At 67.4% G+C, this 85421-nt stretch carries 72 protein-coding genes and 2 pseudogenes; 24 read left to right on the forward strand and 50 right to left on the reverse strand.

Translation table 11 applies throughout. The annotated features are described in order from the left end of the window. The 6 genes from OX89_RS17305 to OX89_RS18765 form a co-directional block, all read left to right on the forward strand. Window positions 1–1026, forward strand: a 1026-nt coding sequence (locus tag OX89_RS17305) for a high-affinity branched-chain amino acid ABC transporter substrate-binding protein (RefSeq protein ID WP_047351597.1), incomplete at its 5' end; no start/stop codon positions are given. 101 nt (window positions 1027–1127) lie between these two features. Continuing rightward, window positions 1128–2054, forward strand: coding sequence for a high-affinity branched-chain amino acid ABC transporter permease LivH (livH, locus tag OX89_RS17310; RefSeq protein ID WP_011806375.1), 927 nt, complete (start codon window positions 1128–1130; stop codon window positions 2052–2054). Further along, on the forward strand, window positions 2054–3295 hold the full coding sequence (locus tag OX89_RS17315) for a high-affinity branched-chain amino acid ABC transporter permease LivM (protein ID WP_047351552.1): 1242 nt from the start codon (window positions 2054–2056) through the stop codon (window positions 3293–3295). Before livH ends, OX89_RS17315 begins: the two co-directional genes overlap by 1 nt. Further along, complete coding sequence (gene livG, locus OX89_RS17320) at window positions 3292–4059, forward strand: high-affinity branched-chain amino acid ABC transporter ATP-binding protein LivG (RefSeq protein ID WP_015913961.1); 768 nt, start codon at window positions 3292–3294, stop codon at window positions 4057–4059. Before OX89_RS17315 ends, livG begins: the two co-directional genes overlap by 4 nt. Continuing rightward, on the forward strand, window positions 4059–4772 hold the full coding sequence (locus OX89_RS17325; protein ID WP_011806378.1) for an ABC transporter ATP-binding protein: 714 nt from the start codon (window positions 4059–4061) through the stop codon (window positions 4770–4772). The genes livG and OX89_RS17325 overlap by 1 nt, the downstream gene beginning before the upstream one ends. Window positions 4773–5100: 328 nt before the next feature. Next, entirely contained in the window at window positions 5101–5376 is a 276-nt protein-coding gene (locus OX89_RS18765; RefSeq protein WP_047351553.1) for a hypothetical protein, read from the forward strand. 353 nt (window positions 5377–5729) lie between these two features. Here OX89_RS18765 and OX89_RS17335 read toward each other — a convergent pair whose 3' ends face one another. The 24 genes from OX89_RS17335 to OX89_RS17455 all read right to left on the reverse strand — a co-directional run bounded on the left by OX89_RS17335 (window position 5730) and on the right by OX89_RS17455 (window position 29223). Next, window positions 5730–6170: a carboxymuconolactone decarboxylase family protein gene (locus tag OX89_RS17335; protein WP_234305594.1), complete on the reverse strand. Its 441-nt coding sequence runs from the start codon at window positions 6168–6170 to the stop codon at window positions 5730–5732. A 241-nt stretch (window positions 6171–6411) separates the two neighbouring features. After that, window positions 6412–7464: a 6-phosphofructokinase gene (locus OX89_RS17340; protein WP_047351555.1), complete on the reverse strand. Its 1053-nt coding sequence runs from the start codon at window positions 7462–7464 to the stop codon at window positions 6412–6414. A 14-nt stretch (window positions 7465–7478) separates the two neighbouring features. Further along, the gene (gene nagZ / locus OX89_RS17345; RefSeq protein WP_047351598.1) at window positions 7479–8579 is read right to left on the reverse strand and encodes a beta-N-acetylhexosaminidase; all 1101 of its coding nucleotides are present in this window, start codon (window positions 8577–8579) and stop codon (window positions 7479–7481) included. A 67-nt stretch (window positions 8580–8646) separates the two neighbouring features. Continuing rightward, entirely contained in the window at window positions 8647–9039 is a 393-nt protein-coding gene (gene acpS, locus OX89_RS17350) for a holo-ACP synthase (RefSeq protein ID WP_011806383.1), read from the reverse strand. Between the two features lie 51 nt (window positions 9040–9090). Further along, window positions 9091–9870: a pyridoxine 5'-phosphate synthase gene (locus OX89_RS17355; RefSeq protein ID WP_047351556.1), complete on the reverse strand. Its 780-nt coding sequence runs from the start codon at window positions 9868–9870 to the stop codon at window positions 9091–9093. Window positions 9871–10009: 139 nt separating this feature from the next. Then, window positions 10010–11698, reverse strand: coding sequence for a DUF4153 domain-containing protein (locus OX89_RS17360; RefSeq protein WP_234305595.1), 1689 nt, complete (start codon window positions 11696–11698; stop codon window positions 10010–10012). 151 nt (window positions 11699–11849) lie between these two features. Further along, the gene (gene recO, locus OX89_RS17365) at window positions 11850–12638 is read right to left on the reverse strand and encodes a DNA repair protein RecO (RefSeq protein WP_047351558.1); all 789 of its coding nucleotides are present in this window, start codon (window positions 12636–12638) and stop codon (window positions 11850–11852) included. A 253-nt stretch (window positions 12639–12891) separates the two neighbouring features. Beyond that, window positions 12892–13905 (reverse strand): GTPase Era, encoded by a 1014-nt coding sequence (gene era, locus OX89_RS17370; RefSeq protein WP_011806387.1) that lies wholly within the window; start codon window positions 13903–13905, stop codon window positions 12892–12894. After that, entirely contained in the window at window positions 13902–14588 is a 687-nt protein-coding gene (gene rnc / locus OX89_RS17375; protein WP_011806388.1) for a ribonuclease III, read from the reverse strand. The genes era and rnc overlap by 4 nt, the downstream gene beginning before the upstream one ends. 5 nt (window positions 14589–14593) lie before the next feature. Then, window positions 14594–14971 (reverse strand): DUF4845 domain-containing protein, encoded by a 378-nt coding sequence (locus tag OX89_RS17380; protein WP_011806389.1) that lies wholly within the window; start codon window positions 14969–14971, stop codon window positions 14594–14596. 27 nt (window positions 14972–14998) lie between these two features. Beyond that, on the reverse strand, window positions 14999–15976 hold the full coding sequence (gene lepB / locus OX89_RS17385) for a signal peptidase I (protein WP_041836392.1): 978 nt from the start codon (window positions 15974–15976) through the stop codon (window positions 14999–15001). Between the two features lie 5 nt (window positions 15977–15981). After that, complete coding sequence (gene lepA / locus OX89_RS17390; protein WP_015913971.1) at window positions 15982–17790, reverse strand: translation elongation factor 4; 1809 nt, start codon at window positions 17788–17790, stop codon at window positions 15982–15984. Window positions 17791–18230: 440 nt separating this feature from the next. Continuing rightward, entirely contained in the window at window positions 18231–19661 is a 1431-nt protein-coding gene (locus OX89_RS17395) for a DegQ family serine endoprotease (RefSeq protein WP_369799308.1), read from the reverse strand. 139 nt (window positions 19662–19800) lie between these two features. Next, complete coding sequence (locus OX89_RS17400) at window positions 19801–20826, reverse strand: MucB/RseB C-terminal domain-containing protein (RefSeq protein WP_047351560.1); 1026 nt, start codon at window positions 20824–20826, stop codon at window positions 19801–19803. Window positions 20827–20891: 65 nt separating this feature from the next. Further along, window positions 20892–21515, reverse strand: coding sequence for a sigma-E factor negative regulatory protein (locus OX89_RS17405; RefSeq protein WP_047351561.1), 624 nt, complete (start codon window positions 21513–21515; stop codon window positions 20892–20894). 40 nt (window positions 21516–21555) lie between these two features. Beyond that, window positions 21556–22191 carry an RNA polymerase sigma factor RpoE gene (gene rpoE, locus OX89_RS17410; RefSeq protein WP_047351562.1) on the reverse strand — a complete coding sequence of 212 codons (636 nt, stop codon included), beginning with the start codon at window positions 22189–22191 and terminating at the stop codon, window positions 21556–21558. Window positions 22192–22812: 621 nt separating this feature from the next. Next, window positions 22813–24057 (reverse strand): beta-ketoacyl-ACP synthase II, encoded by a 1245-nt coding sequence (gene fabF / locus OX89_RS17420; protein ID WP_015913977.1) that lies wholly within the window; start codon window positions 24055–24057, stop codon window positions 22813–22815. Between the two features lie 58 nt (window positions 24058–24115). Beyond that, entirely contained in the window at window positions 24116–24355 is a 240-nt protein-coding gene (gene acpP, locus OX89_RS17425; RefSeq protein ID WP_003058049.1) for an acyl carrier protein, read from the reverse strand. Window positions 24356–24458: 103 nt separating this feature from the next. Next, window positions 24459–25199, reverse strand: coding sequence for a 3-oxoacyl-ACP reductase FabG (gene fabG, locus OX89_RS17430; protein WP_047351564.1), 741 nt, complete (start codon window positions 25197–25199; stop codon window positions 24459–24461). After that, window positions 25196–26149: an ACP S-malonyltransferase gene (gene fabD, locus OX89_RS17435; protein ID WP_047351565.1), complete on the reverse strand. Its 954-nt coding sequence runs from the start codon at window positions 26147–26149 to the stop codon at window positions 25196–25198. The genes fabG and fabD overlap by 4 nt, the downstream gene beginning before the upstream one ends. Window positions 26150–26206: 57 nt before the next feature. Beyond that, a complete protein-coding gene (locus OX89_RS17440) occupies window positions 26207–27184 on the reverse strand; it encodes a beta-ketoacyl-ACP synthase III (RefSeq protein ID WP_011806400.1) in 978 nt (325 codons plus the stop codon). Window positions 27185–27202: 18 nt separating this feature from the next. Next, entirely contained in the window at window positions 27203–28234 is a 1032-nt protein-coding gene (gene plsX, locus OX89_RS17445; RefSeq protein ID WP_047351566.1) for a phosphate acyltransferase PlsX, read from the reverse strand. Between the two features lie 122 nt (window positions 28235–28356). Next, window positions 28357–28539, reverse strand: a complete 183-nt coding sequence (gene rpmF / locus OX89_RS17450; RefSeq protein WP_011806402.1) for a 50S ribosomal protein L32 — start codon at window positions 28537–28539, stop codon at window positions 28357–28359. A gap of 132 nt (window positions 28540–28671) precedes the next feature. Continuing rightward, window positions 28672–29223, reverse strand: a complete 552-nt coding sequence (locus OX89_RS17455) for a DUF177 domain-containing protein (RefSeq protein ID WP_015913981.1) — start codon at window positions 29221–29223, stop codon at window positions 28672–28674. Window positions 29224–29249: 26 nt separating this feature from the next. On the opposite strand from OX89_RS17455, the gene OX89_RS17460 reads away from it, so the two are divergent. After that, a complete protein-coding gene (locus tag OX89_RS17460; protein ID WP_047351567.1) occupies window positions 29250–29849 on the forward strand; it encodes a Maf family nucleotide pyrophosphatase in 600 nt (199 codons plus the stop codon). Beyond that, a complete protein-coding gene (locus OX89_RS17465; protein ID WP_047351568.1) occupies window positions 29846–30652 on the forward strand; it encodes an SAM-dependent methyltransferase in 807 nt (268 codons plus the stop codon). The genes OX89_RS17460 and OX89_RS17465 overlap by 4 nt, the downstream gene beginning before the upstream one ends. Before the next feature lie 84 nt (window positions 30653–30736). Here OX89_RS17465 and OX89_RS17470 read toward each other — a convergent pair whose 3' ends face one another. From OX89_RS17470 to OX89_RS17485, 4 genes are read right to left on the reverse strand one after another with little or no spacing between them, the layout of a single operon-like run. Beyond that, complete coding sequence (locus tag OX89_RS17470; protein ID WP_047351569.1) at window positions 30737–31780, reverse strand: S49 family peptidase; 1044 nt, start codon at window positions 31778–31780, stop codon at window positions 30737–30739. Window positions 31781–31784: 4 nt separating this feature from the next. Beyond that, a complete protein-coding gene (locus OX89_RS17475; protein WP_047351570.1) occupies window positions 31785–32162 on the reverse strand; it encodes a Rieske 2Fe-2S domain-containing protein in 378 nt (125 codons plus the stop codon). Further along, complete coding sequence (locus OX89_RS17480) at window positions 32162–32830, reverse strand: HAD family hydrolase (protein ID WP_011806408.1); 669 nt, start codon at window positions 32828–32830, stop codon at window positions 32162–32164. The genes OX89_RS17475 and OX89_RS17480 overlap by 1 nt, the downstream gene beginning before the upstream one ends. After that, window positions 32823–33842 (reverse strand): RluA family pseudouridine synthase, encoded by a 1020-nt coding sequence (locus OX89_RS17485; RefSeq protein ID WP_047351571.1) that lies wholly within the window; start codon window positions 33840–33842, stop codon window positions 32823–32825. Before OX89_RS17485 ends, OX89_RS17480 begins: the two co-directional genes overlap by 8 nt. 543 nt (window positions 33843–34385) lie before the next feature. On the opposite strand from OX89_RS17485, the gene OX89_RS17490 reads away from it, so the two are divergent. The 5 genes from OX89_RS17490 to queF all read left to right on the forward strand — a co-directional run bounded on the left by OX89_RS17490 (window position 34386) and on the right by queF (window position 40608). Then, window positions 34386–37463: an Rne/Rng family ribonuclease gene (locus OX89_RS17490; protein ID WP_047351572.1), complete on the forward strand. Its 3078-nt coding sequence runs from the start codon at window positions 34386–34388 to the stop codon at window positions 37461–37463. Window positions 37464–37610: 147 nt separating this feature from the next. Further along, window positions 37611–38393, forward strand: a complete 783-nt coding sequence (gene yaaA, locus OX89_RS17495) for a peroxide stress protein YaaA (RefSeq protein ID WP_173370366.1) — start codon at window positions 37611–37613, stop codon at window positions 38391–38393. Window positions 38394–38424: 31 nt separating this feature from the next. Continuing rightward, window positions 38425–38811: a hypothetical protein gene (locus OX89_RS17500; protein WP_047351573.1), complete on the forward strand. Its 387-nt coding sequence runs from the start codon at window positions 38425–38427 to the stop codon at window positions 38809–38811. 23 nt (window positions 38812–38834) lie between these two features. Beyond that, window positions 38835–39704 (forward strand): 2OG-Fe(II) oxygenase, encoded by an 870-nt coding sequence (locus OX89_RS17505; RefSeq protein WP_047351574.1) that lies wholly within the window; start codon window positions 38835–38837, stop codon window positions 39702–39704. Between the two features lie 58 nt (window positions 39705–39762). Beyond that, on the forward strand, window positions 39763–40608 hold the full coding sequence (queF, locus tag OX89_RS17510; protein WP_011806413.1) for an NADPH-dependent 7-cyano-7-deazaguanine reductase QueF: 846 nt from the start codon (window positions 39763–39765) through the stop codon (window positions 40606–40608). A gap of 115 nt (window positions 40609–40723) precedes the next feature. Here the strand turns inward: queF and OX89_RS17515 are convergent, their stop codons facing one another. The 7 genes from OX89_RS17515 to OX89_RS17545 form a co-directional block, all read right to left on the reverse strand. After that, window positions 40724–42283 carry a PAS domain-containing methyl-accepting chemotaxis protein gene (locus tag OX89_RS17515; RefSeq protein ID WP_047351575.1) on the reverse strand — a complete coding sequence of 520 codons (1560 nt, stop codon included), beginning with the start codon at window positions 42281–42283 and terminating at the stop codon, window positions 40724–40726. A 137-nt stretch (window positions 42284–42420) separates the two neighbouring features. Then, on the reverse strand, window positions 42421–43578 hold the full coding sequence (locus OX89_RS17520) for a DNA polymerase IV (protein ID WP_157497544.1): 1158 nt from the start codon (window positions 43576–43578) through the stop codon (window positions 42421–42423). Between the two features lie 216 nt (window positions 43579–43794). After that, window positions 43795–44730 carry a DMT family transporter gene (locus OX89_RS17525; RefSeq protein ID WP_011806416.1) on the reverse strand — a complete coding sequence of 312 codons (936 nt, stop codon included), beginning with the start codon at window positions 44728–44730 and terminating at the stop codon, window positions 43795–43797. Between the two features lie 157 nt (window positions 44731–44887). After that, a complete protein-coding gene (locus tag OX89_RS17530; protein WP_047351577.1) occupies window positions 44888–46060 on the reverse strand; it encodes an alpha-hydroxy acid oxidase in 1173 nt (390 codons plus the stop codon). Window positions 46061–46282: 222 nt separating this feature from the next. Beyond that, the gene (gene pbpC, locus OX89_RS17535) at window positions 46283–48589 is read right to left on the reverse strand and encodes a penicillin-binding protein 1C (RefSeq protein WP_047351578.1); all 2307 of its coding nucleotides are present in this window, start codon (window positions 48587–48589) and stop codon (window positions 46283–46285) included. After that, window positions 48561–49433: a methylglyoxal synthase gene (locus OX89_RS17540; protein WP_015913994.1), complete on the reverse strand. Its 873-nt coding sequence runs from the start codon at window positions 49431–49433 to the stop codon at window positions 48561–48563. The genes pbpC and OX89_RS17540 overlap by 29 nt, the downstream gene beginning before the upstream one ends. A gap of 78 nt (window positions 49434–49511) precedes the next feature. Beyond that, window positions 49512–49889, reverse strand: a complete 378-nt coding sequence (locus OX89_RS17545; protein WP_011806420.1) for a YkvA family protein — start codon at window positions 49887–49889, stop codon at window positions 49512–49514. A 144-nt stretch (window positions 49890–50033) separates the two neighbouring features. On the opposite strand from OX89_RS17545, the gene OX89_RS17550 reads away from it, so the two are divergent. Continuing rightward, window positions 50034–50249, forward strand: a complete 216-nt coding sequence (locus OX89_RS17550; protein WP_011806421.1) for a DUF3079 domain-containing protein — start codon at window positions 50034–50036, stop codon at window positions 50247–50249. A 12-nt stretch (window positions 50250–50261) separates the two neighbouring features. Here the strand turns inward: OX89_RS17550 and OX89_RS17555 are convergent, their stop codons facing one another. The 5 genes from OX89_RS17555 to OX89_RS17575 all read right to left on the reverse strand — a co-directional run bounded on the left by OX89_RS17555 (window position 50262) and on the right by OX89_RS17575 (window position 55535). Continuing rightward, the gene (locus tag OX89_RS17555; protein WP_047351579.1) at window positions 50262–51137 is read right to left on the reverse strand and encodes an endonuclease/exonuclease/phosphatase family protein; all 876 of its coding nucleotides are present in this window, start codon (window positions 51135–51137) and stop codon (window positions 50262–50264) included. Window positions 51138–51207: 70 nt separating this feature from the next. Beyond that, the gene (locus OX89_RS17560) at window positions 51208–52029 is read right to left on the reverse strand and encodes a carbohydrate ABC transporter permease (RefSeq protein ID WP_047351580.1); all 822 of its coding nucleotides are present in this window, start codon (window positions 52027–52029) and stop codon (window positions 51208–51210) included. A gap of 160 nt (window positions 52030–52189) precedes the next feature. Next, entirely contained in the window at window positions 52190–53092 is a 903-nt protein-coding gene (locus OX89_RS17565) for a carbohydrate ABC transporter permease (protein WP_047351581.1), read from the reverse strand. A gap of 13 nt (window positions 53093–53105) precedes the next feature. Beyond that, window positions 53106–54401, reverse strand: coding sequence for an ABC transporter substrate-binding protein (locus tag OX89_RS17570; protein WP_047351582.1), 1296 nt, complete (start codon window positions 54399–54401; stop codon window positions 53106–53108). A gap of 93 nt (window positions 54402–54494) precedes the next feature. Beyond that, on the reverse strand, window positions 54495–55535 hold the full coding sequence (locus OX89_RS17575; protein ID WP_047351599.1) for an ABC transporter ATP-binding protein: 1041 nt from the start codon (window positions 55533–55535) through the stop codon (window positions 54495–54497). 190 nt (window positions 55536–55725) lie between these two features. On the opposite strand from OX89_RS17575, the gene OX89_RS17580 reads away from it, so the two are divergent. Then, complete coding sequence (locus OX89_RS17580) at window positions 55726–56688, forward strand: IS5 family transposase (protein WP_047351583.1); 963 nt, start codon at window positions 55726–55728, stop codon at window positions 56686–56688. A 199-nt stretch (window positions 56689–56887) separates the two neighbouring features. Here the strand turns inward: OX89_RS17580 and OX89_RS17585 are convergent, their stop codons facing one another. After that, a complete protein-coding gene (locus OX89_RS17585; RefSeq protein WP_199856273.1) occupies window positions 56888–62908 on the reverse strand; it encodes an MG2 domain-containing protein in 6021 nt (2006 codons plus the stop codon). Window positions 62909–63225: 317 nt separating this feature from the next. Between OX89_RS17585 and OX89_RS18770 the strand changes: the two are divergent. Both OX89_RS18770 and OX89_RS17595 read left to right on the forward strand, forming a co-directional pair. Next, window positions 63226–63454, forward strand: a pseudogene (locus OX89_RS18770) (catalase); the annotation flags it as partial. A gap of 270 nt (window positions 63455–63724) precedes the next feature. Further along, a pseudogene (locus OX89_RS17595) lies at window positions 63725–65512 on the forward strand (catalase); the annotation flags it as partial. A 78-nt stretch (window positions 65513–65590) separates the two neighbouring features. Here the strand turns inward: OX89_RS17595 and OX89_RS17600 are convergent. Both OX89_RS17600 and argH read right to left on the reverse strand, forming a co-directional pair. Beyond that, the gene (locus OX89_RS17600; RefSeq protein ID WP_047351585.1) at window positions 65591–66565 is read right to left on the reverse strand and encodes a Bug family tripartite tricarboxylate transporter substrate binding protein; all 975 of its coding nucleotides are present in this window, start codon (window positions 66563–66565) and stop codon (window positions 65591–65593) included. Window positions 66566–66698: 133 nt separating this feature from the next. Continuing rightward, window positions 66699–68159: an argininosuccinate lyase gene (gene argH, locus OX89_RS17605; RefSeq protein WP_047351586.1), complete on the reverse strand. Its 1461-nt coding sequence runs from the start codon at window positions 68157–68159 to the stop codon at window positions 66699–66701. 49 nt (window positions 68160–68208) lie between these two features. Here argH and OX89_RS17610 point away from each other — a divergent pair, with 49 nt between their 5' ends. Both OX89_RS17610 and OX89_RS17615 read left to right on the forward strand, forming a co-directional pair. After that, window positions 68209–69276, forward strand: a complete 1068-nt coding sequence (locus OX89_RS17610) for a sensor histidine kinase (RefSeq protein WP_047351587.1) — start codon at window positions 68209–68211, stop codon at window positions 69274–69276. 46 nt (window positions 69277–69322) lie between these two features. Beyond that, a complete protein-coding gene (locus OX89_RS17615) occupies window positions 69323–70075 on the forward strand; it encodes a LytTR family DNA-binding domain-containing protein (RefSeq protein ID WP_047351588.1) in 753 nt (250 codons plus the stop codon). Between the two features lie 154 nt (window positions 70076–70229). Here the strand turns inward: OX89_RS17615 and OX89_RS17620 are convergent, their stop codons facing one another. From OX89_RS17620 to polA, 3 genes are all read right to left on the reverse strand, one after another. Beyond that, the gene (locus tag OX89_RS17620; RefSeq protein WP_011806434.1) at window positions 70230–71060 is read right to left on the reverse strand and encodes a ZIP family metal transporter; all 831 of its coding nucleotides are present in this window, start codon (window positions 71058–71060) and stop codon (window positions 70230–70232) included. Between the two features lie 118 nt (window positions 71061–71178). Next, on the reverse strand, window positions 71179–72072 hold the full coding sequence (locus OX89_RS17625) for a dienelactone hydrolase family protein (protein ID WP_011806435.1): 894 nt from the start codon (window positions 72070–72072) through the stop codon (window positions 71179–71181). Window positions 72073–72221: 149 nt separating this feature from the next. Then, on the reverse strand, window positions 72222–74990 hold the full coding sequence (gene polA / locus OX89_RS17630; RefSeq protein ID WP_047351589.1) for a DNA polymerase I: 2769 nt from the start codon (window positions 74988–74990) through the stop codon (window positions 72222–72224). A gap of 142 nt (window positions 74991–75132) precedes the next feature. Here polA and OX89_RS17635 point away from each other — a divergent pair, with 142 nt between their 5' ends. The 4 genes from OX89_RS17635 (at window position 75133) to OX89_RS17650 (ending at window position 77973) form a co-directional block, all read left to right on the forward strand. Next, window positions 75133–75549 (forward strand): hypothetical protein, encoded by a 417-nt coding sequence (locus tag OX89_RS17635; protein WP_047351590.1) that lies wholly within the window; start codon window positions 75133–75135, stop codon window positions 75547–75549. 36 nt (window positions 75550–75585) lie between these two features. Continuing rightward, complete coding sequence (locus tag OX89_RS17640) at window positions 75586–75954, forward strand: hypothetical protein (RefSeq protein ID WP_011806438.1); 369 nt, start codon at window positions 75586–75588, stop codon at window positions 75952–75954. Window positions 75955–76044: 90 nt separating this feature from the next. Continuing rightward, window positions 76045–76995, forward strand: coding sequence for a homoserine kinase (locus tag OX89_RS17645; RefSeq protein WP_047351591.1), 951 nt, complete (start codon window positions 76045–76047; stop codon window positions 76993–76995). Between the two features lie 150 nt (window positions 76996–77145). Then, complete coding sequence (locus OX89_RS17650; RefSeq protein WP_047351592.1) at window positions 77146–77973, forward strand: BPSS1780 family membrane protein; 828 nt, start codon at window positions 77146–77148, stop codon at window positions 77971–77973. Window positions 77974–78237: 264 nt separating this feature from the next. On the opposite strand, the gene OX89_RS17655 is transcribed toward OX89_RS17650, so the two are convergent. The 4 genes from OX89_RS17655 to OX89_RS17670 form a co-directional block, all read right to left on the reverse strand. Further along, a complete protein-coding gene (locus OX89_RS17655; protein WP_047351593.1) occupies window positions 78238–80388 on the reverse strand; it encodes a PhoX family phosphatase in 2151 nt (716 codons plus the stop codon). A 180-nt stretch (window positions 80389–80568) separates the two neighbouring features. Further along, entirely contained in the window at window positions 80569–81141 is a 573-nt protein-coding gene (locus tag OX89_RS17660; RefSeq protein WP_234305597.1) for an OmpA family protein, read from the reverse strand. Window positions 81142–81269: 128 nt separating this feature from the next. Further along, complete coding sequence (locus OX89_RS17665; RefSeq protein ID WP_234305598.1) at window positions 81270–81872, reverse strand: hypothetical protein; 603 nt, start codon at window positions 81870–81872, stop codon at window positions 81270–81272. Between the two features lie 287 nt (window positions 81873–82159). After that, window positions 82160–84610 carry a UvrD-helicase domain-containing protein gene (locus OX89_RS17670; protein WP_047351596.1) on the reverse strand — a complete coding sequence of 817 codons (2451 nt, stop codon included), beginning with the start codon at window positions 84608–84610 and terminating at the stop codon, window positions 82160–82162. A 64-nt stretch (window positions 84611–84674) separates the two neighbouring features. On the opposite strand from OX89_RS17670, the gene OX89_RS17675 reads away from it, so the two are divergent. Then, on the forward strand, window positions 84675–85382 hold the full coding sequence (locus OX89_RS17675) for a hypothetical protein (protein ID WP_047351602.1): 708 nt from the start codon (window positions 84675–84677) through the stop codon (window positions 85380–85382). Window positions 85383–85421: the final 39 nt, after the last annotated feature.

An 85421-nucleotide genomic window follows, 5' to 3' on the forward strand; every position in this document is an offset into this window, starting at 1 on the left:
CCGCGATGGGAATGGAATCACTGTCCGCCATCAGTGGAATGCGCAGTCAAGGAAGGCGTGACCACGGCCGTCGAGATGGCCAACGCCGCTGGCGGCGTGGGCGGCAAGAAGATCGAGTTGGTCTCCATCGACGATGCCTGCGAACCCAAGCAAGGCCCCGTGGCCGCCAACCGTGTGGTGAATGCCAAGATCGGCTATGTGATCGGCCCGGTGTGCTCGGGTGCCTCCATCGCTGCCGCTCCCATCTACAACAACGAGGGCGTGGTCGTCATCACCCCGTCGGCCACCTCCCCGGCGCTCACCGACGGCAAGAACTACCACTTCATCTTCCGCACCATCGGCCGTGACGACCAACAGGGCCCTGCCGCTGCCAAGTTCATCGCCGAAAAGGCCAAGCCCAAGAAGGTCGCCGTGCTGCACGACAAGCAGTCCTATGGCCAGGGCATCGCCTCCTCCGTGCGTGACGACCTGAAGAAGGCCGGCATCACCGTGGCGCTGTTCGAAGGCATCAACGCCGGCGACAGCGACTACTCCGCCGTCATCACCAAGCTCAAGAGCGCTGGCGTGGACTTCGTGTACTACGGCGGCTACCACCCCGAGATGGGCCTGCTGCTGCGCCAGGCCGGCGAGCAAGGCCTGAAGGTGCGCATGATGGGCCCCGAGGGCGTGGGCAACCCCGAGGTGAACGCCATTGCCGGTAACGCCGTGGAAGGCATGCTGGTGACGCTGCCGGCCGACTTCGCTGCCAACCCCAAGAACGCTGCCGTCGTGGCCGCCTTCAAGGACAAGAAGCGCAATGCGTCCGGCGCCTTCCAGCTGACCTCGTTCGCCGCCACCCAGGCACTGCTGGATAGCATCAAGGCCGTGGGCGACAACCCTGCCAAGGTGGCCGACCACCTGCACAAGAGCACCATCGAAACGGTGCTGGGCCCCGTGTCCTGGAACAAGCAGGGCGACCTGAACAGCTTCGACTTCCAGGTCTTCCAGTGGCACAAGGACGGCAGCAAGAGCCTGGCAGCCAAGTAAACCCACCTCCCCGTCCCAAGGGTGCGTTGCGCAAGCCACGCACCCTTGGTCCATTGCATTCGGCCCCTGGAGGGGCCTTTTCCTGTTGAGGGGTGGCATGCATGTCTGATCTCATACCCCAGCTGGTACAACAGCTGTTCAATGGTCTTTCGCTGGGCGCCATCTACGCGCTGATCGCGATCGGCTACACGATGGTCTACGGCATCATCGGAATGATCAACTTCGCCCATGGCGACATCTACATGATCGGCGCCTACATCGGCCTGGTCACGCTGTCGGCCGTCGGCGTGCAGAGTGGCCTGCCGGTATGGGCGATCATCGCCCTGATGCTGGTGGTAGCGGTGGCCATCACGGGCGTCTACGGCTTCGTGGTGGAGCAGGTGGCCTACAAGCCGCTGCGCAGCAGCCCGCGCCTGGTGGCGCTGATCTCGGCCATCGGCATGTCCATCTTCCTGCAGAACTGGGTGGCGCTGGGCCAGGGCGCGCGCGACATGGCCGTGCCCTCGCTGATCCCCGGCGCGCTGCGCTTTGGCAGCGAAGGCGGCTTCGAGGTCTACGTGCCCTACTCTCGCATCCTCATCATCGCCGTGGCGGTGGTGCTGATGATTGCGCTCACGCTGTACATCCAGCACTCGCGCATGGGCCGCGCCTCGCGCGCCTGCTCGCAGGACATGCACATGGCCAACCTGCTGGGCATCGACACCAACCGCGTGATCTCGTTCACCTTCATCCTGGGCGCCATGCTGGCGGCCGTGGGCGGCGTGCTGATCGCGCTCGCCGTGGGCAAGCTCAACCCCTTCATCGGGTTCATCGCCGGCATCAAGGCGTTCACGGCGGCCGTCCTCGGGGGCATCGGCTCCATTCCCGGCGCCATGCTGGGCGGGGTGATCCTGGGCGTGGCCGAGACCTTCGCCGCCGCCTACATCTCGTCGGAGTACAAGGACATCGTGGCCTTCGGCCTGCTGGTGCTCATCCTGCTGGTGCGCCCCACGGGCCTGCTGGGCAAGCCTGAAGTGGAGAAAGTCTGATGCACGCCACCGGTTTTTCTTCCCATCTCAAGAACGCGCTGATCGCCACCTTTCTGGCGGCCATCGTGGTACTGCCCATCTTCACGCTGCACCTGGAGCGCGCGGGCACGCGCACCATCATCGTGCCCGAGTGGCGCACGCTGCTGTGGGGGTGCCTCGCCGTGTTCGTGGTGCAACTGCTGCGCCCGCTGCTGGGTGCGCGGCTGCCCAAGCTGTCGCTGCCCAGCCTGCCTCAGGCGACGCCGGGCCAGCGCAAGGTGCTGATCTTCGTGGCGCTGATGATCGCGGCATCGTGGCCGTTCTTCGCCGGCCGCAACGCCGTGGACATCGCCACGCTGGCCATGATCTACGTGATGCTGGGCCTCGGCCTGAACATCGTGGTGGGCTTCGCCGGCCTGTTGGACCTGGGCTTCGTGGGCTTCTATGCCGTGGGTGCCTACACCTATGCGCTGCTGTTCCACTGGGCCGGCTGGAGCTTCTGGGAAGCCCTTCCCCTGGCCGGCGCGGCGGCGGCGCTGTTCGGCTTCGTGCTGGGCTTTCCAGTGCTGCGCCTGCGGGGTGACTATCTGGCCATCGTGACGCTGGGCTTTGGCGAAATCATCCGGCTGCTGCTGGTCAACCTGACCGACTGGACGGGCGGACCGGACGGCATCTCCAGCATCCCCAAGCCGTCCGTGCTGGGCCTGGAGATGACGCGCTCGCCCACCGTGGAGGGCGGCACCACCTTCCACCAGTTCTTCGGGATGGAGTTCAACTCCCTGCACATGGTGATCGCCCTGTACCTGATGGCGCTGCTGCTCGCGGTGGTCACGCTGTTCATCAGCAACCGCCTGATCCGCATGCCCATCGGCCGCGCCTGGGAGGCACTGCGCGAGGACGAGATCGCCTGCCGGTCGCTGGGCCTGAACCCCATGAAGATCAAGCTCTCGGCCTTCACGCTGGGCGCCATGTTCGCGGGCTTCGGCGGCGCGTTCTTCGCGGCGCGCCAGGGCATCGTGAACCCCGAGTCGTTCACCTTCATCGAGTCTGCGCTGATCCTGGCCATCGTGGTGCTGGGCGGCATGGGCTCGCAGCTGGGCGTGATCGTGGCGGCCATCATCCTCACCGTGTTGCCCGAACTGGCACGCGAATTCTCCGAGTACCGCATGCTGATCTTCGGCCTGGTCATGATCCTGATGATGGTGTGGCGCCCGCAGGGCCTGCTGCCCATGAAACGCCACCATGTGGAGGTGCCCGCATGAGCGCCCCCCTGCTTGAGGTCAAGGACCTGTGCATGCGCTTCGGCGGCCTGCTGGCGGTGGACCATGTGGCCTTCGACGTGAAACCGCAGGAGGTGTTTGCCATCATCGGCCCCAACGGTGCGGGCAAGACCACGGTGTTCAATTGCATCAGCGGCTTCTACCAGCCCAGCAGCGGCCAGATCGCGCTGCAGGGCCAGGCCATTGCGGGCTACACCAGCCACCAGGTCGCGCGTCAGGGCGTGGTGCGCACGTTCCAGAACGTGCGCCTGTTCAAGGGCATGACGGTGCTGGAGAACCTGCTGGTGGCCCAGCACCACCAGTCGCAGGCACCGCTGCTGGCCGGCCTGTTCAATACCGCACGCTACCGCCGGAGCGAGGCCGAGAAGATCGATCAAGCCATGCACTGGCTGGACGTCATGGGCCTGCGCGAGTTTGTGAACCGCGAGGCCGGCAACCTGGCCTACGGGCACCAGCGCCGCCTGGAGATCGCGCGCTGCATGATCACCAAGCCACGCCTGCTCATGCTGGACGAGCCCGCCGCGGGCCTGAATCCGCAGGAGAAGAAGGACCTGCAGGCGCTGATCGATCAACTGCGCCGCCAGTACGGCGTGACGGTGCTGCTCATCGAGCACGACATGGGGCTGGTGATGGGCGTTTCCGAGCGCATCCTGGTCATGGAATACGGCAAGCCCATCGCCATGGGCACGCCCGACGCCATCCGCAACGACGAACGGGTCATCAAGGCCTATCTGGGGGAAGCGTGATGGCCCAGCCCATGCTGCAAGTAGAAAACCTGTCCACGCACTACGGCGCGATCTGCGCCGTGAATGGCGTGAGCCTGCACGTGAACCAGGGCGAAATCGTCTCGCTGATCGGCTCCAATGGCGCGGGCAAGACCTCGCTGCTCATGACCCTGTGCGGCACGCCGCGCGCCAGCGGCGGCACCGTGCGCTTCGAGGGCGAGGACATCACCCAGCAACCCACGCACCTCATCATGCGCAAGGGCATCGCCGTCTCGCCCGAGGGACGCCGCATCTTCTCGAACCTGACCGTGGTCGAGAACCTGAAGATGGGTGGCTTCTTCCAGGACGGCGCTGCCATTGAGGAGGGCATGGAACACGTGTTCAAGCTGTTTCCGCGCCTGAAGGACCGCGCAGCGCAGCGTGCCGGCACCATGTCGGGTGGCGAGCAGCAGATGCTGGCCATCGGCCGCGCGCTGATGAGCAAGCCCCGCCTGCTGCTGCTGGACGAGCCCACGCTGGGCCTGGCGCCGCTGATCATTGCGCAGATCTTCGAGATCATCCAGGCCATCCGTGCCGAGGGCGTGACCGTGTTTCTGGTGGAGCAGAACGCCAACCGCGCCCTGCAGATCGCCGACCGCGGCTACGTGCTGGAAAACGGCCGCGTGGTGCTGGAGGACACCGGCGCCGCTCTGCTCACCAATGCGGACGTGCGCAAGGCCTATCTGGGCGCTTGACGCAACGCTGGTGCGACACGAAAGCGGCCTACAGGCCGCTTTTCTTTTGATAGCTGCTCGCGGTTACTCCATAAGGCTTGGAATCATATTTCCTTCAGATTCCACCTGAACGCCAAGCGCGCCCTGCTTTGCAACGCGTGCGGTGCTGAGGCCCCCGCGTTTCCCGTGGCAAGTGCCGGGACTGCCCCACGTCGCAGCCCAAAGAATGGCCGCCGCAGTAGCGTGCCTCCTACCACTCAGTAGGAAACCGCTGACCTGTTTCCCTGTACGCGACCATTTCAATGGATCTGCAGGCAATCCCGCCTGTCCACCTCTTTGGAGAACGACCATGGCACAGCAAGGCAACCAAACCCAGAATCAGCAACAACAACAGCAGCAAAACCAGCAAAACCAGCAAAACCAGCAAAACCAGCAAAACCAGCAGAACCAGCAGAACCAGCAGAACCAGCAGAACCAACAGAACCAACAGCAGGGCCAACAAGGCCAGCAGGATCCGAGCCGGCAGCAGAACCTGAACCCGCAGGATCAGCGTGATCAGCAGAAATTGCAGAGCCAGCAGAGCCCCAACCAAATGGGCGGCAAGCAGAACCAGCAGGATCGCTGAACGTGGTAACCCCAACGGTGCCTGGGCGCGCAAGCGCTTTCGGCACCTGCGGGTAGGCACCGCCGCTGCCGCCGTCTACCAATCTCCCGAACGGGTTTCCCGGCCCCAACAGCGCGGCCGATTACCGCCCACCGCTGGCTTGGCACCCAGCGCACAGCTCCGCGGCACCCTCGTCATTCGCACCAAAGGCGCGGTGAGTGCGTTCAGGCCCACCTGATGCGTGTGAACATCCTTCCCCATCCAGCCATGCCGGCGCCCGCAGGGCGTGTCGTCCGCACGCGCGCTTGTCCAGGGCCCGCACCGTGCGGCGGACTTCACGTAAGGGCATGGGCCGCTGCGGCGGCCCGTCGCCGTCAGGCCCTGACGGGGTAGCGGCTGGAGATGGCGATCCGGTTCCAGGCGTTGATGACCACCGCCAGCCATTCAACGGCGGCTATCTCCTCCTTGGTCAAGACGCCTGCCGCCTGCGCGTAAACGGCATCGGGCACCTGCCCCTCCGCGACCAAGGTGACGGCTTCCACCCGTTCCAGAGCGGCGCGCTCCTTCGGGCTGAAGTAATCGGTCTCACGCCACGCGGGCAGCACCGCAATGCGGTCGCCGCTCTCCTGGCTGGCCAGCGCGTCCCGTGCGTGCAGCCTGACACAGAAGGCGCACTGGTTGAGCTGGGATGCCCGCAGGGGCAGGAGGTGCGTGAACCCCGTCGCGATGCCGGCCTGTGCCGCAGCCTCGGACGCCAACCGGTCCAACTCCACCACCGCCTGGTACAGCGCGGGGGCGCTCTTTCCAAGATTCACCCGTTCACGCATACCGCTCCCGATGCCTGTCCGGCATAAAAACCCAGCGCCAGCGATGGGCTACCGCTGGCTGGCCCGGCGTGCCGGCCAGCCCTGATCGTCGCAGATGCGCGGCAGAACACCCGGCCGGCACGGCCATAAGACCGCATTGGCATGCAGGACAAAATGCGAATCGAATTTGCCTCTAAGCCTTGCGCATCAAGCGCGAGCAGCTCCTAAACATGAAGCGCAACCAGCATGCCTACTCCCCCAGGCACACGTCGATCGCCCGCGCGATGGCGATCAGTTCATGGTCCAGCGGCACCTTGCGCTGGGTGTTGGCCACCTGGGCGATGGGGACACTGGCGATGTGCCCGCCCTGTAGCGTGACCATGTGGCCGAACTGGCCATCGATCACCAGTTGCGCCGCCCGGTGACCGAAGCGCGTGGCCAGCACACGATCGAACGCGGTCGGGTCGCCCCCGCGCTGCACATGGCCCAGCACGGTGGTGCGCACCTCGCTTTGCAGGTGCGGCTGCAGCCGCTGCCGCAGCACATGGCCCACGCCACCCAGGCGCACGGGGTCGGGGCTGTGGGCCACCTGCTCGCGCACCGTGAGGCCGGCGCCGCGCTCCTTGGCGCCTTCGCCGATGCAGATGACGGTGTAACGCTGGCGCTGCTCGCGCCGACGGCAGCGCTCAATGATGGGCTGCAGGTCGTAGTCGATCTCGGGCAGCAGGATCACGTCGGCTGCGGCGGCAATGCCGCTCTCCAGGGCCAGCCAGCCTGCATGGCGGCCCATGGTCTCGACGATCATGACGCGGTGGTGGCTGTAAGCCGTGCTCTCGATGCGGCGCATCGCGTCGGTGGCCGTGGCCACGGCGGTGTCAAAGCCGAAGCTGCGCTCGCACAGCGCGATGTCGTTGTCGATGGTCTTGGGCACGCCCACGCATTGCAGCCCGATCCGCGCCAGGCCATGGGCCAGGCTCATGGTGCCGTCGCCGCCAATGGCCACCACCACGTCCAGGCCCAGCGCGCGCACGTTGCGCTCCACCTGGGCCAGCGTCGCTTCGTCCTTCAGCGGGTTGGCGCTGTTGCTCGTGCCCAGGATGGTGCCGCCCATGTGCACGATGCCCGAGACCTGGTCCCAGGTGAGCAGCCGCGCGCGCGACGCTTCGCCCATCAGGCCCTCGAAGCCGTCTTCGATGCCCAGTACCTCGCAGTGTCCGTGGTGGATCAGCGACTTGGTGACCGCGCGGATCACCGCGTTCAGCCCCGGGCAGTCGCCCCCGCCGGTGAGTACGCCGACACGCATCGCCGCCACCCGTTTCAAGGCAGCAGGTCCAGCGCGTGCATGTACGCTGGCTGCACCATGAGGTCGTCCCACGGCTGGGGCAGTGTCTCGGGCAGCAGGGCCAGGCGGCGCGCCTCGCTCGCACCGCTGGCCTGCCAGCGGCCCGCGGCCTGCGCGGAAGCCAGGCCATCGATGAGTTCGTCCACCGCCGCGCCGCCGCCCAGGCTCTGGTTGCACAGCAGCACCAGGTCGCAGCCGGCATTGAGCGCGGCCACACCGGCGTCGGTGTAGCTGACCACCTCGCCGTCCAGGCCGTTCAAACGACGGGCGCCCTCCATGCTCAGGTCGTCGCTGAAAACGGCGCCGTCAAAGCGCAGCCGTCCGCGCAGGATGTCCTGCAGCCACTTGGTGGAGAAGCCCGCCGGGCGGTTGTCCACCTTGGGGTAGATCACATGCGCGGGCATGACGCTGGTGAGCACCGTGGACAGCCACGGGTACGGGGCCGCGTCATCGGCCAGGATCGCCGTGAGACTGCGGCGGTCCACCGGAATCTCGGTGTGCGAGTCGGCCGCTACGAAGCCGTGGCCCGGGAAGTGCTTGCCGCAATTGGCCATGCCGGCCTGCAGCAGGCCCTGCATGAGCGCGCGCGCCAGCATGGCGACCACGCGCGGGTCGCGGGCAAAGGCCCGGTCGCCGATCACGCCGCTGGCGCCGTAGTCCAGGTCGAGCACCGGCGTGAAGGAGAAGTCCACACCGCAGGCGCGCAGCTCGCTGCCCAGCACGTAGCCCGCCGCCGTGGCGGCGTCCATGGCGCGCAGGGCGCCGCTGCCTTCGCGGTGCTTGCTGCCCTTGCCGTCGTCCATCCACAGCTCGCCGAAGGCACGCATGGGCGGGATGTGCGTGAAGCCATCGGTCTTGAAGCGCTGCACGCGACCGCCCTCATGGTCCACGCAGATCAGCAGGTCGCCCCGCACGGCCTTGATGGCGGCGGTGAGTTCCAGCAACTGCGCGCGGTGCTGCCAGTTGCGCGCGAACAGGATCACGCCGCCCACGAGCGGGTGGGCCAAGCGCTGGCGATCGGTGGCGGTGAGCTGCGTTCCGGCCACGTCGATGATGAGGGGTGCGTGTTCTGTCATGGGTTGCATGCTTTCATTTTGATAGCTATCAGCGCTTGCCACACAAGCCCTGCGGGCTGATTTGGCTTCAATCTTTCTCGACCACGCAGAAGCTGGCGGCGTAGTCGCTCTCGTCGGTCACGCTCAGGTGGCAGCGCAGGCCGCGCGCGGCAAACCAGTCCTGCAGCGCGCCGTGCAGCACGATTGTGGGCTGGCCGCTGGGCAGGTTGGCCACCTCGCAGTGCCGCCAGGTCATGGGCATGTGCAGCCCCAAGCCGATGGCCTTGCTGAACGCCTCCTTGGCAGAAAAGCGCGTGGCCAGGTAGCGCACGCCGCGCTCGGGCCAGCGTGCCGAGCGTGCGCGCCAGGTCGCCAGCTCGCCATCGGCCAGCACCTTTTCGGCGAAGCGATCGCCATGGCGCGCCAGGCTGGCGCGGATGCGGCGCACGTCGCAGATGTCGGTACCGATGCCGTAGATCATGGGGTTATGAGTCAAATAGGTCTCTAGCGCTTATCCAACAAGCGCCAGCAGCTATGGTTTCAGGAGTCCCCGCTCCGTCATGCCCTGGGCGATGCAGCGCTGGTAGGCGCGCACCGTGTCGCCGTAGCCCAACTCCAGCGCATCGGCGATCAGCGCATGGCCGATGGACACCTCCAGCACGCCGGGCACGTGGGCCAGGAAGTCCGCCAGGTTGTCGCGGCTGAGGTCGTGGCCCGCGTTCACCCCCAGGCCGACATCCAGCGCGGCCTGGGCGGCAGCACGGTAGCGCTCCAGTTGCACGGCCTGCTGCGGCGTGCCCCAGGCGGCGGCGTAAGGCTCGGTGTACAGCTCCACGCGGTCGGCCCCCACGGCGCGCGCGGCGGCCATCTGCTCGGGCACGGGGTCCATGAACAGGCTCACGCGCACGCCCAACTGCCGGCATTCGGCAATCAGGGGCGCCAGGCGCTCGGCATCTTGCGGAAAGCTCCAGCCGTGGTCGCTGGTGAACTGGTCCTGGCTGTCGGGCACGAAGGTGGCCTGGTGCGGGCGCACCTGGCGGATGAACTCCATCAGGTTGTGCGTGGGGTTGCCCTCGATGTTGTACTCGGCCTGCGGCCATTGCTTGAGCAGCTCGGCCAGTTGGTACACATCGTGCGCACGGATGTGCCGCTCGTCGGGGCGCGGATGGACGGTGATGCCCTGCGCCCCAGCTTCCAAGCACAGCTGCGCGGCGCGCAGCACGCTGGGAATGCCCAGATGGCGCGTGTTGCGCACCAGCGCCACTTTGTTGACGTTCACGGAGAGGGCGGTGCGCGCGTGGGAGGTGGTCATGGGATGCGAAGCGGTGGCGTGAAGCTAGGCAATATAGCAATCTGCGACGGGGGCGGGGACGACGCTGCGCAAGGCCGCGGCGCGCGGCGGCGCGGGTTGCGACCGCGCCGGGGCGCCTGCGCAACGCCGCCGGGCCACCTCAGTCCGTCTCGCGCACCGAGTAGCGCTCGCCGCCGATCACCAAGTCGCGCCAACGGGGTGGCTGGGTCTGGACGCCCTGCTCCACCCACTGCCCGGCCCGCGCGCCCTGCACATGCCGGAGGTTGCCCTGCAGACGCCCCACCGTCCGCCACCGCGCACCGTCCCGCGCGAACACCTGGCTCGCATAGCCGCTGAGCAGCACCTGCTCCGCCTGCCCGTCACCGTCCAGGTCGATGCGCAGCACGGGACAGGGCGCGGCCTCGGTGCAGGTCAGCGACAGCTGGCTCCCCCGCAGCTGGGTGAGCAGGAATTCAAGCCATGCGGCATCGGGCGCCGCGTCGGCGGGAAACGGCTGCAACCGGGCGCGCAGGGTCTCGGCGGTCCAAACAGGCGTTCCACGGCCCCGCGCGTACCGGTGCGTGTCCTGCTGGGCCGCCTGGGCCTGCTCCCGGATCTGCGCGGCCTGGGGGTGGCTCTGCTCCTGCGCCAACTGCTCCAACGCCGCGCGACCGGCCCGGCCCGCGTCCCAGCGCAGGTAGCGAAAGTCGAAGGCTTGCACGTCCACGCGCTGCGCTTGCAGGCGCGCCAGTTGGCTGGCGACAGCGATGCGCGCCGGGTCCAGCACGGGCGTGCAGGTCAACAAAGCCAGCGCAACGGCCAGCCAGGCCGCCGCCACGTTCACCCGGCGCGCCAGCGCCATCCAGGGCGCACCGCCCCGCAGTGCGGCCACCGCATACCCGACGGCGTAGACCGCCATCAGGGCCACGGCCAGCGCGGCCCAGACGCGGTCCGCGCTCCAGCCGTACTGCGCCACCCGCAGTCCCAGCGCATAGGCGCACAGCGCGGCATACACGGGCATTGCCAGCAGGCCGGCCGCGCAAAAGCGCTGCAGCCCGGGGCCGAAGCGCTGGCTTTCCGCCCGGCCGTCGCTCCAGGCCACGTTGAACAGAAACACCAGCCACGCCATGAGCCCGAGCATGAGCGCCGTGGCGTGCCCGGTCTTCCACAGCGGTGCCAGGCCGCGCACCGGCAGCGCCACGAGGAACAGCAAAGCGATCATGCAGGCCAGCGGCAACAGCCAGCCCAGCACCTGGAGCATCGAACGCCAGAAACCCGTCAACGCTTCTTCCCGCGCCGCGTACAGCGACAACCCCATGCTGAACGCCATCGGGGTAGCCATGTAGACGAACGGGCGGCTGGTGAATGTGTCCAGAAATAGCGACACGCCCAGCACCTTGAACAGCCCGGCCAGCAGGAACAGCAGGGCCCAGAACAGCCCGGCGAACAGGCCCGCCAACAGCAACTGGAAGGCATGGCGCCAGGCCGTGGCGAAGAGCCGGGCGTAGTCGCGCGCCCAGGTGCCGCTGGCCAGGCGTTGCTCGGCAAAAGGCAGCAGCACGAACCAGCTGCAGGACAGCAGCACCCCCAGGGCCATGGCGGCGCGGCCGCGGTTCTCACCCAGCGAGGCATGGCCCGCATAAGCCGCGGCCGCGGCGAACACCATGGCCAGGGCCGCTGCGTACACCCACAGCAGGCGGCGTGCACGGTACGCGGCCAGCAGTTGCAGGGTCGGCGGCACCGCCAGCACCACGGCGTAGAGCGGCCAGAGCACAGCGGCGTCGCCCTTCGGCAGCAGCCCGTGCAACGCCCACAATGCGGCGCCCTGCGCGATCGCCCAGCCGATCATCCACCCTCTTGCCCTGCCATGCTCCATGCCCTGTTCCCTCCCGTTGTCTGTGTTTCAGAAGCTGCCCTCAAACCCATCGCGGAAGCGATTCTCGCGGACTGGCCCGTCTGCACGGCACATCGGGCGCCGAGGAAAGCCTGACGACAGGCTCTCAGAGTTTCTGCAGATCCATCATCAGCTGGCGCGTGCGCAGCAAGGGGCTGCCGCAGTGGTATTGCAGCAGCGCACGCAACTGCGTCTTGAGATCGGCCGCCACCGGCGCCTCGGCTGTCGCGATGGCCCGCAGCGTGGCGGTGTAGCGCGCGGGCTCGTCCAGCGCGCCCTGCAGGGCCAGCCACTGGCCTCCCGAAAGCGCCGCCCGGTCGGCCGGCACGGCCGGGCGCAGGCCGGCTTCCGGCACGAGCGCGTAGCGCGCCGCCGCGTGCAGCGGAGCAAGCGTGGAGGTCTCCGCATCCAGGCCCGGCAGCAGGCCGATCTCGCGCAGCAGCAGCAGCTCGAAGCTGCGCAGCACGGGCTCCAGCGCATCGCCATGTTCCCCCTCGTGGTCCACGGTTGCCAGCACGCGCACCACGCCGGCATAGGTATCGAACAGCAGCGCGTGGGTATCCTCACGCGCCAGCAGCCGCAGGAGCAGTTCGTTGAGGTACAGGCCCGATAGCAACGCATCGCCCGTCGGCATGACATGGCCACCCGCCCACTCCGCGCCCTTGAGCGCATGGATCTCGCCATGCCCCTCGCCGCCCAGCGTGTAGGTCACCCGCAGCGGCTGCAGCGGCAGCAGCACGGACCGAAAGTTGGAGGTGGGCTTCTTCGCCCCTTTGGCGACCAGCGCCACGCGACCGTAATGGCGCGTGAACGTCTCCAGGATCAGGCTGGATTCACTCCAGTCGTAGCTGTGGAGTACGTAGGCGGGCTCGTCGGCGATGCGGCGGGCGGCCATGAATTGCTATCTTTTAAATAGCGTCCAACGCTTGACAGATGAGCGCTGGAGGCTGATTTGCTTGAAAATCCGTGTGCAAGCATCCCCCGCGCCGCGTGACGTCGCCACTGCACCACCCGTCAGAGAGCAGCGAAACGGGCCACGCCAGAAGCCTGCGCGGAGCGAGCCTTGCCCAGCCACCGCGTCACCCCTGTGCCCGCGAAACGCAGCGCTGCGCGCAGGGGAAGACGGCACAGCCGTTCACGGGACGGTCCTATTCATAACCGAAGGAGCGCACGCGCGCTTCATCATCGGCCCAGCCGGAACGCACCTTGACCCAGACCTCCAGAAACACCTTGGCATCCATGAGCTTTTCAAGCTCCTGCCGTGCCTCGGTGCTGATGCGCTTCAGGCGTTCGCCCTTTTCGCCGATCACCATGGCCTTGTGGCCATCGCGCTCCACCACGATGGTGGCCGCGATGCGGATGAAGCGCTTGTGCTGCTTGCTCTTTTCCTCATCGAACTTGTCGATGACCACCGTGGAGGTGTAGGGCAATTCGTCGCCCGTGAAGCGGAACAGCTTCTCGCGCACGGTTTCAGAGGCAAGGAATTTCTCGCTGCGGTCGGTCAACTCGTCCTCGGCATACCACCAGGGCTGCTCGGGCAGGTACTTTTCGCAGATGCCGTACAGGCGCTCGATATCGCCCTTGTTCTTGGCCGACATGGGCACGAACTCCGCGAACGGGTGCCGGCCCTGCATGTCCCGCAGCCACGGTGCGATCTCGGCGCGGCGATGCACGGTATCGAGCTTGTTGGCGATGAGCAGCGTGGGGATGCCCGGCTTGAACAGCGACAGCACCTTGGCGTCGGCCAGCGTGAAGCTGCCGGCCTCGACCACGAAGAGAATCAGGTCCACGTCGCCAATCGCGCCCATCACGGTCTTGTTGAGCGACTTGTTGAGCGCGGTGGAATGCCGGGTCTGAAAGCCCGGCGTGTCCACGAACACGAACTGCGTGGCGCCGCGCGTGCGGATGCCCGTGATACGGTGGCGCGTGGTCTGCGCCTTGCGACTGGTGATGGAAATCTTCTGCCCCACCAGCGCATTCATCAGCGTGGACTTGCCCACATTGGGTTTGCCCACGATGGCGATCAGCCCGCAGCGCTGGCCGCTGGCCTCGGCCGGGGCATCGCCGCCGGGGCGCGCGGCCGCCAGCATGGCTTCCAGGTCATTTTGGCCGCTAGCGCCCGAATCGTCTGCGCTACCAGCTACGGTTTCAGTAGCATTCATACGTTTTTCGCTTTCAACTGGGCCAGCATGGCACCGGCGGCGGCCTGCTCAGCGGCGCGGCGCGATGCGCCGCTGCCGCGCTCCACGCGCTGCAACTCGACCACCTCGCACTCCACATGGAACACCTGGTTGTGCGCGGCGCCCGTGGTGGAGACGACCCGGTACTGAGGCAGATTCATTTTGCGGCCCTGCAGCCACTCCTGCAACGCGGTCTTGGCATCCTTCGCCGCCTCCTGCAAGCGCGGACTCAACTCCACGCCCTCGAACAGGCGGTGCACCAGCTGCTCGGCGCACTCATAGCCCGCATCCAGGTACACCGCACCGATGATCGCTTCCAATGCATCGGCCAGGATGGACGGGCGCAGCTTGCCGCCGGACTTGGCCTCGCCCTCCCCCAGGCGCAGCACCGGCGGCAACTGCAGCCGCACGGCGATCTGGTGCAGCGAGTCCTGCTTGACGAGCAGTGCACGCACGCGCGACAACTCCCCTTCGGGCAGGTCGCGCATGCGGCGAAACAGCAGGCTGGAGACCGCGAGGCTCAGCACCGAGTCGCCCAGGAATTCCAGCCGTTCGTTGTGGTCCGCGCTGAAGCTACGGTGGGTGAGCGCGCGCTGCAGCAGCGACGCATCGGAGAACTGATGCTGCAGGCGTTGCTGCAGTGTGGAGAGACTGGCCGGTTGCACTAAGACTAGTAATTCGGGGGTTGGATCGATTCCTGGAAGCGGTAGACCAGGAAGGCCGGTCCCGCCAGGGCAATTTCACGCGAATAGCTGAATGACACCACGATCTTGTCATTGTGCTTGGTGATTTCCAGGTCCTTGCCGGCAATGGAATGGATGTCGTCAATGGCTGCTGCCCGGTCGAACGCTGCGCGGATCTCGGGCACCGTCGAGCCGTCGCGCGCCGCCTTCGCTGCGGCCTTCTTGATCGCGAAGTATTCCAGGAAGATGGGTACGGACTGCCCGCCGATCGCGAATGCGGCCACAGCGATCAGGCCCACGAAAATCACGCCGATGAACGACAGCCCCCGCTGACGCGAACGAGTGGTGGTGCGTTGTGCTCCCATGTCTGCTTCCCTCTCTGCCAATACTGGTTAGTTGAACGGTCCGATGCGCTTGAGATTACCGAAGTTCATCCACACGAAGAAGGCCTTGCCCACGATGTTCCCGTCCGGCACGAAACCCCAGTAGCGCGAATCGAGCGAATTATCGCGGTTGTCACCCATCATGAAGTAGTGCCCTTCAGGCACCTTGCAGGTCACGCCCTCGACGCTGTAGCGGCACTGATCGCGGAATTGGTAATTGCTCGCACCCTGCACGAACGCCGGAACTTCGGGGTTGTTGAGAAGACGGTGCGGGTGTGCCCCCAGGTGCTCCTCGAACTGCTTGAAATAGCGCATCGCATCCGGGTCGAAGAAGTCCGGTAGTGCCGTGGTGGGCACCGGCGTGCCATTCACCGTCAGGCGCTTGTTCAGGTAGGCCACCTCATCCCCTGGGATACCCACCACGCGCTTGATGTAGTCCATGTTGGGTTGCGGCGGGTAGCGGAACACCACCACGTCACCACGCTGCAGCGGATTGCCTTCAGTGATCTTGGTGTTGATCACGGGCAGGCGCAGGCCATAGGTGAACTTGTTCACCAGGATCAGGTCGCCCACGAGCAGCGTCGGGATCATCGAACCCGAGGGAATCTTGAAGGGCTCGAACAGGAACGAGCGCAGCAGAAAGACGATGGCGATCACGGGGAAGAGCCCCGCTGTCCAGTCCAGCCACCAGGGTTGCATGAGGATGCGCCCCTTGGCTTCCTGAAGGTCGTCCTGGTCCACCTTCTGGATGCCCATGCGATCCAACTCGGCGCGGCGCTGGGCCGCTGCAGCCTCCAGTGCCTGCGCGGCCTGGCGGCGCCGGGGCAGGAAGATGAAGCGCTCGGCCAGCCAGTACGCCCCAGTCACCACCGTGGCCAGGAACAGCAGCAGCGCGAAGTTGCCCTCAAGCGCGCCGAAATACCACGCGCCCACATAGCCCACGAATGCCGCGAGCACCGCGGCCGTGATGTATTGCATGACTTGCACAGCGATCAATCCTCAACCTGCAGGATCGCCAGGAAGGCCTCTTGCGGCACCTCCACCGACCCAATCTGCTTCATGCGTTTCTTGCCTGCCTTCTGCTTTTCCAGCAGCTTGCGCTTGCGGGTGATGTCGCCGCCGTAGCACTTGGCCAGCACGTTCTTGCGCAATGCCTTGATGGTCTCGCGCGCGATGATGTTGGCGCCGATGGCCGCCTGGATGGCCACGTCGAACATCTGGCGCGAGATGATCTCGCGCATCTTCGCCGCCACCGCGCGGCCGCGGTATTGCGACTGGCTGCGGTGGACGATGATGGACAGCGCGTCCACCTTTTCGCCGTTGAGCAGGATGTCCACCTTGACCACGTCGGAAGGGCGGTACTCCTTGAACTCATAGTCCATCGAGGCATAGCCGCGCGAGACGCTCTTGAGCTTGTCGAAGAAGTCCAGCACGATCTCGCCCAGCGGCAGTTCGTAGGTCAGCATGACCTGGCGGCCGTGGTACTGCATGTTCATCTGCACGCCGCGCTTCTGGTTGGCCAGCGTCATGACCGGGCCCACGTAGTCCTGCGGCATATACAGGTGCACGGTCACGATGGGCTCGCGGATCTCCTGAATCTTGCCCTGGTCGGGCATCTTGGACGGGTTCTCGACCATGATGACCTCGCCATCGCCCTTGACCACCTCGTACACCACGCTGGGCGCGGTGGTGATCAGGTCCTGGTCAAATTCGCGCTCCAGGCGTTCCTGCACGATCTCCATGTGCAGCAGCCCCAGGAAGCCGCACCGGAAGCCGAAGCCCAGCGCCTGCGAAACCTCGGGCTCGAAGTGCAGCGAGGCATCGTTGAGCTGCAGCTTTTCCAGGGCGTCGCGCAGCGCGTCGTATTGGTTGGCTTCTGTCGGGTACAGGCCGGCAAACACCTGGGGCTGGATTTCCTTGAAGCCCGGCAGCGCCTCCGTGGCGGGGCCCAGGTTGTTGGGCAGCTTCTTTTCCAGCGTGATGGTGTCGCCCACCTTCGCTGCCTTCAGTTCCTTGATGCCGGCGATGATGTAGCCCACCTCGCCCGCCTCCAACGCATCGCGCGACTGCTGCGCGGGCGTGAACACACCGAGGTTGTTCGCCTCGTAGGCAGCGCCGCTGGCCATCATCTTGAAGCGTTCGCCCTTCTGCAGCCGGCCATCGACCACACGGACCAGCATGACGACGCCCACGTAGGAGTCAAACCAACTATCGATGATCATCGCGCGCAGCGGCGCGTCGGGCTTGCCGCGCGGTGCCGGCACCTTGGCGACGATCTGCTCGAGCACGTCGTCGATGCCCATGCCTGTCTTGGCCGAAATGGCAATGGCTTCGCTTGCGTCGATGCCAATCACATCCTCGATCTCGGCCTTGGCGGTGTCTGGATCGGCCTGGGGCAGATCCATCTTGTTGAGCACGGGCAGCACTTCCACACCCAGATCCAGCGCGGTGTAGCAGTTGGCCACGGTCTGCGCCTCGACGCCCTGCGATGCATCGACCACCAGCAATGCACCCTCACACGCCGAAAGCGAGCGCGACACCTCATAAGAGAAGTCCACGTGGCCCGGCGTATCGATCAGGTTCAGGTTGTAGACCTTGCCATCACGCGCCTTGTATTGCAGTGCCGCGGTCTGCGCCTTGATGGTGATCCCGCGCTCCTTCTCGATGTCCATCGAGTCGAGCACCTGTGCTTCCATCTCCCGGTCGGCCAGTCCCCCGCAGCGTTGGATGATGCGGTCAGCAAGCGTGGACTTGCCGTGGTCGATGTGCGCAATGATCGAAAAATTTCTGATGTGGTTCATCAACGGGATACGACAAGTATTTGAACCGCAAGGCTCATGACAAGAAAAAAGGGCGCGTCAAACAAGCGACGCGCCCTGAACCAACAATCTTTGGCAACTGCGATAGTTGGAGCTTCATTGTAGGCAAAAAGGCCCCGACAAGGGGTGCGTCCTACAAGCGCCCGGGGTCGTTGCCGGGCTGCAACGAGGCACTTATCCACATCTTATTCAACCAACACATCTCAAATTGCTGAATAACAAGTGAACAAGCCATGGAAAACCTGTGCATGACTTAGCGCGTTTTCCGCATGGCGACGTTCAAGGTGGAGTTATATTGATTGGCGCCTTTGAAACACACTTATTCTATCAATAAGTACATAGCGCCCCGTTGATACCAACCCTGCGAAAGAGCGTTCCCCGCTACGGAATCGCAGGGCTCCAGCGAGCCCTGGCGACGCTGCCTAACGGCTGGGGCGGATCAGTGCATATTGCGCCCATTCGCCGCGACGGAAAAGCACGTTGATGGGTTTTCCCATGTCAGCCTTCGCTAGTACCGCTTCGAAATCCTTGAGGTTACGGACTTCGGTGTTAGCCAGCGCGATGATCACATCGTCTGCCCGCAGACCGGCACGCGCCGCCGCGTCGTTGGCAGAGACCACGCGCACCCCTCCCTTCACCTTCAGTTCCTTCGCCTGCGCAGCGGTCAGGTCGGCAACGACCAAGCCGATCTGCTGAGCCGCTGTCGAGGACTTGCCCTTGCCTTCTGCTTCGGCTGCCTTGGCTGCCACCTTTTCATCAGGCTCCACCTCGGCGATGGTGATCGACAGGTCGCGCAATGCGCCACGGCGGAACACCGTGATATGGGTCTTGGTGCCTGGCTTGGTGTTGCCCACCAAGCGGGGAAGGTCAGACGCCTTCTCGACGGCCTTGCCGTCATAGCGCGTGATCACGTCGCCCGCCTCGATGCCAGCCTTCTCCGCGGGGGATCCAGTCTCCACGCCGCGCACCAGCGCGCCGTCGGTTTTGCCAAGCCCGATGGACTCCGCCACATCCTTGGGAACCGAGCCAATCTGAACACCAATGCGGCCACGGCTCACGCGACCGCTCACACGCAGTTGCTCGCTCACGCGCATGGCCTCGTCAATGGGAATGGCGAACGAGATACCCATGAATCCACCAGAACGGGAGTAAATCTGGCTGTTGATGCCCACCACCTCACCCCGCATGTTGATCAGAGGGCCGCCGGAGTTACCGGGATTGATGGCCACGTCCGTCTGGATGAAGGGCAGATAGTCGCCCGTATCGCGCTGCTTGGCACTTACGATGCCGGCGGTCACGGTGTTTTCCAGGCCAAAGGGAGAGCCGATTGCCATGACCCATTCACCCGCCTTAAGACGGCCCACGTCACCCACCTTTACCGCGGGCAGTCCCGTGGCGTCGATCTTGACGACGGCAACGTCGGTGCGCTTGTCCGAGCCGATGATCTTGGCCTTGAACTCCCGCTTGTCGGTCAGCGTCACAATCACTTCGTCCGCCCCCTCCACCACGTGGGCGTTGGTCATGACATAGCCGTCAGGACTCAGAATGAACCCCGACCCCACGCCACGCGGCTGCTCTTCGGGCTGCGGACGCTGCGGCCCCTGCTGGCGTGGAATGTTGGGCACCGGGACACCAAAACGCCGGAAGAACTCCAGCATGTCTTCATCCATGCCTCCGATGGAGGGCCTCGCCGTCACCTTCTCGGTTGTGCGAATGTTCACCACGGACGGTCCCACCTGCTCGACCAGTTCGGTGAAGTCAGGCAAGCCACGCACCACGGCAGCAGGCTGGGCCTGCACCGAAGCGGGCGCCACCACCAAGCCTGCGCCGCCCATTGCCAAGGCGATAGCCATAGCGCAGGGCCACCATGCGCGCTTTGCACGGAGTTTCGTCATCATCAGCCTTTCTTTTCCAGACAATCCGCAACAGCGGGAATAGCAGTTTGTGAGAAAGCGGCGCGCATTGGTTCCCGTACACCGGGAACGGCACGCATCATTCGTCCTTGCGTTGGACGGACTCGATGAACCGCTGGAGCGTTCGGGCAGGAACTTCCCCCACAGCGGTCACCCAGGCGGTTTTGTGCACCTGCCGGCCCACCACTTGTGTGGCGCCCATACTGGCACTGCGCACAGATGCAGCATGGCGTGCCGCATCGAACGGCTCCACAAAGACGGAAAGCGTGGCCAAGCCGTCTGAGTAAATGCACTGCAATAGCGGGCCGGACGCCATGGCCATCACGTCTTTGCGATAGCAACCCTGGGAGACGAATCCGGTCACCGCCTTGCCCATGGTCCAGCCTTGCGCTTCGGCCGTCGTCCGCTGAAGAGGGACCTTTACGAGACGATACCCCTGCAAGTCCTCCATCATCTGTTCGATGCGCGACAGATCCGCCGGGACATCCAGATTCAGTTCCGAAAACGCCGCCTGCTCCAGGAGCCGCCCCTCGCCGTCCAAGGTCTGCATCTTGACAACCAGTCCAGACACGCGATCCACCCAGATCTGGTAGCCGAATCGCCAGGCGTCACGGGGCTGGAATAAAAGCCGATCGGCATCCCTCCCGGCCACGCGCTCCTGCCCAAGCGCCCGCAGTGCGTAATGCTGCGAAGGATGGACACCCTTGGCGTCGGCAACACGCGGAAAAGCACCGGGCACGTCGCGCAGTTCGCTGCGTACCACCCGGGCCTGCGGAAGGAAGGTGCGGACCTCCTCTTCGCGCCGGAAGACCACCCGTGGTGTTCCGCTCAGCGCCTCGATCCGCTCAATTTGCCGCGCACCCTCGCAGGCATGCCAGATCCGGGAACTGACCATGGCCCCACTGGAAGAAAGGACCACGAACGTGCCACGGTAGCTGCGAAACAGCGAAGCATGGTGCATGCGCGCAACCCACTCCGCCACGTCGCGTGGTTCGCCAGGGGTCGTTGGTGCGGGGCCTGACATGCAGTTCGCCGCAGCCACGCCACAGAGCATCAAACCGCCACACACCAACCACCATGACCGCAACCTGCGGCAGCACTGCATTACTCGCCACCGAATCACGCGCCTGGACTCCCTAGCCTAGACATTCCAACGATGAGCCCGACCCTTTAGCGCGCAGGCGCTTCAAACGTGGCGTTCCGCAGGAAGCCTGCCGGCATCTGCAGTGCAGTCGTGCTGCCAAACTGCTTGTGCGCCGCGAGCAACTCATCCAGACGCGGATCACGCAACATGACCTGTTGCCCATCAGGGCCGGCGGCTGTAGCCAGCAGAGCGGGCGCCATGGCCGTCATGGCTGGCTGGGCCGCCGCCAACTGCGCGCCTGCCGCGCGGCCGTCACCTTCGGCGCCCAGATAAGCACTCCATCCAACAGCCGCGATTGCGGCAAACGACGCGAACCCTGCCGCCACCTTCCAGCGGAACACTGCGGCGTTGGCTGCGTTGTCTTTCGTCCGTCCCGCCTTCATAGAGGCCACGTGACCTACTTCCACGGCCGCCAAACGGGGCGCCGGTTCGCGCGCCAGTTGCGTGCGCAGGCGGTCTACGAGTTCAAGGTCTCCCATACCCGCTGCTTCAGAACTGCGCAGGGTGTCACCTATCAAATGGTAGAGCTGCCACGTCGCCCGCCCCTCGGCGTTCGCGGCATAGGTGAGCGCGTGCGCAAATTCTTCGCCCTGCAACTCCCCATCGGCCAAAGCCGACAGCTGTTCTCGCATCATCATGTCGTCGTTCATGGTGTTTACTCGCCAAACCGCGCCATTGCCATTCACACGCCTACCACCGCTTGCCGGAGCGCTTCTCCAGCAAAGGCTTGACCCGCGCGGAAATTGCCTCGCGCGCACGGAAGATCCGCGAGCGCACCGTACCGATGGGGCATTCCATGGCTACGGCAATTTCCTCGTAACTCAACCCCTCGATCTCCCGCAGAGTCACGGCCTGCCGCAAATCCTCGGGCAGTGCCTCCATGGCCGCATTAACAGCGGCAGCGATTTCCTGGGCCGCCAACACGGTTTCGGGGGTTTCGTCGCTGATTAGTTCACGATCCAGGAAGGAAGTTTCATCTTCGGAGTCGCTGCTGCCGCGAAGAGCGCTCTCCGTGACAACCGGATTGCGTTTCATGTCTACCAGCGCCTTCTTGGCGGTGTTCACGGCGATGCGGTAGAGCCAGGTATAGAACTGTGCCTCTCCACGGAACTGGTACAAGGCTCGGTAGGCACGCAGAAAGGTTTCCTGCGTGATGTCGGCCACCAGATCGGTATCGCGCACCATACGCGCCACGAGGCGCTCAATGCGCCGCTGGTATTTGATGACCAGAAGTTCATAAGCCCGCTGGTCCCCCGCGACGGTGCGCTCGACCAATCGCAGATCACTGTCGGCGGGCTCTTGGGGCGCGGGCGGTGGGGTCGTCATGTCTTGTGGGATGCTCCGCCACCCTGCGGGGGTGGCATTCCGTCGGTTGTCTGCTTCGCGGGCGCGCCAGCCAGGGAGCCGCCACGGGCGCGCGAATATACCGCACGCCGCAGAGCCGGCCATTGGAGAGGGTCGCTCCTGCATTCCATCCACAGCCATTGCCGTGTGTGGGATGCCCCTTGCACGGAAAGCATCAGGATGGTCTGAAAGTCAAGATGCACCCTGAGAGACGGATCCACGGGCATACGTATGCCCGTTCGCCCAGTCTCCAACCACCACAGGCTGCCATCCCACACCAAAAAGCCTTCCGGCAGGCGGTGCCAGAAGCGCCAGGCCGCCGCCGCACCCAACACCCAGGCCACAGCACCAACCCAGGCGCGCATGGCCAGGTCGGGCTGACGTCCATGGGATAGCAACCAGACCGACAGACAGGCCATGCCGGCCAGCGCCAACACGACAAGGGTGCGGGCCACCACGAGCGAGCGGCCATAGAGGTAGCGAACGGCAGGAGCGTGCAAGGACTCACGCATGGCGGACGTTAGCCAGACACTGGTGAGGACGAGCCCGCCCGATGATCCAGAGACTCGCGGACGCGCCGACCGCCGCGCCAGGTCCGATCAATCAGACGCGCCGAAACACCAGCGTTCCGTTGGTGCCACCAAAGCCAAAATTGTTCTTGACTGCGATGTCGATCTTCATGTCCCGCGCCGTGTTGGCACAGTAGTCCAGATCGCACTCCGGATCCTGCTCGAAGATATTCGTGGTAGGAGGCACCTTCTGCTGGTGCAAAGCGAGTACGGTGAACACACTCTCAATGCCTCCCGCTCCACCAAGCAAATGCCCGGTCATCGATTTGGTCGAACTCACCACCATCTTCTTGGCATGGTCACCCAGTGCCGCCTTGATGGCATTGGTTTCGTTGAGATCCCCCAGCGGCGTGGACGTACCGTGCGCATTGAGGTAATCCACCTCGTCGGCATTCACGCCGGCATTGCGCAGTGCGGCAACCATGGCACGCCGCGGGCCATCCATATTGGGTGCCGTCATGTGCCCGGCGTCAGCGCTCATGCCATAGCCCAACACCTCGGCGTAGATGCGCGCGCCACGCGCCTTAGCGTGTTCATACTCTTCCAGCACCAGAACCCCCGCGCCCTCGCCGAGAACGAAGCCATCGCGGTCCTTATCCCAGGGGCGTGACGCCGTCTGCGGATCATCGTTGCGCGTAGACAGGGCACGCATGGCTGCGAAGCCGCCCACACCCAGGGGCGAGACGGTGGATTCCGTACCGCCAGCGACGATCACATCGGCGTCCCCGTATTCGATCTTGCGGGCCGCTTCGCCGATGCAGTGCAGGCCCGTGGTGCAGGCTGTGACCACCGACAGGTTCGGTCCCTTGAAGCCAAAGCGCATCGACACCTGGCCAGCCACCATGTTGATGATGGATGCAGGGACGAAAAACGGCGTGATGCGGCGCGGCCCCCGGTTGGTCAACTCCGCATGCGTGTTCTCGATCAGCGGCAGTCCGCCGATGCCGGAACCAATGATGCAGCCGATGCGGGTGGCCAATTCATCGTCCAGCGCCTCGCCCGTGGGCAGACCAGCGTCGCGCACTGCCTCTTCGGCCGCCGCGATACCGTAATGGATGAACGTATCCATCGTGCGCGCATCTTTGGCACTGATGAAGGAGTCCAGGTCAAAACCCTTGACCTCGCCAGCTATCTTGCAGGCAAAGTTCGTCGTATCGAACTTGGTGATGAGGTCTATGCCGGATTTCCCGGCGAGGATGTTGGCCCAGGCATCGGCCACCGTATTGCCAACGGGGGTGATGCAACCCAGGCCGGTCACGACAACGCGACGACGGCTCATGCGCTAAACCTTTTGCTGATGGGATGCCACGCCCCAGGGAGTGCGGGGCGGCAGCGACTTAGGCCTTCTGGTGGGTATTGGCGTAGTCGATGGCGTTTTGCACCGTCGTGATCTTCTCTGCGTCTTCGTCAGGGATCTCGATGCCGAACTCGTCTTCCAGCGCCATCACCAGTTCCACCGTGTCCAGCGAGTCGGCACCCAGATCTGCCACGAAGGCTTTTTCGTTGGTGACTTGGGATTCTTCCACGCCGAGTTGTTCGGCAATGATTTTTTTGACACGTGCTTCGATATCGCTCATGGTTTCCCTCAGGGGGTTGTGAATGAATCCGCGATTCTAGCCGCTCCGGGTAAAGCCCCGTAGCAGCCCGCCGTACGGACAAAACGGCGTCAACTGACTTTAATTACATGTACATGCCGCCATTGACATGCAACTCTTGTCCCGTCACATAACCTGCACCAGCCGATGCAAGGTAAGCCACGGCATGGGCGATGTCACTGGGCTGCCCCAATTCGCCCATGGCGATCTGGGATTTCAGCGCTTTTTTCTGCTCTTCCGGCAGATCGGCAGTCATGTCGGTGGCAATGAAACCCGGAGCCACGCAGTTCACCGTGATACCGCGGCTGCCCAGTTCACGCGCCAACGCGCGGCTCATGCCTGCCACACCAGCCTTCGCGGCCGCGTAGTTGGCCTGTCCGGGGTTGCCCGATGCGCCCACCACGCTGGTGATACTGATGATGCGCCCAAAGCGCTGTTTCATCATGGGCCGAATAGCCGCACGGCTGACGCGGAAAACGGCCTTGAGATTGGTGTCAAGCACGGCATCCCAGTCGTCGTCCTTCATGCGCATGGCCAGCGTGTCACGCGTGATGCCAGCGTTGTTCACCAGCACATGCAGGCCCCCATGCTCCTTGACGATGGCATCCACCAGCGCGTCCACGGCTGCGCCGTCGGTCACGTTCAGTTTGACGCCCTTGCCGCCGTAGGCCGCCAGGGCCTGGCCGATGCGCTGCGCGCCTTCATCCGTGGTGGCCGTACCAATCACGCGCAAGCCCCGCTGGGCGAGCTCGGCGGCAATGGCGGCTCCGATGCCGCGGGTGGCGCCGGTAACCAGCGCAATCTGGGGAGAGGCGGATTCACTCATGCCAGCAGTTCCTTGGTTTCGGCCAGGGTGGCCGGGTCAAACAGTGAGGCGCCAACCAGTTCGGGGTCGATGCGCTTGGTCATCCCGGCCAGCACCTTGCCGGGCCCGCATTCGATCACATGCGTCACGCCACGCGCCTTCAGCGCCTGCACACACTCCACCCAGCGCACCGGGCCAAAGGCCTGCCGATAGAGTGCATCGCGGATGGCATCTGCGTCTTGCTGCACCGCGACGTCCACATTGTTGACCACGGGAATGCGCGGAGCGCCCAGTTCCAGTGCAGCGAGCGCGGCACGCAGTTTTTCTGCGGCGGGCTTCATCAGGCTGGAGTGGAAGGGCGCCGACACCGGCAGTGGCAGTGCACGCTTTGCGCCCGCTGCCTTGAGCACTTCGCAGGCTTTCTCCACGCCCGCCTTGGTACCCGCAATCACGGTCTGAGCGGGATCGTTGAAATTCACGGCTTCCACCACATCGGTGGATCCAGCACCAAAGCTGGCCATAGCCTCGGCGCAACCGGCGATCACCTTGGCTGACTCCAGTCCGAGGATGGCCGCCATGGCGCCAACCCCCACGGGCACGGCCTCCTGCATGGCAGCGGCACGCAGGCGCACCAGCGGGGCTGCCTGGGCCAGACTCAAAACACCCGAGGCCACCAACGCGGAGTATTCGCCCAGGGAGTGCCCGGCCACGGCAGCCGGCAGTGCCCCCCCCTCAGCGCACCATACGCGCCAAGCCGCAATCCCGGCCACCAGCATCACCGGCTGGGTGTTGGTGGTAAGGGCCAGCGCCTCCTTGGGCCCCGCATGAATCAACGCACCGACGTCTTCGCCGAGCGCCTCTGAAGCCTCGCGCAGCGTCTCGGCCACCACGGGATGGTCACCCCAAGCGTCCAGCATGCCCACCGACTGCGAGCCTTGGCCGGGGAACACAAATGCAAAAGTTTTCGACATGGTCAAACAGTTCAAGACAAAAAGCGGCTCCAGCGCTTGCACAGCAAGCGCCAATAGCTACATTTTCAGGAGCACCGCACCCCAGGTGAAGCCGCCGCCCACCCCTTCCAGCAGCACCGTCTGGCCCGGCTGGACTTGGCCATTGCGCACGCCATGGTCCAGTGCCAAGGGAATGGAGGCGGCCGACGTATTGCCGTGCTGATCCACCGTGACCACCACCTTGTCCATGGACAGCTTCAGCTTACGCGCCGTGCTCTGCATGATGCGAATGTTGGCCTGGTGGGGAATCAGCCAGTCGATATCGGCGTCGGTCATGCCCGCCTTGTCCAGCGTGGCCCGCGCCGCTTTCTCCAGCACGCCGACGGCCAGCTTGAAGACGGCCTGGCCATCCATCTTGAGCAAAGGGTCGCCCAGAATCTGGCCGCCGTAGACGTTGCCCGGCACGCAGAGGATGCCGACATGGCTGCCATCGGCATGCAGGTCGCTCGCAAGGATGCCGGGCGCTTCCGAGGCCTCCAGCACCACTGCGCCGGCGCCGTCGCCGAATAGCACACAGGTGGTGCGGTCGTTGAAATCCAGAATGCGGCTGAAGACCTCGGACCCCACGACCAGCGCACGGCGCGCTCCCCCGGAGCGGATCATGGCGTCGGCCACCGTGAGTGCATAGACGAAGCCGCTGCACACGGCCTGCACGTCGAAGGCGGGGCAGCCATTGGCACCCAGCTTGTTTTGCAGAATGCAGGCGGTGGAGGGAAACACCATGTCCGGTGTGGAGGTGGCGACGATGATCAGGTCAAGATCTTGCGCCTGGCAACCGGCGGCCTCCAGCGCGCGGCGCGATGCCTCCAACGCCAGGTCGCTGCTGGTGACGTCCCGGTCGGCGAAATGGCGTGCGCGGATGCCCGTGCGCTCCACGATCCATTCATCGGAGGTCTCGATGCCCTGCTGCGCCAGCTGGGCCACCAGGTCATCATTGGTTACCCGGTGCGGCGGCAAATAGCTGCCGGTGCCGGTAATGCGTGAATAGCGTGTCATTGGGGGAGGCACGGCCGGTCAGGAAGCGGGCTGGGCGTCTGCGGCTGCCAGCAAAGGCGCCGCATGCGCAACCCGCGCGCGGACGCGGTCGAGCAGGTTGTTGCGGGCCGCATCATACGCCCGGATCAAAGCCTGCTCGAAAGCCAGCGCGTCGGCCGAACCATGGCTCTTGAACACGAGCCCCCGCAGTCCGAGCAGGGCGGCTCCGTTGTAACGCCGGTGATCCATGCGCCTCATGATGGCAGATAACACTGGATAAGCGACGATGGCAGCCATTTTCGTGAAAATGTTGCGCGAAAACTCCTGTTTGAGCGCTCCCGCAATCATCGATGCCACGCCCTCACTGGCCTTGAGTGCCACATTGCCAACGAAACCGTCACACACCACGATGTCCACAGTGCCCTTGAAGATGTCGTTGCCTTCCACATTACCGTGAAAGTTCAGGTCCCCGGATTTGGCCGCAGAACGCAGCAGTTCACCGGCTTTCTTGATGACATCGTTGCCCTTGATGACCTCTTCGCCAATATTCAGCAATCCTACGAGCGGTTCATCGCGGTCCTGCAGCACCGACACCAACGCAGATCCCATGACAGCGAATTGCAGCAAATGCTCGGCCGTGCAATCGACATTCGCGCCCAGGTCCAGCACGGTAGTGGCACCGCCTTGTGCATTGGGCATCTGGGTGGCGATGGCGGGGCGGTCGATGCCGTCCAGCGTCTTGAGCAAATAGCGCGCGATGGCCATCAGCGCGCCAGTGTTACCGGCGGAGATGGCCGCATGCGCCACGCCATCCTTGACTTGCTGGATAGCCACGCGCATGGAGGAGTCCTTCTTGCGACGCAGCGCGACCTCCACCGCATCGTCCATCGTGACCACCTCCGACGCCACGACATGCGTCACGCGCTCGTGTACCAGACCCTGCAGGCTATCCTGCCCACCCACCAGTATCAGGCGTGCGTCAGGGTGATGCTCCAGGAACTGTCGGCACGCGGGAAGCGTGACGCCGGGGCCATGATCGCCCCCCATGCAGTCAACAGCCAGTGTGATCATCGGCAAATCGTCAAGCCGTCAGGCGGCCGTTAAATAAAAGGGCCATTTTGGCGCATGCCAAAACGACAAAGGCCCGCGCTACTTTTTTCGTAGCAGCGGGCCCGGAGGGTGCGCAGCCTGGATCAGGCTTCGGATTTGTTCTTCAGTACCTGACGGCCGCGGTAGAAGCCGTTGGGGCTGATGTGGTGGCGCATATGGGTTTCGCCGGTCGTGGGCTCCACGGCGATGCCAGGCACCGTCAGGGCATTGTGCGAACGGTGCATGCCGCGCTTGGAGGGAGACTTCTTGTTTTGCTGAACAGCCATGATCGGCTCCTAGGGTCTTGAAAGGGTTGGTGAAAAACGCGATCAGCCCATTGAAGACACGAGGGGATTCGCGCGAAGCCCTCGATTATATCTCAAATGGTTTTTGATCGAAACCGCCGAACGGGCCGTTTCTCAGGCGTCCGGATTGTCCTTGCGAAGCCCAGCCAGGGCTGCGAACGGATTGGGCTTGTCGGCACTGGCCTGCTCGAAGTCCTCGTCGCTGGAGGCCAGCGTGACATCTGTCGGGCATTCCTCATGGCGCGGCACCACCGGCAGGGCCATGAGCAGTTCGTCTTCGATCAGCTCGCGCAGATCGAACTCGCGGCTCAATGCCAGCAGATCCTCATCGCTGTCGCCATCCAGTGCCTCGGCGGTGGCTTCATCGGCCACAAAGCGGAATTCGCGCTCCACCTCCAGGGGCACGTCCACGGAATGCAGGCAGCGCTGGCAGGTCATCGGCAAGGTGGCGCTGGCTTTCAGACGCAGCCAGACCTGGCCGCCTACGCCGTGCGTGGTGCGCACTTCGCCGTCCGCCGCCCAATCCACGCGCAGATCCGGGTGCAGCCCCTGCGCCTCCTCGGCCAGACGCTTGTATTTGAGCAGCGTGTCATGACCGGACAGGTGAGCGCCGGCCTGTGCAAAAGCCTTGACGTCCAGCCGGTCGGGGGAGTGTTCCTTGGTCATGCTGGGCAGTGTAAGAGAATCCAGGCATGCCGGATTTCTCCCCCCTGCCCCGCTCCCTGATATTGGCATCGACCTCGCGCTACCGGCGCGAACTCCTGGCCCGACTGGGCCTGCCCTTCGACGTGGCTGCCCCCGCGGTGGACGAGACACCGCGGCCGGACGAAGCCCCGCGCGCGCTGGCACTGCGCCTGGCGCTGGCCAAGGCGCGCGCCGTGGCCAGCCTGCATCCGCAGGCCATCGTGATCGGCTCCGACCAAGTGGCAGACCTGGACGGCGAGCCGCTGGGCAAGCCCGGCGACCACGAACGCGCCACCGTCCAGTTGCGCCGCATGCGCGGCAAGACCGTGGTGTTCCACACCGCCGTGGCGGTGGTCTGCCAGGACTGCGGCTTCGAGCAGGTGGACCTGGCGCCGGTGCGGGTGCGCTTTCGTGACCTTTCGGACGAGGAGATCGAGCGCTATCTGCGCGCCGAGCAGCCGTACGATTGCGCCGGAAGCGCCAAGAGCGAGGGCCTGGGCATCGCGTTACTCGACGCGATCGACAGCGACGACCCCACCGCCCTGATCGGGCTGCCCTTGATACGCACCTGCCGCATGCTGCGCGCCGCAGGGCTGGTGCTGCCATGAGCGAAAGCACTGCAACGGTTGGCCCGACCCCGGCTCGGGGCACCCTGTATCTGGTGCCCGCGCCGCTGGACTTCGGCTGCGAGAGCCAGGCACCCCTGACCGAAGCCCTACCGGAGGGCACGTTGCGCCAGGCCGCACGCCTCACCCATTGGATTTGCGAGAACGCCAAGAGCTGCCGCGCCTACCTCAAGCGCGTGGACGCGCTGCACCCGCTGGGGGCGCCGCTGCAGGCGCAGCAGATCACCGAACTGCCGCGCGAAGTGCACAAGAAGGGCGACCACGGCGCTCGGGGCCATGCATCGTTCGACGCACGTCCGCTGCTGGCGCCGGCATTGACAGGGCACGACATGGGCCTGGTCAGCGAGGCGGGCATGCCCGCCGTCGCCGACCCCGGCAGCTCCGTGGTGCGCGCGGCGCATGACCTGGGGCTGCGCGTGGTACCGCTGGTGGGACCGGTGTCGCTATTGCTGGCACTGGCAGCCAGCGGACTCAACGGCCAGAACTTCGCCTTCGTGGGCTATCTGCCGCAGGACGCAGGCGAGCGCACCAAACGCCTGCGCGAGCTGGAAACTCTGGCCCACAAGCAGGGCCAGACACAGCTTTTCATCGAGACGCCTTACCGCAACGCCGCACTGTGGCAGGCGCTGCTGCAGGGGCTGCAGCCGCAGACCCGGCTGGCGCGCGCAAGCGGCCTGACGCTGGCCGATGCGCAAGTTGCCAGCCACACGGTGCGCGAATGGCGCCAACACACCGCCGGCACGCCGGACAACCGCGTACCCACGGTCTTCGCCATCGGTGCGTAGGCCGCACGTACGGCCCCGGTTGATTCAAAAATAATAGCTTGCAGCGCTTGATAGATAAGCGCTGGAGCCTGATTTAACCCAATATCAGCGCAGCTGCGGCAGCTGCAGCGCAGCCAGGCCCTTCACGGCGCCCATGCCTACCGCGGCGCCAAACTTCTTGGCCAGGCGCTCGGCCACGTTGTCACGGCGGGTGTAGTCGATCACGTCTTCGGCCTTGACCACCTCGCGCGCCACGTAGTCCAGGTTGCCCAGTTGGTCGGCCAGTCCCATCTCCACCGCCTGCTGGCCCGTCCAGAACAGGCCGCTGAAGGTTTCGGGCGTGACCTTGAGCCGGTCGCCCCGCCCCTGCTTCACCACGCCGATGAACTGCTGGTGGATCTGGTCGAGCATGGCCTGGGCGTATGCGCGCTGGGTTTCGGTCTGGGGGCTGAACGGATCGAGAAACCCCTTGTTCTCACCGGCGGTGAGCAGGCGGCGCTCCACCCCCAGCTTTTCCATGGTGCCGGTGAAGCCGAAGCCGTCCATCAGCACGCCGATGCTGCCCACGATGCTGGCCTTGTCCACGAAGATGCCGTCCGCCGCCGCCGCGATGTAGTAGGCCGCCGAGGCACAGGTTTCCTCGACCACGGCATAGACGGGCTTGTTGTACTTGGCCTTCAGGCGCACGATCTCGTCGTTGATGATCCCCGCCTGCACCGGACTGCCGCCCGGCGAGTTGATGAGCAGCACCACGGCCTGCGAACCCGCATCCTCGAATGCGCTGCGCATGGCGGCTACGACAAATTCGGCGCTGGCCTCGGCGCCCGCGGCGATCTCGCCCTTCACGTCCACCACGGCCGTATGCGGCGTGCTCTTGCTGGTGGCGGTCATTTCGCGCGAAAGCGCGGCCCAGATCACCGCGCCCGCCAACAGGACCCACGCCAGGCGCCAGAAGTTGCGCCAGCGGCGCGCCGCGCGCTGCTCGGCCAGGGTGCCGAGCACCAGCTTCTCCAGCGTCTCGCGCTCCCAGCCGGGGGCGGCTGCGGCCTTGCTCGCTTCATTTTTTGTGGCTTGTTGCGCCCACAGGTCGGGCGCTGCGGGCGGATTTCCCTCAAATCCCGTGGGTTCGGTGCGGTTGGGATCGGTCATGGAGTCAAAACTCTACGGTGTGCAGATGGAGGGCAGTATGCCAGCGCACCCGGCCCCCTTCCTCGGACAAGGAGATCTTCACCAGCCCGCCGCGGCACGGACCGCCAGCGCAGGCTCCCGTGTCGGGCTGGTAGGCCGCGCCATGCGTGGCACACAGCAGCCAGCGGCCGGTGTCGTCGAAAAACTGACCTTCCTGGTAGTCCATCTCCATCGGTACATGGGTACAGCGGTTCAGGTAGGCGTGCACGCGGCCCTGATAGCGGATGGCGAAAGCGCGGCAGATCTGGCCGCAGTAGCGCACGTCGAACGCCACGGCGCGGCCGCCATCCACCAGTGCCTCGCTGGGGCAGAGGTCGATGCGTTGCTCCACCGGAGTCGCCATTACGCGTGCTCCTGCAGCCAACGGTGCAGATCGGCCACGGACGAAGCCACGCACAGCGGCCCCAGTTCGGCAAAGCCCGCCGTGTCGTGCGCGCCATAGCCCACGCCCACGCTGGCACAGCCCGCGGCGCGGGCCATTGCGAGGTCGTGCGTGGTGTCGCCGATCATCAGCAGGCGCTCGGGCTCCACGCCGAACTCGGCCATCAGCTCCTGCAGCATCAGCGGGTGCGGTTTGCCGGCGGTTTCGTCCGCGGTGCGCGAACCGTCGAACATGCCACGCAGCTGCACCTGGTGCAGCACCTGGTCCAGGCCGCGTCGGCTCTTGCCCGTGGCTACGGCCAGCAGGTGGCCGCGCGTGCGCAGGCCCTCCAGCATGGGCAGCACGCCGTCGAACAGGCTCAGGTCGTCCTGGTGCTGCAGGTAGTGGTAGCGGTAGCGGTTGCCCAACTCCGTATAGCGCTCGCGCGGCACGTCGGGGGCCGCATGGGCCAGGGCCTGCGGAAGCGCCATGCCGATCACCCAGGCGGCGGCTTCATCCGTAGGCACGGTGCCGCCCACATCGCGCACCGCATCCTGAATGCTGCGCACGATGATGGCGGTGGAGTCAAACAGCGTGCCATCCCAGTCGAAGGCAATGAGATCGAATCGGCGCGGGCGGAAATCATGCATGTGCGGGGTCGTCGGAAAGAAAAGCGGTCAGTTCGGGCGGCAATTCGGCGCGCAATTCCAGGCGCTCGCCGCTGGCCGGGTGGTCAAACTGTAGCCGCCATGCGTGAAGGAACATGCGCTTCAAGCCTTGCTTCTGCAGGCGCCGGTTCAGGTCGAAGTCGCCGTACTTGTCGTCGCCCGCGATCGGGTGGCCCTGGGAGGACAGGTGCACGCGGATCTGGTGCGTGCGCCCGGTCTTGATGGTCACCTCCAGCAGGCTCATCGCCGGCAGGCCTTGCAAGGGGCGCGGCGCGAGCTGGCTGCGCACCTTGACCAGGGTGACGGAGCGCATGCCGTCCGGGTCGTCGGGCGTGGTCACGCGCACGCGGCGCTCGCCATCCTCCTGCAGGTATTTGTGCAGCGGCGTGTCGATGACCTTCTTGTTGCCGGGCCAGTGGCCGCTGACCAGCGCCAGATAGGTCTTGCCCGTCTCGCGCCCCCGGAACTGGTCCTGCAGATGTGTGAGCGCCGAGCGCTTCTTGGCCACCAGCAAAATGCCCGAGGTCTCCCGGTCCAGCCGGTGCACCAGTTCCAGGAAGCGCGCCTGCGGGCGCGCCTGGCGCAACTGCTCGATCACGCCAAAGCTCACGCCGCTGCCGCCGTGCACGGCCGTGCCGGCGGGCTTGTCGATGGCGATCAGGTGCTCGTCTTCCAGCAGGATGGGGAATTCGCGCGCGGGTGCGGGGCGCTCCGCCTTGTCCAGCACCTTGTCGGACACGCGCACGGGGGGCAGACGCACCAGGTCGCCCGGTGCCACGCGCGCGTCGGCGCTGGTGCGCCCCTTGTTCAGGCGAACCTCGCCGCTGCGGATGATGCGGTAGACGTGGGTCTTGGGCACGCCCTTCAGGTGGCGGATGAGGAAATTGTCGAGCCGCTGGCCCGCGGATTCGGCGTCGACCTCGACGATGCGGGCCGCCGGGGCTTCTGGCGGGGTGCGGCCAGCGGCCGGTTTGCCCCCTATAATGTGTTTCACCTGCGCGACGAATGTGTAAGTGGTTGATTTGTCTGGAGTTTAATGGACCCAGCCCGGCTCGGCGCGCAGCATGGTTGATGCCAACGGGCGTCATGCGCGCAGATTGCAGGCCGTTTGCCTGCGAGGTCCGCATGCCGGCCGTGCAGGCTGACAAATCGAAACACTGAATCTACGGAATCCCAAGCTGGCCGCGCACCCCACCCGGGCACTGCGGCCAGCGGATCAAAGCGAAAATCATGTGGGTGTTGCTGGCATGGATGGTGTCATTGTGGCGAGGGCGTCAGCCTTTGCCACGTGCACGCAAATCGCCACCAACACCCGCCGGTCAAGCGCCAATAGCTACATTTTTAGTAGCACGCCTGCGCGCTGACCGGCTCGCCCCCATCCACGCGCCACCACCCCGCCTGCTNTTTCGATGCGTCAGTCCAGGCATTTCCGGCTCGTGTAGAGCCTGTTTGGTTTGGAACCGGCGGTACGCGCCGCTGCAGCCCTGAGAGAGCGCTGCGCGCGGGCCGCCACGACACAACGAAAAGGAATTGCATCATGAAGCGGATGCTCATCAATGCCACGCAGCCCGAGGAGCGGCGCCTGGCCATCGTGGACGGCCAGAAGCTGCTGGACTACGAGATCGAGATCGAAGGGCGCGAGCAGCGCAAGGGCAACATCTACAAAGCCGTCGTCACGCGCGTGGAACCGTCGCTGGAGGCCTGCTTCGTTGACTATGGCGAAGACCGCCACGGCTTCCTGCCGTTCAAGGAAATCTCCAAACAGTATTTCGCCGAGGGCGTATCACCCAGCCAGGCCAGGATCCAGGACGTGATCAAGGAAGGCCAGGAGCTGATCGTCCAGGTCGAGAAGGAAGAGCGCGGCAACAAGGGCGCGGCCCTGACCACCTTCATCAGCCTGGCCGGCCGCTATGTGGTGCTGATGCCCAACAACCCGCGCGGCGGGGGCGTGTCGCGCCGCATCGAGGGCGAGGACCGCGCCGAGCTCAAGGAGGCGATGGACCAGCTGGAGTACCCCAAGGGCATGAGCATCATCGCGCGCACCGCCGGCATCGGCCGTTCCGCGCCCGAGTTGCAATGGGATCTGAACTACCTGCTCAAGCTGTGGACCGCCATCGATGGCGCCGCCAAGGCCGGCAAGGGCGCCTTCCTGATCTATCAGGAATCCAGCCTGGTGATCCGCGCCATCCGCGACTACTTCAACAGCGACATCGGTGACATCCTCATCGACACTGACGACATCTACGAGCAGGCGCACCAGTTCATGGCGCACGTCATGCCCGAGCATGCCGGCAAGGTCAAGCGCTACCGCGACGACGCACCGCTGTTCTCGCGCTTCCAGATCGAGCACCAGATCGAATCCGCCTACGCGCGCACCGTGACCCTGCCCTCGGGCGGCGCCATCGTGATCGACCACACCGAGGCGCTGGTCAGCGTGGATGTGAACTCGGCACGCGCCATCAAAGGCGGCGACATCGAGGAAACCGCCACGCGCACCAACCTGGAGGCCGCCGACGAGGTGGCACGCCAGATGCGCCTGCGCGACCTGGGCGGCCTGATCGTGATCGACTTCATCGACATGGAGGAGAGCAAGAACCGCCGCGAAGTGGAAAACCGCCTGCGCGACGCGCTGCGCCAGGACCGCGCGCGCGTGCAGTTCGGCACCATCAGCAAGTTCGGCCTCATGGAGATGAGCCGCCAGCGCCTGAAGCCCTCGCTGTCCGAAGGCGCGCATATCCGTTGCCCGCTGTGCGACGGCACCGGCCACGTGCGCGACACGGAAGGCTTCTCGCTGCAGATGCTGCGCATGATCCAGGAAGAGTCCATGAAGGACAGCACCGCCGCCGTGCACTGCCAGGTGCCGGTGGAGGTGGCCAGTTTCCTGCTCAACGAAAAGCGCACCGAGATCGCCAAGATCGAACTCAAGCAGCGCGTCTCCGTGGTGGTGATCCCCAACAAGTCGCTGGAAACGCCGCACTACAAGCTGGAGCGCCTCAAGCACGACGACCCGCGCCTGGAAAACCTGGACGCCAGCTACAAGCTGGCCGACGTGGAGGAAGACCAGACCAAGGTCACGCGCCGCTCGCAGGAGCCGACCAACAAGCAGACGCCCGTGATCAAGGGCGTGTTGCCCGACGCACCGGCCCCTGTGGCCGAGCCGCGCCCCGAAGGCGCCGCCCGCGGCGCCACGCGCCCGCAGGGCCAGGGCCAGCAGCGCCCGGCAACGGCCCCCACGCCCGCGCCCCAGCGCCCGGCCGCCGCACCGGCGCCCGAGCAGGGCTTCTTCGCATGGATCAAGAGCCTGTTCGGCTTTGGCGCCGCACCCGCGCCCGCACCTGTGGCCGCCCCCGCGCAGACGCCCGCGGAACCCGGCGCACGCGGCGAAGGGCGTCGCGGTGAGCGCGGCGGTCGCCGTGGCGAACGCACTGGTGAACGCAGCGGCGAGCGTGGCGGTGAGCGCAATGGCAACCGCGAAGGCGGCGAAGGCCGCGGCCGCCGTGGCGAAGGCCGTGGCGGCGAGCGCAGCGCCGAGGGCCGCGAGAACCGCGAACCGCGTGAGCCACGCAATGGCCGCGACGGCGAACGCCGTGGCGAGCACGCGGAAGGCGAGAGCCGCCGCGAGCCGCGCGAAGGCCGTGGCGGCCGCGAGCGCGGTGAGCGCAACGCACAGCCGCCCGTGCAGTCTGCGGCCGACCTGGCCAACTCACCGGTCACGACCGATGCCGACGTGGCAGTGACCGAGGAGCGCACGGCACGCACCGGCGAGCGCGGTGAACGCCGCGAACGGGGTGAACGAGGCGAGCGCCGTGAGCGCGGTGGCGAGCGCCGCGAACGCGGCCCGCGCACCATCGACGCCAACGCCCCCGCCGCTGGCGCCGACTTTGCCGACACTGCGCCCCTGGCCGCATTGCCGGACATGGACCTGTCCGGCGCTGAAGTCGGTACGTCCGGCGCCGAGGCCCCCGCCGGCGAGGAGCGCCGCGAGCGCCGTTCGCGCGACCGCTATGGACGCGACCGCCGCGAACGTGGCGAGCGCGGCCCGCGCAATGCCGAGGCCAGCGCCACCGGGCCCGATGCCGAAGCGCCTGCCGCGCCGCTGATGGACCTGGACCTCCCCGCTCCCGCTGCGGCGGCCGAGGAAGACTCCGCCCCCGCACGCCGCAGCTATTTCGCCTCCGCTCCGGCATCTGCCCCGGCGGCAGCGCCGCAAGCCGCGCCCGAAGCCACGGCCGCAGTGACGCCACCCCCGGCCGCCGTGCCAGTCCCCGCACCGGCGCCCGCGCCCGTTGCAGCGGCACCTGTGCCCGCACCGGCTCCGGCTGCCGCCGCGGTAGCGCCGGCAACCGGTGGCATGCCGCGCGTGCAGGCATTCACGCTGCCCGTGGACACGCTGCAGCAGGTGGCGCAGGCTTCGGGCCTGCAATGGGTGAATTCCGACGCCCAGAAGATCGCCGCCGCGCAGGCCGCGATTGCGGCCGAGCCCAAGCCCGTCCACGTGCCGCGCGAGCGTGCGCCCGTGGTGGTGCTGGATGAAGGTCCGCTGGTGCTGGTGGAAACCCGCCGCGACCTGGGTGCGATGCAGCTGCCGTTCGACCAGGACAACGCGGCCGCCTAAGCCCGCGCCATGGCAGAACACCGGGGGCGTCATGCCCCCGGTGGCGTTTTACGCTATCGATAAATGAGCTGCTGGCGCTTGATGGATAAGCCTTAGAGGCATATTCAGCTGATAGCCACGGCAGCTCGCACATTGGGAGTAATGACCGTGCTGTTCCTGCTGTCGCCCGCCAAGTCGCTGGACTACGACACCCCCCTGCCCGCCGGCCTGCCGCACACGCTGCCCGCGTTCGTGCCCGACGCACAGCGCCTGATCGCGGTGCTGCGCGAGAAGTCGCCGCAGGAAGTGGCCGCGCTGATGTCGATCAGCGACCCGCTGGCCGCCCTCAACGTGGCGCGCTATGCGGCCTGGCAGCCGCGCTTCACGGCCGCCAACGCGCGCCAGGCGGTGATGGCCTTCAACGGCGACGTGTACGAAGGGCTGCAGGCACAGTCGCTCTCCCTCGAAGACCTGCAGTGGGCGCAGCAGCATGTCGCCATCCTGAGCGGCCTGTACGGTGTGCTGCGGCCGCTGGACCGCATGCAGCCCTACCGCCTGGAGATGGGCACGCGCCTGGCGACCGATGCCGGCGCCAACCTCTACCAGTTCTGGGGCGCGCGCATCGCCGAACACCTGAACCAGCGCCTGGCCGCGGACGCCACGCCGGTGGTGGTCAACCTGGCTTCGCAGGAGTACTTCAAGTCCGTGGACCGCAAGGTGCTCAAGGCGCGCGTGATCGAATGCGTGTTCGAGGACCACAAGGCCGGCCAGTACAAGATCATCAGCTTCTACGCCAAGCGCGCGCGCGGCCTGATGGCGCGCTGGGCCATTCAGCAGCGCGCGGCCACCCCGCGGCGGCTGGAGGAATTCGACCTGGAAGGCTATGCTTTCCACCCGGCCTCGTCCCAGCCCGACCGGCTCGTGTTCCGCCGCCACGCCGCCGGCAGCTAGACGGGTTCCCCTCCTTTCCTGGACGCCCCCCATGAACCACGCCGTCAAAACCGCGCACTACCCCGCCACCCAGGCCGTCGACCAGCCCTTCGAGGCCACCGTGCGCGAAGGCTGGGGCGTGTGGATCACGTTCATGCGCGAAGAATTCCTGAAAGCCACCTTCACCCGGCGCGCCGATGCGGAGGCGTTTGCCGCCCAGCACACGCATGGCGGCCAGCGGGGCCAGGTGCGGCGCATGTGGCTGCTGGTGAACGAGACGGCCGGCGAGGCTTATGCGCTCGCGTCCGACGGCGTGCAGCCGCTGCAGGGTGTAGACCTGGACTTTCGCCACCACCAGCGCCTGCAGATGCTGCGCAGCGACGTGCTGTCGCGCTTGAGCGATGCCGAACTGCAGGTGCTGGGCCTCAAGCGCACCTGAAACCCCTGCCCCAACGAAAGCCCATGCCCGATCACAGCTTCGCCTCCTCCCAGTCCGTTACGCCCGAGCTGCGCCAGTGGATCCTCGACCAGTCCGGCGCCGGCATCGCCACGCCCGCACTGATCGAGGCCATGCGCAACGCGGGCTGGGCCGATAGCGTTGCCGTGCGCGCGGTGGAGGAGGTACTGCGTGCGCATCTGGACGGCGCGGTGCAGCCGCAAGGCCTGCCGCCCGCCGTGCCGGTGCCCGAGCCCGACATCGCCGACGCGCCGCTCTTCGTCGACGTGGGCGACCGCCAGGTCGAGGTGCTGATGTCGATGGCCCACCCGCGCGTGGTGCTGTTCGGCAACCTGCTGTCGCCCGAGGAATGCCAGGCCATCATCGATGCTGCACAGCCACGCATGGCACGCTCGCTCACCGTGCAGACCACCACCGGCGGCGAAGAGGTGAACGCGGACCGCACCAGCGACGGCATGTTCTTTCAGCGCGGCGAGACGCCCGTGGTGCAGCGGCTGGAAGAGCGCATCGCCCGCCTGGTGCGCTGGCCCATCCAGAACGGCGAAGGCCTGCAGGTGCTGCACTACCGCCCCGGCGCGGAATACAAGCCGCACTACGACTACTTCGACCCCGACCAGCCCGGCACCTCCACCATCGTGCGCCGCGGCGGCCAGCGCGTGGCAACGCTGGTGATCTACCTGAACAACCCGCTCAAGGGCGGCGGCACCACCTTCCCCGACGTGCCCCTGGAGGTGGCGCCGCGCCAGGGCAATGCGGTGTTCTTCAGCTACGAACGGCCCCACCCCAGCACGCGCACGCTGCACGGCGGCGCCTCGGTGATCGAGGGCGAGAAGTGGATCGCCACCAAATGGCTGCGCGAACGGGAATTCAAATGAAATGGGCCGCTAGCGCTTATTCGACAAGCGCTAGCAGCTATCCAATCCATAGCACACCATGAACACCCCGGAACACTCCCAGCTCGGCAAGGCCTCGGCCTATGCCGACCAGTACGACGCGTCGCTGCTGTTTCCCATCCCGCGCGCGGACAAGCGCGCCGAGATCGGTATCGACGGCAACGCCCCCTTCTTCGGCGCGGACCTGTGGACGGCGTTCGAGCTGTCGTGGCTCAACCTGCGCGGCAAGCCGCAGGTGGCCATCGCCCACATCACCGTTCCCTGCGAGACGCCCCACATCGTCGAGAGCAAGTCGTTCAAGCTGTACCTGAACAGCTTCAACAACACCCGCTTTGCCAGCGAGGCCGAAGTGCGTGCGCGCATCCGCGCCGACGTGAGCGAGGCCGTGTGGCGCGGCGCCGAGCATCCCGGCACCGTGGGCGTGACGCTGCTGCTGCCCGAGGCCTTCGACCGCGAGCCCATCCACGAGCTGGACGGCCTGCTGCTGGACCGCCTGGACGTGGAATGCACGCGCTACCAGCCCGCACCCGAGCTGCTGGCCGCCCACCATGACGAGGCCCCGGTGACCGAGACGCTGGTGAGCCACCTGCTCAAGAGCAACTGCCTGGTGACCGGCCAGCCCGACTGGGGCAGCGTGCAGATCACCTACAGCGGCGCGCAGATCGACCAGGCCGGCCTGTTGCAGTACCTGGTGAGCTTTCGCAACCACAACGAATTCCACGAGCAGTGCGTGGAGCGCATCTTCATGGACATCTGGACGCGCTGCCGCCCCATCAAGCTGGCCGTGTACGCGCGCTACACACGCCGCGGCGGCCTGGACATCAACCCCCTGCGCACCAGCCACCCGCAGCAGCTGCAGCGCAACGTGCGCACCGCGCGGCAATAAAGCGGCAATCGCATGGCAGCCGCGCGCCCGTAGCAGCACAGGGCCCGGCACCGCCCCATGCAGCCGGTGGCCGCGCGTGCCTTTTCACCGAAAGCGCCACGCGCTGGACGGCCCGTCAGCCCAGGCGGAACACATCCACGCTGCGGCCCAACGAAGTCACGCCTGCGCGCAGCGCCTGGGCCGCGGCGGCCGACTCCTCCACCAACGCGGCGTTCTGCTGCGTCACGCTGTCGAGCTGGACGATGGCCTCGTTCACCTGGCCGATGCCTTCGGACTGCTCGCGCGTGGCGGTCGTGATCTCCTGCACCTGGGTGCTCACGCGCCGCACCGCGTCCACCATCTCCTCGATGGTGCGGCCCGCCTGCGCCATGCGCCGGTTGCCATCGGCGATGCCATCCACCGTCTGGCCGATCAGGCCGCTGATCTCCTTGGCGGCGGTGGCACTGCGCTGCGCCAGCGCGCGCACCTCGCCCGCCACCACGGCAAAGCCGCGGCCCTGCTCGCCCGCGCGCGCGGCTTCCACCGCGGCGTTGAGCGCCAGCAGGTTGGTCTGGAAGGCAATGCTCTCGATCACGCCGATGATCTCGCCCATGCGCGCCGACGAGCGGCGGATGTGCTCCATGGACTGCGCCACCTCGGCGATGGCGGCGCCGCCGCGGCTGGCCACGGCCATATTGCGCTCGCTCTCGCTCGCCATCTGCGCCGCCGCATCCGCCGTGTGGGCCACGGTGCTGGCCAGTTCCTCCATGGCGGCTGCAGTCTGCTGCAGGCTGCCGGCCTGCGCTTCGGTGCGCGCCGACAGTTCGCGTCCGCCCTGCGCCACCTGCGTGGCGGCGGAAGAAAAGCCCTGCACTTCGGTGCGCACATCGCCCACCACGGCGCGCAGGTTGATCTGGATCTGCACCAGACGGCGCATGAGCGCTCCCAGCGACGCCGAATAGTCGGTGCGCGCCGTGGTGGCCAGGTTGCAGCCCGCGATGTCGCCGGCAAACCGCTCGGCCTCCTCCAGCGCGGTCGAGAAGTGGCGGTGAAAGTAGTTCAGCATGACGCCCGCGCCCAGCCCCAGCGCGGCAGCCCGCCACGCCACGGCCGCCCAGCCCGCAAGGCCCAGCACGTCGGGCAACAGTACGGCGAAGGACAGCACCGCCAACGTAAGGGCCATGTGTGCCGTAAGGCCCAGGCGTACCAGGCGCTCCACCCAGCCGCGTGGGCCGGCGTGCAGCAACTCGCCCTCGCGCAGCACCAGCGAGACGCGGCCGGACTGTGCCTCGGCGCGCATGCGCGCATACAGAGCGTCGGCCGCGGCCACCTCGTCGGCCGATGGCTTCACCCGCACCGACATGTAGCCCACGGGCTTGCCGCGTTCCAGCACCGGCACCACGTTGGCGCGCACCCAGTAGTGGTCGCCGTTCTTGCGGCGGTTCTTGACCAGCCCCGTCCAGGGCTTGCCGCGGCCGATGGTGGACCACAGGTCCTTGAAGGCCGCCGGGGGCATGTCGGGATGGCGGACGAGGTTGTGCGGCTGGCCCATGAGTTCTTCATGGGAATAGCCGCTCACCCGTGCGAACGCGGGATTGCAGTGGGTGATTTCACCCCGGGTATTGGTGAGAGACACCAGCAACTCACCGGCGGGATAGTCATACCCGCGGCCCGTGACCGGGACGTTCACACGCATGCAGAACCTCTGAAAGGACGAACGGCCTCTATGCGGGGCCGTCAGGACTGTGAGTAAACGAGTGTAACTTTTATGAATTACCCCCTAGATTTACGTCAAGCAAATTCGCACCAACATGGTGCGACATCCCGCCCCGATCAGAACAACGGCGCGCTTTCGCCCCAACCCGCCGCCTGCTGGGCAACGGCTGCCTGGGGCAGCAGGTTGCCCACGCGCACGCCCAGCAGGCGCAGGCGCTTGGTCAAGGGCACGCGTTTGAGGCACAGGCCCGCCACGCGGCGGATGGTGGCCGCGTCCTGGGTGAAGTCCGCCACCGTCTGGTCGCGGGTGGCGATCTTGAAGTCGTCGTAGCGCAGCTTGATGCCGATGGTGCGGCCCGCGTAGCCCTTGCGCTGCAGGTCCCCCGCCACCTGCTCGCACAGTGCGGTGAAGATGCGGCCCAGTTCTGCCCGGTCGTGCACCGCGTGCAGGTCGCGCTCAAAGGTGGTTTCGCGGCTCATGGAGACGGGCTCGCTCTCGGTCACCACCGCGCGCTCGTCGCGCCCCCAGGCGGCGTCGTGCAGCCAGGCACCGTAGGAACGCCCGAACTGCTGCATCAGCCACGGCAGCGGCCGCTGGGCCAGTTCGCCAATGGTGCGGATGCCGTGGGCGAGCAGCCTGGCCTCGGCCTTGGGGCCCACGCCGTTGATCTTGCGGCAGTCCAGCGGCCAGATCAGGGGCTGCAGGTCGCCTGGCTGCACGATGGAGATGCCATTGGGCTTGTTGAACTCGCTCGCCATCTTGGCGATGAGCTTGTTGGGCGCCACGCCGATCGAGCAGGTCAGCCCCGTGGCGTCGAAGATGCTCTTCTGGATCAGCCGCGCCAGCACCCGCCCGCCGTCGCGCTGGCCGCCCGCTACTCGCGTAAAGTCGATGTACACCTCGTCCACGCCGCGGTCTTCCATGACCGGCGCGATGGAGAGGATTACCTCTTTGAAAAGCCTGGAGTAGCGACGGTAGGCAGCAAAGTCCACCGGCAGCAGCACGGCCTGCGGACACAGGCGCGCGGCCTTCATCAGCCCCATGGCCGAGCCCACGCCGAACTGGCGCGCCGCATAGGTGGCGGTGGTGATCACACCGCGGCCCGCGTATTCCTTCAGCAGCGGAAACGCCGCCACCGGGATATCCCCCGGCCGCCCGGCGTAGGCAGCGGCCAGCGCTTCGTCCTGCGGACGGCGGCCGCCGCCGATCACCACGGGCAGCCCCTTGAGCTGCGGGTAACGCAGCAGTTCGACGGAGGCGTAGAACGCATCCATGTCGAGGTGGGCGATGCGGCGATCAGAGGCAGTAGCGGTCACGGCCGCAATTGTCGCGCGCTGCGCGAGTCGTGCCGCCTAGGAAACTGGCGCGCCCCCCGGCGTGGGCCACCGCGCAAGGGCCGCCCCGCCGCGCTGGTGGCGTCCCCCTGCCCGCATTGCGCGGCAATGCGAGAGCGGGGGGAAGGCGCGAAGCGACTCAGGGGGTGTTTCTCTTCACACGCCCTGCAGGCAGATCAGCACCAACCCCACCAGCATCAACGCCATGCCGATCTTCTCGGGCCGCGTGAAGGACTCGCTGAACAGGCGGCGCGACACCAGGTAGCTGAACACCACCTCTACCATGCCCAGCGTGCGCACGGCGCCCGTGGTCTGCATGGCGTAGGCGGTGAACCACGCCAGCGACGCGGCCGCACCCATGCTGCCCGCCACCAGCGACATGCGCCACGCCGGCCACAGCGGCGCCAGGCCCCGCTCGGTCTTGAGCGCCACCCAGGCGCCCAGGCCCAGCGTCTGCAGCGTCTGCGCGATCAGCACGCCCCAGGCGCCCGACAGCCACGGCGTCTCGGCCCCCAGCGCCAGCGCCCCGCCGCGAAAACCCACCGAGGCGATCGCAAAGCTGGCGCCGCAGGCCAGGCCATAGAGGGCCGGGCGGCTCAGCCAGGCTGCAGGCGACAGCAGCTGTCCGCGCGGGGGCAGCGACAGCAGCAGCACGCCCAGCGTGGCCACCACCATCGCCAGCAGCGCGAGCGGCGTGGGCAGTTCGTGCAGGAACACGCTGGCGAACAGCGCCACCTGCAGCACCTCGGTCTTGGACAGGGTCACGGCCACGGCGAAGTTGCGCTCGGCCATGGCCAGCAGCAGGAAGGCCGTGCCCGCGATCTGGAAGAACGCGCCCAGCGCGATCCAGCCCAGGTAGGCGGCGCTGAAATGCGGCACGGCCGGCGGCTGCGCGGGCCAGGCGTACAGCAACGCCAGCCACACGCCGGCAAACGGCAGGCCGTAGAGAAAGCGCACCAGCGTGGCGGGCAGCGTGCCCAGCTCGGCGGTCAGGGAGCGCTGCGCGGTGTTGCGCACGGTCTGCGCCAGCGCGGCAAACAGCACCACGGGCACCCAGAGCCAGGGTGCAACGGCGGTCAGGGAGGAGGTCATGCGCCGCCGAGCATAGCCAGCGCCATCGCCGCGCAGCCCCTGCGATTGGCGAGGGGCGCCTCAGCCCATGGCGATGGCCATCCTGAATACCCGAAGCCAAATCGGCCGCCAGCGCTTATCTACCAAGCGCCAGCAGCTATTAAAACAATAGTGCGCGTCAGCTCTGCGGCGCGGTGGGATAGGTGCCGGGCACGAGGATGGAGCGGTCCACGTTCTGGATGTTGGTGTGGCCGCAGAAGGCCATGGTCACGTCCAGCTCCTTGTGGAGGATCTGCAGCGCCTTGGTCACGCCCGCCTCGCCGAATGCGCCCAGGCCATACACCATGGCGCGGCCGATCATGGTGCCGCGCGCGCCCAGCGCCCAGGCCTTGAGCACGTCCTGGCCGCTGCGGATGCCGCCGTCCATCCACACCTCGGTCTGCGAGCCCACGGCATCCACGATGGCTGGCAGCGCATGGATGGCGGACGGCGCGCCGTCCAGCTGGCGCCCGCCGTGGTTGCTGACCACGATGGCGTCGGCGCCGTGCTGCACGGCCAGGCGCGCGTCCTCCTCGACCATGATGCCCTTGAGGATCAGCTTGCCGCCCCACTGCTCCTTCACCCAGGCCACGTCGGCCCAGGACAGGCGCGGGTCGAACTGCTCGTTGGTCCAGGCGGCGAGCGAACTCATGTCCGACACGCCCTTCACATGCCCCACCAGATTGCGGAAGGTGCGCCGGCGCGTGCCGGCCAGCCCCAAGCACCACTGGGGCTTGGTCATGAGGTTGAGGATGTTGGCCAGCGTGGGCTTCGGCGGCGCGGTCAGGCCGTTCTTGATGTCCTTGTGGCGCTGGCCGATCACCTGCAGGTCCAGTGTGAGCACCAGGGCGCTGCACTTGGCGTCCTTGGCGCGCTGGATCATGCGGGCCATGGCATCGCGGTCGCGCATCATGTACAGCTGGAACCAGAACGGCGCGCTGGTGTTCTCGGCAATGTCCTCGATGGAGCAGATGCTCATCGTGGACAGCGTGAACGGAATGCCGAACTTCTCGGCCGCGCGCGCGGCGTGGATCTCGCCGTCGGCATGCTGCATGCCCGTGAGGCCCACGGGCGCGATGCACACGGGCATCTTGGCCTGCTGCCCCACCAGCGTGGTGGCCGTGGTACGCCCTTCCATGTTCACCGCCACGCGCTGGCGCAGCTTGATGGGGTGGAAATCGTCTTCGTTGGCGCGGTAGGTGCCCTCGGTCCAGGCGCCCGAGTCGGCGTAGTCATAGAACATGCGCGGCACGCGGCGTTCAGCGACCACGCGCAGGTCTTCGATGCAGGTGATTTTGGACAGGTCGGCCACGGCAAATCCCTCGGGCTGTGCGAGCGTGCCGCGCCTGGAGCGCCAGCGAATGGCCGGCGCCTTCCCAGTCCGGCAGGCTCTTGGTGAGTGCGTTGACGGAAAAGCGTGGATCGTAGTCCCAGCCCGGCGCCGCGTGCTTGAAGGATTTGAGCGCACTGTGAAAATTTTGCAGCGCGGGCGCGGGCGCGGGCACCAGGCACCGGGCTCGCACGTGCCGCTGCGTCAGCGCCGCGCGCGCACGCCCGCGCCGCGCACCTCGATCTGCACCTGGTCCAGTACCTTGCCCTGGGCGTCCACCAGCTCCACGCGGTGGCGGCCCGGCCAAGGCAGCCATGCCCACTGCGCGCCGCTGCCGGCCATCCGCCCGTCGATGCGCCAGCGCACCGCCGCGCGGCCCACACCGCCCGCCGTGAATTGCAGGCGCTGGTGCGCGGGCGGAATGTCCGGGTCCAGCGCCACCACGGTGCCCGACGCCGGCGCCAGGATGCGCGCCGCTACCGCCTCAGGACTTGCATCATTTGTGCCTGTAACGCCCGTCTCGCTTGCGCCACCAGCTTCACTTTCGATAGCAAATAACGCTTGCTGCGTGCCGCCCATGAACCACTCCTGCCGCGCGCCCTCCAGCGGCTGGCCGCCGTCGCCCGGCCCGAAGCGCACCGCCTGCCGCACCAGGCCCTGTGGCGGGCGCGGCGCGCGGCTGGGCGTGCTGCGGTGCAGCCAGCCCATGACCTCGGCCCAGATGGGTGCTGCGCCGCTGGTGCCGCTCACGTCATGCATGGCGGCGCCGCTGGCGTTGCCCACCCACACGCCCACGGTGTAGCGCTGCGACCAGCCCACGGCCCAGTTGTCGCGCATGTCCTTGCTGGTGCCGGTTTTCACCGCCGTCCAGAAGCGCGTGGCCAGCACGCTGTCGGTGCCGAAAGTGCGCACGCGCGCGTTGGCATCCGACAGGATGTCCCCCACGATGAAGGCCGCGCCGGCATCCAGCGCCGGCGTGAACGCCGGGCGCTGCGCAGGCGCATAGGCCACGGGGCTCCGGCGCCCGCCGTTGGCCAGCGCACGGTAGGCATTGGTCAGGTGCAGCAGCGGCACCTCGCTGCTGCCCAGCGCCAGGCTGTAACCGTAGTAGCCGCCCGACTCCGGAAGCGGCAGGCCCAGGCGCCGCAGTTGCTCGAAGAAGGCGTCGGGCGTCACCATCACCAGCGTACGCACCGCCGGCACGTTCAGCGAGGCGGCCAGCGCGGTGCGCGCGGACACCCAGCCCTTGAACTGGCGGTCGTAGTTCTGCGGGATGTACAGCCCGCCCGCGGTGGCGATGTGCGCGGGCGAATCGTGCACCAGCGAGGCGGCCGTGAGCCGCCGCTCGGCAATCGCCTGCGCGTACAGGAAGGGCTTGAGCGTGGAGCCAGGCTGGCGCAGGGCCAGCACGCCATCCACCTCGGCCGCCTGGCTCAAGGGGCCGGACGAGCCCACCCAGGCCAGCACCTCGCCCGTGGCGTTGTCCAGCACCACCAGCGCGGCGTCTTCCACGTTGCGCCCGCGCAGCTCGCGCAGGTGGCGCGTGAGCGTGTCCACCGCCATGCGCTGCAGCGGCGCGCTGAGCGTGGAGCGCACGCGCTGCGCGGCAGTGCCATCCCGCGATGCACCATCTTGCGACACGCGCTCCTGCGTGCGCCCAGCCTGGCGCAGCAGCTGGCGTGCGAAGTGCGGCGCAATCCCCTCGCTGGCGTCGAAGGCACGGCGCTGCAGCGCGGCGGTGGTGAACAGATCCAGCGCGTCGCAATCGGTACCCCGCGCGCCGCTGTGGCCCGCCCGTTGCATGTCGCGCAGCACGCCGCAGGCGCGCCGGGCCACCAATGCGGGCCGCGCATTGGGCGCGCGCACCAGGGCCGCGGCCACGGCGGCCTCGCGCTCGTCCAGGCCGTGCGCGGCTTTGCCGAACAGCGTGCGCGCCAGCGCGTCGATGCCCACGATCTCCCCGCGAAACGGCACCAGGTTCAGGTACGCCTCCAGGATCTGGTCCTTGCGCCAGCGTCGGTCCAGCACCTGCGCGGCCACGGCCTGCCCCAGCTTCTGCGGCACGCTGCGCCCACCGGGGCCCTGGCGCAAGAAATCGGCATCCGGGCCGTCGAGCAGCCCCGCCAACTGCATGGTCAACGTGCTGGCGCCGCGCGTGCGCTGGTTCCACAGGTTGCCCCAGGCGGCGGCCGACACCGCGGCCCAGTCCACGCCGCTGTGCTCGTAAAAGCGCCGGTCCTCGCTCAGCACCAGCGCCTGGCGCAGCGCGGGCGACACATCGGCCAGGCCCACCCACTGGCCGCGGCGCACGGTGGCGTCGGTACGCAGGCGCTGCAGCACCTCGCCCTCGCGCGAAAGCACCAGGGTCTCGGACGAGCGGAAACTGGCGCGCACCTCATCGAACGTGGGCAGCGCCAGGCTGACGGTGCTGGCCAGCGCCAGACACGCCGCCGCGAGGGCGCGTCGCCACCTCACAGGCGCATCACCGCGTGGCGCGCAGCGCGGCTGCATCGCACCAGCGCTGCGCCACCTGCGGCGAGGTGGTGCATACCGCGTCGTGCGTGGCGGTGGTCACGGCGCGCTCCAGCAGCTGGATGTCGGCCTCGTGCTGGCGCGCCACGTGCGGGTCCTCGAAGAAGATGGCGCGGTGGCAGCGCCGCTGCAGCACCCAGTCGGCAATCTGCGCGTCGCCGCCCAGCGGGCCGCTGTTGAAGCGCTGCACCCAGGGCGTATCGGCGGGCCAGCCGCGCGCCCAGGCCAGTTCGTTCAGGCGCTGGCCCGTGGTGCCCGTGGCCACGCGCTGGCGAAAGCGCGAGAGCAGCTCGAAGTTGCGCGCCGCAAAGTCCAGCATGGCGGACTTCATCGCATCGTGCGCGATCAATGCCAGCGTCTGCGCGCCGTAGTCATGGAAGCGGTCGGCGTTGCGGTCGGCCGGCAGGCCCGCGTGCATACGCTCCATCTCCACCCAGTCGCGCGCGCTGGCCACCGTGGACAGGAACGGCTTGCCGTGGATCACGCACTGGCGCTTGAGCGCCAGCGCCTCCGGGAAGATGGACGACGGGTCCACCGGGTCGATGAGGTAGATGGCGCCGTCCAGCGTGCGGCCCGGCTCGGGCATGCCCACCACCTCGGCCACGAGCTTCATCAGCCCGCCCTCACGCCCATAGGGGTAGCGCACCAGCGGCCGGTAGCCCTGCAGCATGCCGGCGGCGGCGATCGCATCATGGGTGCGGCCCACGGTGTGCAGGCCCAGCCGCAGTTCGCGTATGCCCGCCTCGCAGGCGCGCAGGAAGGCGAACAGCGCACCGTCTTCGGTATGGTGGTGCAAACGGTTGGCGGCTAGACCCATCAGCATGTGCAAAGGCTTTCAGACGAAGAAGAGGGACAACTGCCGAGCATAGTCGCAGCCGCACACGCCACCGCTGCCGCGGCCTTACCGACCACGCCACCAGGCGAAGAGCAGCACAGCCAGCAGCACCCACAGCATGATGATGAGCGCCGCGGCCAGCCAGCTGCGCGGGCGCGCCAGCATGCGCGCGGCACGCTCGCGCGCGGCCAGCAGCACCGGCGGCGGCAGCAGGCGCAGTACCAGGGCCAGGCCCAGGGGCACGATGAGCAGGTCGTCCAGATAGCCCAGCACGGGAATGAAATCGGGCACCAGGTCGATGGGGCTCAGCGCATAGGCGGCCACGGCGAGCGCCAGCAGGCGCAGCGCCCAGGGGGTACGCGGGTCGCGCGCAGCCAGGTAGACGACGAGCACGTCGCGCTTGAGCGCACGCGCCCATTGCTTGGCGGTTTGCAGCAGTCCCATGGCGTGTTCAGGCGGGGTGATTCATCCAAAGGGCTGCATCGTACGAGCTGCCCCGCGCGGAAATGGCTTGATGTACATCAAAACCCCACTGGGATCGGGTGACGACAGTGGCTGCATTCCCCCTTCGACACCCTCCCCTGCCCCATGGCCAAGAAGTTTCCGCTGAACCCCGCGCATCCCGAGCGCACGTGCTGGGGCTGCGACCGCTACTGCGCCGCCGATGCCATGCAGTGCGGCAACGGATCGGAACGCAGCCAGCATCCGGCGGAGCTGTTCGGCCCCGACTGGGCCGAGTGGGAGCCGCCTTCGGCCGGCGAGGCGCCTGCACAGCAGCAGCCCGCCGCATCACAGCCAGCCTGACCGCGCGGCCACTCATTGCAGCTCCAGCAGCACGGGCTGGTGGTCTGATGCCTGCGTCACGCCATCGACCCGCACCGCGCGCACCCGGCTCCTCAGCGAATCACTGACCCAGATGAAGTCACAGGCCAGCGGCTGCGGCGCATAGGTCTGGTCGAACACGCAAAACGTGGGCGGCTGCGGCGCGCCGGGGTGCAGCAGTCGCCATGCATCCCACAACGGGGGCTGGCCTGCCTGACCCGCGGTCGCGCCCTCCTCGTCCGCCAGCGCAGCGGCCAGCACGGCGTATTCAGGCTCGTGCGCCTGCAGGTTGAAGTCGCCGCACAGCACGGCATGGGGCGTGTGCGCCTTGGGCTGGAACGGCGAGCCGTCGGCCAGGCCCTGCGGCGGCTGCGCAGCCTGCGCGCAGGCCTGCAGGTGCAGCGCACGCAGCGCCAGCGCCTGCGCCATGCGCTGGGGCTTGGAGTAGTACTCCAGGTGCGTGGTCATCACGCGCACCGGGCCCAGCGCGGGGTCCTGCACGGTGAGCACGCTGCACAGGCGCGGCATGCTGCGCACGCCGGCATCGGGCGGGTATGGCAGCGGGTGGTGCTGCAGCTGCAGCACGGGCAGGCGCGTGGCGATCAGGTTGCCAAAGCGCTGGCGGCCCGCGGCGGTCCACTCGTCCACCGCCGCGCCAAAGAACACCTGCCAGCCTGCGGGCAGCGCGGACTGCACCTGCGCCACCTGGTCGCCGGGCGCACCGCGCAAGCCGGGGTAGTTCACCGCGATCTCCTGCAGGCACAGCACATCCACGTCGCCCAGCGCCAATGCGTATTGCACGATGCGCGCGGGGTCCACGCGGCCGTCCAGGCCGCGGCACCACTGGGTGTTCCAGGTGACGAGCTGCATGGTTTACTCCTGAAAACAGAGCTGCTCGCGCTTGCTACACGAGCGCTGGAGGCTGATTTGGTTTGAATCGCTACTTGATGCCCGCGCGCATGAAGCTTTGCACGAACTGGCGCTGAAAGAGTATGAACCCGATGAGCAGCGGCGCGGTGGACATCAGCGTGGCCGCGGTGATGAGCGACCATTCCACGCCCTGCTCCACCGACGAGAACACCTGCAGCCCCACGGTGAGCGGGCGGGATTCCACGCTGTTGGTGATGATGAGCGGCCACAGAAAGTTGTTCCAGTGAAAGCTCACCGACACCAGCGCAAAGGCGGTGTACACCGGCCGCGCCAGCGGCACGTATACGCGCCACAGGATCTGCAGGGCGCTGGCACCCTCCACGCGCGCGGCTTCGTCCAGCTCCTTGGGAATGCCCATGAAGGTCTGGCGCAGCAGGAAGATGGCAAACGCCGAGGCGAAGTACGGCAGCCCGATGGCCACCAGCGAATCCACCAGCCCCAGGCGGCCCATGGTCTTGTAGTTCTCGACCAGCAGGATGTCCGGCATGACCATGAGCTGCACCAGCACCAGCGCAAAGGCCAGGTTCTGGCCGCGAAACCGGTAGCGCGCGAAGGCGTAGGCCGCCAGCGTGGACAGCACCAGCTGCGCGGCCAGGATCATCGCCACCAGCACGGTGGTGTTGAAGAAATAGCGCGCAAACGGCGCGGCCTCCCAGGCGCGGCGGAAGTTGTCCAGCGTCCACGGCGCCAGCAGGTCGAAGCGCGTGGCGTACTCCGCGGGGTGAAAGGCCGTCCACACCGCATAGGCCAGCGGCAGCAGCCACAGCAGGGCCAGCGCCCAGGCGGCCAGGGTGTCCAGCAGGGTGACCTGGTACAGCGTATTGGTTTTCATGGCGCGTCGCGCCCTCCTGGGGCATGAAATGGGCGCCACACACGCCAGGGCCGCCGTGCAAGGGCCGCCCCGCCGCACGGGCGGCGTCCTCCTTCCCACGCGCAGCGTGAGAGAAGGCGTGAGAGAAGGGGGTAGTGGCGCAGCCGCTCCGGGGGTTGTTTCACTGGTAATGCACCCGTTTGTCGAACACGAAGAACTGCACCAGCGCCACGCCGGCCAGCACCGCCACCAGCACCACCGTGAGCGCCGCGGCGTAGCCCGTATCCCAGAACTTGAAGCCCACTTCGTACAGGTGGTACAGCAGCAGGGTGGACGCGTTGTCCGGCCCGCCCCGCGTGAGAATGAAGAGATGGTCCACCAGCCGGAAGGCGTTGATGACCGCATTCACCAGCACGAACAGCGTGGTGGGCATGAGCAGCGGCCACTGCACGCGGCGAAAGAAGTACCAGCGCGAGGCGCCCTCGATGGCCGCGGCCTCCTTCAGGCTGGGGTTCAGCGTCTGCAGCGCGGCCAGGTAAAAGATCATGAAGAAGCCCGCCTCCTTCCACACCGCCACCACGGTGACGCAGGCCAGCGCCGTGGCCGGGTCGCCCAGCCAGTTGCGCGATGGCAGACCGAGCAGGATGGTGATCTGCTCCAGCAGCCCGTACTGCGGCGTGTAGAAGAACAGCCAGATGTTGGCCACGGCGATCATCGGCAGCACGGTGGGCGTGAAGTACGCCATGCGCACCCAGGTGCGCCCCACCATGCGTTCATTCACCCACAGCGCCATGATCAGCGCCAAGCCGATGGACAGCGGAATGGTCGCGCCAGCGAACCACAGGTTGTTGCGCACGGCCTGCCAGAACACGGGGTCGTCCACCATGGCCGCATAGTTCTCCAGCCCCACCCACACCCCCGCACGGCCGCCGCGGGGCGTGGAATGGAAGCTGTCGATCAGCGTGGCCAGCGTGGGCCAGTGCGTGAAGGCCACCAACAGGACCAGGGCCGGAAGCAGCAGCAGCCAGGCGTGCACAGCACGCTGACTGCTGCCCGCATCCGGCGTGCTGCGCATCACCGGCATGGGAGGCCCACCCTTACTTGTAGCTGCGCAGAATGCGGTCGGCCTCGCGCTGAGCGTCCTTCATCGCTTGCGCCGAGGTCTTGGTGCCGTTCAGCGCGGCCTGGATGGCGTCGTTGAGCACCTTGGTCACGCGCTGGTTGTCGTGCGTGGAGAACTCGGCCACCGATACCGGCAGTTGGTCGCGCGCCACCAGCGCGGGCGGGAAGTCCTGGCCGTACTTCTTGAGTGCGGGTGTGTCATAGGCGGCCTGCGACACGGCCACGTAGCCGCTGTCCATGCTCCACTGCGCGGCGCGCTCGGGCTGGGTGATCCACTTGGCGAACTCGAACGCGGCCTGCTGCTGCTCTTGTGGCGCCTTCTTGAAGATGTAGAAGTTGCCGCCGCCCGTGGGCGAGCCCTTGCGCAGGTTGCCGGCAATCTGGGCCACGCCGAAGTCGAACTTGGCGTTGTTCTTCACGTTGGTCAGGTTGCCCGTGGTCGTGATGATGATCGCGGCCTTCTTCTCGAAGAAGTCCTTGGGCGTCGTGCCCCACTCCACCACGCCCTTGGGGTGCACGCCTTCCTTGGCCAGGTTGACCCAGAAGTCCAGCGCCTCGATGACCTTGGGGTGGTCGAAGGTGACCTGGGTGCCGGCCCCGTTGGCCAGCAGCACGTCGTTGGGCGTGGTCAGCGTCTGCAGCATCCAGTAGGCAAAGCCGGTGGACGGGATCTGGATGCCGTACTGCGTCACGTTGCCGCTGGCATCCTTCTTGGTGAGCTTGTGCGCGGCTTCCTTCAGCTCCTTCCAATTCTGGGGTGCCTTGTGGGGGTCCAGGCCGGCTTCCTTGAACGCGTCCTTGTTGTAGTACATGACCACGGTGGAGCGCTGGAACGGCACGCCCCAGGTCTTGCCGCCCGTCTGGCTGTTGGCCATGAAGGCCGGGTAGAAGCCCTTGAGCCAGGCACGATCGGCGTCGGTCTTCACGAAGTCGTCGATGGGGGCGATGGCGTCCTCGTCGATCAGCGTGAACATATCGGTGGACAGCAGCACCGAAGTGGCCGGCGCCTTGCCGGACTTGTGCGCGGTGAGCGCCTTGACGATGGTCTCCTGGTACGTGCCGGCATAGATGGGCACCACCTTGTACTGCGGATGCGCCTTGTTGAAATCGGCCGCGTAGCCGTCGATCACCTTGGTGATGGGGCCGCCCACGGCCACGGGGTAATAGAACGGCACCTCCACCGGGGCCTGCGCATGGGCGGTAACGGCACACAGCGCCATGGCCGCGAGGGCGGGCGCAGCCAAGGTCTTCAAAAACATCTTGCGTTGCATTGCGAAAGCTCCTGAGGTCTGGAAAGAGTGGGGAGAGGAAACGAAAGGCAGCGCCGTGCACGCGCATGCGGCGCAGGCTGCGTAAGAAGTGGCTCAAGCCGCCAGGCGCTGGCCCTGGGCGTCAAAGAAATGCTGGTCGTGCCCGCACCACCGCAGGCGCACACCCTGGCCGTCGGCTGCGGGGGCGTGCTGCCCCGGCGCGCGCACGGTGATGAATTCGGTGCCGATAGCGCAGCGCAACACGGCATCCGCGCCCAGGTATTCCTGGCTGTGCACGGAGGCGGCCACGCCGCTCGACCCACCGCTGCCATCGTCCAGGGCCACGGCCTCGGGACGCAGGCCGAGCCAGTGCGCCTGCGTGCGACCCACGGCGATATCGGTGCCCGCGATGCGGCCCTGTTCCAGGCGCACCAGGTTCATGGCAGGCGTGCCGATGAAGCGCGCGGCAAAGGTGGAAGCGGGCGCGGCGTACACATCGCGCGGCGGCGCGCACTGCTCCACACGCCCCTGATGCAGCAGCACCACCTGGTCGGCCATGCTCATGGCCTCGGCCTGGTCGTGCGTCACGTACACCACGGTGAGGCCCAGGCGCTGCTGCAGCTCACGCAGCTCGGTGCGCATCTCCTGGCGCAATTGCGCATCCAGGTTGGACAGCGGCTCGTCCATCAGGCACACGCGGGCCTGGGCCACCAGGGCGCGGCCCAGCGCCACGCGCTGCTGCTGCCCGCCGGACAACTGGGCGGGCCGGCGCTCCAGCAGCGGGGCCAGGCCCAGCAGCTCGGCGGCTTGCGCCACGCGCTGCGCGGCCTCGGCCTTGGGCACCTTGCGCACCGCCAGTCCAAAGCCGATATTCTGCGCCACGCTCAGGTGCGGAAACAGCGCATAGTTCTGAAACACCATCGCGATGCCACGCCGCGCCGGCGGCAGCTGCGTGACGTCCTGCCCGTCGATGCGCACGCTGCCCGATGTGGGTGACTCCAGCCCCGCAATGATGCGCAGCGTGGTCGATTTGCCGCAGCCCGAGGGTCCCAGCAGCACGCAGAAAGAACCGGGCTCAATGCGCAGGTTCATGGACTGCAATGCCGTGGTGCTCCCCCAGGACTTGGCAACCGCATCAAGTTCGATCAGTGACATCGCGGCAGTGTAGGGACCGCTTGTGACGCTGGCGTTACGCACCCGCATGCCGCGGCGGGCCACCCGCGCACCCGCCACGGCCCGTCGATCGGTCCGTGGCGGTGCTGCACCAAAACTGCCGCTAAGGAAATCCTGCAAAACCTCGCCATCAGCCTGATAGGTGCAGCTCAGTCATGGCATGCTCACAGGCATGAGGCAAAGCAGCCTTGACCTGAACCTGAGTACCAAGAAGACCCGCAAGCAGGAACTGCTGGCCCAGATGGATCGGGTGGTTCCCTGGGCTGCACTGGTTGAAGTCATTGCGCCGTATTACCCCGAAGGCAAGAACGGCCGCCCACCCTTTGCCTTGGAAACTATGCTGCGCATTCACTGCATGCAGCAGTGGTTCACCCTGTCGGATCTGGCGATGGAAGAAGCCTTCTTTGACACGCCGATCTACCGGGAGTTTGCAGGCCTTGATGCCCATGGACGAATGCCCGATGAGAGCACCATTTTGAGGTTTCGCCACCGGCTGGAGAAGCACAAGCTGGCCGAGCAGATTCTGGCCACCGTCAACGAACTGTTGGCAGCCCAGGGCTTGCTGCTCAAGGCGGGTACTGCGGTAGACGCTACCTTGATTGCAGCGCCCAGCTCTACCAAGAACAAGGACAGAAAGCGCGATCCAGAGATGCACTCCAGCCAAAAGGGCAATGAATGGCACTTTGGCATGAAGGCCCATATCGGCGTGGATGCGGACTCAGGACTGGTGCACACCGTCATCGGCACCTCGGGCAACGTGGCCGACGTTGTAGAAGGCAACAGCTTGCTGCACGGGCAGGAGACGGATGGGTTTGGTGACGCGGGCTATCAAGGCGTGCACAAGCGCCCAGATGCCAAAGAGGGCGTCACATGGCACATCGCGATGCGCCCGGGAAAGCGCAAAGAACTGGACAAAGAGAACAACCCGGTTGACGCGCTGATAGACCAAGTGGAGAAGATCAAGGCGAGCATCCGTGCCAAGGTGGAGCATCCCTTCAGGGTGATCAAACGACAGTTTGGATACACCAAGGTGCGCTACCGGGGATTGAAGAAGAACACGCTGCAGCTCAAGACGCTGTTTGCGCTGTCCAACCTGTGGATGGTGCGCCACCAATTGCTGGGGGCGCAGGGATGAGTGCGCCTGCCAACTGGCAAAGGGCCGCGAAAGCGGTGCAGATGGCCCGAAAGGGCGTGAAAAGTGGTGCGAAGACGCAGGCTAGACGGCATCAATCGCACTATCTGAAAACACTGGCCCTGTAGCACTCATGAATCCGAGTTGTTCAGGACATCCCTAACGCCCGTCCATCAAACGCCAGCAGCTATGCATTGAATAGTCACGGGCGCTGCACCACTTTCACCCGCGCATTCGGTGCCTCGCCGAACATCTCGGGCGCGTACAGTGCCTCGACGCGGCTGGGTGGCAGCGCAAAGTCGCCCGCATTGTTCAGGCGCACGGTGTACTGCATCGTCACCGTGCCCTTGGGCAGGTACTCGTAGTAGCTGCGGAAGGACTCGAAGCCGCGCTCCTCGAACGCGGGCCAGCCCCGGCCCTCGCGCTTTTCGCCCTGCGTGGCGATTTCGGAGTCGCGCCCCAGGCCGCTGCCCAGGATGGTCGCCCCTGCGGGGATGGGATCGGTGATCGCCACCCAGGTCATGTCGGCCGTACCGGTCACCTCCAGCGTCACGCGCAGCACGTCGCCGCGCGAGTAGCTGCCCGCGGGCAGTGCCTTGTCGGCCTGCTCAACCGGCGTGACCGTGCGCTTGAGGGTGTAGCCCGCGCTGAACGGCTGCTGGCGCGGCACGGCCGCCACCGACTGCAGCGTGAGCCACGGCTTGCCCGGCCCCTGGTGCGTGACCACGAGCGGCTGCGCCGCGCCGGCGCCCATGCCCCACGGCAGGAACATGCCGTTGTTCTTGAGCATGCCGGGCGCCGCGGGCGCGCCGAACCAGCGGGTCTGGTGCGCGGCGCCCGCGGCGTCGCTGGCCTTGGCCGGCCCCACCTTGGCCCAGTCCACGCTGGCGCTGTGGCCGCCCAGCGTGGCGCGGGTGGTACCGGCCACCGGCGTGGACTCGAAGCGGGCGCTGAACTTCTCCAGCGCCAGCCCGCCCCACAGGTTGGCCGTGGTGGTGTGCCATGCGCCGCCCTGCTGGCGCGCGATGAAGCCGCTGGCCAGGCGCCCCATGTCGTCCTTCCACGCGGGGTCGTCCAGCACGGCCAGCATCAGGCGCGCGGTGTTCACGTCGCCGTTCTGCATCAGCCACCACCAGTAGTCGTGCTGCTCGGTGCTGAACAGCAGCTTGGTGCCCTGGTAGGACAGGCGGCCCTTGAGGATCTGCATCGCCTCGGCCAGGCGCTGCTCGCGCTGCGGCACGCCCTGCACCCGCTTGAGCACGTTGATCCAGTCGATCACCGCATGCGTGGGCCACTGGTTGGGCGCGATGGTGATGCTCTCCAGCAGCCGCGCCGGGGCATGGCCCGTGCGCGACAGCGCCTCGATGGCCGCCAGCTTGCGCAGGTCCAGGTCTTTGCGCGGGCTCCAGAAGTCGCGCTGGATGCGCCCTTCCACGAAGGCCGTCAGCCCACGCTCCATGGCCTCGCGCACTTCAACAGGCAGCGTGAACTCGGGGTACAGCGCGGCCGCTTCGTGCGTGGCGGCCAGCAGGTAGGCGGTGAGCGTGTCGCTGCCCCGGTTCGCACTGCCTTCGCTCGGCGGGAAGTAGTAGGCCAGTCCGTCGCCGTCCAGATAGGTGGGCAGCTGCGCCGCCACGCTGCGCCACAGCGCGGCATCACGCAGGCCGATGGCCTTGCTGGCCTTTTGCTCCAGGCATACGAACGGGTAGTTGGCCCACCAGTCGCGCACGCCGGGCAGGCCTTCGGCCAGCCGGGGCTGCAGCGCCAGCTTGAGGCCGCCGCGCCCCTGCAGCGCACCCGCGGGCGGCGCTGCCTCGGTCTGGAAGCTGCCGTCCAGCTGCACCAGCGTGGCCTGCTGCACAGCCAGCGGCACGGCGGGTACCAGCCGCTGGGTCACCTTGAGCGCATCGCGTGCGCCGCTCACCGTATCGCGCGCCTCGATCTCCCACAGCAGCGCCTGGGCGCGCGTCTGGGCCAGCTGCGCGGGCGCGGTGACGGTCCACGCCACCTCGCGCGACTCACCCGCGGGAATGTCCACGGTCTGCCTGTCCAGCTGCAGCAGTGTGGCGCGCGGCGTGACCTCGACCTTCATCGCCGCGCGGGTGGTATTGCGCAGCGTGAGCTGCGCGCGGAACTGGTCCTCCTCGCGCACCAGCGGTGGCAGGCCGCTGATGATCTGCAGGTCCTGCGTGGCGCGGATGCTCGTGGCGCCGGTGCCGAACAGGCCCGTTCCCGCATCCGCCACCGCCACCACCCTGAAGGTGGTGAGCGCATCGTTGAGCGGCACCGTCACCTGCGCCTGGCCGTTGGCATCCAGCACGATGGCGGGGCGCCACAGCAGCAGCGTGTCCAGCAGCTCGCGCGTGGCCGTGTGGCCGCCGCCGCCGCCCGCGGGCACGGCCTTTTTGCCGTAGTGGCGCCGGCCGATGATCTCCATCTGCGCGGTGGAAGTCTCCACGCCCCACGCCCGGCGCTGCCGCATGGCCTCCAGCAGGTTCCAGCTGGTGTTGGGCATCAGCTCCAGCAGCGCCTGGTCCACGGCGGCCAGCGCCACCTCGGCGCCGGCGGCGGGCTTGCCGTCCGGCAGCGTGGCGGTGATGGTGACCTGCGCCTTGCCGCGCACCGGGTAGCTGTCCTTGTCGGCCTTGACCTGCACCGCGATCTGGTGCGCGGCATGGCCCACACGCAGCTCGGCCACGCCCAGCCGGTAGGCGGGCTTGGACAGGTCCACCATGGCCGTGGGGGCGACGTACTCGCGGCCCTCGTACCAGAAGGCGTTCCACCATTCGCGCGGCGCCTTGAAGCCCCAGGTGAAGAAGCTGTACCAGGGCACCTCGCGCAGGCGCCCGCGCAGGGCCAGCACGCTCACGTAGACGTTGGGGCTCCAGTCCTGCCCGATCTGGACCTGCACCGTGGGGTCCTGGCCATTGAGCTGCACCACGCGCGTGTCGATGATGCCCTCGCGTTCCACGCTGACCAGCGCCGTGGCATGGCGAAACGGCATGCGCACCTGCAGCCGCGCGGTCTCGCCGGGCTGGTAGCTCTTCTTCTCGGGCAGCACGTCGATGCGGTCATGGTCCTCGCCGCCAAACCACAGCTCGCCGCGCCGCGTGACCCAGACGGAGGACGCAGCCTGGGCCTCGTTGCCGTCCTTGTCGCGCGCGGTGACCACCAGCTCCACCTCGCCGGGCTCGTCCAGCTTGGCGTCGCACAGCAGCAGGCCGCGGCTGTCGCTTTTGCCGGTGCACACGGTGCCCAGGTCCTTGGTCTCGGTCTTGTTGTCGTAGCTGTAGAAGCCCCCCACCATGCGCTTGCGGCTGGTGGTGGTGACATGCGCGATGGCCTGCACGGCCAGTGGCACTCCGGCCTGGGGCTGGCCCTGCAGCGACAGCGCCAGCGCCTGGAAGCGCACGCGGCTCGCAGCCGATGCCCAGCCCTCGGTCTTCACGCCAGCCACCACGGCGGCCGGCCACAGCGTGTGCGTGCTGCGCACCGTCTGCACCTCGCCATTGGGGTCGGCATAGGTGGCCTCCAGCACCAGGTCCTGCGCCTGGCGGGCCGGGGGCAGTTCTTCGATGGTCACGCGGCCCGCGCCGCTCTTGTCCAGCGTGAGCGCCAGCTTGTCGGCCACCACGCGCGTGTCCTGCCGCGCCGCGGGCTCCTCGTCGTCATCGCCCGCCTGCGCGCCGCGCTTGCGGGGCGGCTGGAAGCTGAAGGCGTCGAAGTCGCCGAACTGCAGGAACTTGCCGCGCACCATGGCCGACACCCGCACCGGCAACTGGCCGGCAGGGCCGCCAGACACGTAGCCCACCCGCACGTCGGCCGGCACCGAGCGCACGCGCACCAGCGGCTTGCTGTCCGCGGGCGCGATACGCCCTTCCAGCACCGGCAGGCGGAACTCCTCCACGCGGAAGCTCCCGGAATCGAACGAGCGCTCGCCCCCATTGACGTCAGCGCCGCGCAGCTCCACCTGGTACAGGCCCAGCTTGGCCGCCGGCGGCACCGCGAACTCGCTGGTGGCCGACAGGCCGCCCGTGCCCGTCTTGCGCCACTGCAGCGGCTGGGTGAACTGCTGGCCGCTGCCGACGTGGGTGATCGCCAGTTCCGACGGCCGCTCCTGCGGCAGCGCAAAGCCCTGGCGGTTCTGCAGACGCAGCACGTGCTTCATGGACACGGTCTCGCCCGCGCGCAGCAGCGTGCGGTCGAAGATGGTGTGGGCCACGGTATCCGGGCGCGGGTCGCTGCTGGTGGGCAGGTTGAAGCGCCAGGGCTCGATGCCGCGCTGCCAGTCGCTCCAGGCAAAGGCCAGATCCTCCACCCCGTCCGCGCCGCGGTGGCGCGCGCTCACGAAGTAGGCCTGCGAGCCATCGCCGTAGCCGTCGTAGCCGTCTGCGTCGCCGCAGCGCGGCGGCTCGGGCGACAGTCCGTCAAAGCGCGCAATACCCTGCGCATCGGTCTGCGCCTGGGCCAGCAGGCGGCCCCGGCAATCGGACACGCGCACGCTCGCGCCCGGCACGGGCTGCCCCTTGTCCAGCGTGGTCACCCAGGCCAGCGCGTTCTCGCGGCCCAGCTTGAAATGCACACCCAGGTTGGTGACCAGCGCCGCCGTGCGCACATACATGGTGCGGCCGGCACCGTGGCGCTCGTCCAGCAGCGCGCCGCCCAGCGCCTGCGACGCCACCTCCACCACATGGAAACCTGGCGCCAGCGGTATGCCCACGACCTCGAACGGCCGCGGGTCCGCTGCTGCGGCGCGGGGCAGCTCCAGCGCCTTGGCGCCGCTCTGGCCGGCCAGCAGCGACAGCATGCGGGTCTGCACGTACTCCTTGTTCTCCTGCCCCTGCAGCGGCTGGGGCAGTGTGCTCACGCCGTCCCGGCGGGCCTGCCCACGCTCCACCAGCGCGCCGTGGTAGCGGCGCACCTTGCGCATCCAGGCGATGATCTCCGCATCGCCACCGGGCTGCAGCGTGCGCACCCGGCCTGCCGGAGCCTCGGGGGAAGACGCAGGTTGCAGGCCCTGCACGCGCAGCGCGGGCTCCACCTTGCGCAGCGTCACGGGCAGCAGCGCGGGCGGGTGGTCCTCGGCCGGACCTTCGGCAAAGCGCTCGACGATGCCAAAAGGCGCCGCCGCAAACTTGGCCAGCGGCGGCATGCCGCCCGTGGCCACCTTGAGCGGGAAACTCGCCGCATTGCGCGGCGCGCGCCCCGCGGCATCGCGAAAGTCCGCCGGCAGCTCCACCGTGAAGGACGTGCTCTCGGCCAGCGGCACGCCGAAGCGCACGGCGTTCACCAGCGCGTCGCCCGGCTGCGCGGCCGTGCCCTCCCCTTCGCCCTCAAAGCGCGGCAGCAGCGTTTCGTAGCTGGACTTCAGCCGTATGCCCGCCGCCACCTTGCGCGACACGGGTGCGTTGAACGACAGCACCATGGGGCGGATCGGCAGGCACGCGGCCTGGGCGTTCTCGCGCTCGCACTGGAACTCCACGGCAAAGGGCTCGCGCACCTGGAAGGCAAAGCGCCTTTCCACCGTGTTCGCCACGCCGCTGGGCGTGGCCACGCCCTTGCCGAAGACGAGCTGCATGCGCGTGCCCGAGGTCAGGCGGCGGTTGCATGCCAGCGTGGCGTATTGCAGCGGCGCCTGCGCGGCGCGCTTGTCCAGCCCCAGGGCCTTGAGGATGTCGCCGCGCTGCGCACCTTCGACCAGGCGCACAGGCACGCGCTCGCCCACGCCGTCCAGCGCACACCAGGCATGGCTGCGCAGGCTGTCCTGCGTGGCCGCGCCGTTCAGCTGCAGCACGAACACCTGCTCCTCGTCGATGGACTGGTAGGTGCCGGGCAGGATGCGCTGGACAAACGGGCCGCCACTATTGAACTGATAGCTTCTCGCGCCCGACAGCTCTGCGCCAGAGGCCGATTTGAACCCCGACCTGGCGGTGGCCGTGCAGCGCACGCCCGGCGGCAGGTCGCGCGCGAAGTCGAACACCCATTCGCGCTCGCCCGTCCAGCGGCCCGTGCCCTTGGCCGCATCGGCGTCGCTGCACTGCACCGTGAAGGGAGCCGGCGCCTGTGGGTCGCCAAAGCGCACGGCGGCCGCGTCAAACCGCGCCACCACCTGGCGCACCTGCGCCACCTCGCCCTGGGGCGAAAAGCTGCTCACCTGCAGCGCCTGCGCGCCGCCCGCCAGCAGTGCGCAACCCGCGGCAACCCACCGTATCCATGTATTCAAGAGATCCCCCCTGCAGTGCTTTGGCCGAGCGTATCAAAGCGCTCCATGCGCCACGCGGCTGTTGCATGCGCTTACAGGCTGGGCAGCCCCGTCCCGCGCGGTGGCGCATGACGACGCGCAAAGGGGCGCAAGTCCTACCCAGGCGCCGCAAAACCGCGCGAAACATGGCGGCTCGCCGCAGCGCGGCACCGTGCAACACCCACCGCCATTTCGCCCAAGGAGCGTCCATGCCACGAACCCCCGCCACCAAGCAACCCCTACCCGCCCGCCAGGCCGCGGCCCATGCGGACAGCTACCGCGGCCATGCCGGAGAACTGCAGCAGCAGGCCGCCGGCCAGCACCCGGTGCTGACCACCCAGCAGGGCATTGCGGTGCCCGACAACCAGAACACCCTGCGCCCCTCGCCGCACGGGCCGGCGCTGCTGGAAGACTTCATCCTGCGCGAGAAGATCACCCACTTCGACCACGAGCGCATTCCCGAGCGCGTGGTGCACGCGCGCGGCTCCGCAGCGCACGGTTTCTTCGAGCTCACCCACTCCCTCGCGGACTAGGGCCTGTTCACACTATTTTTGCCAGTGCGAATGGCGTGAAAACCGCGCCAATCTAGGCGCGTGACGACGCCAAGGCCGGGGCCTTGGCTAGGAGGGCAACGACGAATGGCGCGGTTCTCACTCCGTTCCCTCCGGGTTGCGATCAAAAAGGGCCATTCGCGGCGTTGCCAAGCCTCGCTGGGGTAGCACCCCAGCTTCGTTTGGCGCCTTGCGCCTGGCCCTTTTTGATCGCAACGCATCTGGCAAAAATAGTGTGAACAGGCCCTACACCACGGCACGGGTACTGACCGAAGTCGGCACGCGCACGCCCGTGTTCACCCGCTTTTCCACGGTGGCCGGTGGCGCCGGATCGGTGGACACGCCGCGCGACGTGCGGGGCTTTGCCGTGAAGTTCTACACGCCCGAGGGCAACTGGGACCTGGTGGGCAACAACATCCCGGTGTTCTTCATCCAGGACGCGATGAAGTTCCCCGACCTCGTGCACGCCGTGAAGATGGAGCCCGACCGCGCCTTCCCGCAGGCCGCCAGCGCGCACGACACGTTCTGGGACTTCATCTCGCTCATGCCCGAATCCATGCACATGGTGATGTGGATCATGAGCGACCGCACCATTCCGCGCAGCCTGCGCATGATCGAGGGCTTTGGCGTGCACAGCTTCCGGCTGGTGAATGCCGCGGGTGAGAGCACCTTCGTCAAGTTCCACTGGCGGCCCAAGCTGGGCATTCAGTCCACCGTGTGGGACGAGGCGATGAAGCTGCAGGCGGCGGACAACGACTTCCACCGCCGCGACCTGTTCGAGGCCATCGAGGCGGGCGACTACCCCGAGTGGGAGCTGTCCGTGCAGCTGTTCACCGAGGAAGAGGCCGGCACGTTCCCCTTCGACCACCTGGACGCGACCAAGCTCATCCCCGAAGAGTTGGTGCCGCTGCGGCCCATCGGGCGCATGGTGCTCAACCGCTGGCCCGACAACTTCTTCGCCGAGACCGAGCAGGTCGCCTTCTGCCCGGCCAACCTGCCGCCGGGCATCGACTTCAGCAACGACCCGCTGCTACAGGGGCGCCTGTTCAGCTACCTGGACACGCAACTGCTGCGCCTGGGCGGCCCCAACTTCGTGCAGATCCCCATCAACGCGCCCAAGTGCCCCTTCGCCCACAACCAGCGCGACGGCCACATGCAGATGCTCGTGCCGCAGGGCCGCGTGAACTACGAGCCCAGCAGCCTGCAGGCCGACTCGCCCCGCGCATCGCAGGCGGCAGGCTTTCGGCATGTGGCGCAGACCGACGAAGGCAGCGGCAAGGGGCGCATCCGCCCCGAGAGCTTTGCCGACCACTACAGCCAGGCGCGCATGTTCTACCGCAGCCAGAGCCCGCTGGAGCAGGCGCACCTGGCGTCGGCGCTGGTGTTCGAGCTGTCCAAGGTACAGACGCTGCACGTGCGCGAAGGCGTGGTGGGCCATCTGCTGCACATCGACCCGCAGCTGGCCCAGCGCGTGGCCGATGGCCTGGCGCTGCCGCAGCTGCCGCCCGCCCCCCCGCTGGCCGTGCCGGTGCAGGACCTGCCGCCCTCGCCCGCCCTGCGCATCATCGACCGCATGAAGCCCACGCTGCAGGGCCGCTGCGTGGGCATTCTGGTGGCCGACGGCTCCAACGGCACCACCGTGGCCAACCTGCGCAAGGCGCTGGAGAAGGCGGGCGCGCAGGTGAAGATCGTCGCGCCCAAGGTGGGTGGCGCGCTGCTCAAGGACGGCACGCAGTTGCCTGCCGACGGGCAGCTGGCGGGCACGCCCTCGGCGGTGTTCGACGCGGTGGCCTCGGTGCTGTCGCCGGAGATGGGCGCGCAGCTGGCGCGCGAGGCCGTGGCGGTGGACTGGTTCCGCGACGCCTTCGGCCACCTCAAGGCCATCGCTGCCTGCAAGGGCACGCAGGCCATCCTGCAGGCCGGCGGCATCGAACCCGACGCGGGCGTGGTGGACCCGGCCGACGCGCAGGGCTTCATCGCCGCCGCGCAGACGCGCCAGTGGGCGCGCGAGCCGCAGGTGCGCACGCTGGCGTGAACGCGGGCCTGCGCTGGCCTGCGGGGCAGGGGCCGGGGTGCGCCCCTACCGCGCCCCTACCGCGCGGCTACTGCACGCCTACTGCGCCGTGAAGCCGCTGTTGCGGATGATGCGTGCCCAGGCTGCGGTGTAGGCCTTCTGGCGCGCGGCCAGTTGCCCGGGCGCCATGTGGCCCACGGTGAGACCCAGGGTGGTGAGCTGCTCATGCACCGCGGGCTGCGCCAGCACATGCGCCAGTGCGGCGGAGAACTGCGCGATGAAAGCGCCGGGCGTGCCGGCCGGCGCGTAGATGCCGTAGTACGGCAGATCCTCGAAGCCCTTGAGGCCCAGTTCGTCGAACGTGGGCACATCGGGCAGCGCGGCCTGGCGCTGCGTGCCCAGCACGCCCACCACGCGCAGCTTGCCGCCGCGGTGGTGCTCGATGAAGTCCTGCACCGATCCCACGCCCGCCGCGATCTGGTTGCCCAGCATGTCGCCGATCATGGGCGCGCTGCCGCGGTAGGGCGCGGCCACCAGGTCCAGCCGGTACTTGCGGCCCAGCAGCTTGACCAGAAACTCCGGCGTGGATGCCGGCGCCGGCACGCCCACCGCGCCCTGGCCGCCCCGCGCGGCCTGGAGCCACTGCACATATTCGTTGAACGAACGCGCGGGCGTGCCGCCCGAAACGGCAAACGCGTTCACGAAGGTGGCAAAGCCCGCCACCGGCACGAAGTCGCTCACCGGGTCGAAGCCGGGGTTCTTCACCACCAGCGGCAGGATGGAGAGGGTGTGGTCGTGCGTGAGGAACAGCGTGGTCCCGTCGGCCGGCGCGGCCTTGAGCACCTGCGCCGCGATCTGCCCGCCCGCGCCGGGTCGGTTGTCCACCACCACGGGGATGCCCAGCACGTCCTTGAGCTTGTCGGCCAGCAGGCGGGCGATGGCATCCGAGCCGCCTCCGGGCGGAAAGCCCACCAGGATGCGCACCGGCTTGGTGCCGTCGGCCCAGGCGGGCAACGCCGGCAGCACGCTGGCGGCAAGGGCGCGGGCCAGCAGGTGGCGGCGGTGCAGGTTCATGGTGGCTCTCCTGGGGCGGCAGGGCGATACAAATTCAGGAGCTGTTCGCGCTTGCCAGTAAAGCATTTCAGCATCAAAACATACTGAAAACCGCCTACATCAAGCGCTGCCAGCTCCTATTTTTGACGGGCAATCAGGCGGACAGCCGCGCACGGTGGCGCGCCAGCTGCGTGCGCACCTGCGCGGGCGCGGTGCCGCCCAGGGTGTTGCGCGCGTTCAGCGAGCCCTGCAGGCTCAGGGCATCGAACACGTCCTTCTCGATCGCCGGGTGAAAGCCCTGCAGCACGGCCAGCGGCAGCTCCGACAGGTCCACGCCGTGCGACACGGCGGCCTTCACCGCGTGGGCCACGGTCTCGTGCGCGTCGCGGAACGGCAGGCCCTTCTTGACGAGGTAGTCAGCCAGGTCGGTCGCCGTGGCGTAGCCCTTGAGCGCCGCGGCGCGCATGGCCTCGGCGTTCACGGTGATGCCGCCGTCCTTGCAGCCGGTGGCGGGGTTCATCTGGCCGCCGATCATCTCGGCGAAGATGCGCAGCGTGTCCTTCAGCGTGTCCACCGTGTCGAACAGCGGCTCCTTGTCTTCCTGGTTGTCCTTGTTGTAGGCCAGGGGCTGGCCCTTCATCAGCGTGATCAGACCCATCAGGTGGCCCACCACGCGGCCGGTCTTGCCGCGCGCCAGCTCCGGCACGTCGGGGTTCTTCTTCTGCGGCATGATCGACGAGCCGGTGGTGAAGCGGTCGGCGATGCGGATGAAGCCGAAGTTCTGGCTCATCCAGATGATGAGTTCCTCGGACAGGCGGCTCACGTGCACCATGCACAGGCTGGCGGCGGCCGTGAACTCGATGGCGAAGTCGCGGTCGCTCACGCCGTCCAGGCTGTTCTGGCACACGCCCTCCATGCCCAGCGTCTTGGCCACGCGCTCGCGGTCCAGCGGGTAGGTAGTGCCGGCCAGCGCGGCGGAGCCCAGCGGCAGCACGTTCACCCGGCGGCGCACGTCGCGCATGCGCTCGGCATCGCGTGCAAACATCTCCACGTAAGCCAGCAGGTGGTGCGCAAAGCTCACGGGCTGCGCCACCTGCAGGTGGGTGAAGCCGGGCAGGATCACCTCGACGTTCTGCTCGGCCACCTCGACCAGCGACAGCTGCAGCTCGCTCAGCAGGCCCTCGATCAGGTCGATCTCGCCGCGCAGCCACAGGCGCACGTCGGTGGCCACCTGGTCGTTGCGGCTGCGGCCGGTGTGCAGGCGCTTGCCGGCGTCGCCCACCAGCTGGGTCAGGCGCGCCTCGATGTTCAGGTGCACGTCCTCCAGGTCCAGCTTCCACTCGAACGCGCCGGACTCGATCTCCTGCGTGATCTGGGCCATGCCCTTCTGAATGTCGGCGTGGTCCTGCGCGCTGATGATGCCTTGCGCGGCCAGCATCTCGGCATGGGCCAGGCTGCCCGCGATGTCGGCCTGCCACAGGCGCTTGTCGAAGAACACGCTCGACGTATAGCGCTTGACCAGATCGCTCATGGGCTCGGAGAACAAGGCCGACCAGGCCTGGGCCTTGGTGGCGAGCTGGTCGTGGGACGGTTGCGAGGCGGAAGAAGAGGACATGGGGGCAATAATCCGGGGGTTTCGACACCCGGAACGCCCGGATGCCGCAATGCAAGAGACGCAAATTTTATCGACCCGCCCCGCCGCCCTGCCCGAAGCCGCACCGCGCAGCGCGGTACGCGGCCGCGCGCTGGTGTTCGACGCCTGCCAGGTGGGCGTGGTGCTGCGCGCCGTGCTGTTCGTGGAACTGGTGCTGGGCGTGGGCGCCTTGTTCAGCGCGGGCAGCCTGGCGGAATGGCTGGCGCGCCTGGCGTTGCTCACGGGCGGCGCGCTGCCGGCCACCCTCGCCTGGCTGATCACGGCCTGCAGCCTCAAGACGGCGCTGCAGCGCCTGCAGGAGCCGCTGCAGTACGCCGCCGGCGTGCTGCTGGGCGCACTGGCCGGCCTGCTGGCCTGCGCCATGCTGGCCCTGGCCAGCGGCCCCGCGGGCGCCCCGCCGCCGTGGCTGGCCAGCGCCGCCAGCGGCGCGCTGCTGGCGGCGCTGCTGGTCACCGCGCTGAGAATGCGCGCACGCGCGCGCACGCCCGCCGCCACCACCGCGCGCCTGACCGAGCTGCAGGCGCGCATCCGCCCACACTTCCTGTTCAACACGCTCAACAGCGCCATTGCCCTGGTGCGCGACGAACCCGCCAAGGCCGAGGCGCTGCTGGAAGACCTGAGCGACCTGTTCCGACACGCCCTGGTGGAGCAGGGCGAGTCCGCCACGCTGGAGGAAGAGATCGTGCTGGCGCGCCGCTACCTGGACATCGAGCAGGTGCGCTTTGGCGAACGCATGCGCGTGCAATGGGTGCTGGATGCGCGCGCCAACGCCGCGCGCCTGCCGCCGCTCTTGCTGCAGCCGCTGGTGGAAAACGCGGTCAAGCACGGCGTGGAGCCCAGTGCGCGCGGGGGCAAGCTGCGCATCGCCACCGAACGGCGCGGCGGCCGCGTGGTGCTGACCATCACCAACACCCTGCCCACCGATCGCCCCACGGCCGAGGACGCGCCGCGCGGCCACGGCATCGCCCAGGCAAACGTGCGCGACCGCCTGCGCCTGCTGCACGACGTGGACTGCGACTTCAGCGCCGGCGTACAGGGCGGCCTGTACCAGGTGCGCATCTCGCTGCCCGCGCCCTGAATCCCCGGGCCACGCGGCACGCCACATCCACTACAGTCGACGCCCCATGCACATCCTGATCGTGGACGACGAACTCCTGGCCCGCAGCCGCCTGCGCACGCTGCTGGCCGACTGCGACCCCCGCCACAGCGTGACGGAGGCCGCGCACGCCGCGGACGCGCTGGCGCAGCTCGAGGCCAGCGGCGGCCACGCGGTGGACGTGGTGCTGCTGGACATCCACATGCCCGGCCAGGACGGCCTGGGACTGGCGCACCACATCCAGCGCCTACCGCACCCGCCGGCCATCGTGTTCGTGACCGCCCACGCGGACCATGCGCTGTCAGCCTTCGAACTGGATGCCGTGGACTACCTGACCAAGCCCGTGCGCCTGCAGCGCCTGCAGCAGGCACTGGCCAAGGCGCAGCGCGCCGCAGCCCCCAGCGCCGCTCCCACGCGCTCGCCGCTGCCGGCACCCAGCTGCGAGGTGCTACTGATCCAGGAGCGCGGGCGCACCGAGCGCGTGCCGCTGGACGACGTGCTGTTCCTGCGCGCCGAGCAGAAATACGTGACGGTGCGCACCCTCACGCGCAGCTTCGTCATCGACAGCGCGCTGTCCGACCTGGAGGCGCGCCACGCGGGCCACTTTCTGCGCGTGCACCGCAGCACGCTGGTGGCCCGCCGCGCCATGCGCGCGCTGGAGCGCTATTACGACGCCGAGGAGGGCGAAGGCTGGGCCGTGCGCCTGCATGGACTCACCGAGCCCCTGCCGGTCTCGCGCCGCCAGGTGGCCGGGGTGCGCGAGGCGCTGGCCACGGGTTGATACGGCTGCGGCGTTCACGGCGTTCCAGGCGCCCACACGCCCGCACCCTCTAAACGGCTGCACCCTCTGCGCGGCCGCCGGCCCTTGGACTGGCGCCGCGGTCCTCCCCGGGCAGGCAGGCGCGGCGCGCACACCGGCGAACGCGCTGCCGTGCTCAATGCGCGTGCGCCAGCCCGCTCACAAAGGTCACCACCGCGATGCCGGCCGCCAGCCAGGCGATCTGCGCCAGCGTCTGCGCGGCCGAGAGGCGTTTTTGCAGTTGCGGGATCAGGTCGGCCAGCGCCACGTACACGAAGCTGCTGGAGGCGATGGCCAGGAAATACGGCAGCCCGCCGTCCCACAGCCCCACCAGGTAGTAGCCCACCAGGCCGCCCAGCGCCGTCAGCGCGCCCGCCAGCGAGACCTTGAGCAGCGCCGCGTTGCGGTGGCGGGTGCTGTGGCGCAGCACCACCAGGTCGCCGATGTGGTGCGGCACCTCGTGCGCCAGCACCGACAGCGCGGCCACCACGCCCAGCCGCGTGTCCGCCATGAAGGCCGAGGCGATCAGCACGCCGTCGCCAAAGCAGTGCACGCTGTCACCGGTCAGCAACGCCCAGCCGCCATGCCCGTGCTGGCCCGGGCCATGGTGGTGGTCGTGCGCGTGGTCAGGGTGGTGGTCGTGGTGGCCCTGGCCATGGATGTGCCGCTCGGACGGGCTGTGCTCATGGCCGTGGTGCCACAGCTCGGCCTTGTCCAGCAGGAAGAAGAACACCAGCCCCAGCAGCAGCGTGGCAAACAGGTCGTGCGCACTGGCCTGGCTCTCGAACGCCTCGGGCAGCAGATGCATGAAGGCGGTCGCCAGCAGCGCGCCCGCCGCCAGGCTCAGCAGGTGGTGCGGCCCCACGCGCTGGCGCGTGCCCATGCCCAGGCGCAGCAGCGCCGCCGCCACCCACACACTGCCAATGCCCGCGGCCAACGTGGCCAGGATGATCGCTATTAATGTCATAGCTGCTTGCGCTTTCTCTTATTGGCCTAGGTGCCAATTTCATTCATTCAAAACCAAACTCTCGCCGCGCCATCAAAAAAAGCCCCGAAGGGCTTGTGTGCGTGCTGGCTGCCGCGGCTCACGCCACGCCGTGCTGCTTGAACCAGGCCAGCGTGCGCTTCCAGCCGTCCTGCGCGGCTTCCTTGCGAAAGCTCGGGCGGTAGTCGGCATGGAAGGCATGCGGCGCGTCCGGGTAGACCACGAACCGCGAGGCTTTCGCTGCGGCAGACCCTTCTGACAGGGCGCTTTTCATCTTATCAATCGTGTCAAGAGGTATGCCGGCATCTTTTTCACCATACAGACCCAGCACGGGTGCCTTGAGGATGGGCGCCAGGTCCACGGGGTGCTTGGGATTCAGGGCGCTGGCCTGCCCCACCAGACGGCCATACCAGGCCACCCCGGCCTTCACCGGGCCATGCGCGGCGTAGAGCCAGGTGATGCGGCCGCCCCAGCAAAAGCCGGTGATGCCCACGCGCTGGAGGTCGCCGCCATGGGCTCCGGCCCATTGCACGGCGCCGTCCAGGTCGGCCATGACCTGGGCATCGGGCACCTTGGACACCAGCTCGCTCATGAGCTTGGCGACTTCACTGTAGGCGCGCGGGTCGCCCTGGCGCGCGAACAGGTCGGGGGCAACGGCAAGGTAGCCCTCGTGCGCCAGGCGGCGGCAAACGTCGGCAATGTACTCGTGCACGCCGAAGATCTCTGAAATCACCAGCACCACGGGCAGCCCCGTCTTGCCCTGCGGCGCCGCGCGGTAGGCGCGCACGTCAAAGCCGTTCACCGCAAAGTGCACCTCCCCCGCCGTGAGCCCGTCGGCCGGGGTGGAGACCGCTGTCTGCGCCATCACCGGCGCGGCCGCGGCGGCATAGCCGGCCCCCAGCATGACGCCCAGCGCGGTGCGGCGGCTGGCGCCCGCTGCAGTGCTACGGCCGGGGACGAGTGCATCGAAGTCGTTCTGGAGATCGCTGTGCATGACGGAGGCTCCTGGCAATGGGTGGCAAGGGTTGGGGGACGGACGCCCCCCGGCGCTGGCCAGGAGGCATGGCGTGCCAATGTAGCGGCAATGGCCGTTTTGCGCATGCGACCCGCCCGCGCCACCGCGCCAACGGGCTACAAGCGCTATCAGTGCGCCTTGTCCCAGTCGGGCCCTACGCCCACTTCGGCCAGCAGCGGTACCTGCAGCGCGGCCACGCCGGCCATCAGGCGCGGGATCTCACGGCGCAGCCAGTCCACCTCGCCCTCGGGCAGCTCGAACACCAGTTCGTCGTGCACCTGCATGATCATGAGCACCTCGGGCTTGCGCGCGTCCAGCTCGCCCTGCACGGCCACCATGGCCTTCTTGATGAGGTCGGCCGCCGTGCCCTGCATGGGCGCGTTGATGGCGGCGCGCTCGGCCGCGCCGCGGCGCGGGCCGTTGGGCGAGTTGATCTCCGGCAGGTACAGGCGCCGGCCGAACACGGTCTCCACGTAGCCGCGCGCCTTGGCCTGGGCCTTGGTCTCTTCCATGTACTGCTTCACGCCGGGGTAGCGCTGGAAGTAGCGGTCGATATAGGCGGCGGCGGCCTTGGTCTCGATGCCCAGGTTCTTGGCCAGGCCGAAACTGCTCATGCCGTAGATCAGGCCGAAGTTGATGACCTTGGCGTAGCGGCGCTGCTCGCTGCTCACCTGGTCCAGCGCCACGCCGAACACCTCGGCCGCCGTGGCGCGGTGCACGTCCAGGCCCTCGCGGAAGGCGTGCAGCAGCGCCTCGTCGCCGCTGATGTGCGCCATGATGCGCAGCTCGATCTGGCTGTAGTCGGCACTGGCAATCACGCGGCCCGCGGGTGCCACGAAGGCCTCGCGCACGCGCCGGCCCTCCGGCGTGCGAATGGGGATGTTCTGCAGGTTGGGCTCGTTGCTGGACAGCCGCCCGGTGACGGCCACGGCCTGCGCGTAGTGGGTGTGGACACGGCCGGTGCGCGGGTCCGCCAGCGTGCTGAGCTTGTCGGTGTAGGTGCCCTTGAGCTTGCACAGGCTGCGGTGTTCCAGCAGTTTGGCGGGCAGCGGGTAGTCCTCGGCCAGCTTCTCCAGCACCTCTTCGTCGGTGCTGCGCGCGCCGGTGGCGGTCTTCTTCACCACGGGCATGCCCAGCTTGTCGAAGAAGATTTCACCCAATTGCTTGGGCGAGCCCAGGTTGAAGGGCTGGCCGGCGATGGCGTACGCCTCCTGCTCCAGCTGCAGGATGCGCTGGCCCAGCGCGTGGCTCTGGGCGGCCAGCTTGCCCGCGTCGATCAGCACGCCATTGCGCTCGATGCGAAACAAGGTCTCGCTGCAGGCCATCTCCAGCTCGTAGATGCCGCGCAGCTTGTCGTCGGCCTGCAGCTGGGGCCATAGCACGCGGTGCACATCCAGCGTCTGGTCGGAGTCCTCGCACGAGTAGGCCGCAGCCTTGTCCACCGGGACCTGGGCAAACGGGATCTGCTTGGCCCCCTTGCCGCACAGGTCTTCGTAGCTGATGCCGGTGCGGCCCGTGTGGCGCTCGGCCAGGCTGGCCAGGCCATGGGGCTTGTGCACTTCCAGCACGTAGCTTTGCAGCATGGTGTCGTGCGCATAGCCGCGCACCTGGATGCCATGGTTGGCGAACACATGCCGGTCGTACTTCACGTGCTGGCCCAGCTTGGGGCAGGCCGGGTCTTCCAGCCAGGGGCGCAGGCGCTCCAGCACCTCGGCCAACGGCAGCTGCGGCGGCGCGTCAGGGCCGTTGTGCGCCAGCGGGATGTAAGCGGCGGCTCCGGGCTCAACGCTGAAGGACACGCCCACGATCTCGGCGCGCAACTCGTCCAGCGACGTGGTCTCGGTGTCCAGCGCCGCCAGCGGCGCGGCCTTCAGGCGCGCGAGCCAGCCGTCGAGCTGCTCCCAGGTGAGGATGGTGTCGTAGGTCACCTCGCGCTGCTGCGCCTGCACGGCGACGGCGCTGGCGTCGGGCGTGGCGAAGAGGTCTCCGCTGGCGCCAGCATCCGGCACCACCGCGGACGGCAGCGCGCGTGCCAGGCTCTTGAAGCCATACTTTTGATAAAAATCGCGCAACGCGTCCGCCTGCTCAGCGCCAACAGCTATCGCATCGATAGCAGGCAGGCCATCGAGGTGGCCTGCCAGGTCGCAATCGGTCTTGATGGTGACCAGCGTGCGTGCGGTGGGCAGCCAGTCCAGCGCCCCGCGCAGGTTCTCGCCGGCCACGCCCTTGATGGCGCCCGCGTTGGCCAGCAGCGCATCCAGCGAACCGTATTCCGTGAGCCATTTGGCGGCGGTCTTGGGGCCGACCTTGGGCACGCCGGGCACGTTGTCCACGGCATCGCCCACCAGGGCCTGGTAGTCCACCATGAGCGTCGGGGGCACGCCGAACTCGGCGGTCACGCCGGCTACGTCCCGCTTCTTGCCGTTCATGGTGTCGATGATGGTGATGTTTTCGTTCACCAGCTGGCTCAGGTCCTTGTCGCCGCTGGAGATCACCACCTGCATGCCCTGGCCGGCCGCGGTAGCAGCCAGCGTGCCGATCACGTCGTCGGCCTCCACGCCGGGGATACACAGCACCGGCCAGCCCAGCAGCCGCACCACCTCGTGGATGGGCTCGATCTGCGCACGCAGGTCATCGGGCATGGGCGCGCGGTGCTGCTTGTACTCGGGGTACAGCGCGTCGCGAAAAGTGGGGCCGCTGGCATCGAAAACGCAGGCGGCGTAGTCGGCCGGGACTTCTTTCTTGAGCGCCTGCAGCATGTTGATCATGCCGCGGATGGCCCCCGTGGGGGCGCTGGCGGGATCGCCCGGCACGGCGCGTAGGTCGGGCATGGCATGGAATGCGCGGTACAGGTAGCTGGAGCCATCCACCAGCACCAGGGTCTTGGGGCGTGTCATCGGCGAATTCTCCCACGCTCATCGGCCGTGGCCGCCATCGCAATCAGCACCCCGCACGCGGGCAGGTGCAGTGGAAAGCGGCACAATCCGTCGCCATGGCCCGGCGGTGCGCCGCGCCCTCCCCTCTCCCCAAGGCTGCCCCATGAAACACCACCTGCTCGCCCTCCTCGCCTGCGCCACCACCACCCTGGCGTGGGCCAACCCGGACTTCAAGAACGTGCCGCCTTCGATGCAGAAGTCGCTGCACGGCATCAGTGCCGCACAGTTTGACGGCGGCGTGCTGCGCGCGCAGATGAACAAGCCCGAGGTCACCGAGCTGGTGTACAACACCTTCGTCTTCCACAACATCTGCGCGCAGCAGTGGCACGACCCAGCGCAGTTCGCGCGCCTGGGCCTCACGCGCGTGGAGCTGTTCAATGCCGCCGGCACGCAGGGCTTTGCCTTCGATGCGCGCGGCGACGTATGCGAGGAGATGGGCAAGCTCGGCAAGAACTTCCGCACCTTCATCGGCAAGTACACACAGGTCTGCAGCGCCAGCACCTGCCCACCGCAGCGCTGAGCGCGCACGCCGGCGCACGGCGCCTACAATCGCGCCATGCGCGCTCTCCACTCCACCTTCCTGCTGCTGGCCCTGGCCAGTGCTCCCGCCCTGGCTCAGAATGCAAGCCAAAATGCCATTCAGCCCAGTACGGACGGGCGCGGCCAGCTATTGGAAAGAGAGCAGCAGGCTGAAGGGCGCCACAACCAGCGCGTAGAGCACATCGTGGTGGAGGACGCCGGCAGCCGCGTGCAAGAGCTGCGCGTGGGCGGGCAGACGCAGAGCATCACCGTGCAACCCAAGACCGGCACGCCGCTGCCCGCGTACGAAGTGCGCTCCAACGACGGAGCCCGCGCACGCCCCGGCAACTTCAACGAGTCGGACACCGTAACCGCACCACGCGTGTGGAACTTGCGCAATTTCTGACCGCTGCCAACGCGGCATTCCTGGCGGCCCGTATCGCCCGCTCCTTCCCCCGTTTTTTTCAGCACGCCGCGTGCACTGACGTACTGACCGATGGCCGTTTTCACCGAAGTCTCCACCAAAGAGGCGCGCGAATTGCTGCGCCGGCTGCAGCTGGGCAAGCTGCTTGAGCTGCGCGGCATCGAGGGCGGCATCGAGAACACCAACTACTTCGTCACCTGCGAGCAGGGCGAGTACGTACTCACGCTGTTCGAGCGCCTCACCGCAGAGCAGCTGCCTTTCTACCTGCACCTGATGAAGCATCTGGCGCACGCGGGCATCCCCGTGCCGGACCCGCAGGCCGACAAGCATGGCGAGATCCTGCACCAGGTGTGCGGCAAGCCCGCTGCGCTGGCCACCAAGCTGCGCGGCAAGAGCCAGCTCAGCCCCCAGGAAGCGCACTGCGCGGCCGTGGGCACCATGCTGGCGCGCATGCACCTGGCCGCAAACGGCTATGAACGCCAGCAGCCCAACCTGCGCGGCCTGCCCTGGTGGAACGAGACCGTGCCGGTGGTGCTGCCGCACATCGGCGCCGAGCCGGCGGCGCTGCTGCAGTCCGAACTGGCCTACCAGAACCATGTGGCGGCCTCCAGCGCCTACGCGGCGCTGCCGCGCGGCCCCATCCATGCCGATCTGTTCCGCGACAACGTGATGTTCGAAGGCGAGGAACTCACGGGTCTCTTCGACTTCTATTTCGCGGGCGTGGACACCTTCCTCTTCGACCTGGCCGTGTGCCTGAACGACTGGTGCATCGACCTGCCCACCGGCGCGCACGCCGCACCGCGCGCCCAGGCCATGATCGACGCCTACCAGGCCGTGCGCCCGCTCACCGTGCATGAACGCGCCCTGCTGCCCGCCATGCTGCGCGCCGGGGCGCTGCGCTTCTGGATCTCGCGCCTGTGGGACTTCTACCTGCCGCGCGAGGCCGCCATGCTCAAGCCCCACGACCCCACACACTTTGAGCGCGTGCTGCGCCAGCGAGCGGCCCACCCGGTGACTCTGTAGCCGCCATGGTGCGCCGCCCGCCCCGCAACAGCCACTCCGCACATAACCGTTGGTTTCATCCACCGCTGCGGCCTGTGCAGCGGCAACTGGGGTAAATTCCCCCATGCGCCCGCACCGCTGCCGCGGCGCTCCACCTTCGATTTCCAATCCATGAAACTGCACATCGTCCCCGCGCGCGCGGGCCTGGAATGGGTACGCCTGGGCATTCGCGTGTTCTGGCGCCAGCCCATGGCGCTGGCCGCGCTGTTTTTCATGACCATGGCGGCGATGTCGCTGGCCACCATGCTGCCCCTGATCGGCCCCGCCGTGGCGCTGGGCCTGCTGCCCTCGGCCACGCTGGCCATGATGGTGGCCGCGGCCGAGGCCAGCCAGGACCGCGTGCCCACGCCCGCACTGCTGCTGGTGGCGTTTCGCACCGGCAAGCAGCGGCTGAACCACATGCTGACCCTGGGCGCGCTCTACGCCGTGGGCTTCCTCGGCCTGATGGGGCTGTCGGCCCTGGTGGACGGCGGGCAGTTCGCACGCGTGTACCTGGGCGGCGAGCCGCTGACGCGCGAGATGGCCGAGTCGGGCAGCTTCCAGGCGGCCATGTGGCTGTCGCTGCTGCTGTACGTGCCGCTGTCGCTGCTGTTCTGGCACGCGCCTGGCCTGGTGCACTGGCACAACGTGCCGCCCGTGAAGGCGCTGTTTTTCAGCATCGTCGCCTGCCTGCGCAACTTCGGGGCCTTCACGGTGTATGGGCTGTCGTGGATGGGCGTGTTCCTCGGCGCAGGCGTGGTCATCAGCCTGCTGGTCACGATGCTGAGCGCCATCGGCCTGGGCGCCGGCATGGCCGGCGGCATCATGGTGGCGACGGCGATGGTGTTGGCCGCCATGTTCTTCTCGTCGGTGGTGTTCACGTTCCGCGACAGCTTCGACGCGCCCCACCACGACCACGGCGACTCGTCCGCTGCGGCGTCACCCGAGCAGGATTCATAAAGCTGCGCCAGCGGAGTCGTCGGGGCGCTCCGCCCGGTCCCGTGCTTCCAGATAGTCCGACGGAGCGGGCCGAGTCCCCGCGCGCTTCGGCGCACCCGGGCGTGCCCCGAGCCAACCACTGCGCTTGGGGTGGCTGCTCCTCAGCGAACAAGCTCCACCCGCGCCTCGCCCTGAACAGGCAAGAAAAAACCCGCCAGAGGCGGGTTGGAAGTACCGCGGAGCCGTCCTGCGCGCAAGGCGAGAGACGGCTCCCGTGCAAGCCGGTTAGATACCGATCGTGCCGCCGTCCTTGCGCGTCACCACCACGGTGGCCGAGCGCGGACGCTTGAGGCCCTTGTGGCTGCTGGTGATCCCAGGCTGGTTGCCGGGCCAGTAGCTGGTGAAGGTGCTGGTGGCGAAGTTGGCCTTCTCAGCATCCTCGCCCGGGTGCTGCACGTTGAAGAACAGCGTCTTGCCGTCGGGCGTGACCACCACGCCCGTGATTTCGCAGTCGAACGGGCCGACCAGGAAGCGGCGCACCGTGGCCTCGGTGGGCTTGGCACCCATGATCGTGGCCTGGCCCTCCTTGGTGGTGACCTTGCCGCCGTCACCGACCCTGCCGGGAATGGCGGCCAGCATCATGCAGTTGGTCACATCGGTGTAGGAACCGTCGTCGGTCTGGATCCACAGCAGGCCGCCGGCATTGGCGCTGCGCTGGTCGAAATGCAGGCCGTCGGGGCTGGAGAAATCGTTCACGGCCGTCAGGCCCGACAGGTTCTCGCTCTGCTTGTTGTCGCTGCGCGCGCCGAACAGGTACACGTCCCACTGGAACTTGGTACCCGCCTGGCCGCCCTCTTCCTTCCAGCGGATGATGTGGCCATTGGTGTTGCCCACGCGCGGGTTGGCGGCGTTCAGCATGGCGGCCGTGCGCTGCGAGTTGTTGGTCATGGTCATGTACACCTCGTTGTTCAACGGGTTCACGCCACCCCACTCGGGACGGTCCATCTTGGTCGCGCCGCGGGCGTCGGCCGCCAAACGGCAGTGCATGAGCACGTCGGCCTGGTCGGCGAACGGGTACAGCGCGTTGGTGGCGTCGATGCCGTTCTTGCCGTACGTCAGTTCCAGCCACTCGCCGCTGCCATCGTTGTTGAACTTGGCAGCGTACAGCGTGCCCTTGTCCAGGTACTTGGCACCGGCGGCCACGCCGCCGTTGATGTCCTTGGGGTCCCACTTGGCATCGGACACGAACTTGAACACGTACTCGTTGCGCGCATCGTCGCCAGAGTAGATGACGATCGGCTCGCCGGCCTTGGCGGGTGCCGGCCATGCCCCTTCATGGTTGAAGCGGCCCAGCGCCGTGCGCTTGACGGGCTTGCTGTCGGGGCGGAAGGGGTCGATCTCCACCACCCAGCCGAAGGTGTTGAAGATGTTGCGATAGTCCTCCGCGGCGCTGGCGGCGCTCACCTTGCTGTTCCAGCGCTGGTACTGCTCGCCCTCGGCAGTGTCCCACAGGTAAGGGCTCTTGCGGTTCTCGGGCAAGCCATAGCGCTTCAGGGCCACGATTTCGGTGGCGGAGCGTTGGGCGTCGTCGCCGGCGGCACGGCCGATGACGTTCAGGAAGTTCTCCTCGCACGTCAGGTAGGTGCCCCAGGGCGTGTAGCCGTTGGCGCAGTTGTTGTTCATCCCGAAGGCCTGCTTGCCGTCCGGCGAGAGCTTGTTGAACAGCTTGGCGTTGCCGGCGGCGGGGCCGCCAAAGTCCATCGGCGTGGCCGAGGTGATGCGGCGGTTGTATTTGGAGCCGCGCACCATCTCCATCTCGTTGCTGCCGCTCTTGCGCTTGACTTCCACCACGCTGGCACCGTGGGCGCGGATTTCCTTGTCCACCTGCTCGGCCGGGCGCTTGCCGTCCACCGTGATGCGCCCCGTGGGATGCAGACCATAAGGCGCAACCACATACTCATGGTTCACGCACAGCAGGCCGCGGTCGGAGCGGCTGGGGTCGAACTTGCCGTCGTCGGACATGCCGAAGTAGTACATGCCGTCGTGGCCGTCGCCGATGCGGCGGTCATAGGACTCGGCCGTCTCGGAGCCATCGTCCTTCCAGGACTCGTCGCCATAGTGGATCGGGTCGCCCAGGGCGTGCAGGATGCTGACCTGGTAGCCCTCGGGTACCGTTACCAGGTCGGCGTTGCTCTTGGCGACGGCATTGAAGTTGAGGCGGATCGGCTCGGGTGCGGGAGTTTCGTCATCGTCGCTTCCACCGCCGCAGGCGCTCAGGCTCACGCCGCCCAGCAGAGCCGCAGTAGTGGCGCCGACACCGCCCTTGAGGGCGCTGCGACGGCTCAGGCGCGCGGCCAGGACGCTGTCGATGTGCTGGTTGGACGAATGGTTGACGATTTCATTGTCGTCGTACTCGGAAACGATCGTGGTGTTCATGGGTCGTTGGACTCGGTAGTGGCAATCAAGGTCCCGCGATCCTGGAGTACGTCTGTTGCGCCCGCATGACGTGTACATGACATCTTCAAGACACCGCTTCGCACACCGGGCCTTCCGTGCACACGCGAGGACACACAGGCCCACAGCGCCTGAGCGACGCGCGGGCCCTGGCCCCATCCCCTACCGCACCGGCAATGCCCCGATCACGATCTGCACGCGCCGGTTGCGCTGGCGCCCATCGGGATCGTCCCGCCCATCCGGCGTGGTATTGGGCGCGACAGGCTGGCGCTTGCCCATGCCGCGCGTGGCGATCGGCCGCCCCGTGTGCGACTGCAGCGCGGCGGCGACGGCGGCGGCGCGGCGCTGCGACAAGGCGTCGTTGTAGGCATCGCCCCCCTTGCCGTCTGTGTGTCCCACCACGTCGATGGGCGCCTGGGGGTAGCTCTTGAGCAGCTCGGCCGCCTTGTCAAGCGAGCGCGCGGCATCGGCGCGCAACTCGGCCTTGTCAAAGTCAAACAACACATCGGCAGGCAGGTCGATGGAGATGGCCTGCTCGGGCGTGGGCTGGGCCTGCAGTTCCACCAGCAGCGCGCGGGTCTGCTCCAGCCGCTGCGGCGGCACCTCGGCCGCGCGCAGCAGCGTGGCCGGCCCTGCCGCCGCCTGCAGCCGGGTTTCGGTCTCGCGCGGCACCAGGCCGCCATGCGTCACGTGCGGCTGCAATTGGGTCAGCGGGGCAGCGTCCGCTGGTTGCAAATGGGTGGGCGTCGCCGCGAGCGACTGGCCGCTGCGCCGCACTTCCAATGGTTGCGCCGCTGAGGCCACGGCGGCGCAGCACGCGGCCCACAGGACAGCCCGCCAGGCTGGCGAACACCGCACCGCCATCAGCCCGCCTGCAGCGGCAGGTCCATGGACAGCCCCGGCGCCACGATGTTGTCGCCATCGTTGCCGTCATTGAAGACCAGCTTGAGCGTGCGCGCGGTGGGCAGCACGCGGCCCAGGAAAACCAGTTGCCCATCCAGGGTCTGGCCTTCGCGGATGGTGATGTCCCGGTTGTGGTCCGGCCGCTTGACGTGAAGGCGCGCGCCGCTTTCGTCCTGCAGGTAGGTATCGGCCAGCGCCAGCATGGTGGAGTCGGTGATGCGGTTGGCAAAGGAGATGCTCACATCCAGCACCGTGGCGTCCCCCCCGATCTGCACACTCTTGACGCGCACCGTCACCCCCGCCGGTGCCACGCCTTGCACGCCCAGCGGCAAGGTGCGTGGCGCGGCCGGAGCAGCACTAGGGGGAGCCGCAACCACCGCTGCTGCGGCAGGCGCCGCCGTGGTTGTTGCCGCCGGCGCCGCAGCCGTGGCGGAGGGTGGAGCCGTGGCCGGAGTCGGTGTGGAGGCCTGCACCGCCGCCGTGCCCGCCGGATCCTTGCAGCCCGCGAGCCACAACGTCGCCATGGCCACCGCCATCCAACCCAGGGTTCCTCTTTGTTCCATCCCCATCTCTACTCCTTGCGTGGTGCTTGACAGTGAACGCGCATCACAGGGCACTGGCGGCGTTCATTCCCAAGGAGCAATTTATTCGCGGCAATGCGTGCCAGCGGGGTTTCCTGTAATCAAAAGTTATCCTGAAAAATCGATGAGGGACATGCGCTGGCCCCATACGTCTCAAGCCCCACGCGGCATTCCCTGGGCGTGAAGCCCGCGCTGCCTCCCCATGTCGGGGAAATTTCAAGTTACTTTTGAATAAGCAAGACAGAAGGCTGCTGTCTCTGGGCGAGCGCTTACTCGACGATGGTGAGCTTGGCCACCGACAGCGCCAGCCACTTGGTGCCGTGGCGCGGAAAGTGCACCTGCGCACGCGCGTCGGCGTCCGCGCCTTCGATGGCCAGCACCTTGCCCTCGCCGAACTTGGTATGGAACACCGCCAGCCCCACGCGCAAGCCATGGCCCGGCGCCGCCTTGACCGGGGGCACGGGGGGGCTGGCGAACACTTCGGCTTTGAAGCCAAATTGGCCTCTAGCGCCCGACTGGTAAGCGCGAGCAGCTCCTGAATCAGGAGCAAAAGATCCAAACCCTGCCTGGCGCGGTGTGATCCATTTGAGCGCCACCTCGGGCAGCTCATCAAAAAAGCGGCTCTTGACGTTGTAGCGCGTCTGCCCGTGCAGCATGCGCGTCTGCGAATGGCTCAGGTACAGACGCTTGCGCGCGCGGGTGATGGCCACGTACATCAGGCGGCGTTCTTCCTCCAGGCCGTCGCGGTCGCTCATGGAGTTCTCATGCGGGAACAGCCCTTCCTCCATGCCGCCGATGAACACGCAGTCGAACTCCAACCCCTTGCTGGCATGCACGGTCATGAGCTGCACCGCATCCTGCCCCGCCTGGGCCTGGTTGTCCCCCGCCTCCAATGCGGCGTGGGTCAGAAAGGCCGCCAGCGGCGACAGCGTTTCGCCGGTGTCGGCATCCACGTTGCCAGGGGCATTCAGCATCGGCGCGTCGGGGTCCAGCCCCTGGCTGGCCGGGCTTTGCGTGAGGGCATTGCCGTGCTCGTCCAGCGGCAGCGCGACCGCATCGCGGCCAAAGCCCTCCTGGGTGACGAAGCTCTCGGCCGCGTTGATGAGCTCGTCCAGGTTCTCCAGCCGGTCCGCGCCTTCCTTTTCGTGGCGGTAATGCTCCAGCAGGCCGCTGGATTCCAGCACCTGGCCGATGATGCCGCGCAGGTTCTGGCCCTGCGTCTGCTCGCGCAGCACTTGAACCAGGGCCACGAAGGCCCCCAGGTTGGTGCCGGCCTTGCCAGGCACCGCACTCACCGCGTCGTGCAGCGAGCAGCCACTGCTGCGCGCCGCATCCTGCAGCACCTCCAGCGTGCGCGCACCAATGCCGCGCGGCGGGAAGTTCACCACGCGCAGAAAGCTGGTGTCGTCGTGCGGGTTCTCCAGCAGGCGCAGGTAGGCCAGCGCATGCTTGATCTCGGCGCGCTCGAAAAAGCGCAGCCCTCCGTACACGCGGTAGGGCACGCTGGCGTTGAACAGGGCCGATTCGATCACGCGGCTCTGCGCATTGCTGCGGTAGAGCACAGCGATCTCCTTGCGCGGCATCTCGCCGTCCCGCACGAGCTGCTTGATCTCATCGACCATCCACTGCGCCTCGGCCAGGTCGCTGTTGGCCTCGTAGATGCGCACGGGCTCGCCCGGGCCCTGCGTGGTGCGCAGGTTTTTTCCCAAGCGCCGGCTGTTGTGGCTGATCAGCGCGTTGGCCGAGTCCAGGATGTTGCTGTAGCTGCGGTAGTTCTGCTCCAGCTTGATCTGGTGCTGCACGTCGAACTCGCGCACGAAGTCCTGCATGTTGCCCACGCGTGCCCCGCGAAAGGCGTAGATGCTCTGGTCGTCGTCACCCACGGCCAGCACGCTGCCCTGCGTGTGCAGGCGTCCGTCCACCACGTCGCCCGCCATCTGCTTGAGCCAGGCGTATTGCAGCTTGTTGGTGTCCTGGAACTCGTCCACCAAAATGTGCGCAAAGCGCCGCTGGTAATGCGCCCGCACGGGGTCGTTGTCGCGCAGCAGCTCAAAGCTGCGCAGCATCAGCTCGCCAAAGTCCACCACGCCCTCGCGCTGGCACTGCTCCTCGTACAACTGGTACAGCTCCACCTTCTTGCGCGTGTCGGCATCGTGCGCCGGCACGTCGCGCGGGCGCATGCCCTCTTCCTTGCAGCCAGCGATGAAGTAGGCCAGCTGCTTGGGTGGGAAGCGCTCCTCGTCCACGTTGAACTGCTTGCACAGCCGCTTGATGGCCGAGAGCTGGTCCTGCGTGTCCAGGATCTGGAAGGCTTGCGGCAGGCCTGCCAGCTTGTGGTGCGCGCGCAGCAGGCGGTTGCACAGGCCGTGGAATGTGCCGATCCACATGCCCCGCACGTTGATGGGCAGCATGGCTGAGAGGCGCGTCAGCATCTCCTTGGCCGCCTTGTTGGTGAAGGTGACGGCCAGGATGCCGCCCGGAGTGGCCAGACCGTTCTGCAGCAGCCAGGCAATGCGCGTGGTGAGCACCCGGGTCTTGCCGGAGCCGGCGCCCGCCAGGATGAGCGCATGGCCGGCAGGCAGCGTCACGGCGGCCAGTTGCTCGGGGTTGAGGTTTTGCAGCAGCGGCTGCACCGCCTGGGACGAAACCCCGGTAGCGCCGGCACCATTGCCAGTGCCAAAAGGCGCTGGCGCGCCGGAAAACAGGTCGTGTGGGAGCATTCCGCCATTGTAGGAACGCGACCGGCGCATGCAGCCGCTCGGGCTTTGTGGAACCATGGCACCCATGCGCTATCCACTGCTCACCCTGCTTGCCTGTCTCGCCATGCCCCTGGCGATGGCGCAGCCGCGCGCCTCCTGCTCCAGCGACGCCCAGCCCAAGCCCACGGTGCTGGTGGAGCGCTTTCTCAACGCCGACTGCGCCAGCTGCTGGGCGGAGCCGCCAGCGGTCGCGGCTGCTGGCCGGGATGCGCTGGTACTCGACTGGATCGTGCCCGGCACGCAGGGCGAAGATGCCCCGCTGTCTGCCGCGGCCACGCCCGATGCATTGGAACGCCTGCGGTCACTGGGACGCGAGGTGCCGCAGCGCAGCGACACCTTCGTGAGCAGCCTGCCCACGCTGCCCACCACCGCCCTGCTGCGCGTGGCCCACGGGCCCGCAGTGGCAGACTACTTGGGTGCGCATCTGCGCTTCATTCCCCCGCATGGCAAGACCCCGCGCCGCCTTCAGGTCACGCTGCTCATGCTGGAGGAAATACCCGCAGGCACCGAGGGCAGCCCGGTCACGCGCCACCTGGTGCGCAATGTCTTTCACGGCGTGTGGGACGCGCGCGGGCAGCGCCCCTCACAGGAGCGGGGCGGCTGGCTGGAGATCCGCCCCATGCGCATACCCCACGGAGCGCAGCCCGAGCGCCTGCGCATGGCGGCCTGGGTGCAAGGCGATGGCGGCGACTGGGTAGGCGCCGCACACACCTACTGCGGCACGGGTCATTAACAGGCCGTTGAAAAAGTGCTTTTCGAACGCATCAGGGAC

The organism is Diaphorobacter sp. J5-51 (assembly GCF_001023515.1).
GTDB classification, from domain to species: Bacteria; Pseudomonadota; Gammaproteobacteria; order Burkholderiales; family Burkholderiaceae_C; genus Diaphorobacter; species Diaphorobacter nitroreducens.

Excerpts from the sequence above, each read along its gene's own strand:
- livH (WP_011806375.1), top strand. The coding sequence starts at position 1,128 with ATGTCTGATCTCATACCCCAGCTGGTACAACAGCTGTTCAATGGTCTT.
- OX89_RS17315 (WP_047351552.1), top strand. The coding sequence starts at position 2,054 with ATGCACGCCACCGGTTTTTCTTCCCATCTCAAGAACGCGCTGATCGCC.
- livG (WP_015913961.1), top strand. The coding sequence starts at position 3,292 with ATGAGCGCCCCCCTGCTTGAGGTCAAGGACCTGTGCATGCGCTTCGGC.
- OX89_RS17325 (WP_011806378.1), top strand. The coding sequence starts at position 4,059 with ATGGCCCAGCCCATGCTGCAAGTAGAAAACCTGTCCACGCACTACGGC.
- OX89_RS18765 (WP_047351553.1), top strand. The coding sequence starts at position 5,101 with ATGGCACAGCAAGGCAACCAAACCCAGAATCAGCAACAACAACAGCAG.
- OX89_RS17340 (WP_047351555.1), bottom strand. The coding sequence starts at position 7,464 with ATGCGTGTCGGCGTACTCACCGGCGGGGGCGACTGCCCGGGGCTGAAC.
- nagZ (WP_047351598.1), bottom strand. The coding sequence starts at position 8,579 with ATGACAGAACACGCACCCCTCATCATCGACGTGGCCGGAACGCAGCTC.
- acpS (WP_011806383.1), bottom strand. The coding sequence starts at position 9,039 with ATGATCTACGGCATCGGTACCGACATCTGCGACGTGCGCCGCATCCGC.
- OX89_RS17355 (WP_047351556.1), bottom strand. The coding sequence starts at position 9,870 with ATGACCACCTCCCACGCGCGCACCGCCCTCTCCGTGAACGTCAACAAA.
- OX89_RS17360 (WP_234305595.1), bottom strand. The coding sequence starts at position 11,698 with ATGATCGGCTGGGCGATCGCGCAGGGCGCCGCATTGTGGGCGTTGCAC.
- recO (WP_047351558.1), bottom strand. The coding sequence starts at position 12,638 with ATGGCCGCCCGCCGCATCGCCGACGAGCCCGCCTACGTACTCCACAGC.
- era (WP_011806387.1), bottom strand. The coding sequence starts at position 13,905 with ATGAATGCTACTGAAACCGTAGCTGGTAGCGCAGACGATTCGGGCGCT.
- OX89_RS17380 (WP_011806389.1), bottom strand. The coding sequence starts at position 14,971 with ATGGGAGCACAACGCACCACCACTCGTTCGCGTCAGCGGGGGCTGTCG.
- lepA (WP_015913971.1), bottom strand. The coding sequence starts at position 17,790 with ATGAACCACATCAGAAATTTTTCGATCATTGCGCACATCGACCACGGC.
- OX89_RS17395 (WP_369799308.1), bottom strand. The coding sequence starts at position 19,661 with ATGGCTATCGCCTTGGCAATGGGCGGCGCAGGCTTGGTGGTGGCGCCC.
- OX89_RS17400 (WP_047351560.1), bottom strand. The coding sequence starts at position 20,826 with ATGCAGTGCTGCCGCAGGTTGCGGTCATGGTGGTTGGTGTGTGGCGGT.
- OX89_RS17405 (WP_047351561.1), bottom strand. The coding sequence starts at position 21,515 with ATGAACGACGACATGATGATGCGAGAACAGCTGTCGGCTTTGGCCGAT.
- rpoE (WP_047351562.1), bottom strand. The coding sequence starts at position 22,191 with ATGACGACCCCACCGCCCGCGCCCCAAGAGCCCGCCGACAGTGATCTG.
- fabF (WP_015913977.1), bottom strand. The coding sequence starts at position 24,057 with ATGAGCCGTCGTCGCGTTGTCGTGACCGGCCTGGGTTGCATCACCCCC.
- acpP (WP_003058049.1), bottom strand. The coding sequence starts at position 24,355 with ATGAGCGATATCGAAGCACGTGTCAAAAAAATCATTGCCGAACAACTC.
- fabG (WP_047351564.1), bottom strand. The coding sequence starts at position 25,199 with ATGAGTGAATCCGCCTCTCCCCAGATTGCGCTGGTTACCGGCGCCACC.
- fabD (WP_047351565.1), bottom strand. The coding sequence starts at position 26,149 with ATGTCGAAAACTTTTGCATTTGTGTTCCCCGGCCAAGGCTCGCAGTCG.
- OX89_RS17440 (WP_011806400.1), bottom strand. The coding sequence starts at position 27,184 with ATGACACGCTATTCACGCATTACCGGCACCGGCAGCTATTTGCCGCCG.
- plsX (WP_047351566.1), bottom strand. The coding sequence starts at position 28,234 with ATGATCACACTGGCTGTTGACTGCATGGGGGGCGATCATGGCCCCGGC.
- rpmF (WP_011806402.1), bottom strand. The coding sequence starts at position 28,539 with ATGGCTGTTCAGCAAAACAAGAAGTCTCCCTCCAAGCGCGGCATGCAC.
- OX89_RS17455 (WP_015913981.1), bottom strand. The coding sequence starts at position 29,223 with ATGACCAAGGAACACTCCCCCGACCGGCTGGACGTCAAGGCTTTTGCA.
- OX89_RS17460 (WP_047351567.1), top strand. The coding sequence starts at position 29,250 with ATGCCGGATTTCTCCCCCCTGCCCCGCTCCCTGATATTGGCATCGACC.
- OX89_RS17465 (WP_047351568.1), top strand. The coding sequence starts at position 29,846 with ATGAGCGAAAGCACTGCAACGGTTGGCCCGACCCCGGCTCGGGGCACC.
- OX89_RS17470 (WP_047351569.1), bottom strand. The coding sequence starts at position 31,780 with ATGACCGATCCCAACCGCACCGAACCCACGGGATTTGAGGGAAATCCG.
- OX89_RS17475 (WP_047351570.1), bottom strand. The coding sequence starts at position 32,162 with ATGGCGACTCCGGTGGAGCAACGCATCGACCTCTGCCCCAGCGAGGCA.
- OX89_RS17480 (WP_011806408.1), bottom strand. The coding sequence starts at position 32,830 with ATGCATGATTTCCGCCCGCGCCGATTCGATCTCATTGCCTTCGACTGG.
- OX89_RS17490 (WP_047351572.1), top strand. The coding sequence starts at position 34,386 with ATGAAGCGGATGCTCATCAATGCCACGCAGCCCGAGGAGCGGCGCCTG.
- OX89_RS17500 (WP_047351573.1), top strand. The coding sequence starts at position 38,425 with ATGAACCACGCCGTCAAAACCGCGCACTACCCCGCCACCCAGGCCGTC.
- OX89_RS17505 (WP_047351574.1), top strand. The coding sequence starts at position 38,835 with ATGCCCGATCACAGCTTCGCCTCCTCCCAGTCCGTTACGCCCGAGCTG.
- queF (WP_011806413.1), top strand. The coding sequence starts at position 39,763 with ATGAACACCCCGGAACACTCCCAGCTCGGCAAGGCCTCGGCCTATGCC.
- OX89_RS17515 (WP_047351575.1), bottom strand. The coding sequence starts at position 42,283 with ATGCGTGTGAACGTCCCGGTCACGGGCCGCGGGTATGACTATCCCGCC.
- OX89_RS17520 (WP_157497544.1), bottom strand. The coding sequence starts at position 43,578 with ATGGATGCGTTCTACGCCTCCGTCGAACTGCTGCGTTACCCGCAGCTC.
- OX89_RS17525 (WP_011806416.1), bottom strand. The coding sequence starts at position 44,730 with ATGACCTCCTCCCTGACCGCCGTTGCACCCTGGCTCTGGGTGCCCGTG.
- pbpC (WP_047351578.1), bottom strand. The coding sequence starts at position 48,589 with ATGCAGCCGCGCTGCGCGCCACGCGGTGATGCGCCTGTGAGGTGGCGA.
- OX89_RS17540 (WP_015913994.1), bottom strand. The coding sequence starts at position 49,433 with ATGCTGATGGGTCTAGCCGCCAACCGTTTGCACCACCATACCGAAGAC.
- OX89_RS17545 (WP_011806420.1), bottom strand. The coding sequence starts at position 49,889 with ATGGGACTGCTGCAAACCGCCAAGCAATGGGCGCGTGCGCTCAAGCGC.
- OX89_RS17550 (WP_011806421.1), top strand. The coding sequence starts at position 50,034 with ATGGCCAAGAAGTTTCCGCTGAACCCCGCGCATCCCGAGCGCACGTGC.
- OX89_RS17555 (WP_047351579.1), bottom strand. The coding sequence starts at position 51,137 with ATGCAGCTCGTCACCTGGAACACCCAGTGGTGCCGCGGCCTGGACGGC.
- OX89_RS17560 (WP_047351580.1), bottom strand. The coding sequence starts at position 52,029 with ATGAAAACCAATACGCTGTACCAGGTCACCCTGCTGGACACCCTGGCC.
- OX89_RS17565 (WP_047351581.1), bottom strand. The coding sequence starts at position 53,092 with ATGCCGGTGATGCGCAGCACGCCGGATGCGGGCAGCAGTCAGCGTGCT.
- OX89_RS17570 (WP_047351582.1), bottom strand. The coding sequence starts at position 54,401 with ATGCAACGCAAGATGTTTTTGAAGACCTTGGCTGCGCCCGCCCTCGCG.
- OX89_RS17575 (WP_047351599.1), bottom strand. The coding sequence starts at position 55,535 with ATGTCACTGATCGAACTTGATGCGGTTGCCAAGTCCTGGGGGAGCACC.
- OX89_RS17580 (WP_047351583.1), top strand. The coding sequence starts at position 55,726 with ATGAGGCAAAGCAGCCTTGACCTGAACCTGAGTACCAAGAAGACCCGC.
- OX89_RS17600 (WP_047351585.1), bottom strand. The coding sequence starts at position 66,565 with ATGAACCTGCACCGCCGCCACCTGCTGGCCCGCGCCCTTGCCGCCAGC.
- argH (WP_047351586.1), bottom strand. The coding sequence starts at position 68,159 with ATGTCCTCTTCTTCCGCCTCGCAACCGTCCCACGACCAGCTCGCCACC.
- OX89_RS17610 (WP_047351587.1), top strand. The coding sequence starts at position 68,209 with ATGCAAGAGACGCAAATTTTATCGACCCGCCCCGCCGCCCTGCCCGAA.
- OX89_RS17615 (WP_047351588.1), top strand. The coding sequence starts at position 69,323 with ATGCACATCCTGATCGTGGACGACGAACTCCTGGCCCGCAGCCGCCTG.
- OX89_RS17620 (WP_011806434.1), bottom strand. The coding sequence starts at position 71,060 with ATGACATTAATAGCGATCATCCTGGCCACGTTGGCCGCGGGCATTGGC.
- OX89_RS17625 (WP_011806435.1), bottom strand. The coding sequence starts at position 72,072 with ATGCACAGCGATCTCCAGAACGACTTCGATGCACTCGTCCCCGGCCGT.
- polA (WP_047351589.1), bottom strand. The coding sequence starts at position 74,990 with ATGACACGCCCCAAGACCCTGGTGCTGGTGGATGGCTCCAGCTACCTG.
- OX89_RS17635 (WP_047351590.1), top strand. The coding sequence starts at position 75,133 with ATGAAACACCACCTGCTCGCCCTCCTCGCCTGCGCCACCACCACCCTG.
- OX89_RS17640 (WP_011806438.1), top strand. The coding sequence starts at position 75,586 with ATGCGCGCTCTCCACTCCACCTTCCTGCTGCTGGCCCTGGCCAGTGCT.
- OX89_RS17645 (WP_047351591.1), top strand. The coding sequence starts at position 76,045 with ATGGCCGTTTTCACCGAAGTCTCCACCAAAGAGGCGCGCGAATTGCTG.
- OX89_RS17650 (WP_047351592.1), top strand. The coding sequence starts at position 77,146 with ATGAAACTGCACATCGTCCCCGCGCGCGCGGGCCTGGAATGGGTACGC.
- OX89_RS17655 (WP_047351593.1), bottom strand. The coding sequence starts at position 80,388 with ATGAACACCACGATCGTTTCCGAGTACGACGACAATGAAATCGTCAAC.
- OX89_RS17665 (WP_234305598.1), bottom strand. The coding sequence starts at position 81,872 with ATGGAACAAAGAGGAACCCTGGGTTGGATGGCGGTGGCCATGGCGACG.
- OX89_RS17670 (WP_047351596.1), bottom strand. The coding sequence starts at position 84,610 with ATGCTCCCACACGACCTGTTTTCCGGCGCGCCAGCGCCTTTTGGCACT.
- OX89_RS17675 (WP_047351602.1), top strand. The coding sequence starts at position 84,675 with ATGCGCTATCCACTGCTCACCCTGCTTGCCTGTCTCGCCATGCCCCTG.